At 37.0% G+C, this 115,343-nt stretch carries 77 protein-coding genes, 1 tRNA gene and 1 pseudogene (1 of these 79 running past the window's edge); 57 read left to right on the forward strand and 22 right to left on the reverse strand.

The window, feature by feature from the left end; genetic code table 11:
• Positions 1–795: 795 nt before the first annotated feature.
• From LUA91_RS12150 to LUA91_RS12160, 3 genes are all read right to left on the reverse strand, one after another.
• The gene (locus tag LUA91_RS12150; protein WP_231426322.1) at positions 796–4,098 is read right to left on the reverse strand and encodes an AAA family ATPase; all 3,303 of its coding nucleotides are present in this window, start codon (positions 4,096–4,098) and stop codon (positions 796–798) included.
• Between the two features lie 459 nt (positions 4,099–4,557).
• On the reverse strand, positions 4,558–5,154 hold the full coding sequence (locus LUA91_RS12155) for a hypothetical protein (protein ID WP_231426323.1): 597 nt from the start codon (positions 5,152–5,154) through the stop codon (positions 4,558–4,560).
• A 59-nt stretch (positions 5,155–5,213) separates the two neighbouring features.
• Positions 5,214–6,077: a HEPN domain-containing protein gene (locus LUA91_RS12160; RefSeq protein WP_231426324.1), complete on the reverse strand. Its 864-nt coding sequence runs from the start codon at positions 6,075–6,077 to the stop codon at positions 5,214–5,216.
• A 356-nt stretch (positions 6,078–6,433) separates the two neighbouring features.
• Between LUA91_RS12160 and LUA91_RS20775 the strand changes: the two genes are divergently transcribed.
• Both LUA91_RS20775 and LUA91_RS12165 read left to right on the forward strand, forming a co-directional pair.
• A complete protein-coding gene (locus LUA91_RS20775) occupies positions 6,434–6,667 on the forward strand; it encodes a helix-turn-helix domain-containing protein (RefSeq protein ID WP_370633632.1) in 234 nt (77 codons plus the stop codon).
• Positions 6,668–6,953: 286 nt separating this feature from the next.
• Entirely contained in the window at positions 6,954–8,237 is a 1,284-nt protein-coding gene (locus LUA91_RS12165; RefSeq protein ID WP_231426325.1) for a hypothetical protein, read from the forward strand.
• A gap of 114 nt (positions 8,238–8,351) precedes the next feature.
• Here LUA91_RS12165 and LUA91_RS12170 read toward each other — a convergent pair whose 3' ends face one another.
• The 8 genes and pseudogenes from LUA91_RS12170 to LUA91_RS12205 form a co-directional block, all read right to left on the reverse strand.
• Positions 8,352–8,990 carry a nucleotidyl transferase AbiEii/AbiGii toxin family protein gene (locus LUA91_RS12170; RefSeq protein WP_231426326.1) on the reverse strand — a complete coding sequence of 213 codons (639 nt, stop codon included), beginning with the start codon at positions 8,988–8,990 and terminating at the stop codon, positions 8,352–8,354.
• Between the two features lie 11 nt (positions 8,991–9,001).
• Positions 9,002–9,469: a hypothetical protein gene (locus tag LUA91_RS12175; RefSeq protein ID WP_231426327.1), complete on the reverse strand. Its 468-nt coding sequence runs from the start codon at positions 9,467–9,469 to the stop codon at positions 9,002–9,004.
• 104 nt (positions 9,470–9,573) lie between these two features.
• Positions 9,574–9,795 (reverse strand): annotated as a pseudogene (locus LUA91_RS12180) (tyrosine-type recombinase/integrase); the annotation flags it as partial.
• 128 nt (positions 9,796–9,923) lie between these two features.
• Positions 9,924–10,121 carry a hypothetical protein gene (locus LUA91_RS12185; protein ID WP_231426328.1) on the reverse strand — a complete coding sequence of 66 codons (198 nt, stop codon included), beginning with the start codon at positions 10,119–10,121 and terminating at the stop codon, positions 9,924–9,926.
• Between the two features lie 543 nt (positions 10,122–10,664).
• Positions 10,665–11,678, reverse strand: a complete 1,014-nt coding sequence (locus LUA91_RS12190; RefSeq protein ID WP_231426329.1) for a site-specific integrase — start codon at positions 11,676–11,678, stop codon at positions 10,665–10,667.
• 246 nt (positions 11,679–11,924) lie between these two features.
• Positions 11,925–11,997: transfer RNA gene (locus LUA91_RS12195), tRNA-Lys, on the reverse strand.
• A 164-nt stretch (positions 11,998–12,161) separates the two neighbouring features.
• Positions 12,162–12,860 carry an NUDIX domain-containing protein gene (locus LUA91_RS12200; RefSeq protein ID WP_231426330.1) on the reverse strand — a complete coding sequence of 233 codons (699 nt, stop codon included), beginning with the start codon at positions 12,858–12,860 and terminating at the stop codon, positions 12,162–12,164.
• A gap of 1 nt (position 12,861) precedes the next feature.
• On the reverse strand, positions 12,862–13,533 hold the full coding sequence (locus LUA91_RS12205) for an HAD family phosphatase (protein ID WP_231426331.1): 672 nt from the start codon (positions 13,531–13,533) through the stop codon (positions 12,862–12,864).
• A gap of 132 nt (positions 13,534–13,665) precedes the next feature.
• Here LUA91_RS12205 and LUA91_RS12210 point away from each other — a divergent pair, with 132 nt between their 5' ends.
• Positions 13,666–14,817: an aldose epimerase family protein gene (locus tag LUA91_RS12210; protein ID WP_231426332.1), complete on the forward strand. Its 1,152-nt coding sequence runs from the start codon at positions 13,666–13,668 to the stop codon at positions 14,815–14,817.
• 378 nt (positions 14,818–15,195) lie between these two features.
• On the opposite strand, the gene LUA91_RS12215 is transcribed toward LUA91_RS12210, so the two are convergent.
• The 5 genes from LUA91_RS12215 to LUA91_RS12235 all read right to left on the reverse strand — a co-directional run bounded on the left by LUA91_RS12215 (position 15,196) and on the right by LUA91_RS12235 (position 19,302).
• Positions 15,196–16,365 carry an alpha-hydroxy acid oxidase gene (locus LUA91_RS12215; protein ID WP_231426333.1) on the reverse strand — a complete coding sequence of 390 codons (1,170 nt, stop codon included), beginning with the start codon at positions 16,363–16,365 and terminating at the stop codon, positions 15,196–15,198.
• Positions 16,366–16,494: 129 nt separating this feature from the next.
• Entirely contained in the window at positions 16,495–17,316 is an 822-nt protein-coding gene (locus LUA91_RS12220) for an amidohydrolase (protein WP_231426334.1), read from the reverse strand.
• A gap of 9 nt (positions 17,317–17,325) precedes the next feature.
• Positions 17,326–17,655: an L-rhamnose mutarotase gene (locus LUA91_RS12225; RefSeq protein ID WP_231426335.1), complete on the reverse strand. Its 330-nt coding sequence runs from the start codon at positions 17,653–17,655 to the stop codon at positions 17,326–17,328.
• Between the two features lies 1 nt (position 17,656).
• Positions 17,657–18,511 (reverse strand): fumarylacetoacetate hydrolase family protein, encoded by an 855-nt coding sequence (locus LUA91_RS12230; protein WP_231426336.1) that lies wholly within the window; start codon positions 18,509–18,511, stop codon positions 17,657–17,659.
• A gap of 26 nt (positions 18,512–18,537) precedes the next feature.
• Positions 18,538–19,302: an SDR family NAD(P)-dependent oxidoreductase gene (locus tag LUA91_RS12235; RefSeq protein WP_231426337.1), complete on the reverse strand. Its 765-nt coding sequence runs from the start codon at positions 19,300–19,302 to the stop codon at positions 18,538–18,540.
• Between the two features lie 341 nt (positions 19,303–19,643).
• On the opposite strand from LUA91_RS12235, the gene LUA91_RS12240 reads away from it, so the two are divergent.
• The 7 genes from LUA91_RS12240 (at position 19,644) to LUA91_RS12270 (ending at position 34,869) form a co-directional block, all read left to right on the forward strand.
• Positions 19,644–22,388 (forward strand): hypothetical protein, encoded by a 2,745-nt coding sequence (locus tag LUA91_RS12240; protein WP_231426338.1) that lies wholly within the window; start codon positions 19,644–19,646, stop codon positions 22,386–22,388.
• Positions 22,388–23,941 (forward strand): glycosyl hydrolase family 65 protein, encoded by a 1,554-nt coding sequence (locus LUA91_RS12245; protein WP_231426339.1) that lies wholly within the window; start codon positions 22,388–22,390, stop codon positions 23,939–23,941. Before LUA91_RS12240 ends, LUA91_RS12245 begins: the two co-directional genes overlap by 1 nt.
• 176 nt (positions 23,942–24,117) lie before the next feature.
• A complete protein-coding gene (locus LUA91_RS12250) occupies positions 24,118–25,689 on the forward strand; it encodes a glycoside hydrolase family 28 protein (RefSeq protein WP_231426340.1) in 1,572 nt (523 codons plus the stop codon).
• 9 nt (positions 25,690–25,698) lie between these two features.
• Positions 25,699–28,509, forward strand: a complete 2,811-nt coding sequence (locus LUA91_RS12255) for a glycoside hydrolase N-terminal domain-containing protein (RefSeq protein WP_231426341.1) — start codon at positions 25,699–25,701, stop codon at positions 28,507–28,509.
• A gap of 84 nt (positions 28,510–28,593) precedes the next feature.
• The gene (locus LUA91_RS12260) at positions 28,594–32,082 is read left to right on the forward strand and encodes a malectin domain-containing carbohydrate-binding protein (RefSeq protein ID WP_231426342.1); all 3,489 of its coding nucleotides are present in this window, start codon (positions 28,594–28,596) and stop codon (positions 32,080–32,082) included.
• Positions 32,083–32,309: 227 nt separating this feature from the next.
• Positions 32,310–33,878 (forward strand): sodium:solute symporter, encoded by a 1,569-nt coding sequence (locus LUA91_RS12265; RefSeq protein ID WP_231426343.1) that lies wholly within the window; start codon positions 32,310–32,312, stop codon positions 33,876–33,878.
• 58 nt (positions 33,879–33,936) lie between these two features.
• Positions 33,937–34,869 (forward strand): dihydrodipicolinate synthase family protein, encoded by a 933-nt coding sequence (locus tag LUA91_RS12270; RefSeq protein ID WP_231426344.1) that lies wholly within the window; start codon positions 33,937–33,939, stop codon positions 34,867–34,869.
• Between the two features lie 134 nt (positions 34,870–35,003).
• Here the strand turns inward: LUA91_RS12270 and LUA91_RS12275 are convergent, their stop codons facing one another.
• Positions 35,004–35,873, reverse strand: a complete 870-nt coding sequence (locus LUA91_RS12275) for an AraC family transcriptional regulator (protein WP_231426345.1) — start codon at positions 35,871–35,873, stop codon at positions 35,004–35,006.
• 228 nt (positions 35,874–36,101) lie between these two features.
• Here LUA91_RS12275 and LUA91_RS12280 point away from each other — a divergent pair, with 228 nt between their 5' ends.
• From LUA91_RS12280 to LUA91_RS12385, 22 genes are all read left to right on the forward strand, one after another.
• Positions 36,102–37,739, forward strand: coding sequence for a fucose isomerase (locus LUA91_RS12280; RefSeq protein WP_231426346.1), 1,638 nt, complete (start codon positions 36,102–36,104; stop codon positions 37,737–37,739).
• Positions 37,740–37,751: 12 nt separating this feature from the next.
• Positions 37,752–38,420 (forward strand): DUF3826 domain-containing protein, encoded by a 669-nt coding sequence (locus tag LUA91_RS12285; protein ID WP_231426347.1) that lies wholly within the window; start codon positions 37,752–37,754, stop codon positions 38,418–38,420.
• Positions 38,421–38,955: 535 nt separating this feature from the next.
• Complete coding sequence (locus LUA91_RS12290; RefSeq protein ID WP_231426348.1) at positions 38,956–42,117, forward strand: SusC/RagA family TonB-linked outer membrane protein; 3,162 nt, start codon at positions 38,956–38,958, stop codon at positions 42,115–42,117.
• Between the two features lie 11 nt (positions 42,118–42,128).
• A complete protein-coding gene (locus LUA91_RS12295; protein ID WP_231426349.1) occupies positions 42,129–44,018 on the forward strand; it encodes a RagB/SusD family nutrient uptake outer membrane protein in 1,890 nt (629 codons plus the stop codon).
• A 47-nt stretch (positions 44,019–44,065) separates the two neighbouring features.
• Positions 44,066–45,052: a hypothetical protein gene (locus tag LUA91_RS12300; protein WP_231426350.1), complete on the forward strand. Its 987-nt coding sequence runs from the start codon at positions 44,066–44,068 to the stop codon at positions 45,050–45,052.
• A 384-nt stretch (positions 45,053–45,436) separates the two neighbouring features.
• Positions 45,437–47,092, forward strand: coding sequence for a polysaccharide lyase family 1 protein (locus LUA91_RS12305; RefSeq protein WP_231426351.1), 1,656 nt, complete (start codon positions 45,437–45,439; stop codon positions 47,090–47,092).
• A 1-nt stretch (position 47,093) separates the two neighbouring features.
• Positions 47,094–48,725: a polysaccharide lyase gene (locus LUA91_RS12310; protein ID WP_231426352.1), complete on the forward strand. Its 1,632-nt coding sequence runs from the start codon at positions 47,094–47,096 to the stop codon at positions 48,723–48,725.
• Positions 48,726–48,883: 158 nt separating this feature from the next.
• Positions 48,884–52,045, forward strand: coding sequence for a DUF6298 domain-containing protein (locus LUA91_RS12315; RefSeq protein ID WP_231426353.1), 3,162 nt, complete (start codon positions 48,884–48,886; stop codon positions 52,043–52,045).
• Between the two features lie 3 nt (positions 52,046–52,048).
• Positions 52,049–53,449 (forward strand): glycoside hydrolase family 140 protein, encoded by a 1,401-nt coding sequence (locus tag LUA91_RS12320; RefSeq protein WP_231426354.1) that lies wholly within the window; start codon positions 52,049–52,051, stop codon positions 53,447–53,449.
• 169 nt (positions 53,450–53,618) lie between these two features.
• Positions 53,619–54,545, forward strand: a complete 927-nt coding sequence (locus LUA91_RS12325; RefSeq protein ID WP_231426355.1) for a glycoside hydrolase family 43 protein — start codon at positions 53,619–53,621, stop codon at positions 54,543–54,545.
• 127 nt (positions 54,546–54,672) lie between these two features.
• On the forward strand, positions 54,673–56,505 hold the full coding sequence (locus tag LUA91_RS12330) for an exo-alpha-sialidase (RefSeq protein ID WP_231426356.1): 1,833 nt from the start codon (positions 54,673–54,675) through the stop codon (positions 56,503–56,505).
• Positions 56,506–56,623: 118 nt separating this feature from the next.
• Positions 56,624–58,090 carry a sialate O-acetylesterase gene (locus tag LUA91_RS12335; RefSeq protein WP_231426357.1) on the forward strand — a complete coding sequence of 489 codons (1,467 nt, stop codon included), beginning with the start codon at positions 56,624–56,626 and terminating at the stop codon, positions 58,088–58,090.
• Complete coding sequence (locus tag LUA91_RS12340; protein ID WP_231426358.1) at positions 58,090–60,861, forward strand: glycoside hydrolase family 2 TIM barrel-domain containing protein; 2,772 nt, start codon at positions 58,090–58,092, stop codon at positions 60,859–60,861. Before LUA91_RS12335 ends, LUA91_RS12340 begins: the two co-directional genes overlap by 1 nt.
• Before the next feature lie 117 nt (positions 60,862–60,978).
• Positions 60,979–63,717 carry an alpha-L-rhamnosidase gene (locus LUA91_RS12345; RefSeq protein WP_231426359.1) on the forward strand — a complete coding sequence of 913 codons (2,739 nt, stop codon included), beginning with the start codon at positions 60,979–60,981 and terminating at the stop codon, positions 63,715–63,717.
• A gap of 88 nt (positions 63,718–63,805) precedes the next feature.
• Positions 63,806–64,483, forward strand: coding sequence for a DUF3826 domain-containing protein (locus LUA91_RS12350; RefSeq protein WP_231426360.1), 678 nt, complete (start codon positions 63,806–63,808; stop codon positions 64,481–64,483).
• 62 nt (positions 64,484–64,545) lie between these two features.
• Positions 64,546–65,682, forward strand: a complete 1,137-nt coding sequence (locus LUA91_RS12355) for an exo-alpha-sialidase (protein ID WP_231426361.1) — start codon at positions 64,546–64,548, stop codon at positions 65,680–65,682.
• On the forward strand, positions 65,679–67,304 hold the full coding sequence (locus LUA91_RS12360) for an acetylxylan esterase (RefSeq protein ID WP_231426362.1): 1,626 nt from the start codon (positions 65,679–65,681) through the stop codon (positions 67,302–67,304). Before LUA91_RS12355 ends, LUA91_RS12360 begins: the two co-directional genes overlap by 4 nt.
• Before the next feature lie 3 nt (positions 67,305–67,307).
• Complete coding sequence (locus LUA91_RS12365) at positions 67,308–68,255, forward strand: sugar phosphate isomerase/epimerase (protein WP_231426363.1); 948 nt, start codon at positions 67,308–67,310, stop codon at positions 68,253–68,255.
• Positions 68,256–68,264: 9 nt separating this feature from the next.
• On the forward strand, positions 68,265–70,853 hold the full coding sequence (locus LUA91_RS12370) for an L-rhamnose mutarotase (RefSeq protein WP_231426364.1): 2,589 nt from the start codon (positions 68,265–68,267) through the stop codon (positions 70,851–70,853).
• Between the two features lie 110 nt (positions 70,854–70,963).
• Positions 70,964–72,049, forward strand: coding sequence for a Gfo/Idh/MocA family protein (locus LUA91_RS12375; protein ID WP_231426365.1), 1,086 nt, complete (start codon positions 70,964–70,966; stop codon positions 72,047–72,049).
• Between the two features lie 274 nt (positions 72,050–72,323).
• Positions 72,324–73,913, forward strand: a complete 1,590-nt coding sequence (locus tag LUA91_RS12380; protein ID WP_231426366.1) for a sodium/solute symporter — start codon at positions 72,324–72,326, stop codon at positions 73,911–73,913.
• A gap of 60 nt (positions 73,914–73,973) precedes the next feature.
• Positions 73,974–76,139 (forward strand): trehalase family glycosidase, encoded by a 2,166-nt coding sequence (locus LUA91_RS12385; RefSeq protein WP_231426367.1) that lies wholly within the window; start codon positions 73,974–73,976, stop codon positions 76,137–76,139.
• A 114-nt stretch (positions 76,140–76,253) separates the two neighbouring features.
• Here the strand turns inward: LUA91_RS12385 and LUA91_RS12390 are convergent, their stop codons facing one another.
• Positions 76,254–77,027 (reverse strand): IclR family transcriptional regulator, encoded by a 774-nt coding sequence (locus tag LUA91_RS12390; RefSeq protein ID WP_231426368.1) that lies wholly within the window; start codon positions 77,025–77,027, stop codon positions 76,254–76,256.
• Positions 77,028–77,301: 274 nt separating this feature from the next.
• Between LUA91_RS12390 and LUA91_RS12395 the strand changes: the two genes are divergently transcribed.
• From LUA91_RS12395 to LUA91_RS12470, 16 genes are all read left to right on the forward strand, one after another.
• Positions 77,302–80,061, forward strand: a complete 2,760-nt coding sequence (locus tag LUA91_RS12395) for a family 78 glycoside hydrolase catalytic domain (protein WP_231426369.1) — start codon at positions 77,302–77,304, stop codon at positions 80,059–80,061.
• Entirely contained in the window at positions 80,054–81,154 is a 1,101-nt protein-coding gene (locus LUA91_RS12400) for a glycosylase (RefSeq protein WP_231426370.1), read from the forward strand. The genes LUA91_RS12395 and LUA91_RS12400 overlap by 8 nt, the downstream gene beginning before the upstream one ends.
• 6 nt (positions 81,155–81,160) lie before the next feature.
• The gene (gene galB, locus LUA91_RS12405) at positions 81,161–83,707 is read left to right on the forward strand and encodes a beta-galactosidase GalB (protein ID WP_231426371.1); all 2,547 of its coding nucleotides are present in this window, start codon (positions 81,161–81,163) and stop codon (positions 83,705–83,707) included.
• A 53-nt stretch (positions 83,708–83,760) separates the two neighbouring features.
• Positions 83,761–84,921 (forward strand): ABC transporter substrate-binding protein, encoded by a 1,161-nt coding sequence (locus LUA91_RS12410; protein WP_231426372.1) that lies wholly within the window; start codon positions 83,761–83,763, stop codon positions 84,919–84,921.
• Positions 84,918–86,069, forward strand: coding sequence for a CaiB/BaiF CoA-transferase family protein (locus LUA91_RS12415; RefSeq protein ID WP_231426373.1), 1,152 nt, complete (start codon positions 84,918–84,920; stop codon positions 86,067–86,069). Before LUA91_RS12410 ends, LUA91_RS12415 begins: the two co-directional genes overlap by 4 nt.
• A gap of 197 nt (positions 86,070–86,266) precedes the next feature.
• A complete protein-coding gene (locus tag LUA91_RS12420; protein ID WP_231426374.1) occupies positions 86,267–87,430 on the forward strand; it encodes a CaiB/BaiF CoA-transferase family protein in 1,164 nt (387 codons plus the stop codon).
• 4 nt (positions 87,431–87,434) lie between these two features.
• Positions 87,435–88,661 carry an extracellular solute-binding protein gene (locus LUA91_RS12425; protein WP_231426375.1) on the forward strand — a complete coding sequence of 409 codons (1,227 nt, stop codon included), beginning with the start codon at positions 87,435–87,437 and terminating at the stop codon, positions 88,659–88,661.
• Complete coding sequence (locus tag LUA91_RS12430; protein ID WP_231426376.1) at positions 88,658–89,749, forward strand: Gfo/Idh/MocA family protein; 1,092 nt, start codon at positions 88,658–88,660, stop codon at positions 89,747–89,749. The genes LUA91_RS12425 and LUA91_RS12430 overlap by 4 nt, the downstream gene beginning before the upstream one ends.
• A 339-nt stretch (positions 89,750–90,088) precedes the next feature.
• Positions 90,089–90,529, forward strand: a complete 441-nt coding sequence (locus tag LUA91_RS12435; RefSeq protein ID WP_316795580.1) for a MaoC/PaaZ C-terminal domain-containing protein — start codon at positions 90,089–90,091, stop codon at positions 90,527–90,529.
• A 131-nt stretch (positions 90,530–90,660) separates the two neighbouring features.
• Entirely contained in the window at positions 90,661–91,956 is a 1,296-nt protein-coding gene (fucP, locus tag LUA91_RS12440; protein WP_231426378.1) for an L-fucose:H+ symporter permease, read from the forward strand.
• Between the two features lie 64 nt (positions 91,957–92,020).
• Positions 92,021–95,443, forward strand: coding sequence for a glycosyl hydrolase (locus tag LUA91_RS12445; RefSeq protein WP_231426379.1), 3,423 nt, complete (start codon positions 92,021–92,023; stop codon positions 95,441–95,443).
• On the forward strand, positions 95,421–97,607 hold the full coding sequence (locus LUA91_RS12450; RefSeq protein WP_231426380.1) for a glycoside hydrolase family 127 protein: 2,187 nt from the start codon (positions 95,421–95,423) through the stop codon (positions 97,605–97,607). Before LUA91_RS12445 ends, LUA91_RS12450 begins: the two co-directional genes overlap by 23 nt.
• Positions 97,608–97,627: 20 nt before the next feature.
• Positions 97,628–99,055 (forward strand): sialate O-acetylesterase, encoded by a 1,428-nt coding sequence (locus tag LUA91_RS12455; protein WP_231426381.1) that lies wholly within the window; start codon positions 97,628–97,630, stop codon positions 99,053–99,055.
• Positions 99,056–99,230: 175 nt separating this feature from the next.
• A complete protein-coding gene (locus tag LUA91_RS12460; RefSeq protein WP_231426382.1) occupies positions 99,231–101,504 on the forward strand; it encodes a DUF5703 domain-containing protein in 2,274 nt (757 codons plus the stop codon).
• A gap of 87 nt (positions 101,505–101,591) precedes the next feature.
• Positions 101,592–102,380: an SDR family oxidoreductase gene (locus LUA91_RS12465; protein ID WP_231426383.1), complete on the forward strand. Its 789-nt coding sequence runs from the start codon at positions 101,592–101,594 to the stop codon at positions 102,378–102,380.
• A gap of 125 nt (positions 102,381–102,505) precedes the next feature.
• Positions 102,506–103,522 (forward strand): zinc-binding alcohol dehydrogenase family protein, encoded by a 1,017-nt coding sequence (locus LUA91_RS12470; RefSeq protein ID WP_231426384.1) that lies wholly within the window; start codon positions 102,506–102,508, stop codon positions 103,520–103,522.
• 318 nt (positions 103,523–103,840) lie between these two features.
• Here LUA91_RS12470 and araA read toward each other — a convergent pair whose 3' ends face one another.
• The 4 genes from araA to LUA91_RS12490 all read right to left on the reverse strand — a co-directional run bounded on the left by araA (position 103,841) and on the right by LUA91_RS12490 (position 108,632).
• A complete protein-coding gene (araA, locus tag LUA91_RS12475) occupies positions 103,841–105,331 on the reverse strand; it encodes an L-arabinose isomerase (RefSeq protein ID WP_231426385.1) in 1,491 nt (496 codons plus the stop codon).
• Between the two features lie 463 nt (positions 105,332–105,794).
• Positions 105,795–106,496 carry an L-ribulose-5-phosphate 4-epimerase gene (locus LUA91_RS12480; protein ID WP_231426386.1) on the reverse strand — a complete coding sequence of 234 codons (702 nt, stop codon included), beginning with the start codon at positions 106,494–106,496 and terminating at the stop codon, positions 105,795–105,797.
• Positions 106,493–108,193 (reverse strand): ribulokinase, encoded by a 1,701-nt coding sequence (locus LUA91_RS12485; protein WP_231426387.1) that lies wholly within the window; start codon positions 108,191–108,193, stop codon positions 106,493–106,495. Before LUA91_RS12485 ends, LUA91_RS12480 begins: the two co-directional genes overlap by 4 nt.
• A 214-nt stretch (positions 108,194–108,407) precedes the next feature.
• Positions 108,408–108,632 (reverse strand): CDGSH iron-sulfur domain-containing protein, encoded by a 225-nt coding sequence (locus tag LUA91_RS12490; RefSeq protein ID WP_057931468.1) that lies wholly within the window; start codon positions 108,630–108,632, stop codon positions 108,408–108,410.
• A gap of 210 nt (positions 108,633–108,842) precedes the next feature.
• Here LUA91_RS12490 and LUA91_RS12495 point away from each other — a divergent pair, with 210 nt between their 5' ends.
• From LUA91_RS12495 to LUA91_RS12535, 9 genes are all read left to right on the forward strand, one after another.
• On the forward strand, positions 108,843–109,148 hold the full coding sequence (locus LUA91_RS12495) for a hypothetical protein (RefSeq protein WP_231426388.1): 306 nt from the start codon (positions 108,843–108,845) through the stop codon (positions 109,146–109,148).
• A 135-nt stretch (positions 109,149–109,283) separates the two neighbouring features.
• A complete protein-coding gene (locus LUA91_RS12500; protein ID WP_231426389.1) occupies positions 109,284–110,030 on the forward strand; it encodes a hypothetical protein in 747 nt (248 codons plus the stop codon).
• 285 nt (positions 110,031–110,315) lie between these two features.
• Positions 110,316–111,026, forward strand: coding sequence for a hypothetical protein (locus LUA91_RS12505; protein WP_231426390.1), 711 nt, complete (start codon positions 110,316–110,318; stop codon positions 111,024–111,026).
• Positions 111,023–111,688 (forward strand): hypothetical protein, encoded by a 666-nt coding sequence (locus LUA91_RS12510; RefSeq protein WP_231426391.1) that lies wholly within the window; start codon positions 111,023–111,025, stop codon positions 111,686–111,688. The genes LUA91_RS12505 and LUA91_RS12510 overlap by 4 nt, the downstream gene beginning before the upstream one ends.
• 148 nt (positions 111,689–111,836) lie before the next feature.
• A complete protein-coding gene (locus tag LUA91_RS12515) occupies positions 111,837–112,199 on the forward strand; it encodes a hypothetical protein (protein WP_231426392.1) in 363 nt (120 codons plus the stop codon).
• Positions 112,200–112,201: 2 nt separating this feature from the next.
• Positions 112,202–113,035, forward strand: coding sequence for a toxin-antitoxin system YwqK family antitoxin (locus LUA91_RS12520; RefSeq protein ID WP_231426393.1), 834 nt, complete (start codon positions 112,202–112,204; stop codon positions 113,033–113,035).
• A 20-nt stretch (positions 113,036–113,055) separates the two neighbouring features.
• Positions 113,056–114,009: a hypothetical protein gene (locus LUA91_RS12525; RefSeq protein WP_231426394.1), complete on the forward strand. Its 954-nt coding sequence runs from the start codon at positions 113,056–113,058 to the stop codon at positions 114,007–114,009.
• Positions 114,010–114,061: 52 nt separating this feature from the next.
• Entirely contained in the window at positions 114,062–114,829 is a 768-nt protein-coding gene (locus LUA91_RS12530) for a hypothetical protein (protein WP_231426395.1), read from the forward strand.
• A 179-nt stretch (positions 114,830–115,008) separates the two neighbouring features.
• Positions 115,009–115,343, forward strand: partial view of a DUF6688 family protein gene (locus LUA91_RS12535; protein WP_231426396.1) — the 5' portion only. It continues 739 nt past the right edge of the window; 335 of the gene's 1,074 nt are visible here — the first part of the coding sequence; the start codon lies at positions 115,009–115,011; its stop codon lies beyond the right edge, outside the window.

A 115,343-nucleotide genomic window follows, 5' to 3' on the forward strand; every position in this document is an offset into this window, starting at 1 on the left:
TAAAGCTAATAACGGAAGGCTGGCCCAATGACCAGCGAAATAAAACCTTTTTTTGGCCCAGTGACGAATGAAATAGGTGGCCCGCTATGCAGCGAAATGAGTGGCCCAGTGACTTGCGTTATAGACACTCAATTGTTTAAGAAACACTTGGATTGCCTGCTACCAAGTTATCAGATTATCCATTTATCAAAAATAATTATATAGCTTGATATTAATTTAGCTAGCTTTAAAATTTTTAGGTCAGCTGATAGTTATCCGGTGATCGAGGTATCGCTATAGGTTAATAGCTCTATAGCTTCTGATCTGCCAATGAAAGATGCTTTGTCGATAGTTTGTTTTTTCATTGGCAAGATGTCTTTTTGTCCGACATTAATTCCTGCGGAATGATGTCCAACAAAAAGAATCTTGCCTTACCGCTTCTTATCGTTCGTGCCTCCGATGAAGCCGTAAGGGGCTGAGAAAACTCGCAACTCGTTTTCTTTTTTAGGATTTAAGCGAAATCCAAATAGAATTCTCCCTGATTTAACTTAACATCTAACGAGATACCTCAAGAAAACCATTAAGATAGATATTAAATGATAACTTAAGTATGGCGATAAGTAAAACAGGAGTTTATTATTTGTTCTTTATGGTCTAATTTATTTTGTTGGCTAACTATAATTCCTCAATGCATTAACGCGATTCGGCTTGCAAATTAATCAAATCGCCAACAAGCCCGAGCCTAAAAAGAAAATGTAGACTAAACCTGATCATCTTGCCTGATATAGAAATGTCTAAGTAAAATTTTGCTTTGCTTTAGCCCAAACTTTCAATCTCCTTACTTAGCATTTCAAACCATATTTCTCCATCATTACGGTTTATCCCGCACGGCGTATAACTTACATAACCGGGATAACGAAGGCTGATATTATATTTATCATCCTCCAAGGCTGTAGGGGGAGCTATAAACTCACCTTTATTAGATTGTAGCGGGTGGAGCCTGCAGGCTTTTGGCTTATAGGTCCATGCGTTTTCGGTAGTCTCCATAGATAGTCTCTGTAATGAACATGCTCCGTCTTGATATGCAAAAACGCATCTGGTTTTTTCAAAGTGCTCCGGAAAATCCGGACTTGAGTATTGATGACTACGTACAGCAGTTTTCTTTCCGCTATCAGGACTCCAAGTACCCTGAACGATAAAGTCAGTTGGTAAATGCTGAAAATACATTGGGTTATCCATTACAAGACGGGTAATGTCATCAGCCTCTTGTTCATGGAGATATACCCCGTCATAACAGCATCTGGCTTCACAGGTAAGGTAATCACACTCAACTAACCGTGTCGCACCATCATCTTTTAACTCTGAAGAATAGCTGTTCAACCAGCGAATCAAAAACTCCTTTTGGATTTCACTGATTTTGAACAGGCCATTTAAAATGACGGTTATTGTGCCTGCAATTATATTTCTGTCTACCTTAATTCCTTCACACTTTCCCAAAATAATCATGAAATCCTGGACGTGATAATCTGACACCAAATCGGAATTTATGCATCCTGCATAATAGAAGAGTTTCCCCACCGGTAGCTGTGGCTCGTAATTTAACTGTAACTTGTTGAATGGCTCTTGATTAGCGATGCAATTAACACACCAGACAGCAAATGCAAGTTCTGACAGATAATGGTATTGAGCATTTTTACATTCTTGAATCAGCTCCTTGAATTCAGAAGCACTGAATCTCATTCCGGCTTTGAGGTTGTTTAGACAAGAATATATTTTGCCGTAAAGATAATCCCAGTCATGATTGATTTTCTTAGCGAGCGCCAATCCCCGGTCGTATAATTCGGCAGCCTCCTCATATTTTCCTAAAGTACTTAATACATTGGCATAACAAATTAATGTAATATCTTCTACATGGGGCAGATCATAATCTTTATTGATTTCAATTATTGATTTGAACTCTTCTATTGCACGTCCGTAATATCCAATCGCCCAAAGAGCATCAGCATGGTTAACCTTTGAGAGCAGTAGTGATTGGATATCACCGGTTTTTTCATAGGTCGAAATACAGGATTCCGCATGTTGCAGCAATTGTTTGTTTTTATCCAGATCATGAAGTACCAGGCAGGCGGAATGGTTAAATTCGACATTAAGTCTAAGATTTTCCTGTATTGTTTTACGATATGTCTGCTGAAGATTTTCAAGCTCAATCAACGCAGGATAAATGTTTCCGTTAGCCCAAAGCGATTTCACTAATCCGTTGAGAGCATGAATTTTAGTGTTATCATCGTAGGCTTTCCTTAGTGCAGAACGCATATATTCGATGCTTTTTTCCGCTTGGGAACGCCTGAGCAGAAAATTTGAGTATTTTAAATCAAATTTATAGGAATTAGCCGCAGAACTATTTTTCCATTTATCTAAAGTTTGCCTTTCTGCATCATTATTTCCCATGTGATAATATGCCTCAGAAATTATTGAGTATAGACTGCTTAACTGTTTATCATTTAATTTATTTCCTAGCAAATCCTCAGCAATTTCAATTGCTTTATTGGCATCGCCAATCAATAATCTTTTCTTGCTTATCCGGATAAGGTTTTCTATCCTGGTGAATAATACCTCTTCATCCTGAATACCGCAGGAATCGCAAAGGGTGGTAAATGATTCCATGATTCTGGATTTTTCGTTGTCACTTAACAAATCCCAATCCGCCGTATTGATAAAATTATTTAATTTTCTAACGATTACCTTTTTAAAATCATTTATTGAGGGATGTTTATTGATCATTGTAGAACATGCCTCAAAAAACACAGCTCGTTTGAATTCACCTGAAAACTTAAACGCCGTATTTTCACGGGAATCAATTATTCCAAACCGCTCTTCTGCGTCGTAAAGGTTTTTAAAATAGTTCTCAGATAAACCATGCTCTTCCAGTAAATCACTGATGAGTTGAAAGTCAAAGTTGATCCCTTGGACAGCGCTCCATGCCAAGTGATTGCGCACATCATTGGGGTAAGATAGTAACCGTGACTTCGCCATTTCAACAGTTTTTGCCGGCATCTTTTTCAATTCAGATAATGAAACTAAAAGTTCCCCCGACAAGGACAGCCAACCAATAGACTGGGTAATCTCGTCTACAAAATCATTTAGTAGATCAATGTCACCCTTTGATCTGTTTACCAGTACCTTGATAGCTTCATGTTGAACGTTTGGCAGTCTCTCTCTGACGATGTCGAACAGATTGTCTGCTGCCAGATTAACCAGAGGAACGGTTGTTAGTCTATTCGTTAGAATATCCGTTTGCCAACTCTTAAAATCCTGAAGAATTTTAAATTCCTGCGCTTCCCGGTTAAATACATGCTCGGGCCAGTGGGATAGCAGAAAAATAATATTCCAACTGCGCTTCTCAGCTTGCTGAAATAAAGCTTTTAGAATCTCTAACGTATAGGCATCCACCCAGTGGAAATCCTCCAGATAAATGATGATTTTGAAAGATTTATTTTTATTGAATATTTCAGTAAATACATTTACCGTGGATTCAATTAAACTGTTGCTTTCTATTGCATAAAACTCATTTTGAGATTTCGTTGAATCTGAAGTAAGCCTGTCGGTAATTTCATTGATTAATTCCAGGACATCAGCAGAATTTGTTGCAGAATCCTTTATTATGTTTATCAGTTCGATAATCCCGCCACTTCCGGGCAAGGAAAAATTGAGAATTACACCGATAGCCGATTTTGTTATCTTTTTGTTGAACTCTTTGTTCCTGATCATCTTGAGAATCTCGGGAAGATGGTAAGAGAATTGATGCCTGATTCTGTCAAAAGAGAAGTCATATTTACTACCCTTTGCTTCATTGGAACGACTGGATAATATTAGCCATTCAAGCAAGTTTTGACTTTCAGCATGCGGTGTGAGAAGCTCGATTTCCTTAGTACCTGTTGTAATATTTGAGGGAAGCCAATATTGTGAGTCTTTTGCCAGATTATTATAAAATTCCTGAACCAACCTTGTTTTTCCGGTGCCGCTTAAACCTGTCAGAGAAATAATCTGAGGTCCGTTAAGGCGGCGATAAATATCGTTTAAGATTTCTAATTCTCTTTCTCTTTTATAGAATTTACTCATGGGAGGATTTAAATTACAACCCCACAATTTAGCTGAAAATCTTAAATATTAGAGCAAAAAATCATTTTGATAGTATTCTATATTTTTTATGTTTAATCAGCTAAACGGGACATTCTGCAAATAACCTTTAGATTAACTGAGGATATCAGGTTTAAAAACGATTAAGTTATCTATTGGAATCATACTAAAGATTAGATCCATCTGCCAAATCAAATTGAACTGATCAAACTTGATATGCTGAAAAAACTCAGACACCAGATTTAATAATATTCTCTTGAATCGCAACGTACATTTTGTCAAACTAAAGAAGAAAAATTGGCCAACCCGCATTGGCGGCCTGTAACCTCTCCGTGAAAAACGTCGAGGTTTACGCTTGCCGTTACGGAAAAAAGTCAGTCGAGGTCAAAGAGAATTTGGGGAACGGGAATTGGCTGTTGCCTTTGACTTCATTGTTCCTGATTAATCTGAGTTACTTTTATTTTGACAACGTTGGTTTATGAGCCAGGCCGCCTCGATCAATCCAACCAAGGATTCATACACTCCGATTACGTCTGCCTTTGATAGATTTTCCTCCATAAATGAGGGATGAAGCGCATCCGACAGCCATGTTTTTAGAATCCGTTTATAACTGTCAAGGTCCCGCTTGAAAAAAGTTTTTGATATAACTTTATGAGGCTTAATTATATGGTTACTTGAAAGGGATTTTGGGTAATGCTCCAGTCTTTTGGATTCCCTTTTCATAATCCACCTCACTAAATCATCAGAGCTTTCTTCCGGAATTCTTAGCTTGCCAATTTTTTTTCCTTTTAGTAACCATGCGGCCTCCAGCAATCTTAATATAAGGTCACAATCATACAATAAATTCGAAGGTATGAATTGCCTGTACTTTTCATTTTCATAAGTCACTGCATTCCTCCATTTTTTTAAGGTTTTCAATTGTCCCGGTAGCCAATCAGATTGATAAAAAGCTTCAAAAATTATTAATGGATTTTCCTGTTCTTCTTTGTCCAAAAAGATTATCCGGTTTTCAAATGAGTTAGTCTTGTAAGTTTTCATATGTAAACTATTAAATAGTGACGCTTAGATCAAGAGATTTTAATTTTCTATCAGGCAAATTACTTTTCAAGTAATGGCTGATCTTCCTGCTTTAATGCCGAGATTTTTTCATTGCACATTAAAGAAACCATTTCAAGAAATAATTCTGCTTTATGAAGCAGGTCTTCGGCATCAATCTTCGAAACACAGAAATCGTCTTTATATCTTGCGCAGGAATAGCTTTTTGACAATACATCAAATAGACGATCATTATCTGTTGTACCTAAAAATAAATTGTAAGGTTGATCGGAAAAGCAGGAACAAAGCATTATTAATCTTTTAAGATTATGGAATTCCGATCGATAAGCTATGCAAACCCTTATCAACACAATTAAAGACTGCTCAATCACCTGATGCAACATGAAGGTGCATATCCCGTAATTTTGTTTTTGAAAGCACTCTTTGGCGCCTATAAGAAATCCCTCGGCGAGAGGAATCCGATGACCGAAATGTCTAAGCGCCTTTTCAGCACTATTTGCCTGTACAAACGGACTAACAGATGAATAAAATAATCCGTCAAAGCTATACAACAGATCCCCCTCGTTAAATATCGATTTAAAAAACCTGCTGTTAGCATCTATCGCTTCCCAGACTGACCGGTTACCGTGACAGATTACCGTGATTAAGCCTTGTTTGAAATTTATATTAACATAATCCTGAACCTCATAGTCAATTCGAGTTGCTGTTTCAGTAATCAGGAGTAAGCAATAATCACCATGAAATGAATGTGATTCTCCTGCGAAGCACCCTTTTATTTCAGTGAAGTATAACTTTCTGGAAAAGCAAAAGATCTGGAGAGGCTGAAATTTTTCCGAGAGTTTGCTGATAAATTGGCCGAAATAAGCTTCATGTTCAGCCTCGATAACGGGAGTTTGTAGTTTCATATTGATCTTATTTAGCAAAAGTTAAATAAGCCTCTATGATTGAGAACCCGGGATATAGGGTTGGTAACTCACTCAATCAAATGTAACCAGGCTCTGACAAAGCCAACTTTCATTGCTGAAAGATTCCCACAAATGATATAAGCGAGCACCAGCCCTATAGCAAATATAGGGTTTTGGTTGCTCAACTTACTCTCGCGGGAATAAACTGTCAGATTTAGTTGCGAGGCATTCAAGCAATTCTTTAAAATTTTATTTTAGAATTGCGCTATTCATAATTCATAATCTAATTTAGCAAATTTAATTAATAATAGCAAATTTGCTATTAATATTTATGTTAAATTGGTGTCTATTTGTTTGTGAAGTATTTAAAAGATGAAAAGTTTATCATACAGTTTGGTAAAAAGCTAAAAAAGCTTCGTGAAAACCAACGCATTTCGCAAGAACAATTGGCCTTGTTGTCAGGGGTTTCTCAAAGTCAAATTGCAAGAACCGAGCTCGGACTAATAAATACCAGTATCAGCCATGTTTCCGTCTACGCAAAATCTTTAAAAGTGAGTCCCATGATATTTTTTGATTTCTCTGATTTATAATTTGTCAGAAATCGAAATACTCCCGATAGACCGTTTAATTATATCTACTTTTCAACGACATCTAATTGGTTTGGTTGTCGTGACAACAATGTGTTTATTTACGCTAAACTTCTTCCTTTAAATCTGATTTCCATCGTATTTTCGAAAATAGTATGCCTTTGTAATTATTTTAAGATCAATAATTTAACTTTTTCATACCTTGCAGTTAAAGCTTCTCTATTTTTAAAAATAGTTATTGGAATTGAGGAGCGTTAAATATCTTTTGATTCTTCAATTTTACGCCCTAATGAACTCAGTAAACTTTTCCCAGAACGATAAATTAAAATTTAAGCAAACAGCTATTTTAATTTTTTTTCTTATCCTAATTTTCCTTTGCAACAATACTGTGTTTGGACAAAAAAACAAAATAGAGTATTGGGAGGAAAATGATAGATTTAAAGTAGATGAAGATTCCTTGAAAAAATACAGAAATGCCGATATACTCATACTGAAAGCTAATTTGGAGGCGTATAATGTTCATGAGGAAAGAGTTCAAATCAGAAAGGGAGATACTTTACAATGTCATGTTATATTTAGAGGAAATCTTGGCGGGCATAATGGACTCTGGATTGGTCTGGAACATATTCTTGATGAGAAATCTCCACTTGTTTTCACGCCCTTTCTTCCCGAAAATGTTGCAATGATTCCTGAAAATGAGATTGTTTACAGTGCTCAGTACAAAAAGATTCGTTTTTATGAAATCCTTAACAGCTTTTCGATAGTACCAGTCATTCTCATTTTATTTCTGTTTAACAGAATCAGAACTCAAAGAATAAAAAAGGATGTAGCATTAGTAAACGCTGCGACAAATCAAACTGATGTGGAATTCTTAAAGCTAAAGACATACGTTCGAAAATGGCTGGAGTATTTTGCTGTAGGGAGTCGATGGGAAGCAGATCCCGGCTTTTCTCATAAATTTAAATGGAGAACAATCTATCATTTCAAATTAAGATTTAACCATAATCTTTATCTTACCATTATTAACCGATCTACAGTAGACCTTCAAGATATTGAAATTGGGTACAGCGTATTAAAAGGTAACTCAATCATAGAAACGAAAGAATTGTCCCGGCAATGTTTAGTTCCTGAACTCGATGCTAATTTTCAAATCTTCCGAGAACGAGGTGAGCGAATTATCATAAATAATCTCTCCTACAGGAAAGAGAATTCAAAGTATTCCTTTCCGATTGAGGTAAAAATGAGATACAACAGTTTGAGAACTGAAAATATTCTGCTAGGTATGATTGCAATGAGCTGCTTCTTCTATGGTTTTAGCTTAATGTCTATCAACATTTATGATACGCACTGGGCTGTCATCGGGACATATACCCTGCTTAGCTTTATCGTAATGATGTATTGCGGACGACGAATTCATTACAGCTTATTAATGATCGCAGCTATGATCGTCAGCATGATGTATACACTCCCGGTTCTGACAGCGATATTGCCTGCTTTTTTTCTAGGATTGCTTTGGCTCAGAAGGATAGATTTCGGAGATTTTCTTGTTGCTAACAAAACAAATAGAAATTAGCATTTTACACCTAATTAACTTCATTCTTTCGGTTGTTTTCTGCATGTTAATTTGTTAACGACTCTTAGCTAATTGTCTGCCAATGCTTAAAGTTTGAACCCGATTATCGCCGGTTCATCTTTTAAGATTGTTTTTGAGACTATTTTTCGTATCGTGTAATTTAATATTCAGTTTGTTAATTTCGTGCAAATCTCGATATTCACGTACAGCATTTGTAATGGCTTGCATTACGTTTTGCCATTTAAGTTTTGTGTCAATCAATTTTACAGGAACGGTAAAGTCGATATCGTTATAGTACATTAAGGAAGAAATAGCGGAGCCGGGATTGACATTGGGGTATTTTTGACTATAATAATTGATAATTTCATCCAATGTCATTCCCTTTAAAAGGTGATGTATATCGATAAAATCCTTGATCCGCTGTCCGCTATTTACAATTGCATTGATTTTCATGGCAGATATATCCTGGTTGGACATTATCCTTATTCCTTCAATGGTTTCTATTGGCCTGATAGATGGATACTTATGCGAGATCAAATCAAAATCAACTTCGCCAATGCTACCACTTACATAATTGCCTTTGTGGCGTTTTACATCTGCACCATAGCAATTCTTTAAGTGTACGGCGAGTACATTACCATCAAAGTCCGAAGAGCTGAAAAGGTCGATATCTATGGATTCCCTGTGGCCAATCCTTAAAGATAGTGCGGTACCTCCAACAAGATAAAAGGAGTTGAGCTGATTGTCTTTCATCAGCTCTAGGATTAGATCCAGTGTCCCTGGTTTAACTGTTTCTTTGTATAACATCTGAGTTCTTCTTTGCTCAACTGAAAATATTCGCAAACGGCTTCCATCGTCATATCGGTAAGGTAGGTGATGTCATTTTTAAGGGCATTTACTACATTTTCCCTCCCGTAAAATCTGATCATCTCTTCCCGGTCACTAATGTTGCCTCTATCAAGCACCCGCTCTATAATGGTTTTGTAACTCCTGTTCCAGTCCAGTTTTTCGAAATCAAAGTCCCAAAACAGTACCTTTGGAAGGTCTGGTCTTCTGACCTTTTGTATCAGTGGCTGTCTTTCAATTTTGATTTCATCGTTTTCGAACGGAATCTTCTTTTTTGAAAGATAGTTGTTCAATGTATGATAGTTATAGGCTGGGTAGCTGTCGCAAAATCCTTTCAGACTTGAAAACACATCGATATCTGTACCGGCAAATCTTTTCCAATGCACAACGATTACTCTTTTGTTCAATTCCTTTAACATCATACAAATCTAACTAAAACAGGAGTTAATGCCTAATATTTTTAAATGTTTGTCAGTGGATGGATATTTTTCTAATTATATTTATCGCTCAGGTGTGCCATGTCTCTACTAACCTTGATGTCCAAGACTTTTGCATATATTTGAGTAGTCCTGATGTTCGTGTGCCCAAGCATCTTCGATACGCTTTCCATTGGCACTCCGTTAAGAAGGGTGATAGTCGTAGCGAATGTGTACCTTGCAATATGTGAGCTTAAAGGCTTATTAATCTCGCAAACTGCAGCGATTTCTTTAAGTGGGCTAGGCCACCAGCGCTTTGCCACCTTGCAGTGGTAAGTCTCTGCTAACCCGCCCCCGAACCGTACGTACATGTCTCCATGTATACGGCTCTCCATTGTCAACATAACCTTACTTATCATAGTTTTTATGGATCAATGCTCATTCTGTCGACGGTTCTGCCGTCGGCGCCCGGCGTCATATTGCCTTGATTGGCATATTTACGCTGATAGGCAATAAAGAACATTTCCTCGTTAAACAGAATTCGGTAGAGCCTTTCGTATCGGTAAGCCGAAACTTTGCTATGTTCGCATAAAGCGTTTAATACTTGCACTGGATCTCTCATACGTCTCTCACGTTTTCCTTTGTTTGTATTAAGTTGACAACTGCTTCCCTTCGCCATGTACAGGGTGTTACCCAGTTCGGACTACTACGGAAGCTCCGTTTCCATATCGGGTATTCAGTATCTTCATACATAGCCCATTAAAAAAATGAGCATCCCAACTTAGGAAATCCCCGTTTAGTTTCGTAATGACTGTTAGCGCGACAGACTGTCGGATGCGACTTTCGTTCTTTTCTCCGCTTATTGCGGTTGTGCCGTAGCAGCGTTCTAAGCTCTCATTGAGTACCTGACAAATGAGAGAGCTACGGTGTGACAATACAACTGCCTTTCGTCACAGATTCAACATGCCCCACTGAACTATCGTTTAACCAGTATAGGCTTCATCCTTGTGTCTGCCTTTCTCCCCAGCGATGCACTCGCCTTTGGCAATTAAAGCGGCCATGCTGTATACCGACATGCTACACTCCCTATTGGGTTTCCCCTCCAGATAAGTCGGTCGGGAGTAGACCTGGAACCTAGTCTAGTCTCTTGCCAAAGAGACATTCATTACAAAACCTTTACGGGCGCACGATATTCATTCATTTTCTGATTACTTGATACCGGCAATACCCGATCTTTTATGATGCAATGTGGATGATCAATATATTTTTCCAACACTGCGATTGCAGGCGGCAAAAGGGGAACAGCAGATCGTGTGCCTGTTTTGGTTCTGTTTGTATACACCCATTTTTTTCCATCTACACCTGTTTTAATATTGGCAAGGCTCAGCTTTTCAATGTCAGAATAGGCAAGTCCGGTAAAACAGCAGAAGATGAAAACGTCCCGTACCTGAGCAAGCCTATCGGTTAGAAATTTTTTCTCTGAAATTTTTGTTAACTCATCCTCCGTTAAAAACGATCTTTCCACATTCTTACTCTTTAGTTTGTAGCCAAACATTGGATCGCTGTCGATCCATTTTAAGCTCAATGAGATGCGCAGGATTTTGCCAAGGCTTTTCAGATATCTTACTGTCGTGTTGTTCGCGCAGCCGTTTGTCGACCTTAAGAAAAAATCGAAATCCTTTATAAATGCATAATTAACATTTCTGATGTTTATATCTGTTATCTGGTATTTATCATTCATAAAGGCGATTAGATGTCTTTCCAAAACCTGGAAGCGCTTCAAGGTTCCAATGGCATATTCACGTCCAACTAATGCTTTCATTTTTTCGTTATGAATTTTGATGCCTTCAATCAAGGTATGCTTTCGAACTTCCCGCCCGATAAATCGACTCTTAATGCTTTCGGAGGTAATAACTTCGCCGGAATCGAAGAGATCCTTATGAACCTGATAGATCATGGACTGAAGATTGTCCAGATAAGCATTAAAGCTTCTGACATCTTCCTTTTTTCCATCCTGCCTTCCGGATTTGGCATTCCACCTTAAAGGATCACACTCAAGCCCGCTCGTCATTTCCGACCGGTTTCCGCTGACTGTTATTCTCAAATAAACCGGGATATCACCGCCACGATAGTTTTTTTGCTTTTTAAGATAGAAAAGCATGCTGAAATTAGTTTTCATATAAACTGAATTAAGGTTAACAAAATTAGCCCTGCAGTCTGAAAACGACAAGATGTTCAATTTTTGAACCTCTTGTTAAACAAATGGTTACACGTAATCGGTGAGTTCATTTGGTTCCTGATTCACTCACCGAATTACACACTTTTAATGTGAAAGTGGGTGAGTGCTTTGGTTTTTCCGATAAAACAAAAAAGCTTGCAATCATTTGATTTGCAAGCTTTTACGTAGTTTTGGTACTATCTTCTGTGATCCCGCTGGGATTCGAACCCAGGACCACTACATTAAAAGTGTAATGCTCTACCAGCTGAGCTACGGAATCATTTCCTTTTGTTTAAGGAGGTGCAAATATAGAGATAAAAATTAATCGAACAAATAAATTTAAATAATTATTAAACAATTTATTGGAAGGCTAAAAAAATGTGAGCTCAAGTGCTTGATTTTTAATTTTGTAAGCTCTCCTGAGCCATCTAATTTTTTTTAAAATTATTTAATAGCCTTTGGGATGAAATTTAAAAATGATTGAAATTGCGCCTTGTGCTTGTTTTTATCGAGCTTAAAATAGAAAGCGCCTCGTCTAGAATTCGATTTATCTTTCTCGGTTTGTTTAATTAGAAGTCCGCTGGCTGTAATTTTACGAATGAAGTTGCGGTTATCAATAGGCGAATCGTAAACTTGCTCGTAAAGTGCCTGCAATTGCGGAATGGTGAATTTTTTAGGCAGCAGTTCAAATAGAATAGGGTGTAATGCGGCTTGATAACGGATTTTATCCATTGCTGCTTTAACCATATCATCATGGTCAAAAATCAATTCGGGTACTTCTTTTAGTTTAAACCACTCTGCATGGTACTGATCGTTAATTTGCTTGCTGTATTTATTAATATCAATTAGCGCAAAATAAACTACGGAAATGGTTCGTTCAATCGGGTCGCGGTCTGGGCGACCGTAGGAGTGGAGTTGCTCCAGGTAAACATCATGAAGTCCGGTTAGTTCTAAAAGAATTCGTTTTGCTGCACCATCCAAATCTTCAGTTTCTCCGATAAATCCCCCCATTAAACTCCATTGGTCTTTAACAGGTTCAATAGCTCTTTTAATCACCAACAGTTTAAGTTGATCGCCATCATAACCGAAAATAATGCAATCTACTGCTACAAGTACAGGTTTCTGATTTAAATATTTTGCCATTTTAAAAAAGAGAATTTAATTTTTCGTCGTTATAATCGTTAATGTAACCTAAAATATTAGGATAGCCATCAAATTCTTCGATGATGTGAGTGGTGGTCAGTACCACACACTTCATTCCGGCGTTAAAGGCAGATTCAACACCTTTAGGCGCATCCTCAAAAACAAGGCAATCTGCAGGCGCTATGTTTATTGCTTTTGCTGCTTTTAAAAATGTTTCCGGGTTTGGCTTACTAATTTTCACATCGTCGGCGCTAACAATGGCAGCCAAGTAATCTCGAATGTTTAATCCATCTACTACAAAGTCGATATTAAAAGGAATGGCTGCCGAACCAATGGCCATGGCAATGTTACTTGCTTTTGCCCGATCAAGAAATTTGTCTAATCCATCAATTAAAGCCAAATGTGGGAAATAACCTTCCTGGTATCGTTTTTCTTTATCAATTGATAATTTTTCTACCTCATCCGGACTGAATTTATCCTTTCCAAATACCCGCTCCAAAACTTCATGGTTTTTGCCATACATTTCTTTTTTAACGGTTTCGTAAGCTAAATCAGCACCTAAATCCTCATTCATAATAGAATGCCAAGCCATTGTATGATATTCCATATCGTTGATCATGGTTCCATTTAAATCGAATAAAAAAGCTTTAGGTTTGAAAGTCACTTTTTGCATAGGTTGCTAAATTATGTGATTTTTTTTGATGTAAGTAAATCAACTCAATATTAAAAGAAATTAAATTGATAATCGTTATAGCGACGTTAATTTATTTTTTCATACTTTAGCTTTAACCAAAAATAAATCAATATGAAACGAATATTTCTAAAAGGCTTTCCAATTGCTGCAATCTGCGTAGTTGCAACATTATATGCTTGTAACCCTAAAAGTGAAAAATCTGCTGAAACTTCAGTTGAAGCTGACTCTTCAAAATACACCACTACAATTGATGGCAAAAGTGTTAAGCTTTATACACTAAAAAACGAGAAAGGTGCTACAGTTACAATTACCAATTATGGTGGGAGGGTAGTTTCGCTTCTTGTTCCTGATAAAGATGATAAACTTACAGATGTTGTTTTAGGTTATGACAGCATTGGATCGTATCGCAAAAAAGGAGAGCCGTTTTTCGGCGCTTTAATTGGTCGGTATGGCAATAGGATAGGTAAAGGAAAATTCACGCTAGATGGAAAAGCTTATCAATTGCAATTGAATGATGGTGTAAATACCTTGCATGGCGGAACAGATGGTTTCTTTTCAAAAGTTTGTGAGGCAAAACAAATTGACGGACAAAAACTGGAATTGAGTTATGTTTCTAATGATGGAGAAGCTGGTTATCCGGGTAAACTTGATGTAAAAGTGACTTATACATTAACAGATGATAATGCCTTACAAATTGATTATTCGGCAACTACTGATAAAACTACAATAGTTAATTTAACCAATCATGCCTACTTTAATTTAAATGGCGAAGGGAATAAAACCATCCTTGATCATGAATTGACAATTGCTGCAGATTCAATCACTCCGGTTGATTCTACATTAATACCAACAGGGAAATTACAGGCTGTAGCCGGAACATCATTCGATTTTAACAAAACTAAAGCCATTGGTAAAGAAATTGATGCGCAAGAGGAGCAATTGAAGTTTGGTAAAGGTTATGATCATAATTTCGCTCTGAAAATACATGATGGCAAAACAGCTGTAGCCACAGTTAAAAGTTCTTCTACAGGAATTATAATGGAAGTTTTTACCACCGAACCAGGTTTGCAATTTTATAGCGGTAATTTTTTAACAGGCACAGATAAAGATGGTAAAGGCGGAAAATCGTATCCGCATCGTTCTGCGTTCTGTTTGGAAACACAGCATTTTCCTGATGCACCGAATCATGCAAACTTTGCTTCAACGGTTTTAAAGCCAGGAGAAACTTACAAAACCAGTACAACTTACAAGTTTTCGAAATAACCCCCCAGCCCCCTAAAGGGGGAGTTGAAAGGCAAGACGGCTGTTCGAAAATAGATTGAAACTTGTTTAGAAATATAAAAAGCAAGGCTGAATAAGTCTTGCTTTTTGTTTAGGTGACTAAATTACCATTGATATTCTTATTTATCATCTTTGCGAAATCGATTTTTCATCGATTGAAGCAATCTCATTTTTGTAAATATTTAATGGAACGAGATTGCCGCGTCCAGATGAGCGATCGGACCTCACAATGACGAGCGCCTCAAAATGCTTATCATGTTTATTGGAACATGATATCTGCTCCATGCAAATGACCCTCCCGTGGATTTTAAGCTTGTTATCTACTGATTGCCAAACTCTCCTTTACACGATTTATTAGTTTCAAGACTTAATTAACCGATCACTAAATTGAGTCGTTTTTTCAATGGTTAATTGCTGCATAATTTGGTATAAATGCGTTTTGAACATATTAATGGTATGGTCTCCACCTTCATTACCCAAAGCTCCAACGCCGTACATAAATGGTCTTCCCATAAAATTAAATTCAGAACCAACTGCATGCGCTCTTGCTAAATCAACTCCAGAACGAATACCGCCATCCAACATAATTTTTAACTTTCCTTTATATAATGGATTATTGGCTAATTTGATGAGTGAATTAATTGACGATTCGCCGGCGTCGATTTGTCTACCGCCATGATTGGAAACGATTACACCATCGGCACCAATTTGGATAGCTGCCTCCATATCTTCATCAGTGGCAATCCCTTTTAGTACCAGCGGACCTTTCCAAATATCACGAATGGCAGAAACTTTCTCAATATCAACTTTTCCTGTAAAGGTTTTATTCATGAATTGTCCCAATTGCGACATGTCCATCCCTTTTTCCATATAAGGTTTCAGGGTTGCGAATGATGGAATACCATGCTGTAAAGTTTTGATTCCCCACAGCGGACGAGCAAAGGCCTGTAAAATATTATTGATCGACATTTTAGGTGGAATAGATAATCCACTTTTAATTTCTTTATAACGTAAACCAAATGCAGGCACATCTACCAAAACTACTAAAACCGGGCATTCTACTGCTTTAAGGCGATTTAAAATATCATCTCTTAAACTATTTTCTGTAGGATGGTACAATTGAAACCACGCTTTTCCGTCAGATACTTCGGCAATGCGCTCTATGCTGCTGGTTGAAACAGTGCTTAAAGTATAAGGAATATCGGCTTTAGCTGCGGCCCTCGCTAAAATTTCTGGAGCATTTGGCCACATCAAACCCTGCAAACCAATTGGCGATATACCAAATGGGGCACTGTATCGCCGTCCAAATAATTCAACCGACATATCAATATCGCCACCAACACGTAAATAATTTGGTTTTAGGTAGATATTATCGAAGTCGCTTTCATTGCGTGATAAATTAAGTCCCTCATTACAACCACCTTCTAAATAGTCAAAAGCAAACTTAGGAATTCTGGATTTTGCTTTAACTCTTAAGTCGGCAACAGAAGGGTATTGTGAATTATAAGGGAATGTGATCTTTTTACTCATATATATTTGTATTGGTCAGATGCTAATTTTTTAAAAAGCGGAAACTAATATTTTAAATTCTATTTGCCATCCTGTTCTATCTGCTACATTGTCGATTTTTTTAAGCTATAATTGACTATACAGTTCTATTTACAACTTATAAAATGCTTTCGCGTTATCGCCAAAAATCATCTTTCTTTCAGCATCATTAAATTTTTCGGTGTATTTATTTACTAAATTAAACCAAGCTTGGTATGGTCGGCTGATAAGCATTACTGGCCAATCGCTACCATACATCATTCTTTCAGGTCCAAAATTTTCAAAAACAATGTCGAAGCAATTGAAAAGTTCAATCTCTTTCCAGTTTTTCCAATCTGCTTCGGCAAACAAACCCGAAACTTTACAGAGTACATTTGGATTTTGAGCAAGAGTTTTAATATTGTCAGCCCAGATTTTTAGGTCTTGAGATTTGACATCTGGTTTGCCGCAATGATCTAAAACCAAATGTTGATCAGGAATTTGATCGACCATTTTGATGATACTTTCCAATTGGTTATGATAGCAAAGTAAATCGTACGTGTAACCGAAATTATTAAGTTGTTTTACTCCCGAAATAAAATCTTTATCCAGTATAAAATCTGCTGTTTCAGCCTGAAGAACATGTCGCCAGCCTTTAATTTTTTTGAAATTGTTCCAGTAGTTTAATCGTCCTAATAAATTTGGATTTTTAAGATCTATCCATCCTACAATTCCTTTAATCATTTCATTTTGCTCTGCCAGGGTGAGCAGAAATTCGTTATCTTCTTCCGATTGATTGGCTTGAACAGCAACACAGCCAGCAATTTGAAGTTCGTTGTAGCAACGAATTAAATTTTTTGGAGAGAAATCCTTTCGTATGGCATTCATTTCTTCCGAAATCCAATTATCTCTTATCGGATCAAAATTCCAAAAATGTACGTGAGCGTCGATCATAAATAAAGTTTAAAGTTTGAAAATTTGATCCATTAATTTCCATTTTTCGCCAGCTTTGGCACCTGGCAAGGCTTTCTGATAGTTCCACATCAATGTTTCCCATTCCTGCACCTTTGCATTTTCCAAATCAGCTGATGCTTTTTGTTCAAAAGAAAAGGTATCATTTACATCCATCACCATAAAAAGGCGGGTGCCAGAAAGGTAAATTTCCATATCGGTTATTCCAGATGCTGTGATACTTTCCAAAACTTCGGGCCAAACAGATTGATGATACTGCCTATATGCAGCAATAAGTTCTTCGTTATCGATCAAATCGAGCGTAAAGCAGTATCTTTTCATCTTAGATTTCGCTATAAGCTTTAACAGTTTGTTTACTACTTCCTAAACCATCTATTCCAAGTTCAACTACATCACCAGTTTTTAAATACCAAGGTTCAGGTTTTTGACCCAAGCCCACACCAGCAGGTGTTCCAGTGGTAATTACATCACCAGGTAAAAGCGTCATAAACTGACTGATATACGAAATCATAAATGGAACATTAAAAATTAGGTTCGATGTATTTCCATCTTGCAAAGTTTTGCCATTTACAGTTAGCCATAGGCGAAGGTTATGCACATCTTCAATTTCATCTTTTGTAGCAATAAATGGCCCGATAGGAGCGAAAGTGTCGCAGCTTTTACCCTTAACCCATTGTCCATTTCTTTCCAACTGAAACTCACGCTCACTATAATCATTATGCAAAACATAACCTGCAATATGATCTAAAGCATTTTCTTCTGATACATAACTGGCTTTTTTGCCAATTACGATGGCCAACTCTACCTCCCAATCTGTTTTTTTACTGTTTTTAGGAATCACTAAATCATCATTCGGACCCACGATTGCCGAAGTTGCTTTAAAGAATAAAATAGGTTCGGTTGGAATGGCTGCATTTGTTTCAGCTGCATGGTCTTTATAGTTTAAACCTACGCAAATAATTTTCGAAGGACGAGCCAGTGCTGCACCTAAACGAACATTTTGTTCAACTTTTGGTAATTCTGCAGTTTCAATATCCTTTTTCAGTTTCTCTAAACCATCACCACCAAAAAATGCCTCATTGTAATCTTCAACCAATGATGATGCGTCGAAGTATTTTTCATTTATAATAACACCTGGTTTTTCAAATCCCGGCTCGCCAAATCGTATTAATTTCATTGTATTTATTTTGATTATTTTTATTTCTAGTTGTTTAATGTTGTAAAGCCACCATCAATTGGATAGTCGCAACCGGTAATGAAGGAAGCTTCATCACTGCATAAATATAAAGCCAAGGCTCCAATTTCTTCAGGTTTTGCCATTCTGCCAATGGGTTGTGTTTTAGAGAGTTTATCAAACATTTCATCAATATTATCTGGGTAGTTTTTTTGCAAAAACCCATCTACAAAAGGTGTATGCACCCGAGCTGGAGAAATGGAATTACACCTAATATTTTCGCCGATGTAATCTTTTGCAACGCTCATGGTCATGGCTTTTACCGCACCTTTTGCTGTACTGTAAACAAAGCGATCTGGTAAACCAATTAGCGCAGCAATTGATGCCATATTAATAATTACACCGCCTCCAGCTGTCCGTAAATGCGGAATTGCTGCGTATAAACAATTGTAAACACCTTTAACATTTATACGCATTACCCTGTCGAAATCAGATTCTTCTGTTGTATCTGCTTTGCCAATGTGTGCTATTCCAGCGTTGTTAACCAAAATATTAATTGCACCAATTTGATTAAAGATATCATTTACAGATTGATGATCAGATACATCGCAGGCGTAGCTATATGCCTTACCTCCGGCAGTTTCAATTTCAGATAATGCTGTAGCGGCTTGTTCAATACCAAGCTCAATGATATGCACTTCGGCGCCTTGTTTGGCTAAAATAGTTGCAATGGCTTTACCAATTCCACTTCCGCCACCTGTAACTACAGCTCGTTTATTTTGTAATGAAAACATATATTTTTATATGGGTTTAAAGTATAGGTAATTTGGTTAAAATTCTGGTTGAAACTCGTAAAACGTAAATATATGGAATGCTTTAATCTGTTTATATTTATCAACATACAAATAAAGCAGATATTGTTGATTAAATATTTTAGCTTATTACCCAATTATTCTCCGATATTGTCAAAACCCTTTTAGCGGGCTTCAATTGCTATTTACCTTGCAGAAATATTACAGAATCGAAGCGCTATATTACTTATATTTGAATAATTTATTTATATTTAAATAAAATATTTTAACCAAATGTGTCTTAAAGCCTTGTTAACGAGGTTTTGTTATTAGAGCCAAATTGAATGAGAAATTTTCTGATTTTTATTTTCCTATTATTTTCCACAAAAACATTAACAAGTGCCGCCGAAAGGGCACCAAAAACCAAAACGATTTATGTTTCCTCTCAAAGTGGGCAGCGTGTTGGGTTTGGCATAAAGCGTTTAGTTGACGGCTTAATTAAAACTGGTTATGAGGTTAAATTAACAGTTGTTGATTATAAACATAAATTTGTTAAAGGAAAAAATTCCATCGTAGTTGGTACTGCAGATGATAAAATTTTAAAACCACAATTTCCAGTTTCTCTGGTGAAACAGGCTTCAACAGAAGGCAAGGAAGGTTTTTCAATTTCTTACGACCAAGATGGTACACTATATATTATTGGTGCGGATCATTCTGGTACTTTATATGGCTGCCTTGATTTAATCGACAGAATTGATGTAAGTAAACGTTTGCCAGCCAAGCTAGCAGTAACCGATCATCCTGAAATGGTATTGCGTGGTACTTGTATTGGCTTGCAGAAACCTGATTATTTGCCTGGCCATGATGTTTACGAGTATCCATATACGGAAGAATCTTTCCCTTGGTTTTACCATAAAAAATTGTGGATCAAGTATTTGGATATGATGGTGGAAAACCGCTATAATTCTCTTTATCTATGGAATGGTCATCCTTTTTCATCATTATTAAGACTTAAAGAATATCCTTATGCAGTGGAGGTTGATGATGCTACGCTTAAAAAGAATGAGGAAATTTTTCGTTTTCTAACAAAAGAAGCTGATAAACGTGGAATTTGGGTGATTCAGATGTTTTATAATATTATCATTCCAAAACCATTTGCAGATAAACACGGCCTAAAAACCCAGGATCGAAACCGTCCGATTATCCCTTTAATTGCCGATTATACGCAGAAATCAATCGCTGCTTTTGTGGCTAAATACCCAAATGTAGGTTTAATGGTGGCTTTGGGTGAGGCCATGGAAGGTGTTGGACAGGATGATATTGACTGGTTTACCAAAACAATTATTCCCGGAGTGAAAGATGGTTTGAAAGCTGCAGGAATTAAAGAGGAGCCTCCAATTGTTTTACGTGCCCACGATACTGATGCACCAGCCGTAATGAAAGCCGCTTTACCATTTTATAAAAATCTTTACACCGAAAATAAATTTAATGGCGAGGCACTTACCACTTACGGTCCACGTGGTGCCTGGGCTGATTTAAATAGAAAATTGGCCGCTATCGGTACGGTAAATATTTCCAATGTTCATATTCTGGCAAATCTGGAACCTTTCAGATATGGCTCTGCTGATTTTATCCAAAAATCAGTTATCGCAATGAATAAAATATACAATGCCAAAGGTTTGCATTTGTACCCGCAACACAGTTATTGGGATTGGCCTTATGCCGCCGATGATGTGAAGGGAAGAATTTTAGAAGTCGATCGCGATTGGATCTGGTACAAGGAATGGGCTAGATATGCTTGGAAATCCGAAAGAAATCGCTCGCAGGAAATTACTTATTGGGGCAAACAATTGGCAGATAAATACGGGTCGAGCTTGGCCGATGGAAAGTCGATTCTAAATGCCTATGAGGAATCAGGAGAAATTTCGCCTAAGCTTTTGCGCAGGTATGGAATTACAGATGGTAACCGCCAAACACTCACTTTGGGCATGTTAATGACACAATTAATCAATCCCTTCCGATACGGTTTATTCACGTTAATGTACGAATCTGAAGCACCTGAAGGGGAGATGATTATTGAATACGCCGAAAAGGAATGGAAAAAGCAAGGACATATTGGCGAAACCCCGGTTCGGGTAGCAAAAGAAGTGGTTGAACATGGTAAAAAGGCATTGGCCTCTATTGAAACTGTTGAAGCAACAAAAGATGTAGAAGAGTTCAATCGCCTGAAAAACGACATGTATTGTTATGATGAAATGGCCAATTTTTATGCTGAAAAGGTAAAATCAGCCTTGTGGATTTTAAGATTTAAATATTCCAACAACGTTGCAGATTTAGAGCAAGCGCTACCATTTCTACAGAAAAGTGTAGATCATTATGCTAAATTGGTTAAGTTAACTGAAGACAGTTATTTATATGCCAACAGTATGCAAACCAAACAGCGCAAAATTCCGATGAGAGGAGTTGACAAAACTTTTATCCATTGGAAGGAAATGCTTCCTGTGTTTACCAAAGAGTTAAATCATTTCAAAAAAAGTATCGATTCATTGAAATCATTAAACGGAACAGAAGCTGCTAAAGTTATTCCTTATAAAGCGGCTGAAGTAAATGTTTTAAACGAATCTGCGAGTTATATCATTAATAAAAACGTAGATGTTTTTACTGATACATCTGTTCTAATAAAAGAAGTTGCCGAACAATTGATAGGATTAAAAGGCATTAAAATGTCGAAAGAAAAACAGGTTAAAACAGGAACAGAAATAAAATTCACCACAAAAAATCCAGTGAAGTTATTGGTCGGATTTTTCAATCAAAAAAACCCAAAATATTTGGCTCCGCCACAATTGGAAACTGATGCAAGTGCAAATAACTACGGTCAATCGGAAATCAAAATCTCAAATGCATTGGTTTTGAATGGATTTCCGCCGGCAAATGTTCATGCTTATTTATTCCCTGCCGGAACACATACGCTAAATTTAGGAAAAGGCGAATGTTTAATATTGGGATTTATTGATGATAAACAAGAACTGCGTATCTTCAATGCAGGTTTAGATGGTAGAGGAAAAGATATAGATTGGCTATTCGAATAATGAGAAATACAAGAAATTTTATAGCAACAGTTTCATTGTCGATAGCGGCATTAACAGGCTTTGCGCAACAGAAATCAATCATTGGTAACGAAAAATTGAATAAGTATGTTTCTTATTTTAATTCGATTGACGATGAAGCGGTAAAAAATTATATTCCAAATGCTGAAGCTTTTAATTGGCTGGCTGATCAGGCGCCTGTGTTTGAATGCCCCGATTCAGTATTGGAACAAAATTATTATTACCGGTGGTGGACTTTTAGAAAACATCTGGTTAAATCGCCTGAGGGATTTATATTTACCGAATTTATTGAGCCCGTTAAGCATGCAGGTAAATACAACTCCATCAGCTGTGCTTTAGGACACCATATTTACGAAGGGCGATGGCTAAAAGATAACAGCTATCTAAAAGATTATATTAAATTTTGGCTTTATAAGGCTGATGTTGGCCAATCTAAACAACGTTTTCATCAATTTAGCAGTTGGGTAGATGATGCTGTTTATCAGAATTATTTGGTAAAACCTGATCAGGCATTTCTTAAGGAAATTTTGCCTGCTTTGGATGAAGATTACGCTAAATGGGAAACGCAAAGACAACTTAAAAATGGCTTGTTTTGGCAGCACGATGTGAAAGATGGAATGGAAGAATCTGTTAGCGGTTCGAGAAAAGATCAAAATCAACGCCCTACAATTAACAGTTATATGTATGGAAACGCCATCGCTCTAAGCAAAATTGCTGGAATGTTTAATAATCAGGCTTTGGTTTCAAAATATCAATCAAAAGCTGTTGCAATTAAAAAATTGGTTCAAGATAGTCTTTGGAATTCAACAGAAGCGTTTTTCGAAACCAGAAAAGCAAAAGGTGGTTCATCAGATATACGCGAAGCAATTGGTTTTACACCCTGGGATTTTAATTTGCCTGATGATAAAGCCGAATATGCAAAGGCATGGAATCAATTATTGGATACCGCTGGTTTCAAAGCGCCATGGGGATTGACTACCGCAGAGCGAAGAGAGCCAACTTTCAGAACACGAGGTACAGGGCATAGTTGCGAGTGGGATGGAGCACTTTGGCCATTTGCCAGCTCGCAAACATTAAAAGGTCTTTCTAATTTACTAACAAATTATAAAAACCATGGAAAAATGAATGCCAGGGTATTTTATTCAGAATTGCACCAGTATGCTGCATCTCATATTAAAAATGGTAAGCCTTATATTGGCGAATATCAGGATGAAAAAACTGGCGAGTGGCTAAAAGGCGATAACCCAAGAAGTAGTTTTTATAACCACTCTACTTTTAATGATTTAATTATTAATGATCTAATCGGTCTAAAACCTCGGGCAGATAATGTATTGGAGATCTATCCCTTAATTCCGAAAAATCAATGGGATTGGTTCGCTTTAGATAATTTGACTTATCATGATAAAATAATTACCTTAATTTGGGATAAAAACGGTAAAAAATATAACAAAGGAAAGGGTTTTATGGTGTTTGTTGATGGTAAGCAAATTTACCGTAACAATACTTTAAAGCCTGTAAAAATTCCAATGAGTTAATGTTACTTATTATCGCTTTTTGCATAAGAAACAGCTACTGCATTTAGCCTATATCAAAACCAATGGTCATCAAGAGCGTAGTTGAAGGATCATTTTTTGGTTCTGAATATTAAGTGGTATTCGACAACGCTCAAACTGACAGTGAGTCTCCAAAAGCTTAATAATAAAATTGTAAAATGAAAAATTTTTTAAAATCGATTGTTTTCTTATTGGCAACTTTACTTTGCCTATCTGCAAACGCACAGTCTTTTTATAATGTTACCAAATACGGCGCTAGGAACGATAGCAGTAAATTGGCAACATCAGCTATTAAAAAGGCAATTGATGCCGCTTCCAAGGCAGGTGGTGGAACTGTTTATTTTCCTGCAGGAAAGTATTTAACAGGTGCTATTCATTTAAAAAGTAACATTACGATTTTTATTGATGCAGGGGCAGAGCTTCACTTTAGCGATAACTTTGACGATTATTTACCTATGGTAGAAAGCCGGTATGAAGGTGTAGATGTAAAAAGCTTTTCGCCCTTGTTTTATGCCTACAAAGCAGAAAATATTTCGATTATCGGCCGTGGGTTAATTGATGGTCATGGCAAAAAATGGTGGGATTTTGTTGAAGGATATAAAGAAGGCCAGGCTCGCTCAAAATGGCAATATGAGTTTGATAAACTAAACAAGGATATTGTTTTGCCCGATGATCCGAAACAAATGAAACGCGGTTTCCTTCGTCCGCCATTTATTCAAACCATGTTTTGCAAAAATGTTTTAATCGACGGCATTACCATTAGAAATTCTCCATTTTGGACAGTTAATCCCGAATTTTGTGAGAACGTGAAAATTCATGCTGTAACAATCAACAATCCACATTCGCCAAATACAGACGGAATTAATCCAGAATCGTGTAAAAATGTTCATATTTCTGATTGCCACATCAGCGTTGGCGATGATTGCATCACGATTAAATCTGGAAAAGATGAACCTGGAAGAAGAATGGCCACACCAGCAGAAAATTATGTAATCACCAATTGTACCATGTTATCTGGTCACGGTGGCGTGGTAATTGGCAGCGAAATGTCGGGCGATGTGAGGAAAATTACCATTTCCAATTGTGTTTTCGATGGAACAGATAGGGGTATCAGAATTAAAACAGCTAGAGGCAGAGGTGGCGTTGTTGAAGAAATTCGGGTAAGCAACATCATCATGAAAAATATTAAACAGCAAGCCATTGTTTTGGATATGCAGTATGCTAAAACCAATGTAGAGCCTGTTTCAGATCGTACACCTAAATTCAGAAATATTCATTTTAGTAATATCACGGGGCAGGTAAATCAAGCAGCATACTTAAACGGTTTAGAAGAAATGCCCATCGAAAACGTTACTTTCAACGATATCAATATGGATGCTAAAACGGGTTTCGATATCAGTTTTTCCAATAAAATCGAATTTCACAATGTTCAGGTAAATACTGAATTAGGCCCGTCATTAAAAGCTTCGAGGGTGAATAATTTAACCATCAATGGTTTAAAAACTTACACACCACACAACAATTCAGCAGTTGTGGATTTAAAAAATGTGAGTGATTTATTTCTTTACAACTCTTTCCCAGTTGCTGGAACAGCTAATTATTTAAAATTGAGTGGCGCTGGTACCAAGAACATCTCTTTGGGAAATAACAATTTCAAAAATGCCAGAGTTGGTGTAAAAAAGGAGAAAGATGTTTTTGAATCAATTGATTATGTTTCAGGAGATAAATGACCATAAATTTTGAAGAAACTTATACTTTTTGCCACCATCTGTAGCCTAGCTTTTAGTTATCAGCTGTGTATTGCTCAAGAAAGCGATCAAACTTTATGGTACAATAAACCAGCGCAAAAATGGACTGACGCTTTACCAATTGGTAATGGACGAATTGGCGCTATGGTTTTTGCTGGTGTTGAAAACGATCATATTCAATTCAATGAAGAAACACTTTGGACAGGAAAACCACGAAATTACAATAGAAAAGGTGCATATAAGTATTTAGCCGAAATTCGAAAATTGCTTTTTGAAGGAAAGCAAAAGGAAGCAGAAGTGCTTGCCCAAAAAGAGTTTATGGGTTTGCAAAGCGAAGCTGGCGATCGTGAAGCCTGGATCGATGACATTAAAGCTGGAAAAGGAATAACTGGTAATCCTGCATCAGTAAATTATGATGATAAACTTTGGAAAACCATCACTGTGCCAGCTTACGAAGGTTGGGAGACAGTTGGCTTAGCCAATGTTGATGGTGCAGTTTGGTTCAGAACTACTTTTGAAGCACCAGAGAACTGGACAGGAAAAGATTTAGTGCTCGACTTGAACAAAATTTTTGATGAGGATTTTACTTATGTGAATGGAGAATTGGTTGGAAATACGGATGGCGCAGATGCCAGAAAATATAAGGTTCCGGCAAAACTAATAAGGCCAGGTAAAAATACAATTGCCATCCAGGTACTTAATTACTACGATCGTGGCGGAATTGGTGGATACAAAGACACCAGCAAAAAAATCGGTATTTATCCCGAAGGCTCTACTGTTGAGCAAGGCATCTCTCTGGTAAAATCATGGAAGTACAAAATTCAAGATCAAAATCCTCCAGCTGTTCCTCAATATCAGGCCAGCTATCAGCCGTTTGGCGATTTAAATTTAACCTTTCTTCATCAGGGCAATGTAAGCCAATACAAACGCTCACTGGATCTTACTAATGCCACTGCAAAAACGACTTACACCTCAAACAATGTTAATTACACCCGCGAATATTTTGCGAGTCAACCCAATCAAGCAGTTGTAATTCACTTAACAGCAAACAAAAAAGGATCAATCAGTTTTAACGCAGCGCTTTCCAGTTTGCATCAAAATTCTACGGTAAAATCTCTTGATAATAATACCATTTCACTTGCAGTTCAGGTAAAAGATGGCGCACTAAAAGGTGAGAGTAGGTTAACTGCCATCATTAAGAAAGGTTCTGTAAAAGTAGCAAACAATAAAATTATTGTAAGCAAAGCTGATGAAGTAACCTTGTATTTAACAGCTGGAACCAACTTCATTAATGCCCAGAATATTTCAGGAAATCCTGCTCTTGCAAATATTAATGCGATAAATTCTTTAAAAGGTAAAACCTACGATAACGTTAAAAGCAATCACATTAAGGAATATAAAACTTATTACAATACCTTCAATGTCGACTTTGGCAATTCTAATAATGAGAAATTGCCTACCGATGAACGTTTAAAAAAGTTTGCTACTTCAAATGATGCTGCGTTTGCGGCTTTGTATATGCAATATGGAAGGTATTTGCTAATTTCTAGTTCGAGACCAGGCACACAACCAGCCAATCTGCAAGGCATTTGGAATGATTTGCTAACCCCGCCCTGGGGAAGTAAATATACCACCAACATTAATCTTGAAATGAATTATTGGCCGACGGAAATTTTAAATCTACCAGGCTTAAATGAACCCTTGTTTAATAAAATAAAAGGACTTTCGATAACAGGAACTGAAACCGCCAAAGAATACTATAATGCAAGAGGTTGGGTTTTGCATCATAACACCGATATATGGAATGGAACTGCACCCATCAATGCCTCGAACCATGGCATTTGGGTTACAGGTGCAGCTTGGTTAAGCCACCATTTATGGGAACACTATCAATTTACCCGAGATCGAAAATTTTTGGAACAGGAAGCCTATCCTTTAATGAAACAGGCTGCTTTGTTTTTTGATGATTTTCTGGTGAAAGATCCGAAAATGGGTTGGTTAATCAGCACACCATCAAATTCGCCTGAAAATGGTGGTCTGGTTGCCGGACCAACAATGGATCATCAATTGATCAGATCGCTATTTAAACATTCCATTGAAGCAGCTAAAATTCTCAATGTTGATGCAGATTTCAGGAAAAATTTAGAGGCAAAAGTGAGTCAGATCGCACCAAATCAAATTGGAAAGTATGGCCAGTTACAAGAGTGGTTGGAAGATAAAGATGATACCACAAATAAGCATCGACATGTTTCACATTTATGGGGCGTTTATCCAGGAGACGATATTACGTGGGGTAGCAATGAGAAAACGATGAATGCGGCCAAGCAATCGCTTATTTATCGTGGTGATGAAGCAACCGGATGGAGTTTGGCCTGGAAAATTAATTTTTGGGCAAGATTTAAAGATGGTGATCATGCTATGAAATTAATTAAGATGTTACTGAAACCAGCAGATAATGGAGCAGGCTCATATGTTAATCTTTTTGATGCTCACCCACCTTTTCAAATAGATGGAAATTTTGGTGGTGCTGCTGGAATTGCCGAAATGATTGTACAGAGCCATCAAGGGTATATCGATATTTTACCTGCAATACCAACTGCTATTCCTTATGGAAATGTTAGCGGTTTAATGGCTAGAGGCGGTTTTGAAGTAAACTTATCATGGAAAGAGGGCAAACTAACCGATCTAAATATCCTTTCTAAAGTTGGTGGTAAGTGCAAAGTGAGCTATCTAAATAAAATAATCGAATTCGATACCAGAGCTGGAGAAAGCTATAAGTTGAACAAAGATTTTAAATTCTAAAACCGTTATTGCAATGGAAAGAAGTAATCTGATTAATATGTGAGATTGCTTTGTGCCTCGCAATGGCGGTCAGGGCTAATCAATATGAAGAATAAAAAAACGTCATTTATCATTTTATTTCTGTTTCTACTTTCGAATGCCTATTCCCAAAATCTTCGAAAAGATATTTCCCTTAATGCAAATTGGGAAACTGTAGCCAATGAAAAGGATATTAAGGCACATGATGGTTTCCAATCGAACGGTTACAAAGTTTCCAATTGGAAAAAAGTAAATGTACCGCACAATTGGGATCAATATGAAGGTTATCAACGAAAGCTTCATGGCAATAAACACGGTTATGCATGGTATCGCAAAATATTTAAAAGCAGCGAAATAAATACTGGAAAACGTTTCTTTCTATATTTTGAAGGGGTAGGTTCGTACGCTACAATTTGGCTAAATGGAATACAGGTGGGTTATCATGCTGGCGGCAGAACAACTTTTACATTGGATGTTACCTCCACAATCAAATTAAATAATCAGGATAATTTGTTGGCCGTACGGGCAGATCATCCGGCAAATATTCAGGATTTGCCTTGGGTGGATGGTGGATGTTCAACGGAGCGTGGTTTTTCGGAAGGCTCTCAACCCATGGGGATTTTTCGTCCGGTTCATTTAATTGTTACCAATGAAGCCAGAATTGAACCCTTTGGTATCCACATTTGGAACGACAATAAAATATCTGAAAAATCGGCCATTTTAAATTTTGTTACCAGCGTTAAAAACTATTCTAAAAAAGCAAAATCCCTAACGATTTACAGCCAACTTTATGATGCTGATGGAAATATTGAAAAGGCATTATCAAAGAAGATTAATCTTCCCGCTGGAAAAATTTTAGACATTAATCAAAAAACAGATGAGATCATTAACCCTAGGTTATGGACACTGGAAAACCCATATTTATATACCTTAAAAACATCTATCATCGAGAATGGGAAAGTTGTAGATGAACTGAAAACGCCTTATGGTATTCGTTGGATAAGCTGGCCAATTGGTGAGCAAGCCAGTCAAAAAGTGTTTTTATTAAATGGAAAACCAATTTTTATCAATGGAATTGCAGAATATGAACATTTGATTGGTCAAAGTCATGCTTTTACTAATGAGCAAATCCATTCGAGAGTGATGCAAATTAAAGCGGCTGGGTTTAACGCCTTTAGAGATGCACATCAACCGCATAACTTGTTGTATTCAGATTATTGGGATAAGGAAGGAATTTTATGCTGGACACAAATGGCTGCACACATTTGGTATGACACGCCCGAGTTTAGAAAAAACTTTAAAACCTTATTAATAGATTGGGTTAAAGAACGTAGAAATAGTCCGGCGGTTGTTTTATGGGGATTAGAAAATGAAAGCACACTGCCTGAAGATTTTGCGAAGGAATGTACTGAATTGATTCGCAAGCTCGATCCTACAGCATCCTCACAAAGAAAAGTTACTACCTGCAATGGCGGAAAGGGTACCGATTGGGATGTACCGCAAAACTGGACCGGCACTTATGGAGGCAATCCATTAACCTATGGCGAAGATTTAAAAAGACAGGTTTTAGTGGGTGAATATGGTGCCTGGCGAACCATCGATTTGCATGATGTTGATGCAAATGGAAAAGGTTATACCGAAAATAAAATGACTGATTTGATGGAAACGAAAGTCCGATTAGCGGAAACAGTTAAAGAGCAAACAGCAGGGCATTTTTTTTGGTTGTATAGCTCTCATGATAATCCAGGCAGAGTACAAGGCGGCGAAGGATTGCGGGATTTAGATCGGATTGGCCCTGTAAATTATAAAGGAATGTTTACCCCTTGGGAAGAACCAACTGACGTTTTTTACATGTTTAGGGCCAATTATGCTCCAAAAGCAACGGAGCCGATGGTTTATATTGTTTCCCATACTTGGCCAAATCGCTGGTCAACGCCGGGAGTAAAAGATAGCATTGTAGTTTATTCCAATTGTGATGAGGTAGAACTGTTTAATGATATTGATGGTCAATCTTTTGGCAAGCAAAAACGCGGAACTATTGGTTCACACTTCCAGTGGAACAAACCAAATATTAAATACAATGTACTTTACGCTGTAGGTTATGTTGATGGAAAAGTAGTGGCAAAGGATCAGATTGTATTGAATAGCCTTCCAAAATCTCCAAAATTCGATCGCTTGGTCGAAAAAACTGAAATTTTAAATCCGCAAAAGAATTATAATTATTTATATCGTTTAAATTGCGGCGGACCTACATATCAGGATCATTTAGGTAATCAATGGCTTGCCGATCAACAATTATCATCAAATAAAAATCATTATGGTTCAAATTCATGGACTTCTGAATTTACTGGCGTTCCATCATTTTTTGCCAGTCAGCGGAGAACATTTTCACCAATAAGTGGGGGTGAAGATTGGAAGCTATTTCAAACATTTCGGTACGGAAGAGATCAGTTAAAGTTTAGTTTTCCTGTTCCAAAGGATGGTGAATATTTGGTAGAGTTATATTTCATCGAGCCATGGCTAGGAATTGGCGGTGGAATGAACGCAGAAAAAATGCGTCTTTTCGATGTGGCGATAAATGATAAAACAGTTTTGAAAGATATTGATATTTGGAAAGAAGTAGGTTCAAATACGGTTCTGAAGAAAACAGTTAAGGTTTTTAGTAAAGCGGGGCAATTGGTTATTTCATTTCCTCAAATTAAAGTGGGGCAGGCTGTAATTTCGGCCATAGCAATTGCTAATTTGGAAAATGTTACTGCTCAAGCAAATCAAAGCAATTCCATCGTAAATATTCTGCCAGGCAAAGAATATAAATTAAGCAGTTGGATGGATATAGGTGATAAACAATTTACAAATTCATCAGAGGAATTTACTTCATTGCCACCCAACTTATATGGTGCAGAATGGATTCAAACCAACAATAACTTAAAAGATTTAAACTTTACTGTAACTGCAGAGGCAGATGTTTTTATTGCATTAAATCAAAATGATGCAAAGCCAAATGATTATGAAGACACCAAAACTCAAATTGTTAATAGTATTGGAGATCAGTTAAATGTTTACCGCAAGAGATTTACAGCAAATCAAAAGGTTATGTTAGCTGGAAAACTTAAAGCTGTAGCAATTATACCGCCAAGTGAATTAGAACCTGCTTATGATTTAAAAACTGTAACCAGTTATAAAGCCACTGATGCTAAGTTAGCAGGACAAAGTATTGTTAAACAGAATTTAATGGATAAGCAACGTGTTATTTTCACAGAAAATAATGGTGGCATTTTGGAGTGGACTATTGGTGTTGGAGTAGCCGATACCTATTCTTTAACCATTAAATACCACAACCCATTTTCAAAAAAATTAAAAGCTAAAATTGAATTTCTTTCTGCAGATGGTACTTTGATGAGAACCGAGCAAGCTGAATTTGCACCTACCAAAACTGGAAAATGGAATTACTTAAATACCAATACCGGCAGTATGATTAATGCAGGTAGCTATAAGGTTCGCTTAATTGCTGTTGATGCGAAAAATTTGGCTATTGATGCTTTAGATGTTCAATAATTTGGTTGCAGGTTACGAGTTGCAAGTCTGGGTTGACAATTTATTTGTTTTATATCTAGGCTATGCTACCAGACTTATAACTTGTAACCCATAACCCGTAACATGAAATTGATAACTTATAACTATGTAGATAAGATGGTACAAAATATAGCCAAAATCTTATATGAATACTGATGTTTAGAAATGCATATTTGTTTTAACCAAATTAATAAACGAGCCAATAAGTAATGAAAGGTCTTCCTATTTTCGATCTTGCGATAATCTTCATATACCTTGTTGGGATGATATTAGTTGGGGTTTATTTTTCGCGAAAAAATAAAAACTCAGAGCAATTTACTAAAGCTTCAGGCCTGATTCCTGGATGGGCGATAGGTTTATCAATCTATGCAACATTTTTAAGCAGTAATACATTTTTAGGCGTTCCCGGCAAGGCTTTTGGCAGCAACTGGAACGCTTTTGTTTTTAGTATTTCTATGCCTTTGGCAGCCTGGGTGGCTTCAAAATATTTTGTTCCGTTCTACCGCAATACAGGAGAAATATCTGCTTATACCCATCTGGAGAAACGTTTTGGTGCCTGGGCACGAGTTTATGCAGTAGTTTGCTTTCTGTTAACACAACTGGCCAGAATGGGATCCATTTTTTTTGGAATCGCTTTAAGTCTGCAAGCCTTAACAGGTTATTCCATGCAAATGATCATGATTGTAATGGGTATCTGTATTATATTTTACACGGTTTTAGGTGGTATCGAAGCAGTAATATGGACAGAAGTTGTACAGGCGGTGGTGAAAACATTTGGGGCGTTACTTATTTTATATCTTATCATCACCAATATGCCTGGCGGCGTTTCTAAAATTGTCGAAATTGGTAAAGCTGCAGATAAATTTAGTTTAGGAAGCTTTAAAATGGATTTTGTAGGCTCCTCATTTTGGGTGGTTTTACTTTATGGTTTTTTCATCAATCTGAATAATTTTGGGATGGATCAAAATTACATCCAACGGTACCATACTGCATCATCAAGTAAAGCCGCCTCTAAATCAATATGGCTATGTGTTTGGTTGTACATTCCAGCATCACTATTATTTTTTATTATAGGATCTTGCTTATTTGCCTATTACGAAGTTAATCCTGAATTGGTTCAGTCCATTAAACACCAGGTTGCGGTAGAGAGACTCCCAATAGGCGCAAGTGCGGCAGATATTTTAAAGGTGCAAAACGCATTACTTCCATCAGATTATGGCGATAAAATTATGCCTCATTTCATGGTTACAAAGATCCCTGTTGGCTTGGTCGGATTAATTGTTTCGGCAATTTTATCAGCAGCAATGAGTACCATAAGTTCAGGAATGAATGCATCTGCCACTGTTTTTTCGGAAGATATCTACAAGCGTTACATCAAACCAGATGTAACAGAAAAGCAAAATCTATCTCTGCTACACATTGCAACAGTTGGTTTTGGTTTGCTGGGCATGATTGCAGGAATTGCGATGATTGGAGTGAAAAGTATATTGGATGTTTGGTGGGAATTATCAGGAATTTTTGCCGCTGGAATGTTAGGCTTGTTTTTGCTTGGCATTATAAGTAAAAAAACCAAAAATCACGAAGCAATCATTGCTACTATTATTGGCATTGTGGTAATCATTTGGATGACATTTTCATCACTACTTCCGCCAGAATATGAGGTTTTTAGAAATCCATTACATAAAAATATGATTATTGTTGTTGGTACACTAACCATATTTTTAGTAGGAATCTTCGTCACGAAAATCAAAAAAAAGAAACTCAATACCGCAAATTAAGTATTATCTCAATTTGCATACATAAAATACTTAATTAAAAATCCCACATCAACATCAAATGGAAAACGCACAAAAAGGTTTCATCCCAGTAATGCTTACGCCTTTTTTAAGTAACGGAGAAATAGATTATCCTGCGCTTACACAATTAACCGAAATATATTTACAAGCGGGTTCTTCGGGTTTATTTGCCAATTGTCTTTCGAGCGAAATGTTTGAATTATCTGATAAAGAGCGCATTCAAGCCATAAAACATGTACTTAAGGTTGTAGATGGTTCAGTACCAGTAGTAGCCACCGGAACTTTTGGAGGAGCAATATCTAAACAAGCAGATTTTGTAAAAGAAGTGAGTGATTTGGGTGTGGAAGCAGTTATTGCCATTACTGGTTTATTGGCTAATGAAGAGGATAGCGATGCTGTTTTTAATGATCGTGTTTACGATTTGCTCAATCAAACCGACAAAATTCCAATTGGTTTTTATGAATGTCCTGTTCCCTACAAAAGAGTTTTGAAGCCAGAACAATTGGCCGATTTTGTATCAACTGGTCGAGTAATTTACCATAAGGATACCTGCCTGGATTTGGAACAGATTAACCAAAAATTGAAATTAACAGAGGGTTACGCATTTGGTTTGTACGATGCCTATATTGTTCATGCGGTAGAATCGTTAAAAGCTGGTTCTTCAGGGCTATCGTGTATCCAGGGAAATTATTTTCCAGAATTAATTGTTTGGCTTTGCGATCACTATAATGATGAAAGTTTGGCTGACGAAGTAAATGCTGTTCAACAATTTCTCATCGATAACATGGATGTCATGCACAATGTTTATCCGATAGTTTCAAAATATTTTCTGCAAAAAAGAGGTTTAAATATATCAACTTTCACCAGAAGAAATGTTGGCCAGTTTACTCCAACGATAGCAAAAGAAGTGGAAAAATTATATGATGATTATACTGCTTTACGAAGCGATTTAAATATTCAGGTTTTTATATAAAGTATGATAACTTACGAAGTCTCAGTGCCCAATAGCGTTGAAGTACTTCGTAAGTTTAATTTATAATCTTCTAGGGAAAACCTACGGTTTTATCCTCATTTTTCAGCCCAATAAAACTTCGTGAATTAATGGTACTAATTCAAATACTTCCGTTTATAATCCAATGGAGTCATTCCAGTCACTTTTTTAAAATGGCGATAAAAGTTCGAAACGTTGTTAAAGCCACAATCGAAGCAAATCATTTCTGTAGGAAGCTTGTTTTCTATTAAAAACCGGCAAGCGTGACTTACCCTAATTTCGATCAAAAAATCATAAAAAGTCTTTTTCGTCATCAGTTTGAAATACCGACAAAACGAAGTCACACTCAAATTACTTAACGAAGCCACTTCATCGAGGGTAATATCCTTTTTATAATTGCTTAAGGTATAATTGCAGATTTTGTTAATGCGTAAAGTTTCCGATTCATTAGATTGATAAAAAGTATTTTTACTGGTTACTATCGTTGAATATTCATCTGTTTCGGCCAATGTTTTCAGTATTGATAATAAAATAATTATCCGATCCAGGTTCGTGGCATCAATTGCAGAGCGCATTAATTTAACTAATTTCTCTTTTGCATTTCCATTAATAACCATTCCGCTTTTAGCCTTTTCAAATAATTTTGGCAACAAATAGGCTTCTGGTAAATTGAGCATATACTTTCCTAGGCAGTCTGGCAAGAAATGGATAACCATTGCTTCTGTTGTTAACTCACGGTTGTTTTGGAAATATTCGTCTTTACAGCGCCAGGTATGAGGCAGGTTTTCACCTAAAAGGATCATTTCATCAGGCTCAAAATTGCTGATGTTGTCGCCAATAAATCGAACACCCTCGCCTTTGATTACATAGTGCAATTCCAGCTCTGGATGATAGTGCCAAATATTTCCAAAATCAGGTTTTATATCATGACGAATGCTAAACGAACTTTGTAAGGTAACCGGAACTTTATGAAAGTGAGGCTTCATGGTAAATGTAAAATATTTGGTTAAGATAAAATAACTTTCATTACTCAATCATGCAGTTAATTTGCTTAAAGTTAATGAGTATTATGGTAACATCCTATATTAATTTGATAAAAAGCACTACTAAATACTGTTTTCTATTGTTGAGTTTTGTATACAGCCCACTAGGGTTTAACCAAAATATAAACTGACAAATTATTTTTATATAAATTTTTTGTTCATTAATAAATTATGAGAGAAGGTTATCAAGGAGAAATTCTGCTTGTTTCTAGCGGAGATTTACGACTTTCAGCAAATCAGAATTGCTGGCCGGCACAAGTTGCCATGGAGGAAGATTTAACTGCTGCAATTGAAAAATTAGGTAGAAAGGTTAAACGGGCTCATCTTTATAATTCAGAAAAAAAACATGGTTTTATAGACTCACAAAGATTGGGTATGGATATTTTTAGAAATATCGATCCAAACCAACCGTTAATAGTTGCCGAAAGCGTTTGGCAATATTCGCACCATGTTCTTGCAGGTTTAACAACACACAAAGGTCCGATTTTAACGGTAGCCAATTGGAGCGGCCAATGGCCCGGTTTAGTAGGCATGCTAAATTTAAATGGATGTTTAACCAAAGCACAGGTAGCATATAGTACTTTGTGGAGCGAAAATTTTACTGATGATTTCTTTGTAGCAGGTTTACAGGAATGGTTGTCGACTGGTAAAATTACTTACGACCAGAGTCACGTTAAAAGTTTAGCGCTAAATAAAATCCCTGCCGAAGATGAAAAAATAGGTAGAGCTTTTGCCCGTTCGTTAAAAGAACGCAAAGTTATTATGGGCGTTTTCGATGAAGGATGTATGGGCATGTACAATGCAATTATTCCTGATGAGTTACTGCATAAAACTGGTTTTTTTAAGGAGCGATTAAGTCAATCGGCACTTTATGCTGCCATGCTGGATGTAGCTGATGAGGAGGCAAAAGCAGTACTTCAATGGTTAGTAAAAAAAGGAATGACTTTTAATTGGGGAACTGATGAAGTTACCCAATTAACCCGCCAGCAAACACTGGAGCAATGCAAAATGTACATTGCAGCACTTCGAATTGCTGATGATTTTAGTTGCGACACCATCGGAATCCAGTATCAACAAGGTTTAAAAGATTTAACTGTTGCCAGCGATTTGGTAGAAGGTTTGTTGAATAATCAAGATCGTCCACCAGTATTCTCTATATCTGGAAAAGAACTTTATCCTAAAAAAGCTTTACCACATTTTAACGAAGTTGATGAATGCGCAGGCTTAGATGCTTTGGTAACATACAACTTATGGAATGAATTGGGCATGTCTGGCGAAACAACTCTACACGATATTCGTTGGGGCGAGTATTATAAAGGTGGCGAAGTTGATGGTTTTGTATGGTTATTTTTAATTTCTGGAGCAGCACCACCAGCACACTTTATCGATGGTTATGCTGGCGCAAGCAGTGATAGGCAACCCGCCATGTATTTCCGTTTGGGTGGAGGATCGCTAAAAGGTATAAGTAAACCAGGTTTTATAGTGTGGAGTAGGGTATATGTAATGGACAACGAATTGCACTGTGATTTAGGCGTTGGAGAAGTAGTTGCGCTACCAAAAGATGAAACCGAAAGACGCTGGAACAGTACAACTCCAGAATGGCCAATTATGCATGCAATTTTAAAAGGTGTAAGCCGTGATCAGTTAATGGCCAGGCATAAGGCCAATCACATTCAGGTGGTTTACACAAATTATGAAGCCAGTGCGCATGAAGCTTGCAGAATTAAAGCTGCCGCATTGGATGAATTGGGTTTAAAAGTGCATTTTTGTGGCGATGTGAATCTAATCAAGAATATGAGTTTACTATAAATATACTATAATATGAAAATATCAATTTTAGCCTTTTTGTTAACGTTCTCCAGTGTGGTTACAACTTTCGCTCAAAAAATGACTGCCGAAGAGAAAGTGAAATATGTAAAGTCCATTACTGAACGTGCCGATAAAATTGTAGCCAATCTGGGAATATCCGATGCTAAGGAATCGGAAAAAGTTAGAAACATAATCAGGGATCAATACAGTAACTTAAATGATATATATACCATTAGAGATTTAAAGGCAAAGGATATTAAAAGTAAGCTTGAAGGCAATAAAGTAGAAAGAGATTCTGCATTGTCTAAACAAAATAAAGGCGTGATGGAATCCTTAGCAAAACTGCACAACAAATATATTGGTAAACTTTCTACACATTTAACACGGGAACAAATTGATTTGGTGAAGAATGGGATGACTTATAATGTACTGCCAATTACTTACAAAGCCTACCAGGAAGAAATTTTGACACTAACCGAAGATCAAAAGAAACAAATTTTAGTTTGGTTAACTGAAGCTCGTGAATATGCGATGGATGCAGAATCATCAGATAAAAAGCATGCCTGGTTCGGAAAGTACAAAGGCCGAATTAATAATTATCTTTCAGCAGCTGGTTACGATTTGAAAAAAGAAGGTATTGAGTGGGAGAAAAGACGTAAAGCAAAAGCACAAGGAAATTAAAATTTTTGGCTGCTTTTTAATCGCTATAGAGCAGCCAAAAATTTTTTAAAATTTTTTATTTAAGAATATTTCATTTATATATGAATTTTATTTCTATATTGTAGCCTAATTAAGAATTGTTAAAACGATTACCATTTCTTGATCTGGATATATAAAATTATCAAATATGATCAAGCTGAAATTTTTTAATAAGACTTTGTAATTAAGCCCTCTTAACTGGTTTAATTATACTTTCTAACCAAACAAAATAATAAAGAATCAAAGAGATATGAGCCATCTTAGCTAAAATTTGATGAGGTTACATTGCTAAATGCTGCAGCCCAATTCCATTGTCTAACTAACAAGCATAAAAGGAATATCAAAATATAAACAAGCCACTCGTTTCTCTACTAGTAAACTAACATTAATTAAGCTGTAAAGTCGAATAACATTTGCTTCACAAAAATATATTTAACAAAATAGATTTGATACAAGCCAGCTTGTTCAATCCTCAAATTGAATTTAATTAGTATTAAAAACTAACCAAATAATAAATATGAACTTAAAATTTTTACGCAAATTATCTTGGGTATTAGCACTCATGACAATTATCAGTACTTCGTTGTTTGCTCAGCAGCGACAAATTACTGGTAGAGTTGTTGATAAAAAGGATGGGCAACCACTTCCTGGAGTGACGGTAGGAATACGGGGTAAAACTAACAATGTAAGCACCAATGATAAAGGTGATTTCGCATTAATTGCCGATCCGGCTACTGATGCTTTGGTTTTTTCCTATATCGGCTACGTAAGGCAGGTTGTGCCATTGGCAGGTAAAACCAACATCACCATTAGCTTTGTGGAAGATGCTCAAAGCTTGGATAACGATGCTGTTGTTGTTGTGGGTTATGGTGTTAAGAAAAAATCAGAAATTCTTGGTGCTGTAGCTACCATTACCGGTGCTGAAATTCAGGATATTCCTGCTCCAAACTTGGCCGGTGCAATGCGAAATAGAATTGCTGGTGTTGGTGTAGGTCAAGTTTCAGGTAAACCAGGTTCACCAATTACCTTCAACATCAGGGGTGCTACAACAACCACTGCAGCCGCTGGTACTACTGATGAGCCGCTTTATGTTGTAGATAATATCGTAGTTACTAGAGAAGCTTTTGATAATATTGATGCTTCGATGGTCGAAAATCTTACGTTTTTGAAGGATGCTTCTGCTGCCATCTACGGTGCTGCCGGAGCTAAAGGTGTTATTTTGGTGACTACAAAAAAGGGGAAGATTGGTAAGCCGAGTATCACTTATAATGGCTATTTAGGTATGTCTGACGCTATTAAAGTTCCTAAAATGTTATCTGGATACGATCATGCGCTATTATTAAATGATACTTATCGTTCTCAAGGTGCTGCTGCTTCAGAATACTTTGCTCCAGAAGATTTAGACTATATTAAAACATTAGATTATAAAAGTTGGTACGATGAAGTATGGCAACCAGCTACTACACAAAGACATAATATTGGTATTTCTGGCGGAAGTGATAAAATTACTTTTTTCGCTGGCGGAAGTTATCAGGGTGAAAATGGAAACTATGCCGGAATGAAATATAATAAATATTCATTCAGAAGTGGTGTAGTTGCAACAGTAGCTAACGGATTAAAAGCTGACGTTAATTTTAACGTTGATTATGGCACAAAAGAACTTCATCATAATGCCCAAGAAAACGATGCTGCCTTTTTTGAAAGATTAATTACTGTCCCAAGATGGGTACCTATTAGTATTGATGGAAAATTTGTTAACTATAATGTGAATGGGGTTAATTCTGCTAATATAAATCCATTAGCCATCTCCGAATCTGGTTATTACAATAATGGTTCAAATAAATCATATAGGATCAACGCATCATTAACTTATGAGCCAACCTTTTTGAAAGGACTTGTTATTCGTGGTCAGGTTTCACAATCAAGTGGGTCTTCAAAAAATACACAGTATATACCACCTTTTACACTGTATAATTTTGTTAAAAGAGGGAACAATTTAGAACTGTTCACCAATCAACTACCAACTACTACTGCAGCTACTTTTCAGCCCATCAGTGCAACAAACTCTACTTTTACACCTGGCTTAATAGACAACAATAGCTATCAATTTTTTCTAACACTTCAGTATAATAAGACAATTGGCAAACACACTTTTAGTGTTCTAGCTGGCGCTGAGCAAAGTGAAGGTAATACTCAACAATCACAAGTTCGTTATTCCAATCAACTTATTCCGGGTGTAGATCAATATTTTGCATACGATATTAATACTTTAGTAGCCTCAAATTTAGATCAAACTGCAGTTTCTAAACGTTCGGGATTTGCTCGTTTTAGCTATGATTTCGATAAAAAATATCTAATTGAGGGTATCGCCCGTATTGATGCATCATCAAACTTCGCACTAGGTAACCGTTGGGGTGTATCGCCAAATATTGGTGTTGGGTGGGTAGTTAGTCAGGAAAATTTCTTTAAAAATACGAATGCACTCAGCTTTATCAACTTCTTAAAAATTAAAGCAAACGTTGGTGTAACCGGTGATGACAGGGTTGGCGTTCGTTTGTGGCAAGATAGATTTTTAATTGATGTAACCAATGGTTACATCTACGGAAATTCAAATGGTAATAGCTTAAATCGTAATCGCTTGGCTAATCCTGATATTACCTGGGAACGTAAAAGAACCATCAACGTTGGTTTAGAAACTTCAATGTTTAACAATAAGTTAGATATTAGTATTGAGGCGTTCCAGAACTATACTTATGATGGCTTCGAATTGGGAGCGAATAATCAATATCCACAGTATTTTGGTACACAGGCACCTGTATTAAACTATAGACAACTTTATAATTGGGGTTCAGAGTTTAGTATTGGCTACAAGGCAAAATTGGCAAAAGATTGGAATCTAAGCGCAAGCATGAACTTCTCTTATGGTAATTCAGTTACAGATAGAGTATTGTATACAGCAGGAAACTTAATTAACAATACATTTCCGAACTTACAGCTATTTGGTACAGATCCACGTAAATACAGTACCAGTAATTATGGTTTAACCAATTTGGGCATGTTTAGAACGCAGGGTGAGGTAGATGCGTGGATGGCAAAATATCCTAATTATAGAATATATGATAGAGTTCCGCAACCAGGTTGGTTATATTATGAAGATACGAATAGTGACGGAGTAATCTCAGATAGCGATTTGGCACCTTTATTCAATAGTACCAATGCATTTTTATCTTCAGGTATTTCGCTTAATTTAACCTATAAAAACTTCAGTTTGAATACTAACATAAATGCAAGATTTGGCGGTAAAGTTTTCTACGATAGCAGAGCAAGAACAGCTCCATCAAAGACCAGAAACACCTTAGAAATGTGGACTGATCGTTGGACAATAGATAATCCGATGGATGGTAAATATCCTAGATTTGATGATCCATCTTTAAATATAAACTCTGATTTTTGGGCTGTTGATGGAACAATGATTCGTATTAATACCATGACTTTGAGTTATAAAGCACCTACTGCTTTTGCAAATAAATTGGGGATTGGTGGAGCCCGAATCTTACTAACAGGAAATAATTTATGGACAATTGTAAATCCTTTGCCATACAAAGATCCGTACACTTCAGGAGCATGGGATTATCCAATGTTGAGAACAATATCTTTGGGATTAAGTGTTAACCTATAATTTTTTGAGCAATGATTATTCAAATAAAAAACAATATAAAAAAAGCAGTTGCCATTTTAACATTAGCTGCACTTATGCCTGCTTGTGTAAATAAAGATGAGTTTTTCTTATTACCAGATACAGGCGGTATCGATCAGGCAATTTGGGATAATGATGGTTCTGTACAACTACATCTTAATAGAGTGTACGATGTAGCCATGTATCAGTTTCCATTACAGCTCGTTCCAGATCGCTATGGTGTGCATTATGCAAGTGATGAAAATTATTTTCCAGATGGTGATGCAAATGCAAAAGCTGCACTTGGTTTACAAGGAGTTTTAGGGAATAATGATGTGAGATATACGGGTAACACATACGGAGGCAATCCAGGAAATAACAAATATTGGGATATTGCCAGATGTAATGATGCAATTGCTAATCTTCCCGGAAGTAAAATGCTTACCCCTAAAAAGAATGAATTACTAGGTCAATATTATGCTTTAAGAGCTATAACTTATTTTGAGTTGGTTAAAGTATATGGTGGTGTTCCGCTACCATTAACGCCCCAAGGAGCTGATACCATTTACGATGAAGGTAGAAGACCAGCTAAAGAATGTTTTGCGGCAATACTTAGTGATTTAAATAACGCCATCATTTTATTAGAAGGCTTTAATCCAGGTGATACAGATGGAAGAGGTAAAATGACAAAATTAATTGCTACTTGTTTAAAAGCTAAAGTGCTATTGTATTGGGCCAGTCCTCAGTTTAATCCAACTAACGATCCAAAACATCCTTATCAGGCTTCGAGATGGGCTGATGCTTTAGCCGCAAATAAGGAAGCTTATGATATGTGTGTTTCAGCAGGGAAAAAGTTAATGCCAAATTATTTAGATATTTTCCGAGTAGAGGGGGGTACCAATGTAAACTCTGAAGCAATTTTGGTAAGAACCTATTCTAACACAGTGCCAAATAGAGGGAATGGAACTGAGCAGCGTGTAAGGCCGACTTCTGAAGGCGGAAGTCCTAATACTTATTTTATGCCTACTACAAAAATGTTAGATGCCTACCCAATGAGAGATGGAAAACCATTAAACACATCTACTGCTTTTCCTTATGATCCGACAATGTTTTGGCAAAATAGAGACCCTAGGTTTGAGGCTACATTTGCTACAAACGGATCGGTATATCCATTAAGTGGAAATGCATCTCGGAAACAGTGGAATTATAATTTAGCTGTTGGTGAAAGCAATGGAAATGCAGTTTACGTAAAGCGTTTTTCTACGCCTAATTTAACAGCAAGTGCTTCTGTTTATAACAGTTCTGTAGGTGGTGGTAGTGGTATGGATTGGATTGAGTTAAGGTTCGCAGAAATTATGCTGAATTATGCTGATTGTTTAAATGAGACAGGAAATATTACAGGTGCAAAAGATTTAGTAAGACAAATTCGTATGAGAGCTGGTATTGTAGTTGGTGATTCAGATTATGGATTGGGATTAGCTGGAAGTACTGCTCAGTTGCGTAACTTAATTCTTAACGAAAGGCAAATTGAATTTGCTTTCGAGAATAAACGTAACTCAGATTTGAGAAGATCCCGTACCATGCATTTGTTGACAGGTAATATGTCTAAATTAGAAATTCAGTTGGTAAATCCGCCATCTGGATCTGATCAAAGAGATAAGAAAGTATTAGAAGATCCTGTTCCAGGAACTACAACACCATTAAGAGAAACTATCAACGTTAATGATAAAGCCACTTATACTAAATATTTTAAAAACGTGGTGATTACTAACACCACCTATTTACCATACAATGTTCCTGAATTTCATTACTTCTACACTTTCCATAATGATTTTGTGAGTTTTGGTAATAAAATTCTTCCAACAATTGGTTGGGCAGGTGGTACATTTGATCCACTTGATTAATATTTAAAGCATAAATGTTTCAGTAAATCTGATTAAAATTTAAAATAATGAAAACTAAATATATTCATAAGTTATTCATCGTGTTATGTGTGGTTGTTTTTGGTTCCTGTAAAAAGGAGTCGGCAAACATATTTAATATGTTCGAAGATGTAACCATAACTTTTAATAATAGCGATCCGCGTTGCGTTACGGATTATAAAGTAATCAATGATAAAGATGAAGTTTGGATTGATTTTACCCTTAATTCTGCGAAAGAAGATATGTTTTCATATATCTTCGAAGTCTCTGCAGGTACAGCTCAAGCCACACGTTATACTGTTGCTATAACAGATCCTGCACAGCGTAGAAATTTTTCATCAATTATAAAATTGCCAAATAGCGCCTTTCCTGCTGCTGCACTTCGCGATGGGAAACAAAGCTATCGCATTTGCGCCTTGAATGAAAAAGGAGTGTTTATTGGTGATGGATATAAAAAAGTAACAGTTGAAGTAAATCCGAGTTTTATGATTTATGCCAATAGGGATATTTATTTACCAGATACAGTTGGAAAATCTTTACCAAGTTTTTTCTCACTTAATGATGCTACTGGTTTCAGCTATAATAATGCAGCAACTAATGCTGGAAAAATAGATCTTGGAATATATAGAAAACCTGGTTCAAACTCTACAACGCAAACGCCAACTTGGGTTGTTAATCTGTATTCACCAAGTGTTGCAACTAATCCATTAACTGTTTATGATATTAGTAGCTTTAGCCCTAAAAGAACCACGAAATTTAGTCAGCCAGTTACTGGCCAGGCCAATGCCTTTTTAACTACTGCAATTTCTGGTTCCTCTATAGAAACTTTAGCTAAAGCGAGAGCAATTACTTTTAACGAAACAACACAAACTCTTCCGGCAAATGGACTGGCGGCAGGTAATGCCGTATATTTTCTTACGCCCGAAGGTAAGTATGGAATGTTATATATTAATGCTAACACTTCCGATTTACAGAAAAGACCATTCATCAACGTCAGCATAAAAGTGCAACGGTAAAATGCCTTTTCAGGCGGCTCAACACCGCCACAATTTTATATATATTTGGTTAGGAAAAAGGGGGCAGCGATTGCTTCCTTTTTTCATTTAAGAATGTTACATTTATATATGAAATTTATTTCTATCTTGGATCGTGGCTAATTTGGAAAGGTTTTGCAAGTATAATTCAATGTAGCAATTGCTAATATTGTATAATTCAAAGCAAAAATTCTAGATAAAATTGCCAAAATTTACGGTTAACTTTAAATTTTAATATACTTTCTAACCAAAATTATTTACTTGGATTAACAAAGAAATGAGCCTCATTTTGTAATATTTATTTTTAGCATTAGTTATTCATAAATATTCGCTTATGTTCTTTGCTTTCCCTACGAGCAAAACAATATGAAAAAGAACTTTTTTAAACTACTATTTTCATCAGCATTAATTCTCTCGGCTGGTTCAGCTTTTGCACAATACCCAAAAATCCCTGATAATGTTAAAAAGGAATCAGATTCGATGATGAAGGAAGCCTATCGTCAATCAGACATTGCATGGGAAAAGGCTAAGCCTATTATCGAACAGGAAGCTAAACAAGGTAAACCTTATATTCCATGGGCTGGGCGTCCAACTGATTTGCCACAAGCAGAAATCATTGCTTTTCCAGGTGCTGAAGGTGGCGGCGCTTACAGTTTTGGCGGCCGTGGTGGCAGAGTAATCGTAGTTAAAAATTTAAATGATAATGGTCCGGGATCTTTGCGTGATGCCTGCGAACAAGGTGGCGCTCGTATTGTAGTGTTTAATGTATCTGGAATCATTAGATTAAAAACCCCCTTAATTATTCGTGCACCATACATTACCATTGCTGGGCAAACCGCTCCAGGTGATGGTGTTTGCGTTGCCGGAGAATCAGTTTGGTTAAATACCCACGATGTAATTGTACGTTTCATGCGCTTCAGAAGGGGAGAAACTTTTGTTGGTCGCCGCGACGATGCTATTGGTGGAAATCCGGTAGGTAATATCATGATTGATCACGTATCTGCTAGTTGGGGCTTAGATGAAAACATGTCGATGTATCGCCATATGTATAATGACAGCACAGGTAAAATTGAAGATAAATTGGCTACGGTTAATATCACCATCCAAAACTCAATTTTTTCTGAAGCATTAGATACATGGAACCATGCTTTTGGTAGTACTTTAGGAGGGGAAAATTGTACTTTTATGCGTAACCTTTGGGCCGATAACGGTGCCAGAAATCCATCGATAGGATGGAACGGTATTTTCAATTTCGCAAACAATGTAATTTTCAACTGGAACAACCGCTCTACTGATGGAGGCGATTACACTGCTTTATTTAACATTGTAAATAATTATTATAAACCAGGCCCAGTAACAAATACAAAAGAGCCTATTAGTTATAGAATTTTAAAACCAGAATCAGGCCGTAGCAAATTACCTTATGTGGTTTTCGGTCGTGCTTATGTAGAGGGAAATATTATTGAAGGAAATGAAAAAGTAACAAAAGACAATTGGGACGGTGGCGTTCAATTGGAAAATAAGAAAGGCGAGTTAATGACTTTTGAACAAGCAGCGCCATATTTCGCAGCGATGCGTGTTAAAAAACCTTTCCCAATGCCAAAAATTACTATACTTCCTACTTTACAAGCTAAAGAATATGTATTAACAAATGTTGGTGCAAATTTGCCAAAACGTGATCCAGTTGATACCCGTGTAATTAAACAGGTAAAAACAGGTAAAATCGAATTTATTGAGGGTGTAAAATTGCCAGAGAAAGATTTCGAGCACCGCCGTTTACCAAAGGATTCTTATAAAATGGGTATCATAACTGATGTTAGCCAGGTGGGTGGATATCCTGAATATAAAGGAACGCCTTACAAAGATTCGGATAATGATGGAATGCCAGATGCTTACGAATTAAAAAATGGATTAAATCCAAAAGATGCATCTGATGCTACCAAAATTTCAAAAAGTGGTTATTCCAATATTGAGGTTTATTTGAATAGTGTTGTAAATGTTTCTACAGTTAAGCCTAATTAATATGCGCAGGTGGAATTCAATTTTTAGCCTCGCGGTGCTGTGTGGGATTGGAAACGCAGCTTTTGCACAGTATCCGGTTATTCCAGAGGCAATGGAAAAGAAGGCTGACTCACTTTTAAAAAGTATTGAAGAGAAATCGGAACTACAATTTTTAAAAGTGAAACCTATTGTTGATGCTGAAGCAAAACAAGGCAAACCTTATATACCTTGGGCGGCTAAACCAAGTGATTTACCCCAAGCAAAATTGGTGGCTTTTCCGGGTGCAGAGGGTGGCGGTGCTTATACTTTTGGAGGTCGTGGTGGTAAAGTTTTTGTAGTAACCAGCTTAGATGATTCGGGTAAAGGTACTTTACGGGAAGCTTGTGAACAAGGTGGAGCAAGGATTATTGTTTTCAATGTTTCAGGAATTATCAAGCTAAAAACACCATTGATTATAAGAGCACCTTACATCACCATTGCAGGTCAAAGTGCACCTGGTGATGGAATTTGTGTGGCTGGGGAATCAGTGTGGATTAATACTCACGATGTGGTGATCCGTTATATGCGTTTCCGCCGTGGAGCTACGGATGTTACCCGTCGCGATGATGCCATTGGGGGCAATCCTGTGGGTAATATCATGATTGATCACGTTTCTGCAAGTTGGGGATTAGACGAAAATATGTCCATTTATCGCCATGTTTATGATCCAAAAGATGGCTCTAAGCCAGAAAAATTGCCAACAGTTAATGTAACTATCCAGAATTCTATTTTTTCTGAAGCTTTAGATACTTATAACCATGCTTTTGGAAGTACCATTGGAGGATTAAATTCCACTTTTATGCGTAACCTGTGGGCTTCCAATATTGCTAGAAATCCTTCTGTTGGAATGTATGGCGATTTTGGATTCGCCAATAACGTAGTATTTAACTGGTGGAATAGAAGTGCCGATGGTGGTGATAATGCATCATTTTATAGTTTTATAAATAATTATTACAAACCTGGGCCAATTACACCTGTAGATCAACCAATCGCATACCGAATCTTAAAACCAGAATCGGGTAGAGATAAAACATATACTAATGAATTTGGTCGTGCTTACGTTACCGGAAATATTGTTGAAGGCAATGAAAAAGTAACCAAAAACAATTGGGACGGAGGTGTTCAGCCAGAAAGTAAACGCGATAAACAAAAGTTGTTAGATTCTATTCGTGCAGATAAGCCTTTGCCAATGGCTAAGATTTCCATCATCGATACCAAAAAAGCTTATGATTATGTATTGGCAAATGCCGGTGCATCCTTGCCTGTTCGCGATGCGGTAGATCAACGTATTGTTAAACAAGTTTCTACTGGTAAAATCGAGCATGTTGAAGAAGGTAAACTTCCGGCACCACAAAATTATGTAAAGCGCCGTTTGCCTGCCGACTCTTATAAAAAGGGTATTATTTCTGATATTGCCCAAGTGGGAGGTTACCCAGAATATAAAGGAAAACCTTATTTAGATTCAGATAATGATGGTATTCCAGATGCCTGGGAAATAAAAAATGGCTTAAATCCAAACGACGCGAAAGATGCCGTCAAAATTTCGAAATCGGGTTATTCTAATATCGAAGTATATTTAAATAGCTTAGTGGATGTGAATAAGGTGAGGCCTTAAAAAGTTGAAAGTTAAAGGTTGAAAGTTTAAAGGGAAAAGCTGAAAGCACCTTACTTTCCTATCTCGTCATTGCGAGGCACGAAGCAATCTTAAACATTAGCTTTAGCAATGAGGATTGCTTCGTGCCTCGCAATGACGGAAAGTACAATAAAAGAAAAATGCCAAATACTAACCATATATTAAAAGTTAATCAGCTAAAAACCTTATCAATTCTGATAATTGTCCTTCTGGTTGTGAACTTTTCTTTTGCTCAAAAAACAAAGCCTGTTGAACCTCCAAAACCTATCTTTAAAGGCAAAGACGGAAAATTGGCTTATACACCTGATGAGCAAGGAAATCGCATTCCTGATTTTTCTTATGCAGGATATATGGCTGGCGAAAAAGCCATTCCATCGGCTACAATTAAAGTGATTGTTCCGGTATCGAAAGGCGATGCTACTTTAAGAATTCAATCTGCAATCAATTACGTTTCAAAATTGCCTATCGGAAAAGATGGTTTACGTGGTGCGGTATTGTTGGAAAAAGGAACTTATGAAGTTGCAGGAACTTTAAAATTATCAGCTTCGGGTGTAATTCTTCGCGGCAGCGGTTTCGGCGAAAACAGAACTAAAATTTTCGCAACAGGTTTGGATAGAATCGGGGTAATCAGAATTTTAGGTAAAAATAATAAAGTTGAGGAAACGCCGATAGCCATCAGCGATAGTTATGTTCCTGTTAATTCCAATCAATTAACTTTATCAAATGTTAACGGCTTTAAAGTTGGTGATAAAATCATCATCAACAGACCATCAACTAAAGAATGGATTGAAACCCTAAAAACAGTTGAGTTTGGTGGCGGTGAAAGTGCTTTAGGTTGGAAACCTGGCACAAGAGATATTCATTGGGACAGAAAAATCACAGCAATTAATGGTTCGAAGATCACTTTAGATGCATCTATTACCACGGCACTGGATTCAAAATTCGGTGGCGCTACGGTTTCGAAATATCAGTGGGATGGAAGAATTTCGCAATCAGCTGTTGAAAATCTAAAAATCGAATCGGATTATCATAAAGAAAATATTAAAGATGAATACCATCGCTGGACAGCAATAAGTTTAGAAAATGTTGAAGATGCATGGGTTCGTCAGGTGGTTTTTGAGCACTTTGCAGGTTCTGCAGTCAATGTTTTAGAAACAGCAAAAAGAATTACTGTTGAAGATTGTAAATCACTTTCACCAATTTCTGAAATAGGAGGCGAACGTCGTTACACATTTTTAACTACCGGTCAGCAAACGCTTTTCCAAAGGTTATATTCGGAGTATGGCTACCATGATTTTGTCGTGGGTTTTTGTGCTCCCGGTCCAAATGTGTTTGTTCAATGCCAGTCTTATTTACCATTCAGTTTTAGCGGTGCTATTGATAGCTGGGCATCGGGCGTTTTGTTCGATATTGTAAATATCGATGGACAAGCATTAAGTTATTTAAATCGCGGTCAGGATGGTCAGGGAGCTGGATGGAGTGCTGCAAATAGTGTATTCTGGCAATGTAGTGCTGCTAGAGTTGATAATTTTCAACCGCCAGCTGCTCAAAATTGGGCTTTTGGAACCTGGGCGCAATTTTCAGGGAATGGCTATTGGGATATGTCGAATGAACAAATTCAACCACGAAGTTTATATTATGCGCAGCTAAAAGATAGATTAGGCAATGACATTGATTCAAGAGCTTTTGTTTTACCTATGGAAACTGAAGCATCAAGCAGTCCGCCAGTTGATGTTGCCCAAAAACTAACCAAACTTGCCGTTAAACCTGCTTTAACAGTTTCTGAATATATTGACGCAGCTGTTGAAAGAAACAAAATATCTACTGATTCAAAAGATGTTAAAAGTATTGATAAAATCGGTTTGGATAAAGTTGTTCAGCCAACGCTTGCCGACGCAATGTCGGTTAAAAATGGTTGGTTGGTTCGTGGCAGTGAAGTTATTGTCGGTAACCGTCAAGATGTGCCTTGGTGGAACGGTAGTGCCCGACCTCATGGCTTAAAGAAAACTAAATTTCATGTAACCAGATTTGTTCCTGGTCGCGAAGGCAATGGTTTAACCGATGATTTAGATGAAATTACCGATTCAATGAAAAATGGGTCGGTAAAAGTTCTTGATCATAATTACGGACTTTGGTACGACAGAAGAAGAGATGACCACGAACGCATCCGCCGTATGGACGGCGAAGTTTGGGCACCATTTTATGAATTGCCTTTTGCCCGTAGCGGCCAGGATAAGGCTTGGGATGGTTTGAGCAAATACGACATCACAAAGTATAACCTTTGGTATTGGGATCGGTTAAAAACCTTTGCCAACCTAGCCGACCAGAAAGGTTTGGTATTAATCCACGAAAATTATTTTCAACATAATATTATTGAGGCTGGTGCCCATTATGCCGATTTTCCATGGCGCACCGCAAACAATATTAACAGCACTGGTTTTCCTGAACCTGTTCCGTATGCAGGCGATAAACGGATTTTCATGGCCGAGCAATTTTATGATATTACCAATGAGCATCGCAAAGCAATACACAAGGCTTACATCAGAAAATGTTTAGATAATTTTGATGGCAATTCAGGTGTAATCCAATTAATTGGTGCTGAATTTACTGGTCCGTTGCATTTTGTTCAATTCTGGATTGACACGATTAAAGAATGGGAAAAGGAAACGGGTAAACATCCAATTATCGGTTTGAGTGTAACTAAGGATGTACAGGATGCCATTTTAGCCGACCCAAATCGTGCAAATGTTGTTGATTTAATCGACATCAGATATTGGCATTACCAGGCCGATGGAACAGCCTATGCACCACTAGGCGGACAAAACCTGGCACCCCGACAACATGCCCGTTTGCTAAAGCCAAAGAAAACATCATTTGAAGAAGTTTATCACGCTGTATCAGAATATAAAACTAAATTTCCCGAAAAGGCAGTAGTTTATTCAGGCGATAATTTTGATTCATTTGGTTGGGCAATTTTAATGGCAGGTGGTTCATTATCAAACGTTAGTGGCATTGATCAAGCTGCCCTATCTGCTGCTTCAACAATGAAGCCGTTTCTTCCTTCTGGTAAATCTGCAAAACAATATGGCTTGGAAAATACAGGCAAGGCTTACCTTTTATACAATGCATCTGCCGATGCCATCAATTTGGATTTAAGTAAAGTAGCTGGCAAATTTGCTGTGAAAATTATAAATACCAGAAACGGAAAGGTGCTTAAGGAAGAAAAAATTAACGCTGGCGCAATAGTTAAGTTAAACAAAGTAGGTACGGGCGACGAAGTGATCACCATTAATAAAATCTAATACATGAACTTTAAATCTAAAATATTTCTATTTGCTTTGGTTTCTATTTTCGCTTTTGGCTGTAAGAATAAACCTCATTTTGGCGATAAAAGTCTTTTAATTTCAGAAAATGGAAGATATTTTACCACTGGTGATGGCAAACCATTTTTCTGGTTGGGCGATACTGGGTGGCTTTTGTTCAGCCGTTTAAATCGCGAAGAAACAAATACATATCTCGAAGACAGAAAACAAAAAGGTTTCAATGTGATTCAGGTTATGGTTTTACATGATGTGGCCGCAAAAAATATTTATGGTGATTCTGCTTTAATCGGCAAAGATGTATCCAAACCACTTTTAACAGATAAAAATGATTATAAAGATTCTGTGGCTTATGACTATTGGGATCATGTAGATTACGTGGTTGATAAAGCTGCCGGAAAAGGACTTTATATGGCTTTGGTTCCGGTTTGGGGTACTAATGTTAAAGAGAAAAAGGTAAATGAAGTTCAGGCAAAAAAATACGCCGAATTTTTAGCTAAACGATATCAGGATAAATGGAATATCATCTGGTTAAATGGTGGTGATATAAAAGGTAGTGATGGTTTAAAAGTTTGGACAACCATTGGTGAAACCATTAGGGCAAATGATCCGAACCACTTAATGACCTTCCACCCACGTGGAAGAACAGCTTCTTCGGCATGGTTTCACAATGCGAAATGGAATGATTTTGATATGATTCAATCTGGGCACAGACGTTATTCTCAAGATACGTCTGCAAAAGAGAAATTGCATTACGGAGAAGATAACTGGAAATACATTGAAAGTGATTATAAATTAAAACCTACGAAACCAACTATCGATGGCGAACCATCATACGAAGACATTCCACAAGGTTTACATGATGTAAGAGAGCCTCGCTGGACTGATTCGGATGTGAGAAGATACGGATATTGGTCGGTTTTTGCTGGTGCGTTCGGATATACTTACGGACATAATTCGGTGATGCAGATGTATAAAAAAACAGATTTAAAACCTGCTTATGGTCCGAAAGACCAATGGATTACTGCAATAAACGCACCGGGTGCTAAGCAGATGCAATACCTGAAAGATTTAATGTTGGCTCATTCTTATTTCGACCGTGTACCTGATCAAACATTGGTTGCCGGGAAAAATGGTGAAAAATACGATCGTGTTATTGCTACACGGGGCGAAGAATTTGCACTACTTTACACTTACACAGGCAAAAATTTCAGTGTTCAATTAGGTAAAACCGATGGCGATGATGTTAAGGCATCGTGGTTTGATCCGAAAACAGGGAAATCTATTGAAATCGGAAAGTTTGAAAATAAAGGGATTAAAGAATTTAATCCGCCAGGAGAACCAGCAAATGGTAACGATTGGGTTTTAGTATTGGAGAAGCAATAGTTGGTAGTCATTGGCTCCATAGTCGTCATTGCGAGGCACGAAGAAATCTCATTTGAGAAGTCAGATTGCTTTAGCTCGTACAAACCTGGCTTTGCAATGCCGACCCGCATTAAAGTAATTGCGAAGAAGTACCACGAAGCAATCCGTTTAATAGAAAATGTAAATAAAAGTGTGTAAATCAAAGTTCATATCATCATTTCGTTTAGCCATTATTGGCCTGGCTTTGTGCGGATTATCATCTTGCTCAAAACAAGGTTATATTTTTACTTCATTTCATGAGCCTGCAACAGATGGATTAAGATTCTTGTACAGCTATGATGCATACCATTGGACAGATTTAAATAAAACTTTTCTTAAGCCGGAAATTGGAACGCAAAAAGTAATGCGTGACCCATCTATCGTTCAAGGACCTGACGGAACTTTTCATTTAGTTTGGACTTGCAGCTGGAAAGGTGATAAGGGTTTTGGTTACGCATCATCAAAAGATTTAATTACCTGGAGCGAGCAAAAATTTCTACCAGTAATGGAAAGCGAACCTAAAACGGTAAATGTATGGGCGCCAGAAATTTTTTATGATGACGAAAAAAAGGAGTTTGTAATTATTTGGGCATCCACTATACCTTTCCGATTTGCAAAAGGAATTGAAGATGAAGATAACAACCATCGCATGTACAGCATCACTACAAAAGATTTTGTGAGTTTTTCTAAACCTGCGTTATTTTTGGACCCTGGTTTTAGCGTAATTGATGCAGTGATTGTTAAGCGGGCAGTGAAAGATTACGTTTTGGTTTTGAAAGATAACACTCGCCCGAACAGAAATTTAAAAGTGGCTTTTGGAAAAAATGCTTTAGGACCATACGAGAATGTTTCAGAAACATTTAGTCCGAAGTTAACAGAAGGCCCAACCGTTGTAAAGGTGGGTAAAGATTGGTTGATTTATTTTGATGCTTATGGTCAGAAGATTTATTCAGCTTATAAAACATCCGATTTCAAAAATTTTAAGGATGTAACGGGCGAAGTTTCCATCCCGGAAGGACACAAACACGGAACAATTATAAAAGTGAAAAGGAAAGTGATTGAGGGATTGAAGAAGTAATAGATAACTCGTCATTGTGCACAAGGTCTTCATTTCGACTGGAGCGAAGTGAAATGGAGGAATCTTTGAACCTAGTTTAAAAGACTTCTCCACTGCGGTTGAAATGACGATATAACTAAGGAAAAAAATGAAATTATTTAAAATACTTTGCTTAATGTTGCCATTTGCACTTGCGCTATCAACGTCGCAGGCGCAAGACACAGTGCGTTACACAGGCAAAACTTTGGTAAATGCCGATTACCATCACGGGCAACTTTCGCCAGTAATTGGTGTACATAATATCCAAACGTTTAGAGCAAATAGAGAACACCCTGAATTGGCTGAAAACTTTGGCTGGACGTATAACCACGCTCCAATGTTAGCCTATTGGAACAACAAATTTTATGTAGAATATTTGAGTGATAAAGTAGGTGAAAGCATCCCACCAGGACAAACTTTATTGCAGTCCTCATCAGATGGCTATACCTGGACGAAACCAGATGTGATTTTTCCTATTTACAGAATTGCTGATGGAACCACAAAAGAAGGTAGAACCGATGTTGCTAAAGATTTAGATGCCGTAATGCACCAACGCATGGGTTTTTATGTTTCTACTAAAAATGTGTTTTTGGTTTTAGGCTTTTACGCCATCAGTTTCGATGCAAAGGATGACCCAAATGACGGTCATGGAATTGGTAGAGCTGTTCGCGAAATTCAAGCCGATGGTAAATATGGACCAATTTATTTCATCCACTACAATCCAGGTTACACAGAAAAAAACACAAAATATCCTTATTTCACCAAAAGCAAAAATAAAGCTTTCATTGCAGCTTGTAATGAATTGTTAGCGAATAAGTTAATGACACAGCAATGGAATGAGGAAGCGGATAGAAAAGATCCGTTGATCACTTTGCAAAAGCAATACAAAGCTTTTAGTTACTATCATTTGCCCGATGGAAAAGTGGTGGGTTTGTGGAAGAATGCATTAACTGCAATTAGCAACGATAATGGAAAAAGCTGGCCAGAAAGTGCTTTTCGTGCACCTGGTTTTGTAAATAGCAATGCTAAAATATGGGGACAAAAAACTGCTGATGGAAATTATGCTACCGTTTATAACCCATCAGAGTATCGCTGGCCTTTAGCCATATCAACCAGCAAAAATGGATTAGATTATACGAATTTACTATTAATTAACGGCGAGATCACGCCAATGCGTTACGGTGGAAATTATAAATCTTACGGTCCACAGTATGTTCGTGGCATAATTGAAGGAAACGGAAAACCAGCTGATGGCAAACTATGGGTTACCTACAGCATGAACAAGGAAGATATTTGGGTTTCTTCCGTTCCGCTACCTGTTAATGATCAAGCAACAGCGCATGTAAATGATGATTTTGAGAAATTACCAAAAGGCAAGGAGCTGGAGCTATGGAATATTTACAGTCCACTTTGGGCACCCGTAAAAGTAGAAAATGGAGCTTTGGTTTTACGAGATAAAGATCCATTTGATTACGCGAAAGCGGAAAGAATATTTCCTTCATCAAAAAAAATAATTACTTCTTTTTCGGTAACTCCAAAGCAAAACGATTTCGGTTTATTGGAAATTGAATTACAGGATGCAAAAGGGACGGCAAGTGTTCGTTTGACTTTTGATACCGCTGGAAATTTAAGTGGAAAAGCTGGCGCCCGTTATAAAAACTTCATGAAGTATGAGGCTGGGAAAAGTTATGATATTAAGCTGAAATTAGATGCGCACACCAGGTTTTATTCACTAACGGTTAACGGAAAAGAACTCTCGCTAAGTTTAGCTTTCCAGCCTGTGGCGGATGTTTCCAGGATTGTTTTCCGAACCGGAGATACACGCCGTTTCCCTAATGTAGATACACCTGCAGATCAAACTTACGACTTGAAAAATGCAGGAGAATCAGATAAGAAAGAAGCGGTTTATTTGATTAAGTATTTAAAAACGGAGGGGTTTTAGGATGGGGGATTTTCCTAGACATATCGTCATTATGAGGAACGGCCTGTCCCGTCGTTTCGGGAAAGCAATCTCATTCGAGAAATTAGATTGCTTCAACTCGCACAAGTCCAGCTTCGCAATGACGAAACTATTATCGTCATTGCAAGGAGGTACGATGTGGCAATCTTTAATACTCGTTGCAGTTTTTGCATTACTTTCCTTCTCCGCAAACGCCAAAATCCTTTTGCCTCAAATTCTATCAAGCAACATGGTGTTACAGCGTGAAAAACCCATCAATATTTGGGGTTTTGCTTCGCCAGATGAAAAAGTGGAAGTTACTTTTGCGGGACAAATAAAGCAAACTACAGCTGACAAAAATGGAAATTGGTCAGTTGTTTTAAGCCCGCTAAAAACTTCATCGAAACCACAAATGATGACCATTTCTGGTTCAAACAAAATCGAATTAACCAACATTCTTGTGGGCGAAGTTTGGGTATGTTCTGGTCAGTCGAATATGGAATATCAAATGCGTAAGCTTGCTAAAATTCCAAAGCCAAAAAATGAAAAACTTGGTTTCCCCGCTGATGAAGTAGAGAAAGCGAAAAATACTCAAATCAGGATTTTCCTGGTAAACCGCAAACAATTAACAAAGCCTGATTCTGTCCATAGAAGTTGGTCGATTGCACAAGATTCAGCTCTAAAAGCTTTTTCTGCGGTGGGTTACTTTTTTGCTAAAGAAATTCAGGAGAAATTAGGTATTCCTGTCGGGATGATTTCTTCTTCCGTTTCGGGCAGTGCTATCGAACCCTGGATTGCTCCAGAAGCATTTGCACAAGAGCCTTATTTTAAAAATGTAAAGGTAAGTAACGACCCAGGCAAGTTTTATACACCCATGATTGAACCATTAACCAAATTTGAAATCCGTGGTTTTTTATGGTATCAGGGCGAGACAAACTGCTTTTTGAACGAAGACATCAGCTATGCCTATAAAATGAAAACCTTGATTAACCTTTGGCGAAAAGCCTGGGGCGAAAAAGATTTACCGTTTTATTACGTACAAATTGCTCCTTACGATTATAGTAAGCAAAAAAGTGATAAGGTTACACTTACCGCCGAAACGCAACCAAAATTTTGGGAGGCTCAACAGCAAATTCTACGCTTGCCAAATACTGGAATGATTTCTACTTCGGATTTAAATGATAACGGCGGAGATTTGCACCCGACTTATAAATGGGAAGTAGGCAGGAGATTGGGCCTTTTGGCTTTGGGTAAAACCTACAATCAAAAAATAGATTTTTCGGGACCGGTTTTTAAAGCAGCTTCATTTAAAAATAATCAAGCTGTACTTGATTTCGATTATTTAAAATCAACGAACGCTACAAACATCACCGGATTCACAATTGCTGATGCTAATGGGAAATTCGTAAATGCTGATGCTGTAATCAAAGACGGTAAGGTTGTCATTTCTTCAAAAGAAATTGCAAAACCAACAGCTGTTCGATATAATTGGACAGAAAATCCGACAGGAAATTTTTATGGCAATGGCTTACCAGCGCTGCCATTCCGTACCGATAATCCATTAACCAATCAATTTAAAACCAATTAATGAAACGCAGATTTATACTTTTCTTTTGTTTAACAATGATGTTTGGCTTGGTAAAAGCACAACAAACAGAGAAATTATATCTTTCAGGAACTGGAAATGACAATACCGTAAACTGGGATTTTTTCTGTACAGAAGGAATGAATTCTGGTAAGTGGGCAACCATTCCCGTGCCTTCAAACTGGGAATTGCAAGGCTTCGGAAAATACAATTACGGTTTTAATAAAGAAGCAAATAAAGGCAAAGAGCAAGGACTTTACAAATATAAATTCTCTGTTCCAACCGATTGGAAGAGCCGAAAAATCAATATCGTATTTGAAGGTTCGATGACGGATACGGAAGTTAAAATCAATGGAAAGTTGGCTGGAGAAATTCATCAAGGCTCATTTTATGTTTTCAGATACGATATTTCTAAACTTTTAAATCCAGGTGAGAATTTGCTTGAAGTAAAAGTTTCCAAGCATTCTGCCAATCAATCTGTTAACGAAGCTGAGCGGAAAGCAGATTTCTGGATTTTTGGTGGTATTTTCAGACCTGTGTATTTGGAAGCTTTACCGCAAACCCATATCGATAGAATTCAAATTGATGCCAAAGCAGATGGAAATTTAAATGCTCAGTTAACTTACGTTGGCGATGCTGATAAATTAGAAGTTGAGGTTTTTGGGAAAGATGGAAAACGATTTGGCAATAAATTTACCACAGCTATTAAAAAAGGAAATCAAAAATTGGTTTTGAACCAGAAATTTTCAAATCCCGAACTATGGTCTTCAGAATTTCCCACCCTTTACGCCGCAACTTTCACTTTAATCAAAAAGGGAAAGGAAATTCATCAGGTTTCTAAGAAAATAGGTTTCAGAACTATTGAAGTTAAAGAACGCGATGGCGTTTACGTAAATGGCGTAAAAATGAAATTCAAAGGCGTAAATCGTCACTCTTTTTATCCTTCATCGGGCAGAACAACCAGTAAAAAAATCAGCATAGCTGATGTTGAATTGATGAAGGAAATGAACATGAACGCCGTTCGTATGTCGCATTATCCGCCTGATGGGCATTTTTTGGATGTTTGCGATTCTCTGGGACTATTTGTTATGGATGAACTTGCTGGCTGGCATGGAACTTACGACACGCCGACCGGAACAAAGTTGATGAAAGAAATGATGTTGAATGACGAAAATCATCCGTCGATTATATTTTGGGCAAACGGAAATGAGGGTGGACATAACCGTGAACTCGATCATCTTTTATCAGAAGAAGATATTCAAAAACGTCCTTTAATTCATCCTTGGGAAGTTTTTAATGGATTTGAAACGACACATTACCGTGAGTTTAATTACGGAATAGGCAATTACGATCACGGCCATAACATTTTAATGCCAACAGAATTTCTTCATGGCATGTGGGATGGCGGTCATGGCGCAGGAATTGAAGATTACTGGAACGCCATGTGGAACAATCCACTTTCTGCGGGTGGTTTCCTTTGGGATTTTGCCGACCAGGCCGTTGTGCGCACTGATAAAAATGGCGAATTGGACACGGATGGAAATCACGGTCCTGATGGAATTGTTGGTCCATACCACGAAAAAGAAGGCAGTTTCTTTACCATTAAAGAAGTTTGGAGTCCTGTTTTTGTAGAGAAAAGAGAAATGACATCTGGTTTTGATGGTTCGTTTTTACTGGAAAATCGCTATGCTTTTACAAACCTCAATCAATGCACTTTCGAGTGGAAATTAAAAAAACTTAAAGCTGGCGAGGATGCCGATTTCAAAGCGGGAAAAGCCGATGCACCAAACATCAAACCTTTTGAAAAAGGGAGATTACAAATAAGTCTTCCAGCAGATTGGAGAAGTTTTGATGCTTTATATTTAACGATTAAGGATTTTTACGGCAAGGAATTATTTACATGGAGTTTCCCTATTGCTTTACCTGCAGCCGATGCAGCGAAAATTGTAGTAAAAACAGCTGCTTCAAAAGTGATTTTAAAAGAAGATGCAAAGGTTTACCAGGTTTCGGCAAATGGAATTGATTTAACCTTTGATAAAATAACAGGATTACTACAGCAAGCAAAAAATACCAAAGGTGTGATTCCATTTTCAAATGGACCTATTTTGCAGGAAGGCGTTAATAATTTCAAAAACTTCACCACTAAAATGGAAGGGGAAAATTTAATTATTTCGTCCAAATTTGATAAGAAAGAAAGCTGGAATACTTTGCAATGGACAATTTATCCTTCGGGATGGTTAAAAATGGAAGTTAAATATTTCCCATCTGAATACTTTACCACATTTGTGGGATTAAACTTTTCTTATCCTGAAACGGAAATAAAAGCTGTTGAATATAAAGGCAATGGTCCATATCGCGTTTGGAAAAACAGAATGAAAGGACAGCAGTTCGGCATTTGGAAAAAGGATTACAATAATTCTGCGACGGGAGAACCAGCTTGGCAATATCCAGAATTTAAGGGTTATTACTCAAATATGTATTGGTGCGAGTTTATCGGCAAAAAACAATCATTTAAAGTAGTTACCGATAGGGAGGATGTGTTTTTAAGGTTATTTACACCCAAAAAATCGAAAGATACTGAATGGGATAACATGAGTCCGACTTTCCCTAACGGCGACATTTCATTTATGAATGGAATATCGGCAATAGGTACGAAGACACAAAAGCCAGAAACAACTGGTCCGATGGGCATGAAGAATATCTTTTATGATTTTGACAAAGAACCGAGCAGGGCATTAGAAATGATTTTGTATTTTGATTTTTCGGGGAAATAGAGGATAGAAAATTGTAAATAGAGAATAGGAAATGGGCAAAATGGAAATGGTTAATAGGCTTGAAGTTGTATGTCAATTTCCTATTTTCAGCTTTCTATTCCCTCAATCAAAGCGTAAATGAACATAAGAATATACACAGCGATCATCAGCATCTGGTTACTACCATTTTCAAAAGTGGTGGCGCAGGTTTCGTTACAAAATACCACCTGCGAAATGCTTACAAATCCTTTGGGGATTGATGTTCAAAAACCTCGATTTGCCTGGCATATTATTTCGAAAGAAAGAAATGTGATGCAAAGCGCTTATCAGGTTTTGGTAGCTTCATCGTTGGAGAAATTAAATGCAAATGAAGGCGATTTGTGGGATTCTGAAAAGGTAAATTCATCAGCATCTATTCATGTAAATTATAATGGAAAAGAACTCAAAAGCAGATTGAAAGCCTATTGGAAGGTAAAAGTCTGGACAACTGCTGGTCAAAGTGAATGGTCGGCTAATAATTATTTTTCGATGGGTTTGCTCTACTATAAAGACTGGCCCAAAGGTTGGATTGGTTTCGACAGGGCTTTTGCTTGGGATAATATTAAAACTGATTCACGTTTATCTGCAAGGTATTTCAGAAAGGAATTTCAAGCTACGAAAACCATCAAATCAGCTACGGCATCGATCATTGGCTTGGGTTTGTACGAGCTTTACATCAATGGCAAAAAAGTAGGGGAAGATGTATTGTCTCCATCACCAACAGATTACACCAAAAATGTAAAATACAATACTTATGATGTTACGGCATACATTAAAAACGGTAAAAACGCGGTTGGAACAGTTTTAGGAAATGGTCGTTTCTTCGCCATGCGCCAGAATGAAAAACCTTATAAAATTAAAACCTTTGGTTTCCCTAAGATGCTGATGAACATCAATATTGTTTATAATGATGGAACAACTGCAAACATTGATACGGACGACAGTTGGAAAGGCACTACTGATGGACCCATTAGAACCAATAATGAATACGACGGTGAAGAATATGATGCGACCAAAGATTTTTTAGGTTGGAATAATGTTGGTTTTGATGATGGTAAATGGCTAAAGGCCGAGTTTGTTCAAGAACCATCTGGTGTAATTGAAGCGCAGATGAACGAAAATATGCGTGTGATGAATACTCTTAAACCGGTTTCCATCAAGAAAATTTCTGGCGATAGGTACATCCTCGATATGGGGCAAAACATGGTTGGTTGGCTTCAAATCAAGATAAAAGGTTTAAAAGGAAAACAACTGAAATTACGTTTTGCAGAATCTTTGCAAGAAAATGGCGAACTTTTTACCGCTAATCTTCGTAACGCAAAATGCACCGATTTATATACTTTAAAGGGTGGAGAAACTGAAACTTGGGAACCTACTTTTTCTTATCGCGGCTTTAGGTATGTAGAACTTTCAGGTTATACTTATCAGCCATCGGTAAATGATTTTGTAGGAAAAATGATTTACGATAACATTAAAACAGTTGGAACTTTTGAAACTTCGGACGCTTTAACCAATCAAATTTTTAAAAATGCCTGGTGGGGAATCGCCGGAAATTATAAAGGAATCCCGATTGATTGTCCGCAGAGAAATGAACGCATGCCTTGGTTGGGCGATAGGGGCGCAGTGGCTTATGGCGAAAGTTTTGTTTTTGATAACGGCAGATTTTACACGAAATGGTTACAGGATATCAGAAACTCGCAAAAGGAAGACGGAGCAATTCCTGATGTTGCGCCAGCATTCTGGCGATATTACAGCGACAACATGACCTGGCCGGGCGCAATGCTTTTGGTTACAGAAATGGTTTACAAACAAACTGGCGATGTTTCTGCCGTTAGAGATAATTATCCAGCGATGAAAAAATGGCTTTCGTATATGCAAGACCGCTACATGCAAGATTATATTTTAACAAAAGATAGTTATGGCGATTGGTGTATGCCTCCAATCACGATTGAATTTGGTCGCGGAAAAAGTGCCGATAAAAAATATCCCTCAGCCTTAATTTCAACTGCTTATTATTATCATTTTACGAATTTAATGGTTCAGTTTGCGCAAGCGATAGGTAATGAAGAAGATGTGAAAAATTATCAGGCTTTAGGAAATAAAATAAAAGCAGCTTTTAATCAGAAATACTATAATGAAAAGGGTTATTATGCCTCGAATGCTTTAACGGATAACATTATTCCTCTTTATTTTGGAATGGTTCCGCAAAACAAAGTTGATGATGTTTTTAAAAATATTACCTACACCATTGAGGTAACTAATAAAGGGCATTTGAGCAATGGTTTAGTCGGCATTCAATGGTTAATGCGTTGTTTAAACGATTATGGTAGACCAGATTTGGCTTACACCATCGCCACGAAAAAAACTTACCCAAGCTGGGGATATATGGTTGATAATGGCGCCACAACGATTTGGGAGCTATGGAATGGCAACACTTCCGACCCGAAAATGAATTCGCAAAACCATGTAATGATGCTTGGCGATTTATTAATCTGGTATTATGAAAATCTTGCTGGAATTAAATCCGAAAGCCAAGCATTTAAAAAAATCATCATGAAACCTGAAATAATTAATAGTTTGAAATCAGTTAATGCCAGTTATAATTCGACTTATGGAACAATAAAAAGCAGTTATACAAAAACAGCAAAGCAGTTCAACTGGAATGTTACTATACCACCAAATACAATTGCTTTGGTTTATGTTCCAGCTAATAATAAAAATGAGGTTACCGAAAAATTGAAATCAATAAAAGATTTAAAGTTTATAAAAATGGAAAGCGGAAGAGCAATTTATGAGATAGGCTCGGGTGAATATTCTTTTGTAGTAGAAGGGAAATAATTTTAACACTCGTCATGCTGAATTCATTTCAGCGTCTCAGTAATAAGACCCTGAAATGAATTCAGGGTGACGACCAAATAATAAAGATATGAGAAAGTTTTTAAAGCCATTTATATTACTGATTTTACTGCTAACCACGGTAAATGTGTTCAGTCAAACTAAGGATATTGTTGTACCTGAAGAAATGTTAACCAAAGCTAAAGAATTTGTTTCCGCATTAATTATAACCGATGCGAAGAAAAAATCCGAAGTAGAAAATGTTATCGCTGTCCACTTAACAACAGTTCGAGATTGGCATAACAATCATCCATCATCAACTGTTCCTGATGGGATCAACCCAATTACGGGAAATAAATTAACTGATTTGGATAAACAAATTATAGCTGATTCGGCTATGCCATCTGTTGTTCATCAAACGTTAATGGATGGTTTGAGGAAGAATTTATCTCCTGAACAAGTAGAAACCATTTTAGACAAATATACCATTGGTAAAGTAGAATTTACGATGAAGGGCTACAAAGCCATTGTTCCGGATTTAACTGTTGATGAGGAATCAAAGATTTTAGCTTTTATGAAGCAAGCGAGAGAGCAGGCAGTAAATTATAAAAACATGAAGCAGATTTCTGCCATTTTTGAAATCTACAAAACGAAATCTGAGCAAATGCTGAACAATAATGGCCGTAGTTGGAGAGCACTTTACAGTGCCTACACTAAAAAAATTAAGGAAGAGAAAGCAAATAAGACTAAAGAAGGGAATAGGAAATAAGAAACAGGAAAGATGAAGGATTATAATCAATTCCATTTTCTATTTCCTTTAAATAAAAAATTATGTTAAAAAGAAAAATATACATCACATTAGGACTTGCATTTGCACTTTCAATAAGTGCTAATGCCCAAGTTGAAAAATGGCAAGTGGGAGTGGTAAAGCAAGAATATCTTTACGATAAAGCTCCGTTTCCATCTTGTCATTCTGCAACCATTGCCGAAACACCCACAGGTTTGGTTGCCTCATTTTTTGGTGGTACGAAAGAAAGAAATCCTGATGTGGAAATTTACATTAGCCGCTTTGTGGATGGTAAATGGTTGGCGCCTGTTTCGGTAGCCAATGGTATTCAGCCAGATGGCAAAAGATTACCAACTTGGAACCCTATATTATATCAGGTTCCCAATGGTGAATTATTGCTTTTTTACAAAATCGGACCAAAACCATCTGAATGGTGGGGTTTAATGAAATCATCAAAAGACGGTGGAATTACATGGTCTGAGGCTACTAAATTGCCAAATGGTTACATCGGTCCTGTTAAAAACAAACCTGTATTATTAAGCAATGGAAACCTATTTGCGCCATCGAGTAAAGAAGGTAATGGCTGGAAAATCCATTTCGAGGTAACAAAAGACAATGGCAAAACCTGGCGAACGGTTGGTCCTTTACCAGAAAATGGAATCAGAGCCATTCAGCCCAGCATTTTACAATACGGAAACGGGAAACTTCAAATTTTGGCCAGAACAGCAAATAGAGCAATTGTAGAATCATGGTCAGAAGATAATGGCGAAACCTGGTCGGCTTTAACCAAAACTTCTTTACCAAATAACAACTCAGGTACGGATGCTGTAACGATGAAAGATGGCCGTCAGGTTTTGGTTTATAACCATGTTCTGCCTCCTGGCGATTTAGCTAAAGGACCAAGAACACCATTGAATGTTTCGGTCTCGAAAGATGGGAAAAACTGGTCAGCCGTTTTAATTTTAGAAGATTCGCCGATTAGTCAGTATTCTTATCCGGCTGTTATTCAAACATCTGATGGAATGTTGCACTTTATTTATACCTGGAGAAGAGAAAAAATTAAACACGTAGTTGTCGACCCATCAAAGTTGAAATTGAAAAAAATTAAAAATGGTATCTGGCCAAAGCTGAATGGTTACACAGCTCCAGTAATCACAGAAACTAAAAGTGAAGAGCCGTGAGATTAGAACTATCGTCACTAAAAAAAAACGTCATTTCGACCGTAGTGGAGAAATCTTTTATCAATAGTTTTTGCATTCGTCATGCTGAATTTATTTCAGCATCTTTCATGCTAGATGTCCATGCAATTAAGACCCTGAAACAAGTTCAGGGTGACGACCGTTTATGTATGGCTTCAGGTTCTGAATCATGCTATCCTCCTTTGAAGGGGGCAGGGGGAGGAATTTTTGGAAGATTTGCTTTTATAATATTGATGTTATTTTTTTCTAACAACCTCTCCGCTCAAACTCAAAACACCGACAATCTCTATAAAAAACCACTTGCTGATGTTTTAAAAGAAATTCAAACCCTTTTTAAAGTTCAGATTAAATATTCTGAGCCGCAGGTTAAAGACAAATGGGTAAACTATGCCGATTGGCGTTTTCGTGCCGATGTTGATGAAACACTTGCAAACGTACTTACACCTTTGGATATGAAAGTAAACAAAGAAAAGGCAGGCGTTTATAAGTTAAAAGAGTACGAGTATTACCGTTGGGAAGTTCAGGATGGTTGGGCTTATTTAGACGAACTGGCTAAAAAATATCATGATAAAGCCAGTTGGGAGAAACGCAAGACCGAAATCAAACCAGAGTTATTTCAGGCTTTGATGTTGTCGCCATTGCCTGCAAAACCAAATTCAAAACCAATTATCACAGCAAAAAGATTTTTCGATGGATACTCTGTTGAAAATATCGCAATTGAGATTTTACCTGGAGTTTGGATAAATGGATCATTGTATAAACCATTAAACGCAAAAGGAAAAATTCCTGTGGTTTTAAGTCCTGATGGGCATTGGGAAAAGCAACGTTACCGTGCTGATTGCCAGCTCCGCTGTGCTACAATTGCAAGAATGGGCGCTATGGCTTTCAGCTATGATTTATTTGCATGGGGCGAATCGATGCTTCAATTTAAATACGAAGACCATCGCCGAAGTTTAGCGCAAACCGTTCAAACCTTGGGTGGAATCAGGATTCTGGATTATTTCTCTTCATTAAAAGAAACAGACACAAATAGAATCGGTATCAGTGGTGGTTCAGGTGCCGGAAGTCACTCAATTTTGATGACCGCCATGGACGACAGAATTAAGCTGAGTGCACCAGTAGTTGCCATGTCATCATACTTTTACGGTGGTTGCCCATGCGAAAGCGGAATGCCTATTCATCAATGTGGCGGTGGTACAGATAACGTAGAATTAGCTGCAATGGCTGCACCTCGTCCGCAGTTATTGGTATCTGATGGAAGCGATTGGACGGCTCATACTCCAGAACACGATTTTCCTTATTTGCAAAAAATGTATGGTTATTATGGTGTGAAAGATAAGGTTGAAAATGTTCATCTCCCCGAAGAGAAACACGATTTTGGTATCAATAAACGTATTGCAGTGTATGATTTCTTGATCAAAAACTTTAAGTTAAATGGTAATGCTGTAAAAAATAATTCAGGAAAATACGATGAAAGTAAAGTAACCATCGAGAAAGAAAATGCACTATATGTTTTTGGAGATAAAGGCGAAAAATTACCTAAAAATGCAGTTATGGGATTTGAAAATCTTGAAAAAATGTTTCCCTCAAACGCAATAAAATAGATTATGGAGCTAAACAGGAGAACTTTTATTACCCAAACTGCTTTACTTGCGGGTGCTTTATTCATTCCCAATCAATTGCTTTTTGCATCCGAAAAAAAGAATCGATATAAAATTGCCGTAATTGATTTGATGATTTTAAAACGTCAGAAAATTAGTGCGCTACCACTAACCAAAGAAATTGGTGCCGATGGATTGGAAATTGATATGGGCGGCTTGGGCGATAGAGAAACTTTTGATAATAAGCTTGCCGACCCAAAAATTCGTCAGCAGTATTTGGATCAAGCAAAAGAATTGAACCTAGAAATCTGCTCCTTGGCGATGACCGGCTTTTATGCGCAATCCTTCGCCAAGCGACCTACTTATCAGAAAATGATTCAGGATTGTTTGGATACTGCGAAAGCGATGAATGTTAAGGTAGTGTTTCTTCCATTAGGTGTTCAGGGCGATTTGGTTAAAAATCCCGAACTGCGTGAGCCAATTGTAGAAAGATTAAAAATTGCTGGCAAAATGGCTTCGCATGCAGGCATTGTGATTGGTATTGAAACAGCATTAGACGCAACAGGAGAACTTCAATTGCTAAAAGATGTTGGATGCAAGCATGTGAAAAGCTACTTCAATTTTTCTAATGCCATTAAAAATGGGAGAGATTTACACACTGAGTTGAGAATTTTGGGCAGAAAAAATATTATTCAGATTCATGCAACCAACGAAGATGGTGTTTGGCTACAGAACGACTCTAAAATCGATTTGAAAAAAGTAAAAGAAACGCTTGATGATATGGGTTGGAAAGGTTGGTTAGTGGTAGAAAGAAGTAGGGACGCCTCGCAAGCCACGAATGTGAAATATAATTTCACAGCTAATACAAAATATCTAAAGTCCATTTTTCAACTTACAAATCCGTCATTGCGAGGTATAGTTTATCCCGATCCATCGGGAAAGCCATCTTATTAAAAAGGAGCTATGGAGAGAAAAATGACTATAGAAGTTCAGGATGCAAATCAGAAAAACCACCATTTTCCAAGTGATGTGTCTTCAGGTATAAGACAATTTTGGTTGTTTTTTGGTTTGCTGTTGATTTTGAATTTATTGTACTTCAAAGCAAACGCAGTAGATATTTACGTATCGAAAAATGGAGCAGACTCTAATTTAGGAACCAAAGAAAAACCTTTGGCAACAGTGCATTCTGCAATCAGAAAAGCCCGTGAACTAAGACGCCTAAAGGATTCCTCAATAAAAAATGGAATCAGAATTATTATCGACAAAGGCATTTATCAACTGAACGAACCTGTAATTCTTCGCCCTGAAGATTCAGGAACAAAAGATAGTCCGACGGAAATTATTGGGACTGAAAAAGTAGTTTTAAGCGGTGGTATAAAAATTAACAGCTGGAAAAAAGTTGCCGGAACAGTTCCTGGTTTACCTAAAATAGCTAATGGGAAAATTTGGGTTGCAGATGTGCCAAATTTCGATGGAAATGGTTTACTATTTCGTCAGCTTTGGATAAACGGAAGTAAGGCTGTTCGAGCTAAAAATTATAATGGTGATGCAATGGGCAGGATTTTATCCTGGGATTCCAAAACACAAACCTGCAAAATTCCGATCCAAAAAGATATCAATTTAGGCAATATTAATGGTATGGAAATGCTCATCCATCAATGGTGGGCAATAGCAAATCTTCGGGTTAAATCTGTTAAAATTATCGGCAATGCTGCCGAACTTTCATTTATGCAGCCTGAAAGCAGAATTCAGTCAGAACACCCATGGCCTGCACCATGGATTTCGGAAAAGACAGGTAATTCGGCCTTTTACCTCACAAACGCCATTCAATTTTTAAACGAACCGGGGGAGTGGTTTGAAGATTTCAAAAATCACAAATTGTATTACTGGCCAAAAGCTTCAGAAAATATGCTCAGGGCTGATGTAATGATTCCGGTTTTAGAGAATCTCTTAAAAATCGAAGGAACAATCGATAATCAGGTTTCTTTTGTAAATTTTAAGGGAATTTCTTTTGAGCATTCTACATGGTTGAGGCCTTCAAAAAACGGTCACGTTCCTCACCAGGCAGGTATGTATATGCTTGATGCCTACAAACTCAAAACTCCTGGCACGCCAGATAAACCAACTTTGGAAAATCAGGCTTGGGTTGGCCGACCTGCATCGGCAGTTGAGGTAAACTACGCTAACAATACCTCATTTGAAAATTGTCGTTTCGAGCATCTGGCATCAACTGGTTTGGATTATAAAAAAGGAACTTCAGAGAATGAAATCAAAGGAAATTTATTTAAAGATATCGGTGGTTCGGCAATTTTAATCGGAACGTTTTCTGATGAAGCCACTGAAGTTCATCTGCCTTATAATCCATCAGATAAAAGAGAAATCTCGACCAACGATAAAATCGAAAATAACCTGATTACCGATGTAACAAACGAAGATTGGGGTGCAGTGGGCATTGGCGCAGGTTATGTGCGTGGCATTAAAATTCTTCATAACGAAATCAGCAATGTTTCTTATTCGGGCATTAGCATGGGTTGGGGTTGGACAAAAACGCAAAATGCGATGAAGAACAATACCATCAGCGCAAATAAAATTCATCATTATGGAAAACACATGTATGATGTGGCGGGGATTTATACTTTGTCGGCACAGCCAGAATCCTTCATTACTGAAAATGTTGTAGACAGTATTTATATGGCTCCTTTTGCTCACCTTCCTGATCATTGGTTTTATCTTTATACTGATGAAGGCTCCTCTAATTTTACGGTAAAAAACAATTGGACACCTACTGAAAAGTTTCTTCAAAATGCTAACGGACCAGATAATTTATGGGAAAATAATGGACCAAAGGTTACCGAAAATATTAAACAAAACGCAGGTTTAGAAAAGCCATTTCAATATCTGTTTAGAGATAAAGCAGTTTATTCTAAAAGGGGAATTAATCAAGCTGAAGATAAATCGGTGGTGTTTGAGTTGGTTTTTAAAAATAATAACCTGCCATCAGATAAGGTTTTGGAGGTTTTTGCAAAAGAAAATAACTTGCTTTCTAGTTCTATCTACAAGTGGAATAATCGATTGGTAATTTACACTTCAAATTTAAAAGTTGAAAGTCTACAACAAACTTTGAAACGTTTAAATGCATTGGAAATTAAGCTTTACGATAACCTGCTTTACGATTTTAATCGTGAAAAAAACTGCGGCGACAAACCTGTTGAGGAATGGGATAATATCATTCTATCAGCAAATTTGGTCAATGATGAAAAAATGCAAAGAGAATATTTGGATTACCATAAAACCCAATTCGAAAAATGGCCGGAAATATCTAAAGGATTTTGTAATGCGGATTTTCAAAGATTGGCAATTTTTAAAAAGGATAGACAATTGATGTTGATTATCAGCATCCCAAAAGGAAAAAAATTAGACGATTTGAATCCAAAAACAACTTTAAATAATCCAAAGGTGGATGAATGGAATGCAATAATGAAAAAATATCAAGAGGGAATTGAAGGCACAAAACCTGATGAAACCTGGGTGTTTTTTAAACCGATAGAATAACGCACTCGTCATTGTGAGGCACGAAGAAATCTTAAAACAATCGCTATTAATTGGCGCATTAAGATTGCTTCGTTCCTCGCAATGACGACTTAAGAAATAAAAAATATATCATGTTAAGATTAGGAATTTTAGGTTTAGGAGAGGGCAGAAGTACAATTTCTGCATCATTGGCGAGCAAAAAGTTTAAGCTCATTCAAATTTGTGATGCCAATAAAAAGCTTTGCGAAGAACGTGCTTTGGAATTTGATTTTCAAAATTGGACGACCAATTACGAAGATATGCTAACCAGTGATAAAATCGATATGATTGCGATTTACACACCAGATCATTTGCATTTCGAACACATTAAATTAGCTCTGGAACATGGAAAACATGTTGTTTGTACAAAACCCTTCATCGATGATTTATCTCAAGCCAATGAACTCTTAGAATTGGCAAAAAAGTCGAGAAGAAAAATTTTCGTCGGACAAAGCTCTCGTTTTTTTGAGCCTGCAATGCGCCAAAAAAAGGATTTTGATAAAGGCTTAATTGGTGAATTAATTACTATCGAAAGTCATTACCATGCAGACCATCGTTGGTTTTTAGAAAAAGGATGGTCATTAAAACAATCATTTAAATGGTTGTATGGAGGCCTAAGTCATCCTGTCGATTTTATTCGCTGGTATATGCCCGATATTGAAGAAGTAATGGGTTATGGCATGTTAAGCAGCAATGGTTTAAAAGCCGGAATCAAAAATGTAGATACCATGCACTTTATTTTTAAAGCAAAAGATGGCAGAATTGCAAGAGTAAGCGGTGCTTACACCGGCCCAACGCAACCAGCAAGTCGCGATAGCGGAATGAGCTGTATTCTCCGCGGAACGGAAGGCGCAAGTCAGGCCGATTATCATGAATTACGTTATTCAGTTACAACAAAAACTGGCGAAGAAAAAATTATTACCTGGGGCGATTCTACTTTAAAGCATTATTTCCGTTTCGAAGGGCAAAGCCATCATGCGGGTGAGTACCAAAATTATTTGGATTATTTCGCAGATAGCATTAACAATAAATTTACTGCTTACCCAGATTTAAAAGAAGGCATTGGAACAGTTGCGCTACTTCAAGCAATGGATAAATCGATGGAAATAGGATTGCCTGTAAAAATTGATGAGATTTTAAAAGCGAATAATATTACAAGGGAATCGATAGGACTATAATTTTTTGCCACAGAAACGCGAAGGAACACGGAATAGAAGTAAAATATGTTAGTAATAAAACGGTCGTCATTGCGAGGCACGAAGCAATCTAATTTAGAAAAGAGATTACTTCATACCTCGCAATGACGCGGTGCCTAACAAAACAACTTCGTGAATTCTGTGATTCCGTGGCAAAACTCTATTTAACATATTAACCACAGATAAAAAGGATGAACACAGATGATAAATTTAATCCGTGTTTATCAGTGGAAAAAAAACTAACCAAACTAACCAGATGAATAATATTGTAGAACGATTAACCAATTTAGATTACTTTATCGTCATCGCCTATCTTGTAATTTTAATTATTATCGGGTATCGAGCCAGTTTTTCAAAGAAGAAAAGCGAAGACGAAAATTTGTTTTTAGCAAACAAATCATTAAACTGGTCTAGCATAGGTTTTAATATGTGGGGCACCAATGTAGGCCCATCAATGTTGGTTGCGTTTGCAAGTATTGGTTATTCAACTGGTATTGTAGCTGTTAATTTCGAGTGGTATGCCTTTATCTTTTTATTTTTATTGGCCATTGTTTTTGCTCCCAAATATCTCGCTGCCAAAGTAAGTACCATGCCCGAGTTTATGGGCAACCGATATGGAGATTCTACACAAAATATATTAGCGTGGTATGCTTTAATTAAAATATTAATTTCCTGGTTATCGTTGGGTTTATTTGCAGGAGGCGTTTTAGTAAGGCAAATTCTGGGTGTTCCAATGTGGCAATCGGTTACAGTATTGGTCGCTTTTGCAGGTTTATTTGCTTTTTTCGGTGGACTTAAAGCAATCGCAAAAGTAAACGTTTTTCAAATGATCTTATTAATCTGCGTTTCGCTTGCACTTACTTATTTAGGTTTAGATAAAGTAGGAGGAATCAGTGCATTATATCAAAAATCACCAAAAAGTTTTTGGAATTTGGTTCAGCCCGGAAGCGATCCTCAATATCCTTGGTATGCAATTCTGCTTGGATATCCCGTTTCTGCTGTAGCATTTTTCTGTACCGATCAATCGATGGTTCAGTCTGTTCTTGGAGCAAAAAATCTAGAACAGGGTCAGTTAGGCGTGAGTTTTATTGGTTGGCTCAAAATATTATCATTGCCTTTATTCATTGTAACAGGTATTTTATGCTATGTTTTATATCCAAATTTAGCCAACGCCGATATGGCATACATGACTATGGTAACCAACCTATTTCCTCCAGGTATGAACGGATTGGTGATAGTAGTACTTATTGCGGTTTTAGTCGGTACAATTGGATCTTGCCTAAATTCATTGAGTACAGTTTTTACTATGGATGTTTATGTAAAAAAAATTAATCCTAATGCAACCACTAAAGAAATTATCAAAACCGGAAGGTTAACTGTAGTAGCCGGATGTATTTTCGCTATTTTGGTAGCCCTTGCAATTGATAATATTCAAGGTCTCAAATTGTTTGATGTTTTTCAGGCAGTTTTAGGATTTATTGCCCCACCATTGTCTGTAGTTTTTTTATCAACCGTATTTTGGAAAAGAACGACTAAGAAAGCTGTTAATTTCACGCTTTCTATTGGGTCAATAATTAGCCTAGGTATTGGTGTGTGTTATTTATGGGTTTTTCCATCGTCTGAATATACATTTTGGCCGCACTATCTTGTATTATCATTTCTCATTTTTGCATTACTGATGATGTTATCAATAGTAATTTCTCTTGCAGACCGGTCACCATCAGTTTATGTTGTGAATGAGTCGCATCAGGCAAATATCGAGAAACCAAGTCGCCGTGTATGGATTTCATTCGGCGCTTTGGCCATAATAATGGTTGCACTTTATATTTTCTTCAACGGACATTAAAATTTACGTCATTGCGAGGTATGAAGCAATCTCTATTCGCAGTACTTTTAATTAGACATTATGAAAAACTTAAAAAAAATACTTTTACTAGCAATTATCACTTGTTCAGCATTTCCAACTTTCGCCCAAAAAGCATCATGGATTTGGTACCCTGGTGATTTCGACATTTACATGAGCAACGTGATGCAAAACCGCAGAACAGAGAGAGGCTCGTTTTTTCCTGTGTTCTGGAAAATGGATAGCCATTATGTTCTAGTCGATTTTCACAAAGAATTCAATTTATCTCAACCTGAAGAAGTAAAGCTATTTGTAGAAGGTACATATAATGTTAAAGTCGATGGTCAGGCAATTTCCGGTTTCCCAAAAACTATACAAATTCCAGCTGGTAAGCATAAGTTAAGTTTAAAGGTTTACAACCAGGCGCATGTACCGGCGGTTTTTGTGCAGGGAAAAACAATTGTTTCTGATGAGACTTGGCTAACAACTTTTGAAGATAAAGAATGGATTGACGAAAGTGGAAAAACTTCTGATAAATCGGGAACTACATTTGTTTCGGCTGGCTCCTGGAATTTGAATGACCCAACAAAACTTCCTTCGCAATTTAAACTGCCAGTTAAACCAATGTCTGCTATAATGAGAAAGAAAAATGATGGCGGTGAATTACTGGATTTTGGAAGGGAAACATTTGGTTTCATTAAAGTTCATGGTTTAAAAGGTAAAGGACGCTTAAGTTTATACTATGGTGAATCGCCAGAAGAGGCGTTATCAGCAGATAAATGTGAAACTTTAGATTATGTTGATATCGATTTAGCGCAGAAAAAAGATTCGGTGATGCCACTATCAAAAGCATTTAGGTATGTTAATAGGCAAACAAACGGAAATGTAACAATTGATTCTATTTCCATGCTTTACGAGTACGCACCAGTTACCGAACGTGGAAGTTTTAAATCATCAGATACTGAACTGAATAAAATTTACGATGTAGCCAAATACACCTTTCATTTAAACACCCGAGAGTTTTTTATTGATGGTATAAAACGCGATCGTTGGGTTTGGAGCGGCGATGCTTACCAAAGTTATTTAATGAATTATTATTCGTTTTTTGATGCACCAACAGTTAAAAGAACTTTATTGGCGCAACGTGGTAAAGACCCTGTTACTGCCCACATCAATACCATTATGGATTATTCTTTCTATTGGTTTTTGGGAATTTACGATTACTATAAATTTACCGGCGACAAAAAATTTGTGCAGGATATTTATCCGAGAATGCAATCGCTTATGACTTACATTGATGGTAGAAAAAATAAAAATGGGTTATTGGAATGGATGCCGGGTGACTGGATATTTATTGATTGGGCAGATAAATTAAGCAAAGATGGCGAAGTAAGTTTCGAACAATTGTTGTATGCAAGAAGTTTAGAAACAATAGCTTTATGCGCCAAACTTGCCAACGATTCAAATGGATCATTACAATACGATAAACAAGCGAAAGAACTAAAAGCCAAAATTTTTGAGTTGTACTGGAACCAAAATAAAAACGCCTTAGTGCATAGCCGAATTGATAATAAGCAAACCGATAATGTAACCCGATATGCCAATATGTTTGGAATTTTCTTTGATTATTTTACGCCTGAACAAAAGCTGGCCGTAAAAAAGAATGTGCTTTTAAACAATAATGTAGCAAAAATTACAACACCTTATATGCGTTTTTATGAGTTAGAGGCATTGTGTGCAATGGGCGAGCAATCTTACGTACTAAAGGAGATGAAAAGCTATTGGGGTGGAATGTTAAATCTCGGCGCCACATCTTTTTGGGAAGAATATAATCCTGATAAAAAAGGAACAGAGCATTTAGCGATGTATGGTCGCCCATATGGAAAAAGCCTTTGCCATGCCTGGGGTGCTAGTCCGATTTATTTATTGGGAAAATATTATTTAGGGGTAGAGCCAACCGCACCAGGTTATGAATCGTATACCATTACGCCAAATTTAGGTGGTTTAGAGTGGATGGAAGGTAAAGTGCCAACTGCCAACGGTGATATTTCCGTTTATTGCAGTAAAAAGGAAATTAAGGTTTCTTCTGCTACCGGAAAAGGAAGATTAAGGTTAACCAGCAAAACCAAACCTGTTGTTAAAGGTTCGGAAGTTAAAGAAATATCGAAAGGTGTTTATGAGGTTACGATAGAGAAAGGGAAGGACTATTTAGTGAGATACTCGGGATAACTGAATATTTCCGTCATTGCGGGTCACGAAGCAATCTCAAAGCAATCGCTATTTCATCTAATGAAGAATAGTAAGATTGCTTCATGACTAGCAATGACGACTTTTAGCTGAATTTTAAACCCCAATCCTCTGTTCAATTTTTTTAACACATTTATTGGCTTCAGCGAGAATTACATCATTTTCAATGGCTTTATCATTGTTTAAGGCATTTAACATTGAAATTGTTAAACAGGCGATAATACCATTATTGCTATCTACGCCAATGGGAATCGAAATATCTGTTACACCAGAAACTGAATCACTGTTTTTAAAATATGAACCTGTTTTCTTGATGTCATCTAAAGAAAGCATGAAATCATCCTGTTGAGATTTGCCATATTTTTTAAAAATAGAGTTGTTTCTTAAAGTTGTTCTTTTCTCAATATCAGGCATATAAGCCAATAGAACCTTTCCAGATGCTGTTAATGGCAAAGGGAATAAATTTCCTTCTTCAATCGAAAGTGCAATTGGACCAGGGCTTTTAGCATGGATAATAACCATCACTTGGTTCATATACAAAATACTTAAGTGGCAAGATTGGCGGATGGTATTGGCTAATTCTTCTAATGGAAATTGAGCCGCCTTACGAAGTTCATCCATCGGAGAGTGCCTGTGTGATAAGTAAAAAAGCTTTAACGATAACCTGTATTTTCCCGAAACCTCATCGCGTAATATATATCCACGGCTCTCTAAACTCATCAACATCCGGTAAATTTCGTTAGGCGTTTTTTCAATGCCAATGGCAATTTCCGTTTGAGATAGGGGAATGGATTGTGCCGATAAATATTCCAATATATCAAGTCCTTTATCTAAAGCTGGCGCCTGATATTTTGATTCCTTTTCGTTCATACATGTTTAAATTTGGTCGTAGCGTATTTTTTACATTTCAAACATACAAAATGCTTTCCTAATTAGCGATTAGAACACATTCTATAATTTTAAACAAGATAATATGTTTTCATATTTAAAAAAAATATTTATATTTGAATTACGCATAAAAATTAAAGTTAACAAATATTTCAAGCTTATTTGTTTGGTTTATAAGGTAATTTTAATCAATATTTTATGATGATAACCAAATTATAAACCCTATAAGCATCGAATTGAAGATGTAAGTGAATTGATGAGCAAAATCGTACTTTTTTCTTGGTTGTATTTATTAAGCATTTCGCTTTTTGCGCAAGATATAAAGGTTGCTCAATTACGTTGTGTTTATAAAAATAACCCTATTGGTATCGATTTAGCTACACCAAATTTGAGTTGGAAATTACAATCATCAAATCACAATGTGATGCAAACTGCCTACCAAATATTGGTTTCAGGCAATTTGGCTAATCTGAACAAAAATATTGGTGATGTTTGGGATACCAAAAAAGTGAATTCCAGTCAATCAATTCAGATACAATATGATGGAGCTAAACTTTTATCAACCAAAACATACTATTACAAAGTCCGCGTTTGGGATAATTTAGGACATGAATCTAACTGGAGCGATACTGCCCTTTGGCAAATGGGTTTACTTAGTGCCGATGATTGGACGGGTGCCAAATGGATTGCTTATGAGAAACTTGCCGATTCTAATGTGAACGTACTTCCAACGGATGGAAAAAAGGATAAATACAATTCAAATAACATCTTGCCGATGTTTCGTAAAGATTTCTCTGTTACCAAAAGCATCAAAAAGGCAACAGCTTTTATCTCGGGTTTAGGGCATTTCGAAATGACTTTAAACGGCGAAAAAGTAGGGGATGATTTTTTAGCGCCTGGCTGGACAAAATACGATAAAGAAGCTTTGTATGTTACTTATGATGTAACCAAGCAATTAAAAAAGGGTGCAAACGCAATTGGCGTGACGCTTGGGAACGGGTTTTACTATGTTCCACCAGTTAAAGAAAGGTATAGAAAATTAAAGGTGGCTTATGGTTATCCAAAAATGATTTGTCGTGTTTTGGTTGAATACAGCGATGGTTCATCTGCAAATATCATCAGCAACCAAAGCTGGAAAACTTCACCATCACCAATTACTTTCTCAAGCATTTATGGTGGAGAAGATTACAACGCAAATTTAGAGCAAAAAGGCTGGGATATAGCAGGATTTAATGATGAAAATTGGAAATCGGCTTTGCTGGTTGATGGACCAAAATTGAATGCCCAAAAGGAAGAGCCTGTAAAAGTTTTTGAATATACTTCCTCTATAAAAACTACCCGTGTTCCTAATGGGGAGTGGGTTTACGATATGAGGCAAAATTCATCATCCATAATAGAATTGAAGGTTCGTGGTAAAAAAGGCGATACCATTCGCATTACACCAGCAGAGTTAATAAAAGATGATGGTTCGGTAACGCAAAAAAATATTGGTGGTCCTTCTTTCTTTACCTATATTTTAAAAGGTGATGGAATTGAAATATGGAGACCAAAGTTCTTTTATACAGGATTTAGATATTTGCAGGTGAAAGGAGCTAATCCTTTTTACAAGGAGGACGATCAAAGTAAAACCGTAATTCTGAATATAAGAGCTTACCATGTACGAAATGCTGCAGAACAAGTTGGTCAATTCAGCTCATCGAATGAACTTTTCAACCAAACATTTAAATTGATTGATTGGTCGATAAAAAGCAATATGGTTAGCGTTTTTACCGATTGTCCGCACCGTGAAAAATTAGGCTGGTTGGAGCAACTGCATTTAATGGGCAATTCGGTTGGCTATAATTATGATGCTGCACCGCTATTTAAAAAAGCTTTGCAGGATATGAAAAATTCGCAATTACCAAACGGCCTAATTCCTGAAATTGCACCTGAATACGTGAAATTTGAATGGGGTGGCGATATGTTCCGCGATTCGCCAGAGTGGGGCAGCAGTAGCATTTTGTTGCCTTGGTATTTGTATCAGTGGTACGGCGATAAGCAGGCCATGGTAGATTATTATCCAATGATGCAGCGCTATATTAATTATTTAGCTACAAAAGCAAACAATAACATTCTATCTCAAGGTTTAGGCGATTGGTACGATTTAGGTCCGAAACCACCGGGTGTTTCCCAATTAACGCCAATGGGTGTAACTGGCACAGCTATTTATTACTACGATTTAAAAATTTTGGAAAAAATGGCTACGCTTTTAGGTAAAAAAGCAGATGCGATTGCTTATTCAAAACTTGCTGTTGAAGTAAGAAAATCATTCAATAATAAGTTTTTTGATCGTAAAACCAAGCAATATGCAACCGGTTCTCAAGCGGCCAATGCTATGGCTGTTTACATGGGTTTAGTTGAGGATAATGACAAAAACGCGGTAATTGATAATTTAGTTAAAGATATCAGAGATAGAAAAAACAGCTTAACAGCAGGAGATATCGGTTATCGTTATGTGCTGCGTGTTTTGGAAGAAGCCGGAAAATCTGATGTGATTTTCGATATGAACAGTCGTTCGGATGTTCCGGGTTATGGAATGCAAATTGCCAAAGGCGCTACAGCTTTAACCGAAAGTTGGGCAGCTTTGCCAACCGTTTCAAACAATCATTTTATGCTCGGGCATTTAATGGAATGGCTGTACAGTGGCGTGGGCGGTATCCGGCAGGCTGAAAATTCTATCGCTTTCAATAAAATTAAAATCGAGCCTGAAGTGGTTGGCGATTTAGTTTCGGCAAAAGTAAGTTATAATTCTCCATACGGTGAGATTTCATCTTCATGGAAAAAAACAGATCAGGAATTTACACTAGAGGTTAATGTTCCTGTAAATACAAAAGCAGATGTTTACTTTCCAGGCACCAAGAAACAGAAAATTACCGATGAGTTAAATCCAAAAATGAGCGCTTTAAGTTTTGAAAACGGCAAGGCAAAAATTACTATCGGTTCTGGCCATTATAAATTTATAAGTACCTATGAATAAGTTCAAAATCATATTTTTTCTGGTTTTTGGCGCATTCAGTGTACACGCTCAAAATGCCAAGCCAGTTTCTCAAGCCGAAATGGAAAAAGTTTATCAGGAAGTAAAAACGCCTTACAAATATGGCTTGGTTATGGTTCCTGAAGATAAAGACCATAAAATGGATTGCCCTACAATTTTTAGAAAAGGCAAATTCTGGTACATGACTTATCTGGTTTTCAGTGGACGTGGTTACGAAACCTGGTTATCAAAAAGTAAAGATTTATTGCATTGGGAAACTCAAGGGAAACTGATGTCGTTCGGCGATGCAGGTTTATGGGACGATAATCAAAAGGCTGGTTACAATGCTTTATTGGATATGAAATGGGGTGGAAGCTACCAGGCAAAAACATTTGATGGGAAATATTGGATGTCGTATTTCGGAGGAAAGGAAAAAAGTTACGAGGTGGAGCCACTTTCTATCGGGATGGCTTATAGCACTAAACATCCATCGCTTGTACAGGAATGGAATCGTTTGGATAAACCCATTTTAACTTCAGCTGATGCTGACGTACGCTGGTGGGAAAACCGTAACAAACTTTTTAAAAGCACAGTAATCGAAGATAAAAAACAATTAACCGGCCATCGCTTTGTGATGTATTACAACGCTGTCGGCGATTCGTTAGCCAATAATAAAAAAACGCGTTGGTATGAAAGGATTGGAATGGCCGTTTCTGATGACATGGTTCATTGGCAACGTTTCAATAAAAATCCAGTCATGCACCATCCTGTTGGAATTACAGGAGATGCTGTAATTCAGCAAATTGGCGATAATTATGTGATGTTTTATTTTGGTGCTTTCTGGCAGGATAGAAAAGGGTCTTTTAACCGCTTTGCAGTATCAAAAGATTTAGTTAACTGGACAGATTGGACGGGGGATAACCTGATTGAATCTTCTGAAAAGTACGATGAATTGTACGCACATAAATCTTTTGTGCTGAAATATAAAGGTGTGGTTTATCACTTCTATTGTGCCGTTAACAAGCAAGACCAACGCGGAATTGCTGTTTCAACATCAAAAGATTTAGGTAAAAGTAAAGTGAATTTTGTTCAATAATTAGAAATGAAGATACAAAGTTGTTTTAAGGTTTTAGTTTTTGTGATTGCTGGATTATTGGCTTCACTTCATTGCGAGGCGAAATTCTCCAATATCGTCATTGCGAGGCACGAAGCAATCTCATTTGTAAAATCAGATTGCTTCGGCTCGCTCAATCCTAGCCTCGCAATGACGCTTCCTTTGTCGTCATTGCGAGGAGGAACGACGAAGCAATCTAATTCTGAACCCCGCACAAGAACAAGCTTCAACAAAAACTGGAAATTCTTCCTTGGCGATGAACCTGGCGCAAAATCTCCAGCATTTATCGATACAAAGTGGAGGAACTTAACCTTGCCACACGATTGGAGCATTGAAGGAAAATTCGATGAGAAAAATCCCGCAAAACCAGAAGGTGGAGGTTTGCCAACCGGAATTGGTTGGTACAGAAAAGAATTTACAGCACCGGCAGATTTCCAAAACAGATTAGTAACCATCGAATTTGATGGCGTTTATAAAAATAGCGAAGTTTGGATTAATGGTAAATATTTAGGCAAACGTCCGTATGGCTATTCATCTTTTTCTTATGAGATAAGCAAATTTTTAAAATCAGGTAAAAACATTATTGCGGTTAAAGTTGATAATTCAGCACAGCCAGATTCCCGGTGGTATTCTGGTTCGGGGATTTACAGAAATGTTTGGCTAACATCTACCGCAAAAGTGGCAGTTTCCAATTGGGGAACTTTTGTAACAGCTGGTAATGATGGAAAGGTTCAAATTCAATCGCAAATTCAGAACAAAACCTTAAAATCACAAACCGTTATTATAGTTAACTCGGTTTACACTGCAGATGGAAAACTACTGAATAAAAGTAAACCGCAAACGCTGAAAATAGATACTTCTGGAACAATATCTCATTCAAATCTAGAGATTAAAAATCCAATTCTTTGGTCTGTAGAAAACCCCAATCAATATAAATTAGTTACTCAAATTCTTCAAAATGGAAAAGTAATTGATACTTACGAAACCAAATTCGGCATTCGTTCTTTCAATTTTGATGCTGAAAAAGGCTTTTCGCTGAATGGCAAACCGATGAAAATTTTGGGTGTTTGCCTACATCACGATTTAGGTGCGTTAGGAGCGGCTGTTAATGTTAGGGCGATGGAGCGTCAGCTTGAAATTATGAAAGAGATGGGTGTAAATGCCATTCGTACTGCTCATAATCCACCTGCACCAGAGTTTTTAGATTTATGCGATAAAATGGGTTTCCTTGTGATGGACGAAGCTTTTGATATGTGGGCAAAAAAGAAAACCAAGAACGATTACCATTTAAATTTCGCTGAATGGCACAAACGTGATTTGGAAGATATGATCAAACGCGACCGCAATCATCCATCCATTATTTTGTGGAGCATTGGTAATGAAATTCGTGAACAATTTGACAGTACAGGCATTGCGATTACGAAGGAATTGGTTGGTATAGTTAAAAATTTAGATAAAACCCGTCCTGTAATTTCGGCACTTACTGAAACTGATGCCAAGAAAAACTTTATTTACCAGGCCAATGCGCTGGATATTTACGGATTAAACTACAATCATAAACTTTATAAAGATTTTCCTAAAAACTATCCAGGTGTTAAGTTTTTGGCAACAGAAACAACATCAGCATTGGAAACGAGAGGTTTTTATGATACTGCAGACACCATTCGTCGCTGGCCCAGGGATGGAAAAACCAAATTTACGGAAGGCAATAAAGAATGGTCGGCATCTTCTTATGATAATGTGTCGGCATACTGGGGTTCTACTCACGAAGAAACCTGGAAAGCCGCTAAAAAATACGACCATGTTTCTGGTCTGTTCGTTTGGACAGGCTTCGATTACCTTGGCGAACCATTGCCATATCCTTGGCCCGCCAGAAGTTCGTACTTCGGTATTGTAGATTTAGCTGGTTTCCCAAAAGATTCTTATTACATGTATCAAAGCGAATGGACAACTAAACCTGTTCTCCATATTTTGCCGCACTGGAATTGGGAGCAAAGTAAATCAGTAGAAGTTTGGGCATACTACAACAATGCTGATGAAGTTGAACTTTATCTTAACGGTAAATCTTTAGGGAAAAAATCCAAGCAAAACGACGATTTACACGTGCTTTGGAATGTAAATTTTGAACCCGGAACTTTAAAAGCTGTATCGCGTAAAAATGGAAAAGAAATTTTAGTTCGTGAGGTAAAAACTGCTGGTGCTCCGGTTAAAATTGAACTGAATGCCGACAGAAAAAATATCAAAGCCGATGGTAAAGACTTATCTTTTGTAACTGTTCGGATTTTAGATGCCACTGGAAATGTGGTTCCGAATGCTGATAATCTAATTGATTTTAAAGTAGAAGGAAATGGTTTTATCGCTGGAGTTGATAATGGTTTTCAGGCCAGTTTAGAGCCTTTCAAAGCCGATTATCGTAAGGCATTTCATGGTTTGTGCCTAGCTATTCTTCAATCAACAGAAAAAAATGGAACAATTAAATTAACCGCAACTGCGGCAGGTTTGGCAAGTTCATCAATAACAATTACGACTAAATAAACTATCGTTTGGTGTTTAATCGAGCGAAAATTAAAAGATATAAATAAGATTAAGTGGAGAAGATAATTAACTTAAAAGGAATAACCTGGAACCACAGTCGCGGGCTTTTGCCTATGGTGGCAACGGCACAGCGTTTTTCAGAATTGTACCCTAATGTTCACATCACCTGGGAAAAAAGAAGTTTGCAGCAATTTGCAGATTTTTCGATCCAGGAATTGGCAGAACGATTTGATTTACTGGTTATTGATCATCCTTGGGCTGGTTTTGCCGCCAAAACGAAATCGATTGTTCCTTTGGATTTTTACCTTTCTGACGATTATCTGGCCGACCAGGAACGTAATTCTCTAGGGCAATCGTATGAAAGTTATTTTTACGATGAACATTTATGGGCACTTCCGATTGATGCAGCAACACCTGTGGCCGCTTCCAGACCTGATTTACTTGTTGAACAAGAATTAGAATTGCCTAAATCATTTGAAGATTTATTGGCGCTAGCCGATAAAGGATTAGTGGCTTTTGCAGGTATTCCAATTGATGTTTTAATGAATTTTTATACGCTTTGTTGCTCACTCGGTGAAGATCCTTGCCAAAACGATATTGAAGTGGTTTCCACAGAAATAGGTATTAAAGTTTTAAAAATGTATCGTGAATTGGCATCGAAGATAGATAAAGCTAATTTCGACAGAAATCCAATTCAGGTATACGAGGCGATGACTTTAACGGATGCGATTGCATACTGTCCTTTTGCCTATGGGTACTCAAATTATTCGCGAAATGGTTACGCCCGTAAGGCATTGCATTTCCATGATATGATTTCCTTAGACGGAAAAACCAATTTGAGAAGTACATTGGGAGGAACAGGATTGGCTATTTCATCAAAATGCGAAGAACTGGATGTTGCCGCAAAATATGTTGAGTTTGTAGGTTCTCCCGCCTGTCAATCTACTTTGTTTTTTGAAAGTGGTGGACAGCCGGGGCATTTAACAGCATGGAAAAATGAAGAAGTTAATCGCCAAAGTCAAAATTATTTCCTAAATACTTTACCTGCACTACAGAGGGCATTTCTTCGTCCGCGTTACCATGGCTCAATGTATTTTCAAGATCATGCAGGCGATGTTGTTAGAGATTACTTAATGAATGGTGGCGATGAACTTAAAGTTTTATCAAATATGAATGAATTATACATAAAATCTAAAAGTTTAGTTTTATCATGAACAGACCACTAGAGGGGCTTTTGGTTTTAGAGTTTTGCCAGTTTCTGGCAGGTCCGTCGGCTGGTTTAAAACTGGCAGATTTAGGTGCTCGTGTAATCAAAATCGAGCGACCAAAAACAGGTGATGCTTGTCGCCAGTTATCTATCAAAAATCTTTTTGTTGATGAAGACAGTTTGCTTTTTCACACCATTAACCGCAATAAAGAAAGCTATGCTGCCGATTTAAAAAATCCGGAAGATTTAGAGCGATTAAAGAAGTTAATCAACAAAGCCGATGTGATGACACATAATTTCCGTCCGGGTGTAATGGAAAAAATTGGTTTGGATTACGATAGTGTTCAAACTATCAATCCGAAAATCGTTTACGGCGTAGTTACGGGTTATGGAAATGAAGGACCTTGGCGTAATAAACCTGGTCAGGATTTACTCGTTCAGGCCGTTTCAGGTTTAACATTTTTATCAGGCGTTGATATTGACGGCCCAGTTCCATTTGGTCTTTCAGTTTCGGATATTATGTGCGGAAATCACTTGGCGCAAGGCATTATGGCGGCGTTAATCAAAAGAACCAAAACGAACAAAAGTGTTCTGGTTGAAGTGAGTTTATTGGAATCGATTTTGGATGTTCAGTTTGAAGTAATTACAACCTATCTAAATGATGGCGGGAAATTGCCCGATAGAAGCGGAGCAAAAGGCAGTGCCCATGCGTATTTGAGCGCACCTTATGGCATGTACGAAACCAGTGATGGTTATATCGCTATGGCAATGGGAAATCTTCCGAACATTTGCGCCATTATAAAATGTGATATTACCGATCTGTATGTGGAGGCTGGTTCGGCATTCGATAATCGTGATAAATTGATTGTTCGTTTGGCTGAAACGTTTAAAAAAAATAACACTAAAAATTGGGTTAGCTTATTAGAAGAACATGGAATTTGGTGTGCTGAAGTGTTGAACTATCAAACAGCTACTGCATTAAATACGTTTAAAAGCCTACAAATTGAACAGCAGTTAGATTTGGGCCAGGATTTGAAAATTAAAACTACTGTTAGTCCAATCCGTTTGGATAATGAAAAGTTGTTTGCGGCAAAAGCTGCACCAAAGCTGGGTTTTGATACGCAAGAGATTAATAAAGAGTTTGAGTTAAACTAGTTGTCACTTTCAGCCTGTCGAAATGCATTGAAAAGTTCTTCGATAAGCTCAGAATGACATGTTCATTAAAATGAATAAAATTTGTCGTCATTTCCACTGGAGTGGAGAAATCTTTAACATAGCTAAAGATCTCTCCGCTGCGTTCGAGATGACGACCGCTTTAAGCTTAATACGACATTGACAAATAAAATAAAATTATGAGACCGCTTGAAGATTATTTAGTTATCGATTTCAGCCAGTTTCTTTCGGGTCCATCGGCAAGTTTGCGCTTGGCCGATATGGGTGCTCGTATAATCAAAATTGAACGTTTGGGTGTTGGCGATATTTGTCGTACACTTTACACCTCCAACTTGATTATGAATGGAGAATCGTCGGTTTTTCATGCGATAAATAGGAATAAAGAAAGCCTTGAAGTTGATTTAAAGAATGAAGAGGATTGTGAAATTGTTCGTGAGTTGCTTAAAAAGGCCGATGTAATGATACACAATTTTCGTCCGGGGGTAATGGAGCGACTGGGTTTCGATTTTCAATCTGTTACCGCATTAAATCCAACCATTATTTATGGCGAAATTTCGGGTTACGGAACAGAAACAGAGTGGAAAAATAAACCTGGTCAGGATTTGTTGTTACAATCGGTTACCGGATTAACTTCGTTGACTGGAAATGCCGACAGCGGCCCCGTTGCGATGGGTTTATCAATTATCGATATGTTAGCCGGAGCACATCTAGCGCAAGGACTGTTGGCTTGTTTGTATCGCAAAGCGATTAAAAACGAAGGTGGCTTTGTACAGGTAAGTATGATGGAATCGGCTTACGATTTTCAATTTGAAACCATCACAACCTTTATGAATGATGGAGGCACATTGCCGGAGCGTTCTAAAAAGAATAATGCCAACGCATATTTGGGCGCACCTTATGGTATTTATCAAACAGAAAACGGATATTTAGCATTGGCAATGGGTTCAATTCCACAACTTGGAAATTTGTTAGGTTGCGAAAAATTAGAAGATTACATTGAAATTAGTGAGGCTTTCAATAAACGCGACGAAATAAAGGCAATTTTAGCTGAACATCTTTTATCGAATACAACTGAAAAATGGCTTTCGGTTTTAGAGCCTGCTGATATTTGGTGCGCTGATGTTTTAAACTGGAATGCATTGATGGCTCACGACGGTTTTAAGGTGTTGAATATGATACAGGAAGTGGAAATGGTTGATGGTTATAAGTATGAAACTACCAGATGCCCGATTCGCATTGACGGCGAATTGCTTATTTCAACTGTTGGTTCGCCGAAATTAGGACAGGATAATGAAAAAATTATCAAAGAATTTATAACACACAACACAATTGCCAATGCCTAACCAAATGGAAACTTTCAAAATTGCCGTTCGCAAATTTGCTCCTTTTGAATCTGCTATGCAGAAATTTTGGGATCAATATTGCGGATTTTCCGGCTGTACTTTAAAGTTGGAATTGGTTGTGATGGATTTGCATGAACTTTACAACCGTACAATCACTCAAAAAGGTTTGGCAAATGGCGATTTTGATATTGCCCACATCAGTACCGATTGGGTTTTGGAAGGTTATTCAAATCACGATTTCGAGGTTTTAAATCCTTACATCAATAAAAATAAACCTGAAGATTTCCCGAGAGGATGGAGCAAATCACTTTTAAGTTTACAGCGTTTCGGTTGGGAAATAGTAGGTTTGCCCTTTCACGATGGACCTGAATGTTTCATCTACCGAAAAGATTTATTTGAGAGTGAAACAGAACAAGCAAGCTATCTCGAAAAATTTGGCAAAGCTTTAGAGGTGCCAAAAACCTGGGAAGATTTCCATCAGGTGGCGCAATTTTTCAATCGTCCTGCAGATAATTTATACGGAAGTATTTTCGCCTGTTATCCTGATGGCCACAACACAGTATTTGATTTTTGTTTGCAACTATGGACCAGAGGCGGAACATTGGTTGATAAAAATGGTTTCATCCAAATTAATACACAGGCTGCAATCGATGGCCTAAATTTCTACCGAAAAATTGTAAACGATAAAACTGCTGTTCATCCAAAATCGGCTGAATTTGAATCTGTTGCAGCTGGAATTGCCTTTTCGCAAGGTGAAGCAGCTATGATGATAAATTGGTTTGGTTTCGCAGCCATGTGTGAAGTAGATGGAAGTTCAAAAGTTAAAGGCAAAATTGATGTTGAACTATTACCTTCAGCTCAGGATAAAAGTTCTGCATCCTTAAATGTTTATTGGCTTTACACCATCGCCAAAGGCAGCAAAAATAAAGCTATTGCTTACGATTTTCTTCGCTTTGCTTTAGCAGAAGAACAAGATAAAGAACTTACTTTAGAGGGCGGAATTGGTTGTAGGATCTCGACATGGAAAGATGAAGAAATCAATAAAATTATTCCTTATTACCATAAATTAGAACAACTGCATGAGGTTGCAAATATGCTTCCTCAAAAAGAAAACTGGGCTGCAATTGCGGCAATAATTGATGAAATGGTTTTGCAGGCGATAAATACAGATTCGCCTACTGAAGAGCTGATTCAGTTTGCGCAAAATCAAATTAAAGAAATTGATAAATGAGTATTGATATAAAATATAAGCCCGAACTTCCGCAAACGAAACAACCCATCGTCATCATCGGTGCAGGTGGAATTGTGGCTGATGCGCATCTTCCTGCCTATAAAATTGCCGGTTTTGAAGTTCATGGGATTGTGAACAGAACCAAAGAAAGGGCGCAGAAATTAGCGGATGCTTTTGGTATTCCAAACGTTTACAATTCAGTTGCTGAAGCCGTAAAACTTGCTCCTGAGAATGCTGTGTATGATTTAACCATTATGCCAGAGCAATATATTGAAACATTGAAACAACTACCTGATGGAAGTGCTATTTTAATTCAGAAGCCAATGGGCGATGATTTTGAGCAGGCAAATGAAATTCTGGAACTTTGCAGAACAAAAAATTTAAAGGCTGCAATAAATTTTCAACTGCGTTTTGCACCCTTTGTTAGTGCTGCAAAATTCTTAATTGATAAGGGTTTAATTGGTGAATTATACGATATGGAAGTTCGTGTAACGATTAAGACACCTTGGGAGATTTTCCCACATGTAATTATCCATCCAAGGTTGGAAATTCAGTACCATAGCATTCATTATGTCGATTTAATTCGTTCGTTTTTAGGTAATCCTCAAAGTGTTTTAGCGAAAACCTTAAAACATCCTGGGAAGAATTTATCATCATCCCGTTCTACGATTTTATTTGATTATGGCGATACCATGCATGCGGTTATCAATACCAATCATGATCATGATTTCGGTCCTAATCACCAGGAGAGCTATATTAAATGGGAAGGAACAAAAGGGGCAATTGTAGCGAAAATTGGTTTGTTAATGGATTATCCTCACGGTGTTCCAGATGTTTTTGAGTATTGCATTGTTGAAGAAGGAAAATCTCCGGAATGGCAAACCGTTAAATTAGAAGGCTCTTGGTTTCCTGAAGCATTTATTGGAACGATGGCAAATTTAATGAGATTTAACGAAGGAACTGATAAAGTTTTGCATACCAGTGTTGAAGATGTAATTCAAACCATGGCTGTTGTAGAAAGTGCTTATCAATCGAGCGATATTGGAGGGGTTAAGGTTTCGGGTTTTGAGTTAAAAGTTGAAAGTTAAAGGTTGAAAGTTTAGGTCCACATCGTTATTGCGAGGCACGAAGCAATCTCTTTTGTTTTGCCTTGGCCAGACGGGCTTTTTTCTTTTAACCGCAAAAGACCTGCGAAGCAAGCTTGAACACAGGTGAAAAATATAAGCTAGTGAAAACACAAAACTCCTGGCTTAAAATTTTTTCTTTTGAAGTTTTTGCTTTGGCTTGGAACTGCATTCCGAAAAGTTTGTTAGGCCAGATTTAAGTAGAACGAAGATGTAGTAGGTGGGCTTAGCTGGGTGAGATTTCAAATTAAAGCATAGCTCATGATTTCAATCATGGGAATTAAAAAATTAAAAAATATTAAAATGTATTTCAAATCAACATTTTTTGAAGATTATCAATTACAAGATAAACGTGTAACATTAGGTCGTACCATAACAGAAACCGATTTTGTGGTGCATGCTGGCCATACCGGAGATTTCTTCCCGCACCATATGGATGCAGAATGGTGCGCAACGCAACCGTTTAAACAACGTATCGCTCACGGAACTATGATTTTCAGCATCGGAATCGGATTAACTGCTTCGGAAATTAATCCAGAGGCCATGTCGAAAGGTTATGATAAATTGCGTTTTGTTAAACCGGTTTTTATCGGCGATACCATTCATTCAGAAATCACGATTTCGGAAAAAGGGGAGAGCAAAAGACCAGAATATGGAGCCGTTACTGAGCACGTTGAAATTATAAACCAACATGGAGAAGTCGTTTTAGTCTGCGACCATTTACTTGTAGTGAAGAAGAAATAAGTTCACTCGTTCATTTGTTCACTCGTTCATTAGTTAAAATTGCTAATTAAACTAATGAACGAGTGAACCAATGAACTATTGACTAATGAACCAATGACCATTGAACTAATGAACAAAATAAACCAAATATAATGAACCACAACACACAACCAGAAATTATAACTGAAGGCGATCCATCATCAGGAAAAAGATATTTACTGCCATTTATATTAGTGGTAAGCTTGTTTTTTCTTTGGGGCATGGCACATAATCTCGATTCGATTTTAATTCCACACCTAAAAAAGGCCTGTAATTTAAGTAACAGTCAATCCACACTGATTGATACTTCAGTTTTTCTAGCCTATTTTTTAATGGCAATACCTGCAGGTGTATTACTAAAGCGCTTTGGGTATAAATCAACAATGATTACTGGATTATTGGCGTTTGCCTTTGGTGCTTTTCTATTTGTTCCGGCAGCAAATAATTTATCATACATTACTTTTTTGGTTGCCCTTTTTATTATTGGCTGTGGTTTAACTTTGCTCGAAACCTCTGCAAATCCTTATGCGGCTATTTTAGGTAGTCCGGATAAAGCGGCTTGGCGACTTAACCTTGCTGCTACATTTAACGGCCTGGCAGCTCCATTGGCAACAATTGTAGGCCGGTTTATATTATCCGGAAAATCTCATACACAAGAAGAACTTGCCGCCATGAGTGATGCCGTAAGAAATAATTATTTTCTAACTGAAGCATCTACAGTAAAAACACCCTACATTATTTTAGGTACCATTTTAGTTTTGGTAGCATTGTTATTTTATTTCATGAAATTGCCCGAGGTTAAAACAACAAGTAAAGATGGTATTTCGCAAGGAAGTTTCATTGGCGCATTAAAGCACAAGCATTTACGCTGGGCAGTAATTGCACAATTTTTTTATGTTGGCGCACAGGTTTGTGTAACCAGTTTTTTTATTAGAGCAGCACAGCAAGCTGGCGGTTTTGATGAGTATACCGCATTATATTACCTTGGTTTATATGGAACTCTGTTTTTGGTTGGCCGTTTTGTGGGCACTGCTTTACTTCGCTATATCGCTTCAAATAAACTTTTATCAATTTATGCTGTGATTTCTGTTTTATTGAGCATTGTAGCCATCACTGGAAGTGGTGTAGTTGTGGTTTATGCATTGGGTGGATTAGGCTTCTTCATGTCAATCATGTTTCCTACAATCTTTGCACTGGGTATCGATGGAATAGGCGATGATACAAAACCAGGCTCATCGTGGTTAATCATGTCGATTGTTGGTGGTGCTATTCTTCCTTATGCCATGGGAACACTAATTGATGCATACGGAGATAATATTCAAATTGGCTATAGCATACCTTTAGTTTGTTATTTAATTATTTTATTTTTTGGATTAAAGGGTTACAAAATCGTTCATAAAACAATTTAAATTATAGTCATCAGATGAATATTGAGAAGAGTTTTATATCCATCCGATGACTAAATAATGCATTATGATATCAAAGTATAGCAAAATCTTCTTGTTCTTTGTTCTTTGTGCTTTTAGCTTCAGGCTTAATGCGCAACAAAACGAAAATGCAAAACCTTGGGTATTTTGGTATTGGGTAAAAGGTGCGGTTTCAAAGCCAGGCATCACAGCAGATTTGGAAGCAATGAAATCCAATGGCATTGCTGGGGCTTATTTAATGAGCATTCAAGGTCCTGACAAAACACCTGTCTATTCACCGCCTGCAGTGCAACTTACACCAGAATGGTGGCAAATGGTGGAATTTGCAATGAATGAAGCTAAGCGCCTCGATTTAAAAATCGGAATGCATGTAAGCGATGGTTTTGCACTGGCTGGCGGACCTTGGATTACACCAGAACTTTCCATGCAAAAAGTTGTTTGGTCTAAGTTTTTGGTTAATAATTCGAATGCCAAAATCATACTACCGAAGCCCGAATCTAAAGAAAACTATTATAAAGATATTGCAGTTTATGCCTATCCTTCGCCAACTGGCGAAAACATTTCAACGCGTACAATCATCCCAAAAATTGCGGCAAGTAATGGCGCTGATGCCACGGGCTTGATTCAGCCAGGAAATAAGAAAAACTTTGGCTCCAATGAACCATGCTACGTTCAATACGAATTTGAAAAGCCTTTTACCTGCAGAACAGTTACCATTAAAATCAGTGGAAATAATTATCAGGCGCAACGTTTGGCGATAGAAGTTAGTGATGATGGGAAAGTTTTCCGCTCTATTGGAAGACTGGAAGCACCTCGCCACGGTTGGCAAGATACAGATGAAGATGTTACCCATTCTATTAAGCCTACTACTGCAAAGTATTTCAGGTTTATTTACGATAAAAGAAGTTCTGAACCAGGGGCCGAAGATTTAGATGCTGCTAAATGGAAGCCATCTTTAAAACTGGTTAATCTCGAATTATCTGCTGAGGCACAAATCAATCAGTTCGAAGGCAAAAACGGTTCAGTTTGGCGTGTGAGCAAGAGAAGTACGGATGAAGAAATCGCTAAGAATTTATGTGTTCCTCTTAATAAAATTATCAACCTAACGGATAAATTAAATCCTGACGGTTCTTTAAGTTGGAAAGCACCAAGGGGTGTGTGGACAATTTTAAGGGTTGGACATACTTCTACAGGGCACACCAATGCAACCGGAGGTGGCGGAATGGGTTTAGAGTGCGATAAATTTAACCCTCAAGCCGTCAAACTACAATTCGATAATTGGTACGGACAGGCATTAAAACATGGCGGACCGGAAATAGCGAAAAAAGTTTTGAGCGTTTTCCATGTTGATAGTTGGGAATGCGGTAGCCAGAACTGGTCGCCATTATTTAAGGCCGAGTTTTTAAAACGCAGAGGTTACGATCTAACGCCATATCTGCCAATTATGACTGGCTTACCTGTAGAAAGCACCTCAGTTTCCGAAAACTTTTTATATGATATCAGGAAAACGATTTCCGAATTAGTTGTAGATCAATTTTATAAAACTTTAGCAAAATTAGCCAAAGAACAGGGCGTAGCTTTTACAGCAGAAAGTATTGCGCCTACCATGATGAGTGATGGTTTAATGCATTATAAAACCGTTGATGTGCCAATGGGCGAATTCTGGTTGAACAGCCCTACGCATGATAAACCAAACGATATGTTGGATGCCATTTCTGGCGCACATATTTACGGTAAAAACATCATTCAGGCAGAGGCTTTTACAACCGTTCGTATGGATTGGAATGAAAGTCCGGCGAATATGAAAACATTGCAGGATAGAAATTACGCACGTGGCATTAACAAATTGGTTTATCATGTTTTTACGCATAATCCGTGGACAGATAGAAAACCGGGAATGACTTTAGATGGCGTGGGTTTGTATTTTCAACGCGACCAAACCTGGTGGAAAGCCGGAAAAGCCTGGATAGAATATGCTGAACGCACTCAAAATTTGTTGCAACATGGAAAGCCTGTAGTTGATATAGCTGTTTTTACCGGCGAAGAATTACCTCGTCGTTCGGTTTTACCAGATAGATTAGTAGAAACTTTGCCAGGCATTTTTGGTGCTGATGTAGTGGAATCAGAAAAGAGGCGTTTGGCAAATGTTGGCGAGCCATTACGACAAATTCCTGCAGGAGTAACGCATTCGGCGAACATGGCCGACCCCGAAAACTGGGTAAATCCTTTACGCGGTTATGCCTATGATAGTTTTAACCCCGATGTATTAAGTACAGCTACAGTTAAAAACGATGAGGTAGTTTTTGAAAGTGGCGCAACTTATAAAGTTTTGGTTATTCCAGGGATGATGAAAATGAATCCGAATTATCAATACATGAGTTTTGAAACGGTTAAGAAACTTTCTGAATTGATAAAGGCTGGTGCTAAGGTGATAGTTGCAGACAAACCTTTATATCAAAATGGTTTGAAACAAGTTACTAAAGCTGAATTTGATAGAGCTGTTGAGGAGATTTGGACAGAGGGTTTTAGTGAGGTTTATAACGATATTAGCCCCATTTACACTAAGGGTTTAGGAAAAGGACAAATTTATAAAGCACCATATTACGGAGAAAGCTTTGAGAAATTGAATTTGCATCCCGATTTTTATGCTGTTGAAGGAGAGCCTAAACAAGCTGATAAATTAGCATTTACACACAGGAAGTCTGATAAAAAAGATATTTACTTCATATCCAATCAGCAAAATGAGAAAAGAATTATTTCGACTTCATTTAGAGTTTCTGGTAAAGTGCCTGAATTTTACGATGCAGTAAGTAACCAGAAAATAGATGCAAAGCAATGGAAGATTGCGAATGGCCGAACTACCTTAAAGTTAGCATTGAAACCGCATCAATCTCTTTTCGTAATTTTCGAAAAACCAGCTACTAAAACTGAATCTAATAAAGGAAACAACTGGTCCAATTTCAAAACCATTCAGGACATTTCCAAAACATGGCAGGCCAAATTCGATACGGCTTACGCAGGCCCGTTGAAACCGGTTGTTTTTAATGAGTTAACCGATTGGACAAAAAATGCCGATAGCCTGGTTAAATACTATTCAGGCACAGCGATTTACACCAGGAATTTTAATTTCGACGGCAATACAAATGATAAAATCTGGATTGATTTAGGAGATTTCTCCAGCATTGCTGAAGTAAAAATCAACGGGATCAATTGCGGTACTTTGTGGACTGCTCCGCATCGTTTAGAAATCAGCAAAGCCATTAAAAAAGGCATCAATAAAATAGAAATTGAAGTGACAAACACCTGGGCTAACCGTTTAATTGGTGATAGTAAATTGCCAGAAAATAAAAGACTTACAAAAACAACGGCGCCTTTTAGATTAGAAGGAAAGCCTATAAATCCCGCTGGATTACTGGGGCCGGTAGTGATACAATCGAAGAAAAAAGATGAGAAATTTATTAATGATTAAAAAGGATAGAGTTCAAAAACTTAAGTCGTTGAACATAAAATCTATTATCGTCCTTTCGAGCGAAGTCGAGAAATCTTTGAACTTTTTGATAAGTATAGTTCAGAGATTTCTTCATTTCACTCCGTTTCAGTCGAAAGGACGATTCTGTTTCCGGATATTTGGAGCATTAATTCTACTCTTCTGTCTATTAAATACAAATGCACAAGATAAGGCATTGGTTTACAACTCAAATTCGCCATATGCGAAGTTGCGCAGCATCAATATGTCTGATGTTACCTGGACAAAAGGCTTTTGGGCCGATAGGTTTAAGGTTGCTACTGAAACCATGGTGCCGAATATGTGGGCAATTTACAACGACCCGAAAATAAGCCACGCTTTTAAGAATTTTGAAATTGCGGCAGGCTTAGATACGGGTGCTCACGCTGGACCATCTTTCCATGATGGCGATTATTACAAAACGCTAGAGGCTATGGCAAGTTTATATGCCTCGACTAAAAATCCAAAATTAAATGAAATGATGGATAAAGCCATCATTGTAATTGGAAAATCGCAACGCGAAGATGGATATATCTACACCAAAGCCATGATCGAACAGCGAAAAACAGGTTCAAAAAATCAGTTTCAAGATAGGTTGAGCTTTGAATCTTATAATATCGGTCACTTAATGACGGCCGGCTGCATTCATTATCGGGCTACTGGAAAAACCACCTTGTTAAATATCGCTAAAAAAGCAACTGAATATCTGTACAATTTCTACAAGTCTGCGTCTCCAACATTGGCAAGAAATGCAATTTGTCCATCACATTATATGGGTGTAGTAGAAATGTACCGCACCACGAAAGACCCTCGATATTTGGAATTGGCAAATCACTTAATCGCCATTAAAGGCAAAATCGATGACGGAACGGATGATAATCAGGATAGAATTCCGTTTCTGCAACAAACCAAAGCAATGGGGCATGCTGTAAGGGCAAATTACTTATATGCAGGCGTTGCCGATTTATATGCAGAAACAGGAAAGGATTCATTACTAAACACGCTGAATTTGATGTGGGATGATGTAAACCAACATAAAATGTATATCACAGGTGGTTGTGGATCACTTTATGATGGCACTTCACCCGATGGTACTTCATATAATCCTGCTGACGTTCAAAAAATCCATCAGGCTTTTGGTCGCGATTATCAATTGCCGAATTTTACTGCTCATAATGAAACCTGTGCCAATATCGGCAATGTGTTATGGAACTGGCGAATGCTCCAGATTTCAGGTGATGCAAAATATGCGGATGTAATGGAACTGGCTTTGCACAACAGCGTTTTATCGGGAATCAGTTTAGATGGAAAGAACTTTTTGTATACTAATCCACTGGCTCAATCTGATGATTTACCTTTTAAACAGCGCTGGTCGAAAGATAGAGTTCCATATATAGGCTTATCAAATTGTTGTCCGCCGAATGTGGTTAGAACCATCGCCGAAGTGAGTGATTATGCTTACAGTATATCTGATAAAGGATTGTGGTTCAATTTATATGGAGGTAATAACTTAAGCACCAAGTTAGCTGATGGTAGTAAAATTTCATTATCGCAAGAAACCAATTATCCTTGGGATGGTAAGATTAAGATAACAGTTACAGAAACAAATAGTAAAGCATATTCTATGTTTTTTAGAATACCTGGATGGGTTGCTGAACCTGAAATCAGCATCAACGGAAAACTGCAACTTCTTCAATTGCCTTCTGGTACTTTTGCAGAACTAAATAGAGTTTGGAAAAAGGGTGATATTATAGAATTGATTTTGCCAATGAAAGTGCAGTTCATAGAATCCAACCCTTTGGTTGAAGAAAATAGAAATCAAATTGCTGTAAAACGCGGTCCGATTGTATATTGCCTGGAATCTATTGATTTGCCTGGCAAAAGTATATTTAATGCTTTCGTTCCTACGTCAACAAAGTTTACTGCCAAATCCATAAATATTGATGGCGCCGAAATGATGAGTCTGGTTGGTAATGCGAAAATTGTAGAACCTAATAATTGGAAAAATGTGCTTTATCGCCCAATCGATAATAAAAATACGGAAACAGAAATAAAATTGGTGCCATACTTTGCATGGGGTAACCGCGGACATTCGGAAATGTCTGTGTGGTTGCCGGTAAGCAGGTAAAATTAAATCGAACGAGAAAAATGAAACTAAAACTCACGATACTTCTTAACCTCGCATGTTGTTTCCTTGCATCAGCAATGGTTAAACCTGCATCTATTTTTACCGATCACATGGTTTTGCAACAGCAAAGTAATGTAGCCATTTGGGGTTGGGCGAAACCGCTAACAAGGGTGAAAATTAATACTTCGTGGAACAGAGAGCAATATTCGGTTACATCTGACAAAGATGGGAAATGGAAAATAAAAGTTACTACGCCAGCTGCAGGCGGTCCGTATGATATCGAATTAAATGATGGCGAAAGATTGTTTTTAACGGATATATTAATCGGTGAAGTATGGTTTTGCGGTGGGCAGTCGAATATGGAGATGCCAATGAAAGGCTTTAAAAGCCAGCCAATCATAGGATCTAATGAAGTGATTTTAAAATCTACTAATAAAAATATCAGACTTTACACCGTTCCACGTTCCTCAATTACAGAGCGCCAGGATAACAGCAAACCCTCTCTATGGAAATTGGCGGCACCCGAAACCGTCTCAAATTTCAGTGCAACAGCTTATTACTTTGGTTCCTTATTGAGCGAAATGTTAAATGTTCCGATAGGGATTATAAATGATAGCTATGGTGGTTCTTCGATCGAAGCATGGATGTCTCCAGAGGATTTAAAATCATTTCCTGAAATTAAAATTCCATCAAAAGGAGATACCATTAAAGAAGTTAGCAGAACGCCAACAACACTTTACAATGGCATGCTTTACCCGGTTATTGGATATTGCATAAAGGGTGCCATTTGGTATCAGGGAGAATCGAATTACGAACGCCCTGACAGATATGAGGACTTATTCCCAGCAATGGTATCTTCATGGCGAAAGAATTGGGATAATGGCGAATTTCCATTTTATTATGCTCAAATTGCCCCTTACAATTATGCACAACTTCCACCATATCATGTAGGTGGAAAGTATAATTCAGCATTTTTGAGGGATGCACAACGAAAATCGTTGACTAAAATTTCGAATACGGGCATGGCCGTTTTAATGGATGTAGGCGAGGAAAAATCAATCCACCCAGCTAATAAAAAACAAGGGGGAACGCGGTTGGCTTATCTCGCTTTAGCCCAAACCTATGGCATAAAAGGTTTTGGTGCGTTAAGTCCAACCTATGAATCCATATCTATTGATAAAAATAAAGCAGTAATAAAATTTCAAAACGTGGCAAATGGATTAACTTCATTCGGCAAAGAATTGAGTTTGTTTGAAGTAGCCGGTGCAGATAAGAAATTTTATCCTGCGAAAGCAGCGATTACTGGAAGTAGCATAACTGTATCGGCAGAACAAGTGAAAATACCTGTTGCCGTTCGTTACGCATTTAAGGATTTTGTAACAGGCGATTTATTTGGAAATGATGGTTTGCCAGTGTCCTCATTTCGTACAGATGATTGGGAGAATTAGCTTTACTTCATTGCGAGGTACGAGGCATCTCTTATAAAAGTAGATTTCTCTACTTCAGTCGAAAGCCGACTTATAATTGAAAATGAAAATGATTTTAAACACAGAGACACTAAGCAAATCAAATATTTCGGCTAAGACTTTAAATGTTCTAACATCTCTTATATGGTCAAAATTTTTGAGTCCTTTCTTGTTGCTCTTGGTATCTCTGTGGTTCACTTCAAATGCTTTTTCGCAAGAAAAAGAACTTTCTAACGTAATCTGGACTTCCCAAAGCCATAATTCATCAGAATCGATGCCTGTTGGAGGAGTAGATATTGGCTTAAATCTCTGGGTAGAGAAAGGCGAAGTTTATCTTTATTTATCTCGTAGCGGCACTTTCGATGAAAATAATACCCTGCTCAAACTTGGTCGGGTAAAACTCAAATTCAGTCCTAATCCTTTCGATGGAAAAACTTTTAAACAAGAACTGGTTTTAAAAGACGGATATGCTCAGATTTCGGGATCGAATGGTAATTTGAATACTCAAATCAAAGTTTGGGTCGATGTTTTTAATCCTGTTATTCATGTAGATGTAAAATCAAATCAAAGCATTACCACAGAAGCGAGTTATGAAAGCTGGCGATTTGAAGACCGGATTACGAAAGGCAAAGAAAATAACCAAAATTCTTACAAATGGGCACCACAGGGAATTGTGAAAACTACGAAAGATGAAATTGCTTTTAAAAACAATTCTGTGCAATTCTATCATCAAAATAAAGGGGAAACCGTATTCGATGTTGCGGTAAAACAACAAGGTTTAGAAGATAAAAAATCTGAATTATTTAATCCGCTTAAAAACCTGATTTTCGGTGGTTCTATGGAAGGCGAAAACATGGTTTATGCAGGAAATTATGATGGAAATTATTTAAACACAGCTTTTAAAGCATGGGTTCTGAAAAGTAATAAGCCATCAAAATCTGCGAATATTATCATCAAATTAAATATTTTAAAGGCCGAATCTATTCAGGTTTGGGAAAAAAGTTTAGATGAAATAAACGCAAAAACCAATCAAAACAATAGCATAAAATGGTGGAATGACTATTGGAAAAGAAGCTTTATTTACATTAATTCAAAAGATGAGGAAGCAAATCAATCAGCTAAAAATTATCAGCTTTTTCGCTACATGTTGGGATGTAATGCTTTTGGAAAATACCCGACAAAATTCAACGGTGGATTATTTACATTTGACCCCCAATTAACAGATACAACTTTAAAGTACACCCCTGATTTCAGGAATTGGGGAGGAGGAACACACACCGCCCAGAACCAGCGTTTGGTTTATTGGCCAATGTTAAAGAGTGGTGATTTTGAGCTAATGAAACTTCAATTTGATTTCTATTTCGATTTATTGAAAAATGCAGAAATCAGAACTGAATTGGCCTGGGGGCATAAAGGCGCAAGTTTTACGGAGCAATTAGAAAACTTCGGTTTACCAAACCCTGCCGAATATGGGTGGAAACGCCCCGCTGATTTTAATAAAGGCATGGAATATAATGCATGGCTGGAATATGAATGGGATACGGTTTTGGAATTTTGTATGATGATTTTGGAGACGGAAAGATATAATGGGGCAAACATTGAAAAATATCTTCCACTGATTGAAAGTTCACTTACTTTTTTCAAAGAACATTATACCTATCTGGCTAAACAAAGAGGCGCAAAAGCATTGGATGCTGATGGTCATTTGGTTTTCTATCCGGGTTCGGGTGCTGAAACCTATAAAATGGCGTATAACTCTACCTCAACAATCGCTGCTTTAAAAACTGTTTTAGAAAGATTGATTTCCTATCCGGGATTATCTAATATACAAAAAACAGAATGGCAGGAGATGTTGAAAACGATTCCACCGATAAATTTCAGAAATTTCGATGGGCATACCACCATTGCGCCTGCAAAACTGTGGGAACGAATTAACAATACCGAAAGTCCGCAATTGTACCCGGTTTATCCATGGGGGATTTATGGAATTGGAAAACCTGGATTAGATACAGCAATAAATACTTTCAAATATGATACCGACGTTTTAAAATTTCGCAGTCATGTAGGCTGGAAACAGGATAACATATTTGCTGCCAGATTGGGTTTAACCGAAGATGCAGCGAATTTTACTAAGGCGAAATTGAAAGATTCCGGTCGACGATTTCCTGCATTCTGGGGACCGGGTTTTGACTGGACACCCGATCACAATTGGGGCGGTTCGGGGATGATTGGTTTACAGGAAATGCTGCTTCAGGTAGATGGGAAAAAGATTTATCTGTTCCCTGCATGGCCAAAAGATTGGGATGTGCATTTCAAGCTTTATGCACCCTATAAAACTACTGTTGAAGGAACTTTCAAAGACGGAAAATTAATAAATTTAAAAGTATTGCCCGAATCGAGAAAGGCAGATGTTAAAATAATGATAGAATGAGAGATTGAAAGAATGATTGAATGTCCCAGCGATATGCAAGGGAAAATTCGCTCATTCAAAATTCAATTATTCACTAATTAAAAAGATATGGATCTAAATTTAAAAGAAAAAGTTATTATCGTTACTGGTGCTGCTAAAGGTATCGGACGCAGTATCGCAGAAGTATTTGCAAAAGAAAATGCGGTTGCAGTTATTGTGGGTAGAAAAGCAGAAGATAACCAAAAAGTTGTTGATGCGATTGCCGAACATGGCGGACAAGCGGCACAGTTTGTAGCCGAATTATCGAATCCTGAAGATTGCAAAAAAGTCATTGCAGAAGTCGTAGCTAAATTTGGTAGAATTGACGGCCTGGTAAATAATGCAGGTGTTAATGATGGTGTTGGTTTAGAAAGCGGAAATTATGAAGATTTCATGGCTTCACTGCATAAAAACGTGGTACATTATTACTTAATGGCGCATCATGCTTTGCCAGAGTTGATCAAAAGCAAAGGCGCAATAGTAAACATCACTTCTAAAACAGCCGAAACCGGACAAGGAAATACTTCAGCTTATGCTGCAGCAAACGGTGGTCGAAATGCCTTAACCCGCGAATGGGCAGTTGAACTATTGAAGTATGGAATTCGTGTAAATGCAGTTGTAGTGGCAGAATGCTGGACACCCGCTTATGAAACATGGATTGAAACTTTGCCAGATGCTCAGGCGAAATTAGATGAAATTACAGCCAAAATTCCATTGGAAAACAGAATGACAACAGCTGAAGAAATCGCTAACATGACCGCCTTTTTAATGTCGAGTAAATCGAGCCACACTACCGGACAAATTATCCATGTTGATGGCGGTTATGTCCATTTGGATAGAGCTTTGGCGAACGCATAATACGTGTTGTCGTCATTGCGAGGCACGAAGCAATCTCATTAGTTAATTAAAGGGAGATTGCTTCGTGCCTCGCAACGACGAAAATTACTCACTCATTCTATCATACAAAATTCACTCATTATAAAATGAAAACCCTTACCTGTACAACTCCTGGTACTTTTGAATATTCTGAAACTGAAAAACCAGAATTAAAAAAAGACCATTCCATTATAAAAATTAAACGAATTGGTATTTGCGGAACAGATTTACATGCTTTTGAAGGCACACAGCCATTTTTTAATTATCCACGAGTTTTAGGTCACGAGCTTTCGGGAGAATTGGTTGAAGCTGATGGTGCCGAAGGCTTTTCAATAGGAGAGGCAGTAACATTCATTCCATATTTTAATTGTGGAGAATGTATTGCTTGCCGCATGAATAAACCAAACTGCTGTGTTAAAATGCAGGTTTGTGGTGTACATGTTGATGGTGGTATGCGGGAATATCTGCAAGTTCCATCAAGAACGCTTTTGCATGGAGAAGGCTTGAGTTACGATGAGTTGGCTTTAGTTGAACCTTTGGCAATTGGAGCGCATGGTGTCCGCAGAGCTGATATTCAACCTGGCGAATTCGTGTTGGTTATTGGTGCCGGACCGATTGGATTGGGTACCATGGAATTTGCAAGAATTGCAGGAGCAAATGTAATTGCATTAGATATCAATGAAGACCGGCTGGCTTTCTGTAAGAAAAAATTGAAAGTCGCCCACGTAGTTAATGCGCTTTCTGAGGATGTTACTGAACAATTGAGCAAGATTACGAATGGCGATATGCCAACGGTTGTTATCGATGCAACAGGAAATCAAAAAGCCATAAATAACGCTATAAATTATATGGCTCATGGTGCAAGGTTTGTATTAATCGGCTTGCAAAAAGGAGATTTAATTTTCAATCATCCTGAATTTCATAAGCGAGAATCTACTTTAATGAGCAGCAGAAATGCAACCATTGAAGATTTCGAACACGTCATCAAATCAATGAAGGCAGGCTTGGTAAATCCTACAAACTACATCACGCATCAGGTAAAATTCGAAGCAGTGAAAGATGAATTTGAAAGCTGGTTAGACCCGAAAAATGGTGTAATAAAGGCTATGGTTAGTATTGATTAGTTTTATTTTGCGGAATCAAGTAGGATAAATTCATTCTAATGTTATAAAGGCGTTAGACTAATTTTTTATATCTCTAAAGGTTGATGTTTTCACCAACCTGTAGAAAATTTTTAGATTATCTGTATTACAACCATTGCATTAAGATCCTGAAATAAGTTCAGTATGACGATCGGTCATGTTTGGAGCCACTGAAATGCAGTTATCTATTATCCCACTAGATGGTAACATTAGTAATTAGAATTGCGAATATAAAACCCAACAAAAAAGCCGATAATTTGTAAAAACTATCGGCTTTAAGATTTGAGAGCTTAAATAATATTATTTGTAGGCAACCTCATTCCAATGCAATTCATTTCTGAATTGGTTGATTTTAGTATCTGCACCAATGTTCACATATTCTAAACCTGCAATATTGGCAAAATCCAATAAATGTTCGGTCGTTAAATTCTGACTATAAGCAGTGTGGTGAGCGCCACCAGCGTAAATCCATGCGGCACAACCTGTTTTCATATCTGGAAGTGGTTTCCAAAGAACACGAGCAACAGGTAGGTTTGGTAAATCATTTTCAGCTTCAACAGCTTTTACTTCATTAACTAACAGGCGAAAACGGTTACCCATATCAATCAAAGATGCATTTAAAGCATCGCCGCCAGCAACATTAAATACCAAACGAGCGGGATCTGCTTTGCCGCCTATACCCAAAGGATGAACTTCTAAACTTGCTTTTCCTGATGCTAAACTGGCATCAACTTCAAGCATGTGCGAACCTAAAACCATTGAGTTAGCAGGGTCGAAATGATAAGTGTAATCTTCCATGAAAGCATTTCCACCAGCCAAACCAGCGCCCATCACTTTACAGGCACGAACCAATGCTGCAGTTTTCCAATCTCCTTCGCCAGCGAAGCCATAACCATCCGCCATTAAACGCTGAGCCGCAATTCCTGGTAACTGAATCATGCCGTGTAAATCTTCGAAAGTATCAGAAAACCCTTTAAAGCCACCATCTACTAAAAACTTTCTTAAACCAAGTTCGATTTTAGCTGCATCATAAACTGATTGATGTCTGGCACCTCCCGCTTTTAAATCTTCAGCCATTTCATAAGTTTCTTCGTATTCACTCAATAAACCTTGAATGGCTTCTTCAGGTATTACATTAATTACAGCTACCAAATCACCTATGCCATAAGTGTTTACTGCAAAACCAAACTTCATTTCTGCTTCCACTTTATCACCATCTGTAACGGCTACAAAACGCATGTTATCGCCAAATCGGGCAAATTTAGCACCTTGCCAATCGTTCCATCCGGCTGCGGCTCTACACCAGGTATCAATTTGTTTCGCCACTTCTTCGTCTTGCCAATGGCCAACCACAACCTTACGGTCTTTACGCATGCGGGTAACCATAAAACCGAATTCCCGGTCGCCGTGCGCACTTTGGTTTAGGTTCATAAAATCCATATCAATGGTATTCCACGGAATATCTCGATTAAATTGTGTGTGTAAATGCAACAAAGGCTTTTGTAAAACATTTAAACCTCTAATCCACATTTTGGCTGGAGAAAAAGTATGCATCCAAGTAATTACACCAATACAATTTTCATCGATATTGGCTTGCTGCAAGGTTTCGAAAATCTCTTCAGTAGTTTTTACAATAGGTTTGTACACAACAGAAACCGAGATATTTCCATTTTGGTTTAACGATTCTGCCACTTCTTGAGCATGATCCGCTACTTGTTTTAAGGTTTCTTCACCGTACAAATGCTGTGTACCGGTAATAAACCAAACTTGTAATTTTTTTAAATCAATCATTTTATTGTTGTTTAATCGCTTAAGCGTTTTAATTGGTTAACTGAAATACCAGCTAACTAAAAATTTTATTTTTTTGAAAAGCAGGTTCCTGTTTTCCATCGGTTACAATAGTCCTGCTTTCCGTTTTATTCTCCCGATGTAATATCGGGATCATGCTCACTTCAATTAGGTTTATTCTATTTTGGTTAACCTTACTATCATAAACCCGACAGGAGCGGAAATACTTTTTGTTATTTTTACTAAACCTCGCAGGTTTTTAAAACCTGCGAGGTTTAAATATCGCAATACACAATGACAAAAAGATTGGAGCAAATGGCGGGACTATCGTAGCCGAAGTACCACTAGATTTGCTTTCCAAATCATTATTCTTTTCTCTTCAATATTTTAACGAACCGTCATTCTGAGCGTGTCGAAGACCTATCATGAAAGTGCATCGACAAGCTCAGCATGACAAAAGTTTTTACTATTTCTGTCCGTAATATGCTCCAGCACCGTGTTTACGCTCGTAATGTTTTTCAATTAACGAATCTTTCAATTTTGGTGCCTGAGGATTAATTTGTTGAGTTAATAAAGCCATTTGTGCTACTGCTTCTAAAACTGCGCTATTGTAAACTGCTTTTTCAGCTGTTTTACCCCAGGTGAAAGGAGCGTGGTTGCCCACTAAAATCATTTCTACTTCTTTATAGCTCAATCCTAAACTATCAAAATGATTCATGATTTGAAAACCAGTTTCATACTCATAATTTCCTTTAATCATGCGATCATCCATAGGCGGAGCGCAAGGAATATCAACCGTTAAATGATCTGCATGCGTTGTACCATAAATTGGAATAGCCTTTTGCGCCTGTGCCCATGCGGTTCCATAGGTAGAGTGCGTATGAACAATTCCCCCAACATCTTCCCAATGCTTATATAAAACCGCATGGGTTTTAGTATCAGATGATGGGCGTAATGTTCCTTCAACAGTATTTCCATCGAAATCCAATATAACCATTTTTTCAGGAGATAAATCTTCGTAGGGAACTCCACTTGGTTTAATGGCAAAAACACCTCTGGTACGGTCAGAGGCACTCACATTCCCGAAGGTAAACAATACCAAACCCAGTTTAGGCAACTGCATATTGGCCAAGTAAGCCTGTTCTTTTATATCTTGATAAATGCTCATGATAAATAAGGTTTTACATCCTTTTTGTTGTAACGCTCCAAATATCTGCCTAAGCCTAAGTATTGCTCATAATGCATGCGATACATCTTTTTCTTTTTAATATTTGGTGTATATTCTTTCTCAAAGCCAGTTCCCATTGCTTCCATAGCAGCCTCGATATTAGGGTAAATTCCTGCAGCAACGGCTGCAAACATTGCTGCGCCTAAAGCGCAAGTATGTTCGAAACGGTGGATTCTGATTGGCATTTCTAGAACATCGGCCATCATTTGCATAATGTAAGATGACTTTTTAGCTACGCCACCAATACCAATAATTCCTTTTACCGGAACGCCTTGTTCTTTAAAACGATCTACAATTGCTTTGGCTCCAAAACAAGTTGCGGCGGCTAAAGCACGGAAAAACCTTGGTGCATCAGTTCCTAAACCTAAGCCTGTAATGGCGCCTTTTAGTTCCTGATTGGCATCTGGAGTTCTTCGGCCGTTTAACCAATCAATGGCCAATTCGGCGTAGTCATCATCATCCAAAGCTTCTGCTTGTTTGCTTAAGTTAGCAATTATTTTGCTTTCCAATTCATCTTTTAAGGCAATAGCTGTAGCTTCATCAATTAAATTAGATTCTGTAAGTAAATGATTTAATGGCCAGCTAATTAAGTTTTTGAACCAAGCGTAAACATCACCAAAGGCAGATTGTCCGGCTTCTAAGCCAGCCATACCCGGAATTACCGATCCATTTACCTGGCCGCATATTCCACTAATGAGTTTGCCGTGCAAATCCTGGTTTGGTGCCACCAAAATATCGCAGGTACTGGTGCCCATTACTTTGCTTAAATAATATGGTTCAATTTGTCCGCCAACTGCACCCATGTGCGCATCGAAGGCACCAACACCAATTACCACATCGGTATTAAGACCTAATTTATTTGCCCATTCATCGCTTAATGTCCCAGCAGAAACATCCGAAGTGTAAGTTTCAACAAAAAGTTTTTCTCTAAAATTTGCCAATAGCGGATCCAGGCTGCTAAAGAAACTTTCTGGTGGTAATCCATCAAACTCCTCAGCCCATAAAGCTTTATGTCCGGCTGCGCAACGACTGCGTTTCATTGTTGCTACATCGTTTCCGCCGGTAAGTAAAAATGGAATCCAATCACAATGTTCTACCCATGATTCTGCACTTTTTTTAATCGAAGAATCGACTCTCAAAATGCGCAATAATTTAGACCAGAACCATTCTGAAGAATAAATTCCACCAACATATTTTAAGTAGTTGACAGGAAATTTTGTAGCATGCTCATTAATTTCAGCAGCTTCCTTAACTGCTGTGTGATCTTTCCAAAGTACAAACATGGCGTTTGGATTCTCTTCAAAACCTGGCGTTAATGCTAGGGGAGTTCCTGAAGCATCAACCGCAACAGGACTCGATCCTGTAGTATCTATCGAAATTCCTTTAACCAGCTGCGCAATTTCCGATCCTCCGGCTTTCGCCAAACAATCTTTAATGGTGTGGATTAAGCCCTCAATATAATCTAAAGGATGTTGTCTGAACTGATTAATGGAAGGCTTACAATATAAACCTTTTTGCCATCTCGGGTATAGAAAAACGGAAGCCGAAATCTCTTTTCCGTTAGCGGTATCTACCAAAACAGAACGAACAGAATCCGTCCCGTAATCCACGCCAATTACATAGTTTGCTGTGCTCATAACAATAAATAATCGTCAAATTAACGTTTATTTATTTAAACTAAAAAATTTTAAATATTTTTTTAATCCACAACTTTTGCAAAATGCTGTTCTAAAGTCATATAAAGCTTAAATTGTGGTTTAATAAAGGAATTTGATAACCTAAATTTAATCTGCTTTTTAAAAACAAAAGCCCTGCAAATTTTGCAAGGCTTTCAATATTGTTTGCTTTAATTTAGACCTTTTTTGGTGGCAAATCAAAAGCGATAGCTTCATGCTCAAAATGGCCATTGTGGGCACCATCGCAAAAGGGTTTGTTTTTTGATAAACCGCAACGGCAAATAGAAAGTACTTCTCTTCCTTGCAAGCCATAAATGTTGCCATTTCTATCTACGATTTCGAAATCACCTTCAATTTTTACCGATCCGTTATTATTGATTGTTAGTTTTGTTTTTGACATAAATGTTTTGTTAGTATGCTGCAAAATTAATGCAAACAGAATTGTTTTACCCTATTAGTTTGCAGTTTAGAATTGTTCCGCTTAGTTAAACGTTACAAACAAATAGTAAATCAAGAAGGACGAATAATTGGAATGCAGTCGCGAATATTAATCAAGAAAAACCAATGAATGAATTTAATATATTTTAGTTATTAGATAGATTGTTTAAAAATGAGTTTAACAGCAGATTTGAAGAAACAATTAATTGCTAGATTATTAGTTGGCATATTAATTTTAGCATTTTTTAGCATTTCAATACTACAAAAAGGTGAAAGTGGAAATAACGGCATGTCTCCCAATTGGCAAAAGATTTTGCCCTTTATACTTTTTTTTATTTGGGAGGCATTTCTGGTTATAGAAGCCTTTTATCATTTTTTAAATCAGCGCAATAGCTATGGATGGGGCAGGATTTATACTATAGCATTACTTGGTTTATTATTTTTTGCAATCATGTACGTTCAACATCAATATTTTTAAGATAATGTGAATGAATTTTCGGAACAATGTTGATTTATTTTGATTGCTATGCAAATTCAAATTTGAATATCGTTAAAAGTAAATGTTGTTGTTTTTTACCTGATTAGATCATTACATTTAACATCATCACTCAATATGAATATAAAACTGGTATTATCAGCGCTGCGAATATTTATTGCTTTTTCGGTTGTGTTGTTTACTTTTTCCTGCAATCAATCTAACCTAACCAATAAAGATTTAAAAGACATCAGTATAATTAAAGCTAAAATAGAAATTCACCAAAGTCTGGAAACGCAAAATAAAAATTATGCGAGGGTAGAGTTATATGATAGCAATAACCATGAAATCAGGAATGATACGGTTAAGATTTTTATCAATGGATCAAAACTTGATTATACTATAAAGAATGAACTTTATTATACAAAAGATTATTTCTACTTAGGCCAAAATGCTAATCCAATAAATAATAAATACAGATTGGAAATAGAATTGCCTAATGGTAAAAGGTTTTTTTTAGCTGAAATAAATGCATTAAAACCTGTAAAAGGGCAAGATGTATTACATCCGAAAAAGGGTAATCTGGATAATGATTTTCTTTTCAGCTGGAAAAATATGGGCGATGTAAATCAATTAATTGTTGAAAAATCGATTAGAACAAAAGACCCCAAAGAGCCAAACATAACAACTTATAACAGCGATTTAGATACTGCTAAAATAAATGGCAGCGGTAGCTTCATTATACCAAAATCTGGTAAAGATGAACAAGTAAGCATCTTGAATTTTATAGCAAACCAAACGGGAACAGTACATCCAAGATTATTAAAAGATAGCAAAATAACGATCACTGGAGAGCTTGAAATAAGATTAGAAAATAGTTTATAACAGTTTAGTGGATATTGGAAGAATAAGATTTTAAATGAACCAGGTAAACATTTGTACAACATCGATATGAAATCATCCAGCTTAAAATAGTATAGCAGAAATAAGGGGAACAGATATTTGATCGATTTGATCCCTAACAAAAGCTATTATTTTATCGATTCAGAGAAAACGATTATTATTCCCGGTGGTTATCAAACATATTAGAAGCAAAATTATTGGCTTACTCAAATGGCAAATTATTACTATGAAGTTATCTTACGAAACACATTTTAAGTTGCTTATCGTATGAGAAATTTAATAATCTTTTTCAGCTTGATTTTTGTCTATGGTTGTCACACTTCGATTAAAAATGAATTACAATCCAATAAAAGTCATGCTAAAATACCTCTGAAGGCATCCGCAAAACCTAAGGAAGAAATTCAGCGAAACACGAGTGATAGCAAAATTTTTAATCAGTGCGATCCAAATTGCATTTGGCAATATTACCATCCTTTTACAGATACCAGTTATGTGTTTGCGGTTCAAAATTGTGGTGAAGATTTTTTTGATAAGGGTAAAACTGCTCGAATTTATTTTGGGATAGATAGGGGCAAAACTGACAAGATAATCTGGGAAGAGGATGTATTCATCAAAATTCAAAATGATTTTATGGAATACAAAGATTTTAATGGAGATGATATTAACGATATACAGATATTTTCCGAAACAGGAGCCAGAGGAGCAAATTCTTTCTATTTTTTATACTTAGTTGATGCTAAAAAAAAACAAGTTATCCGGGTGAAGCATTTTGAGGATATCGTTAATCCCGAATACAATAAAAAACACGATGTAATTTTAGGGTATGGTTTTTCAGCGACAAATCATTATTCTGTTTACAAAATATCTGAAGACAAGAAAGTTTACCAAATTGGTGCAAGTTTTGATGATGATTTTGATGCTAATGAGACTATATTGGATTCCAAAATCACCGAAATTTTAAGTAAAAATAAACAATGAAAAATTTATCAATACTCTTCGCATTCGCTGTGCTAATTGCTTGTAAATCTGATAAGCCAAAAGCACAAAATAGTGAAAACGATACCTCAATAAATAAAGTTGTTGAAACGGCAAAGGATGATTTAACACCATCAAAATATATTCCAGTTATAACCTGGGTCGATGATTTCAAAAACTTTCGGCAAGCAATATATATTAAGGATAAAGCCAAGCTGAAAACTTATTTTAACTTCCCGGTTGTGGCAACAGAGGATTCCAGTCTGTGGTATTTGGTTCAGTTAAATGATAGTGAATGGCAAAAAAGGAAGGCGAAATATGGCAGCAAGGCAGATTCATTTTTTGAAGAAGATTTTGATAAATACTTTGATGCTATTTTTGATGCTGATTTTACTAAAACCATCATGAAAGTTAAAATGGATAAGCTTTTAAGTGATCAGCATGCTGAATCGCCACAATTTACATCGAATGATTACACCTATCAAATGCTTGTTGATTTTTATCTAGAGGAACAAAACGCCCTGTATTTAAATATGAGTTTCGGTAATACCGCAGTTGATGAAAATGGAGAGAAGGTAAGCGAGGGAGAGCACAATAATATCTATATTTTCCAAGTGATAGATGGAAAGAAAATCATTTTTAAAAAGTTTACCGTCGCTGGTTAACTTCATCATAACACATTATGCAAATACTCTAAATTTTAAGAAAAAGCTTTAAGTATTGACGAATAATAAACAAAGCCTTGCAAATAATAATTGTGTGATTTTGGTAAAATGAAAATTTATAGTTTGGTATTTATAATGGTAAATAAATATGAAAATACTAAAATTCCTTTCGCTATTAATCATCGTATCTATTGCTACAGCATGCTCAAATTCGCCTAAAAGTGATGGGGTAGATTATTTCTCTAAATCAGGTATTGAGATTCCAAAATACAGTAATGTCGAAGTAAATAATCATCTAAATGATTTCAAAAACCTTTGGAACGTATTATCTACTGCGGTTAAAAATGATGATAAATCTTATTCTCCTGAACTAAGCATTCAATTTTCTGATTGGACAATAAAAGCGCTTAAAATGGAGGATAGACTTAAAGCCGAGGAGCGAACCAATTATTATGCATTTGTAGAAGAGTTAGCAAAAAAGTGGGATGGAGAGAAAGATAAATTGGATTAAAAATGGGAAAAACAGTCTTACTCTTATTTTTAATGTGTGTAGTTAAACCAATCTACGCACAATTGCCCGAAGAAATAAAATGGAAACATTTGGAGAAAACCTATAACGCCGATAGCAGTCAGCTGGTTCTTTCATTAAATAATAAGCTTCTGCAAGGGCAATATAAAATCCCCTTTGATGAAGGTGGTTTCGCCTTGTATAACATCAAAAAAGGAATGATCAGTGGCGATGCCTTTTGGTATTCTCAAGGTGGAAGAATGGAATGCAAACTTCAATACAAGAATGGCGTTCGAAACGGATTAAAAGAAAATTTTGATAATCAAGGTAAAGTTTGGCTTCGCCAGGAATACAAAAATGGCAAGCTAAATGGTTTGGATGAAATGTTTAGCAGCGATAAACTGGTTTACAAAAGTAACTACAAAAATGGGTTGAAACACGGTTTGCAATATAATTACATGAGTGGCACTTTAATAAGCGAAACCAATTATATTGATGGTTTAAAGAATGGCCTCTCCAAAACCTACAGTCCGAATGGAGAAATTTCTTTGGAGATAAATTATAAAGATGATAAACGGAATGGTATTTACCGCACCTATGCCAATGGCGAACTGATGATGGAGGTGAATTATCTAAACGGGATAGAAGATGGATTATCAACATCATACGCCTTAGGCAAAAAAACGATGGATTTTGAATATGTAAATGGCAAGAGAGAAGGCATCGGACACATGTACAAAGCAGACGGATCGATACTTTTTACACAATACTACATCAATGGCGAAATGGTAAAGAAAGATATTTATGAGAAATATCAGCAAAGCCAAAATAAAAAGTAGTTTAAATTAAAACACTAATTATGAAATTTTATAAAATCTTTTTGGTTCTATCGTTGATTTTAGCCATCAACTTTTCATATGCTCAAAAAGCAAAAATAACATCTATACTAAATTTTACTGGCACAATTAAAAGTTATGCAGTAGAGATGACTTTAGAAATTTCAAAAGATAATGATAGTGTAATGGGCGCTTATTATTATACTAAAAATGGATATGACAGAAAGATTTATTTAAAGGGAGTTCTAAAAAATAATTATCTCAAGTTAACAGAAAACTCGTATAACTTTAAAAAGAAATCGTACGAAGATTCTGGATATTTCAATCTTTCCTATCAAAACAGTGCTCTTAATGGAAGTTGGCAAAAAACAACCGATGCACCAAAGCAAAACATATTGTTGGTAAGTCTTATTCAACGAGAAAATATTTCGATCTTCAATTTGGCTGATTACGATTTTATTTTAAACAGAAAGGCTTATCAATACAAATACACGGAAGATTATGTTAAAGATTATTCACAACTCCTCAATCTTCAAATTCAACAAAAGGGCATTAGTAAGTGGACCATCAAAAGTTTTGATGACACCGCTTTAATGGATGATACCAACATCATATTGGAGGATCTCAACTTTGATGGCTTATTGGATGTAAAAGTTCCGATCAATTATCCAGGAAGAACCAAAGGGGATTTTGGGTTTATATATTTAATTTATGATAAAGCCAGTAACAGTTTCAAACAAAATAAGCAATTGAATGAGATGGAATTTGTTGGGCTTGACGCATCAAAAAAAGAAATTTTAAAATATGATGCTGATGGTAGCGGTAATGAAGGAACCAAGCATTATATATGGCACAATGGTAAATTATTCCTCCGTTTAGAAGTAAGAATATATGAAAACGATGCTTTTACTCATTTCACAGAATACAGAATATTAAATGGAAAAAGTATAGTTGCCAGGAAATACAAAAGAAAGTAAGATGGTAAAAGGGCGATTGCATTTCTTGGCATTTTTATTAATCTTAGTTTCTATGCAATCTTGCATTTCCAGGCTTCGGCGACCGGAAATTACAGGAGTGATTGTAGATTACGATAAAAATCCGATCTCGAATTGCAAGGTTGGTGAGGTTCTAACAGATAAAAACGGAAGATTTAAATTGATGGAAGAACGCTACAACGCTTTTCTACTAACTGAAATTTTTGCTATGGAAGCACCTCCGTTAATGGTTATGGAGCAAATAGAGAAAGATGGCTTTGAGAAGGATGCTATTTCTATGTTTCATAAATGGGGTGGAGGAAGAAAAAAAGGTGCAAAAATCAATCTCGATACAATCTATTTAAAAAAGATAAATCAACCATTTAATGTATCAGCATTGCTAAAAAACAGCAACTGGCAAATGGGCTTTACAAAAAAAGCAGATACATTATACTTGGTTAAAAATGGTTTTGAGGAATGGTGCAAAACGGATAGATGCAATCCATTTTATTCAGAATACAAGGCGCTAACTGATAATTACTTTTATGGCGGTAAAAATCTCCCGGAAGGAATGATTAAAAGATCTTTGGCGATAAAGTTTGATACAGAAAAATTACCGATCAAAATAAATATGATTTGCGAATATAAAAGCACTTTCGAGGGGCCAAACCGTCTGCCAGATACGGTTAATACTAATGGAAGTTACAAAGTTTTAAGTAATGCAGAAATAATAATTGATGCAGGAACGCTGAATGAGCTAACTGGTAAATACAAAGTCACTGATCTTGATTTATTCCAAATGAAGTTAACGAAGACGAAATGAAAAAACCGTTTTGTTATTATGTGCTTCATAAACATCATCATTGCTCAAAGTAAAACTGATGGTTTATATACAAATGCGGATGAACTTGCTCGCCACGAAATATTTATAAAATCGGTTATTTCATTGATGGTATGAACCCAAATGAAAAAAAAAATGAAGCACCGAGAGACAATTAAAATATGACAATCATTTTTATTATTGCGTTATTGATATTTCCATTTATTAGCTGGCAGATTTATAATATAACCAGAAAAAATGTAAGCACTGGCGTTAAAGTTATTGAGTTTCTATTTATAGCGGCCCTTGTAATTTCGGTAGGCCTGTTTTGCTTTGCATGGATTTTTAATAGCGATGATTATTATAAGGCAATTGATATAATTGATGGAGGATATTCGCCATTTTCTTTAAAGCATGTGCCAACACTTGCAGTTTATTTTGTTTTGGCTATGTTTAGCTTGGTTAAATTAAGGTTTCAAGGCCGGGCCATGCCGCCATTAATATTTGTGTTATGTGT

This window comes from Pedobacter sp. Leaf250, assembly GCF_920984735.1.
GTDB lineage: Bacteria > Bacteroidota > Bacteroidia > Sphingobacteriales > Sphingobacteriaceae > Pedobacter.

Coding starts and splice junctions, on each gene's coding strand:
- LUA91_RS12295 (WP_231426349.1), top strand. CDS start 42,129: ATGATTATTCAAATAAAAAACAATATAAAAAAAGCAGTTGCCATTTTA.
- LUA91_RS12455 (WP_231426381.1), top strand. CDS start 97,628: ATGAAACTAAAACTCACGATACTTCTTAACCTCGCATGTTGTTTCCTT.
- LUA91_RS12450 (WP_231426380.1), top strand. CDS start 95,421: ATGAGAAATTTATTAATGATTAAAAAGGATAGAGTTCAAAAACTTAAG.
- LUA91_RS12525 (WP_231426394.1), top strand. CDS start 113,056: ATGAAATTTTATAAAATCTTTTTGGTTCTATCGTTGATTTTAGCCATC.
- LUA91_RS12430 (WP_231426376.1), top strand. CDS start 88,658: ATGAGTATTGATATAAAATATAAGCCCGAACTTCCGCAAACGAAACAA.
- fucP (WP_231426378.1), top strand. CDS start 90,661: ATGAACCACAACACACAACCAGAAATTATAACTGAAGGCGATCCATCA.
- LUA91_RS12235 (WP_231426337.1), bottom strand. CDS start 19,302: ATGTTTTCATTACAAAATAAACGAGCTGTAGTTACAGGTGGCGGAAGT.
- LUA91_RS12230 (WP_231426336.1), bottom strand. CDS start 18,511: ATGAAATTAATACGATTTGGCGAGCCGGGATTTGAAAAACCAGGTGTT.
- araA (WP_231426385.1), bottom strand. CDS start 105,331: ATGATTGATTTAAAAAAATTACAAGTTTGGTTTATTACCGGTACACAG.
- LUA91_RS12285 (WP_231426347.1), top strand. CDS start 37,752: ATGAAAATATCAATTTTAGCCTTTTTGTTAACGTTCTCCAGTGTGGTT.
- LUA91_RS12170 (WP_231426326.1), bottom strand. CDS start 8,990: ATGAAAGACAATCAGCTCAACTCCTTTTATCTTGTTGGAGGTACCGCA.
- LUA91_RS12150 (WP_231426322.1), bottom strand. CDS start 4,098: ATGAGTAAATTCTATAAAAGAGAAAGAGAATTAGAAATCTTAAACGAT.
- LUA91_RS12225 (WP_231426335.1), bottom strand. CDS start 17,655: ATGAAAAGATACTGCTTTACGCTCGATTTGATCGATAACGAAGAACTT.
- LUA91_RS12275 (WP_231426345.1), bottom strand. CDS start 35,873: ATGAAGCCTCACTTTCATAAAGTTCCGGTTACCTTACAAAGTTCGTTT.
- LUA91_RS12260 (WP_231426342.1), top strand. CDS start 28,594: ATGAAGAATAAAAAAACGTCATTTATCATTTTATTTCTGTTTCTACTT.
- LUA91_RS12265 (WP_231426343.1), top strand. CDS start 32,310: ATGAAAGGTCTTCCTATTTTCGATCTTGCGATAATCTTCATATACCTT.
- LUA91_RS12165 (WP_231426325.1), top strand. CDS start 6,954: ATGAACTCAGTAAACTTTTCCCAGAACGATAAATTAAAATTTAAGCAA.
- LUA91_RS12385 (WP_231426367.1), top strand. CDS start 73,974: ATGAAAAACTTAAAAAAAATACTTTTACTAGCAATTATCACTTGTTCA.
- LUA91_RS12205 (WP_231426331.1), bottom strand. CDS start 13,533: ATGCAAAAAGTGACTTTCAAACCTAAAGCTTTTTTATTCGATTTAAAT.
- LUA91_RS12495 (WP_231426388.1), top strand. CDS start 108,843: ATGAGTTTAACAGCAGATTTGAAGAAACAATTAATTGCTAGATTATTA.
- LUA91_RS12435 (WP_316795580.1), top strand. CDS start 90,089: ATGTATTTCAAATCAACATTTTTTGAAGATTATCAATTACAAGATAAA.
- LUA91_RS12470 (WP_231426384.1), top strand. CDS start 102,506: ATGAAAACCCTTACCTGTACAACTCCTGGTACTTTTGAATATTCTGAA.
- LUA91_RS12160 (WP_231426324.1), bottom strand. CDS start 6,077: ATGAAACTACAAACTCCCGTTATCGAGGCTGAACATGAAGCTTATTTC.
- LUA91_RS12190 (WP_231426329.1), bottom strand. CDS start 11,678: ATGAAAACTAATTTCAGCATGCTTTTCTATCTTAAAAAGCAAAAAAAC.
- LUA91_RS12280 (WP_231426346.1), top strand. CDS start 36,102: ATGAGAGAAGGTTATCAAGGAGAAATTCTGCTTGTTTCTAGCGGAGAT.
- LUA91_RS12330 (WP_231426356.1), top strand. CDS start 54,673: ATGAAATTATTTAAAATACTTTGCTTAATGTTGCCATTTGCACTTGCG.
- LUA91_RS12520 (WP_231426393.1), top strand. CDS start 112,202: ATGGGAAAAACAGTCTTACTCTTATTTTTAATGTGTGTAGTTAAACCA.
- LUA91_RS12505 (WP_231426390.1), top strand. CDS start 110,316: ATGAGAAATTTAATAATCTTTTTCAGCTTGATTTTTGTCTATGGTTGT.
- LUA91_RS12245 (WP_231426339.1), top strand. CDS start 22,388: ATGAGAAATACAAGAAATTTTATAGCAACAGTTTCATTGTCGATAGCG.
- LUA91_RS12485 (WP_231426387.1), bottom strand. CDS start 108,193: ATGAGCACAGCAAACTATGTAATTGGCGTGGATTACGGGACGGATTCT.
- LUA91_RS12480 (WP_231426386.1), bottom strand. CDS start 106,496: ATGAGCATTTATCAAGATATAAAAGAACAGGCTTACTTGGCCAATATG.
- LUA91_RS12350 (WP_231426360.1), top strand. CDS start 63,806: ATGAGAAAGTTTTTAAAGCCATTTATATTACTGATTTTACTGCTAACC.
- LUA91_RS12185 (WP_231426328.1), bottom strand. CDS start 10,121: ATGAGAGATCCAGTGCAAGTATTAAACGCTTTATGCGAACATAGCAAA.
- LUA91_RS12250 (WP_231426340.1), top strand. CDS start 24,118: ATGAAAAATTTTTTAAAATCGATTGTTTTCTTATTGGCAACTTTACTT.
- LUA91_RS12415 (WP_231426373.1), top strand. CDS start 84,918: ATGAACAGACCACTAGAGGGGCTTTTGGTTTTAGAGTTTTGCCAGTTT.
- LUA91_RS12500 (WP_231426389.1), top strand. CDS start 109,284: ATGAATATAAAACTGGTATTATCAGCGCTGCGAATATTTATTGCTTTT.
- LUA91_RS12445 (WP_231426379.1), top strand. CDS start 92,021: ATGATATCAAAGTATAGCAAAATCTTCTTGTTCTTTGTTCTTTGTGCT.
- LUA91_RS12290 (WP_231426348.1), top strand. CDS start 38,956: ATGAACTTAAAATTTTTACGCAAATTATCTTGGGTATTAGCACTCATG.
- LUA91_RS12420 (WP_231426374.1), top strand. CDS start 86,267: ATGAGACCGCTTGAAGATTATTTAGTTATCGATTTCAGCCAGTTTCTT.
- LUA91_RS12355 (WP_231426361.1), top strand. CDS start 64,546: ATGTTAAAAAGAAAAATATACATCACATTAGGACTTGCATTTGCACTT.
- LUA91_RS12215 (WP_231426333.1), bottom strand. CDS start 16,365: ATGAGTAAAAAGATCACATTCCCTTATAATTCACAATACCCTTCTGTT.
- LUA91_RS12370 (WP_231426364.1), top strand. CDS start 68,265: ATGGAGAGAAAAATGACTATAGAAGTTCAGGATGCAAATCAGAAAAAC.
- LUA91_RS12300 (WP_231426350.1), top strand. CDS start 44,066: ATGAAAACTAAATATATTCATAAGTTATTCATCGTGTTATGTGTGGTT.
- LUA91_RS12465 (WP_231426383.1), top strand. CDS start 101,592: ATGGATCTAAATTTAAAAGAAAAAGTTATTATCGTTACTGGTGCTGCT.
- LUA91_RS12335 (WP_231426357.1), top strand. CDS start 56,624: ATGACGAAACTATTATCGTCATTGCAAGGAGGTACGATGTGGCAATCT.
- LUA91_RS12515 (WP_231426392.1), top strand. CDS start 111,837: ATGAAAATACTAAAATTCCTTTCGCTATTAATCATCGTATCTATTGCT.
- galB (WP_231426371.1), top strand. CDS start 81,161: ATGAAGATACAAAGTTGTTTTAAGGTTTTAGTTTTTGTGATTGCTGGA.
- LUA91_RS12530 (WP_231426395.1), top strand. CDS start 114,062: ATGCAATCTTGCATTTCCAGGCTTCGGCGACCGGAAATTACAGGAGTG.
- LUA91_RS12380 (WP_231426366.1), top strand. CDS start 72,324: ATGAATAATATTGTAGAACGATTAACCAATTTAGATTACTTTATCGTC.
- LUA91_RS12490 (WP_057931468.1), bottom strand. CDS start 108,632: ATGTCAAAAACAAAACTAACAATCAATAATAACGGATCGGTAAAAATT.
- LUA91_RS12395 (WP_231426369.1), top strand. CDS start 77,302: ATGAGCAAAATCGTACTTTTTTCTTGGTTGTATTTATTAAGCATTTCG.
- LUA91_RS12345 (WP_231426359.1), top strand. CDS start 60,979: ATGAACATAAGAATATACACAGCGATCATCAGCATCTGGTTACTACCA.
- LUA91_RS12155 (WP_231426323.1), bottom strand. CDS start 5,154: ATGAAAACTTACAAGACTAACTCATTTGAAAACCGGATAATCTTTTTG.
- LUA91_RS12400 (WP_231426370.1), top strand. CDS start 80,054: ATGAATAAGTTCAAAATCATATTTTTTCTGGTTTTTGGCGCATTCAGT.
- LUA91_RS12310 (WP_231426352.1), top strand. CDS start 47,094: ATGCGCAGGTGGAATTCAATTTTTAGCCTCGCGGTGCTGTGTGGGATT.
- LUA91_RS12320 (WP_231426354.1), top strand. CDS start 52,049: ATGAACTTTAAATCTAAAATATTTCTATTTGCTTTGGTTTCTATTTTC.
- LUA91_RS12425 (WP_231426375.1), top strand. CDS start 87,435: ATGGAAACTTTCAAAATTGCCGTTCGCAAATTTGCTCCTTTTGAATCT.
- LUA91_RS12200 (WP_231426330.1), bottom strand. CDS start 12,860: ATGGCAAAATATTTAAATCAGAAACCTGTACTTGTAGCAGTAGATTGC.
- LUA91_RS12210 (WP_231426332.1), top strand. CDS start 13,666: ATGAAACGAATATTTCTAAAAGGCTTTCCAATTGCTGCAATCTGCGTA.
- LUA91_RS12220 (WP_231426334.1), bottom strand. CDS start 17,316: ATGATCGACGCTCACGTACATTTTTGGAATTTTGATCCGATAAGAGAT.
- LUA91_RS12315 (WP_231426353.1), top strand. CDS start 48,884: ATGCCAAATACTAACCATATATTAAAAGTTAATCAGCTAAAAACCTTA.
- LUA91_RS12270 (WP_231426344.1), top strand. CDS start 33,937: ATGGAAAACGCACAAAAAGGTTTCATCCCAGTAATGCTTACGCCTTTT.
- LUA91_RS12365 (WP_231426363.1), top strand. CDS start 67,308: ATGGAGCTAAACAGGAGAACTTTTATTACCCAAACTGCTTTACTTGCG.
- LUA91_RS12510 (WP_231426391.1), top strand. CDS start 111,023: ATGAAAAATTTATCAATACTCTTCGCATTCGCTGTGCTAATTGCTTGT.
- LUA91_RS12390 (WP_231426368.1), bottom strand. CDS start 77,027: ATGAACGAAAAGGAATCAAAATATCAGGCGCCAGCTTTAGATAAAGGA.
- LUA91_RS12305 (WP_231426351.1), top strand. CDS start 45,437: ATGAAAAAGAACTTTTTTAAACTACTATTTTCATCAGCATTAATTCTC.
- LUA91_RS12375 (WP_231426365.1), top strand. CDS start 70,964: ATGTTAAGATTAGGAATTTTAGGTTTAGGAGAGGGCAGAAGTACAATT.
- LUA91_RS12340 (WP_231426358.1), top strand. CDS start 58,090: ATGAAACGCAGATTTATACTTTTCTTTTGTTTAACAATGATGTTTGGC.
- LUA91_RS12240 (WP_231426338.1), top strand. CDS start 19,644: ATGAGAAATTTTCTGATTTTTATTTTCCTATTATTTTCCACAAAAACA.